The following is a 112,856-nucleotide window of genomic DNA, read 5'->3' as shown; positions in this document are numbered from 1 at the left end:
TGCCGAATATGGCGGCGCGTTGCTGACACGGAACGACCAGCGGCAGGAGTGCGCGGTGTCGGTGCGGCATGCGGCGCTGAACGGGCAGAGCAAGCAGATCTGGCGTGCGGTCGCGGCCGACAAGTCGACGGCGAGCCTTGCGGCGCGGGTCGAGGTGGCGCGCGATGCGCAGAAGACCGACGGCGTGCAGTCGTTGCGCGGGTTGCTGTTGCAGCGCACCGCAACGGTGAATCTGAAGCCCGAGCTGGAGATTTTCGCGGACGACGTGAAGTGCGCACACGGCGCGACGGTCGGCGAACTCGACCAGCGCGCGCTGTTCTACATGCAGAGCCGCGGCATCCCGCATGCGAAGGCGCAGGCGCTGCTCACGCGCGCGTTTGTAGGCGATGCGTTCGTGCAGATCACGGACGAGACGGTGCGCGAGGCGTTCGTGGCGGACGCCGATGCGTGGCTGGAGCGGGCGCTTTCTGCTCCGCTTCCGCCTGCGGGAGGGGTTGGGGGAGGGGCTTCATCATGAGTATCGTTCTCGACCAGGCCCTCCCCCGACCCCTCCCGCAAGCGGGAGGGGAGGCGTTGGATCGCCTGTCGGATTTCCCGGCGATCCCCAAGGGTTGGGCGTATCTCGACACCGCCGCGACTGCGCAGAAGCCGCAGGTCGTGGTCGATGCGATTACGCGCGCTTATGGCGAGACCTACGCCACCGTGCACCGCGGAGTTTACCAGCGGTCCGCTGACATGACGGTCGCTTACGAAGCGGCGCGTAAGGCCGTCGCGCGGTTCGTCGGTGCGGGATCGCCCGACGAGATCGTATTCGTGCGCGGTGCTACCGAGGCGATCAATCTGGTTGCGCAGTGCTGGGCCGGGACGCAGTTGAAGGCGGGCGACCGCATCCTGCTCTCCATGCTCGAGCATCATTCGAACATCGTGCCGTGGCAGATGATCGCGGAGCGCCTCGGCGTCGCGATCGACGTTCTGCCGCTGACGCCCGACCACCGCATCGATCTCGACGCGATGGAGCGGATGATCGCGCCCGCGCACAAGCTGGTCGCGCTCGGGCATGTCTCGAACGTGCTCGGCTCGGTGCTCGACGCCAAGCGCGCGACCGAGATCGCGCATTCGGTCGGCGCGAAGATCCTGCTCGACGGCTGCCAGTCGGTGCCGCGGATTTCGGTCGACGTGAAGGCGATCGGCTGCGATTTCTACGTGTTCTCCGGGCACAAGCTGTACGGCCCGACCGGGATCGGCGTGCTGTGGGCCAAACTGGAATTGCTCGACGCGATGCCGCCGTACCAGGGCGGCGGGTCGATGATCGACAAGGTGTCGTTCGCCAAGACCACCTACGCGCCGCCGCCGGGACGGTTCGAGGCGGGGACGCCGCATATCGTCGGCGCGCTCGGGCTGCATGCGGCGATCGACTATGTCGAGAGCATCGGGCTCGAGGCGATCCACGCGCATGAGACGGCGCTGGTGACGGCGACGCGTGAGGCGCTGTCGGGGATCAATTCGGTGCGCCTCTATGGCCCGGCGGACTCGGCGGGGATCGTGAGCTTCACGATCGAGGGGGTTCATCCGCACGACATCGGCACCATATTGGATGAAGAGCGCGTCGCGATCCGTGCCGGCCATCACTGCGCGCAGCCGCTGATGGAGGCGCTGGGCGTCGAGGCGACGGCACGCGCGAGCTTCGGCGTGTATAACGGGCCGGCGGACGTCGCGGCGCTGGTGCGTGGTATCGAGCGAGTAACGAGGATCTTCAAATGAGCGATCGGTTCGAGATCGAGGAAGTCGACGCGGTGGCGTCCCCCCCCAAGGCGCGCGTCGTCATGGAGACGGATTCCGATGCCGAGCGGAAGCGCGATTATCTCGCCGGGTTCCTGGCGCAGAAGCCGCAGGTGGATTCGCCCGGCGAGCCCGGCGGCGCGGTGTACGATGCGATCATCGACGCGCTAAAGGAGATCTACGATCCCGAGATCCCGGTGAACATCTATGACCTGGGGCTGATCTACGGCGTCGAGGTGACCGAGGACGGGCACGCGGTGGTGGCGATGACGCTGACGACTCCGAACTGTCCGGTCGCGGAGTCGATGCCGGCGGAGGTCGAGATGCGCGTCGGGTCGGTGCCGGGGGTCGGGTTTGCGGAAGTGAACCTGGTCTGGGATCCGCCCTGGGATCCGCAGAAGATGTCGGACGAGGCTAAGTTAGAGCTGGGCATGCTTTGACTTTTCCCCTCCCGCAAGCGGGAGGGGGCGGGGGGTGGGCACGCGCTCACCTCGCGACCGACGGTTATGAGTGGCTGGCCGGGAGCCCACCCCCGGCCCCTCCCGCTTGCGGGAGGGGGGAAGGAAGGACGATCATGGCGACGACATTGCGAGCACGGCCGGCGGCGCTGAACCTCACGGAGACGGCGCATGCGCGGATCGCCGACCTGATGGCGCGGGCTCCGGCGGATGCGATCGGGGTGAAGCTGTCGACGCCCAAGCGTGGGTGTTCGGGGCTGGCCTATTCGGTGGATTACGTCACCGAGGCTAAGCCGTTTGATGAACGCATCGACACGCCGGGGGGGACCTTGTTCGTCGATGGCGGGTCGATCCTGTACCTGATCGGGTCGACTATGGATTGGGTCGAGGACGACTTCACCGCCGGCTTCGTGTTCCAGAACCCGAACGCCAAGGGTGCCTGCGGGTGTGGGGAAAGCTTCACGGTCTGAGAGTTGCCTTAAGGTAGCGTGTTTCCCCGCGAAGGCGGGGACCCAGACTGGGCTCCCGCCTTCGCGGGAGAACAAGGAGGTGCAGTCCCGTTTGTTTGAGACGGATCATTGCAGCTCCCCGGCGAAGGCCGGGGCCCAGTTGGGAAACGGTGCTGACATAGCGTAGCGCGTCGTTACAAGAACCTTGCCAACTGGACCCCGGCCTCCGCCGGGGAGGATATTTTGCTCGGTAAGAGGCGCGGTTGATGGCCTTGCCCGCCGCGCCCCACCTGTGCCACTCCCCGCGCAACAAGAGGGGATATCCGTGGCCAGTCTGTTTCGCCGAAAAATCGTCACCGAGCAGCCGCCCGAGCATCAACTCGCGCGCACCTTGTCGTGGCCGCACCTCGTGGCGATGGGCGTCGGCGGCATCGTCGGGACCGGCATTCTCACGCTGATCGGCGTGGGGGCAGGGCTCGCCGGGCCTGCGGTGATCCTGTCCTTCATCATCGCCGGCGGCATATGTGCATGCGCGGCGCTCGCCTATGCCGAGATGGCGACGATGATCCCGGCGTCGGGCAGCGCCTACACCTACAGCTATGTCGTGCTCGGCGAGCTGATCGCGTGGGTGATCGGCTGGTCGCTGATCCTCGAATACTCCCTCGTCGTGTCGACCGTGGCAGTCGGCTGGTCAGGCTATGCCGCGCCATTGTTACGCGGGGCGTTCGGCTTCCCCGAGGCGCTGACGCTCAGCCCTGAGCTCGGCGGCATCCTCAACGTCCCCGCCATCTTCATCATCGCGGTCGTCGCTGGCGTGTTGTCGTTCGGCACGCGCGAAAGTGCGACGCTCAACGCAGTGCTGGTCGGCGTGAAGATGATCGCACTGACCGTGTTCGTGTTCATCGCGCTGCACTATTTCAACAGCGCCAACCTCCACCCGTTCATGCCCTATGGCTTCCCCAAGGCGGTCCAGCCCGACGGCGCCGAGCGCGGCGTCATGGCGGCGGCAGCGATCATCTTCTTTGCCTTCTACGGCTTCGATGCGATCTCCACCGCCGCGGAAGAGACGAAGAACCCCGGCCGCGATCTTGCGATCGGGATCGTCGGGTCGATGGTCGCGTGCATCGCGATCTACATCCTCGTCGCGGTCGCCGCGGTCGGCGCGCTGTCGTACACCAAGTTCGCCGGCAGCGCCGAACCACTCGCGCTGATCCTCCGCGAGATCGGTCGGCCCGGGTTCGCGACCTTCCTCGGCGCCTCCGCCGTGATCGCGTTGCCGACCGTGCTGCTCGCCTTCCTGTTCGGGCAAAGCCGGATCTTCTTCACGATGGCACGCGACGGCCTGCTCCCGCTGAGCCTCGCCAAGGTCTCCAGGCGAGGTGCCCCCGTCCGCATCACCTGGATCACCGCGGCGATCGTCGCGGTGATCGCTGGCCTGTTGCCGCTCGCCGAGATCGCCGCGCTCGCCAATGCCGGCACGCTCGCCGCGTTCGTCGCAGTCTGCGCGTGCATGCTGGTGATGCGCCGCCGCGCGCCCGACGCGATCCGTACCTTCCGCGCGCCGGCGGCAACGCTGGTGGGAGCGATCGGCATTCTCGGTTGCCTGTATCTCTTCTTCAGCCTGCCTTCGAAGACGCAGCTCTATTTCGGGCTGTGGAACCTGCTCGGGCTGGTGATCTACTTCGTCTACGCCCGGCCGCGAGCGCTGGCCGAATGACCGGCTGGACGATCGGGATCCTTGGCGGCTCGGGGCTGTATGCGGTCGACGGGATCGAGGACGGTCGCTGGCAAACCGTCGAGACGCCATGGGGGGCACCGTCCGACGCGATCTACACTGGTCGTGTCGGCCATGTCGGCGTCGCGTTCCTGCCAAGGCATGGAAGGGGCCACCGGATTTCCCCTTCCGAACTGAACGCGCGCGCAAATATCGACGCGTTGAAGCGGCTCGGCGTGACTGATGTTCTCGCCGTGTCGTCGGTCGGCTCACTCGTCGAGGCACGCCCGCCCGGCAGCTTCACGATCGTCGACCAGTTCATCGATCGGACCAAGGGCCGCCCGTCGAGCTTCTTCGGCACCGGCCTCGTCGCGCACGTCTCGATGGCGGACCCGGTCTGTCCGCGGCTATCTCGTTATGCTGCCGAAGCCGCACGCGAGGCGGGCGCGCAGGTCGACGACTGCGGCACCTATCTCGCGATGGAAGGCCCGCAATTCTCGACCCGCGCGGAAAGCCGGCTCTACCGGCAATGGGGCTGCAACGTGATCGGCATGACCGCGATGCCCGAGGCGAAACTCGCGCGCGAGGCGGAGCTTCCCTACGCGCTGGTCGGCATGGTCACCGATTACGACTGCTGGCGTGAGGACGAGGCGGGTGTCGACGTCGCGGAGGTCGTAGCACAACTCGGCGCCAACGCGGCAAAGGCCCGCGCGATGGTGATGGCGCTGCTGCGTAATTTGCCGATGGAGCGCGAGGCTTCGCCGATCGACACGTGTCTCGACACCGCGATCATCACCGCGCGCGATGTGCGCGATCCGTCGCTGGTGGCGAAACTCAGCGCGGTAGCAGGACGCGCGCTGTAGCGGGCGGATCCGCCGAGACGGATCCGCGCACGCGACTTACTTCTTCTTGTTCTTCCGCGCGGCGTACTTCGCGTCGCGAATCGCCTTCTTCTCGGCGTCGGTCAGCTCGACCTTGGCCTCGGCCTCGCGCTTCTTGGCAGCAGCCGCTTCGGCCTCCGCCTTCTTCGCAGCCTTGGCTTCGTCCTCGGCGGCGCGCTTGGCGGCGCGCTTCTCGCGCTCGGCCAGTTCCTTGGCCTCACGCGCGGCAAGGCGCTCGGCAACGACCGCCTCGTCGATCGGCGGCTTGGCCTTCAGCGCTTCGAGCGCCTTCTGCTTGGCGGCGGCTGCGCTGCTCGTGCGGTCCTGGAAGCTGGGGTCCTTGAAAGAGGCCATTGTCGTAGAATAATCCTGTAATATCGGTCTGACCGCCCCGACGCAGGAATGCGCGGGCAGTGACGCTGACGGCGCCTGTAAATCATCGCGCGCCGGATCGGAAGAGATGTGTTCGAAAGCGCAGGTTTCAACCCATGCTGCGCAAACGGTGTCACCGATCCGTCACATCATCGTCATGCAAGCGTCATCCAAATCGCATCGTAACGTCACGTGCTCCGCATAGTCGCCTAATCGAGGTCGGCAGGGGGGAGCCTGAGTCGATCCATCAGATCAACGATTTCGACCGGGAGTCTCTCGAATGACCATCTTCAAGCGCACGAGTCTTGTTCTGCTCGCCGGCACTGCCTGCATGGCCCTCTCGGCCTGCGATGGCGCGGACAGCGTCGCGTCGCCGGGCGAAGGCGTGATCGTCGTACCGGGTACGCCGACGCCGAGCCCGACGCCCACGCCGACTCCTACCCCGACCGCAGGCACGCCCGCGACGTCGTGCCCGACCGGCACCACCGATGTCGGCATCCTCGGCAATTACCGCTCGTGCCGCCTGCCGTCGCTGATCACGTCCGCCTTGAGCCTGCCGAAGGCCGCGGGCGTTGCCTATGAGATCAACGGCCGCGTCGACGTCGGCGTCGACATCGGCGGCGCAGGCACCGCACCGGGCGGGATCGCCACCACGCTGACGATCGCAGCCGGCTCGCTGGTTTATGCCAACACGACCAATGCGGATAACGACTATATGGTCGTCAACCGCGGCTCGAAGCTGATCGCCGAGGGCACCGAGACGCAGCCGATCATCTTCACTGCGCAGGCGAACATCACCGGCGGCGTCACCGACGAATCGCAGGGCCTGTGGGGCGGCATCATCCTGGCCGGTCGTGCACCGATCTCGAACTGCAACAATACCGTCCCCGGTGGCAACGTGGCCTGCGAGAACGTCGTCGAGGGCACCAGCACCGCGCTGTACGGCGGCGCGACGCCGACCGATAGCAGCGGCAGCATCCGCTACGTCCAGATCCGCTATTCGGGCACCGTCATCAGCCCGAACAACGAGCTTCAGGGCCTGACGCTCGGCGGCACCGGCTCGGGCACCACGCTCGATCACATCCAGGTCCACAACAGCTCGGACGACGGCATCGAGATTTTCGGCGGCCGCAGCAACCTGCGCTATCTGGTGCTGACGGGTTCGGATGATGACGGCCTGGATACCGATGTCGGCTGGCAGGGCTTCGTCCAGTTCGTGCTGGCGATCCAGAAGCCGGTCAACACACAGACCGACAACTACTCGACCGAGATCGATTCGAACGGTTCGGAAGACGCGCTGCCGCGCCAGGCCTACACGCTCGCCAACTTCACCTTCATCGAGACGTCGACCGCGACCAATGCGGCGATCCGTCTGCGCGGTGGTGCCGATGCGACCTTCGTCAACGGCATCGTCAGCAACCCGAACAGCGCATGCCTCAACGTCATCGCCGGCGCCGATGCAGGCGGCAAGACGACCATCCGCCCCGCCGACACGACGTTGCAGGACAAGGGCCCGCCGGTGTTCAACTCGGTCGTGTTCAGCTGCCTGACGCCGTATGCGACGACGACGGTCAACGGCATCACCGTAACGGTCGAGGAGCAGCAGGCGCTGTTCCGCGCGGGCGCCAACAACACCGATAGCGCCGCGGTCGGCTCGGCCGTCACCGGCACCTTCCTACCCGCGGGCGCATCGAGCACGACCACCGCGTTCAACGCCGCCACGCTCAACCCGACCGGGACGTCGTTCCTCGTCAACACCAACTATGTCGGCGCGGTCAACGGCAGCACCGACACCTGGTATCGCGGTTGGACCTGCAACTCGAACCGCGCGAGCTTCGGGACGACGAGCAGCGCCTGCACCGCGCTGCCGACCAGCTGACACCCACGCCAAGCCTGAGGCTGCGCGGGGGGCGGGGGCCCGCCGCGCAGCCTTGTACCTACCGAATTCCTCTTGTTGCCGGGGCAGCCATGAAGTCATCCGTTCTCGTCTCCGTCCTGCTCGCGACGACGACGTTCGTCCCGGCGCAGTCGTTCGCGCAAAGCGCTCCCGCCGGCAGCGTCGTCTCGCCGCAGGCAGGGACGCCGGTCGAACAGCGCACCGACCCCGCTGCTCAGGCCGAACAACAGCAGGAGCAGGTCGAGATTTCGACGCCTGGCGGCAGTGGCACCGGTGAGGACATCGTCGTCGTCGGCCGCAACGTCCCGAACGCGGTTCGCGCCACCGCTGCCGTCGTCAACGTGCTGTCCTCGGCGGATATCGCGCGGACCGGCGAAGGCGATATCGCCGGTGCGCTCCAGCGCGTCACCGGCCTGTCCGTGGTCGGCAACGGCCTCGTCTATGTCCGCGGTCTTGGTGATCGCTATTCGTCGTCGCTGCTCAACGGCTCGCCGCTACCGTCGCCGGAGCCACTGCGCCGCGTCGTCCCGCTCGATATCTTCCCGACCAACGTGATCGCCTCGGCGGTCGTCCAGAAGAGCTATTCGGTCAATTACTCGGGCGAATTCGGCGGCGGCGTCATCAATCTGACGACCAAGGCGGTCCCCGAAAAGACCTTCTTCCAGTTCGGCGGATCGGTCGGCGCGGACACCGTCACGACCAGCGAACTCGGCTATGTCTATGACGGCGGCAAGCACGACTGGACCGGTTTCGACAGTGGCGAGCGCAAGGTGCCCGGCTTCATCAAGTCGGCGGGCGCGAACGGCACGTCGCTGACTGGCGCGCAGATCACCGCATTGTCGAACGCCAAGACGACCTTGCTCCAGCAGAACAACCAGATCCCGGCCAACCTCTCGGGCGAGACGAGCTTCGGCACCTCGGCCGATATCGGCAGCACGCGCGTCGGCGTGATCGCTGCGGCGGGGATCAGCAACACGTGGCGGACGCGCGATACGCTGCAGCAGTCTACCGACGACGTCGGCGGCATCCTGACGCGCGATTTCCGCACCGTGCTGACCGACAACCGCTCGATCATCAACGGCCTGCTCGGCTTTGGCGCGGAGTTCGGCGAGAACAAGATCCGCTGGACCAACCTCTACATCCACGACACGCTGAAGCAGGGCCGCCTCAGCACCGGCTCGACCTCGAACATCGGCGATGTCGACGGCATCCAGCCGTTCATCGTCCAGAACACGAGCTGGTTCGAACGCCAGTTGATCGATACGCAGCTGGTCGGCGAGTTCAAGTTTGGCGATTTCGCGCTCGATACGCGCGGCAGCTACGCGAAAACCGAGCGCAACTCGCCCTACGAACGCCAGTTCACCTATCAGTACAATGCGAATGTCGGTGACTATACCAACAACCTCAGCGGCTTGCAGAGCGCGGCGGTGGCGTTCAGCGAACTCGACGAGACGCTCTGGTCGGGTCAGGCGAACCTCACCTGGAACGTGCCGTTCGACCGCCCGTTCGCGCTGTCGGTTGGCTATGCGTATAGCGACACCGATCGCACATCGAGCCGCTATACCTTCCGTTATCAGACCGCGGGCAACGTCGCGCTGAACGATGCGGTCGCGCAGGAACGCCCCGACTATCTGTTGTCGGACTTCAACCTCCAGATCTATGGCATCGGCCTCGCCAACACGTGCGTCGCGCCAAACTGCGCGCCGACCTACGACGCGTCGCTGCGCGTCCATGGTGCCTATGCGCAGGTCGAGGGCGAGATCCTCGACGGTCTGCGCGCCAATGTCGGCATTCGTTACGAGGACGCGCTGGAGACGGTGCTGCCGGGTGGCGGTGCCGGCGTCTCGTTCGCGCAGACCAATCTGTCGCGCGCATACTGGCTGCCTGCGGTGACGGTGACGTGGAACTTCGCGTCCGACATGCAGCTGCGCGGGCATATGTCGAAGACGCTGGCCCGGCCGCAGTTCCGCGAACTCGCGCCGCAGCTGTATCAGGATTTCGAGAGCGATCGCCTGTTCTTCGGCAACCCGTTCCTGACCGACTCGCAGCTATATAACGGCGAGCTGCGCTACGAATGGTATTTCGCGCGCGACCAGAAGTTCAACCTGGCGGGCTTCTATAAGCGCATCGACAACCCGATCGAGGCGGTCGCGTTCTTCCCGGCGGGCAGCGACACGCTCCAGACCGGCTTCGCCAACGCACCGCGCGCAAACCTGTACGGCGGCGAGGTCGAGCTGCAGAAGTACATCCCGCTCGACGGCCTGGGCGGCGACTTCTTCGCGACCCGACGTCTCGTCGCGATCGCCAACTACACCTACACGCATTCCGAGCTGCAGGTTGGCGACGAGCTGATCGCCAGCCCGATCCAGAGCAACGGCACGACCGCCAGCCTGCGTCCCGCCAACGTGCTGTTCCAGGACGGCGCGGCGCTGACCGGGCAGTCGGATCATCTCGTCAACCTGCAGCTCGGGATCGAGGACAAGGCGAGCCTGTCGCAGCTGACGTTGCTGTTCAATTACGCGAGCGACCGCGTGACCAACCGTGGCCCGGTCGGTGGCGGCGGCGGCGTTCGCCTGCCCGATCTGATCGAGAAGCCCGGCATCCGCTTCGACGTCGTCGCGCGGCAGGGCATCGCCGTCTCGGGCAAGCAGATCGAGATGAAGTTCGAAGCGCGCAACCTGACGGGGACGGGCTACCGCGAGTACCAGACCTTCTCGAACGGTGCCGAAGTCGACATCAACCGCTACAAGCTCGGCCGGGTGTTCACACTGGGGGCGAGCGTGCAGTTTTAAGGGCCAAAATACCCCTGCATGCCACCACCCCGGCGAAGGCCGGGGCCCAATTGGCAAGGTGGACGTAATGGAGCGATGTGCCTCATTATCGCCGTCCCCCAATTGGGCCCCGGCCTTCGCGGGGTGGTATGAGTTCATCAGGCTCGCCGACTTCAGCGTTCACCCCCAAGCCTTCTCCCGAAACCATTTGGTGATCACGTATTTGACCCCCGCGCGCACCTTCATCCCATGATGCAGCGTCGCCGCATTCAAGCTCCCGTCCGCACGTCGGTTGTTCCACGCGAGCAGCTTGCCCGTCTCCGGCTGGATGATCTTGTCGACCACCTTGAACCGCGTCGCGCCACCCGCCTCGGGCTGGTTGAGATAGATCATGACGGTCCACGTCCGGTTGCCGGCCACGCCGCAATAGCGATGATAGTCGACGCCGTTCGGCTCAAAATAGTCGGTGTGCCCTTTGAACTCCTGCCCGACCGCATAGCGCTGTCCCTGCAACGGCTCGCCGTGCACCGGGTCGAGCCCGGTCAGCGCCGCGATCCGAGCCTCGACGTCGATCACGACCGGATCGTCCGCCGACAGATCGCCCGTCTCGCTCGTCCGATAACTCGCGTCACCGTTCGAATCGGAGATCGTCGACGGACGCCGCACCGCATCGATCCGCTCGATCAACGCCGTGCACAATTCGGGCGGCAGGAAGTCGCGCCGTACGAACAAATCGAGCTTTGCGCTCGGCACGCGTTGCACGCCGGGCGCGGACAGTCGGGCGAGGACCGGTTCGGGGGGCAGGCCGCAGCCACTGGACGGAAGAGGATCGGACATCTGCGTCTTCTGCCCATCGGGGGCGTAATGCGCTACCCCAGCTGTAACGCGCATGGCCGGCATCAGATTTCGTATGTTTAACGCACAAGCCATTGACGCGGAATTGTAACATGGCATGCCTACGCGGCGAGATGCGGGAAATTGGGGTGGGTCGCGCATGCGATTGAAGCTGGACGCGAGGGCGCGCCGTATCTTGCGGCGTATGCCGGTCGTGAATGTCTATAGTGTCGTCGAGCTTGCGCTGCTGGCGGGGCTTGCGGTCCAATGCGCTCGGCTGGCCTGGACCATCGTGACGCCGATCACGCCGCTCGGCGACTGGCGCCCGGCCGCGCCGATGGTAGTCGGCTCGCCCGCCGACATCTTGCGCGGCTTCGATCCGTTCTTCCGTCTCGGCGGTGCGCCCGGAGCCCCGGCGACGGTAACGTCGCTCCAGCTCACCCTGTTCGGCACGCGCATGGACGAGGCGATGGGTCGCAGTTCGGCGATCATCGCCGGTCCTGACGGCGTTCAGCAGAGCGTTGCGATCGGCGATGAAATCCAGCCGGGCGTTCGCCTGAAGGCGGTCGCGTTCGATCACGTCACAATCGATCGGGGTGGTGTCGACGAGGATCTCTTTCTCGATCAGTCGGGTGCGGTAGCGCCGGTCGTGCCGGGCGCCACTTCGGCCGGCGCGTCGTCCGATGCTGCCGGGATCCCGATCGCACAATTGCGGACCGAGATTGGCTTCATCCCGAGGATCGATGGTGGTCGGATCAGCGGGCTGACGCTCCGGTCGCAAGGGTCCGGTGCAGCGTTTCGCGCGGCCGGGCTGAAAGACGGCGACGTGCTCACGTCGATCGGCGGACGACCTGTCACTGGGCCTGGCGATCTTGACCGGATCACCAAGGATTTCGCGGGCGGCGGCAACGTCCCCATCACTGTAGAGCGCGGACAGGATACTCTGTCGCTCGCCATCACGATTGCGCCTCCTCAATGAAAAAGCTTCTTCTCGGACCTGTCGTGGCCTTGGTCCTCGTGGCTAGCGCGCATGCGCAGACTACGCTGAACGTTCGCGATGCCGATATCCGCGCGTTCATCGCCGATGCCGCCAAGGTTACCGGGCGAACGTTCATCATCGACAACCGCGTCGCCGGCAAGGTGACGGTAGTGACCGATCGCCCGCTGTCGCGCTCCGAGTATTTCGAGGTCTTCCTCTCGACGCTTCGCGCCAACGGACTCGTCGCAGTGCCGACCTCGAATGGCGCCTTCCGCGTCCAACCGCTCGACAACGCCGCGTCGCAACCCAGCCGGATCGGGGTCGCCGGGGCCGCGCGCAACAGCTACGTGACCGAAATCGTTCGCCTCCGCGCGATCGACGCGCAGTCTGCGGTCGAAACCGTCCGCCCCCTAGTCAGCGCGCAAGGCTCGGTCAGCGCGAACCGCGGGGGCAACAGCCTCGTCGTCGTCGATTTCGCCGACAACATCCGCCGCATCCGCGAAGTCCTTCGCCGGATCGACACCGACACCTCGTCCACCCGCGTCGTCGCGCTCAAGAACGCCAGCGCCAAGGAGATCGCGACCGCACTCCAGGGCCTGATCGGGACCGGCACCGGCGGCGGGCAGGGCGGTGCTGCCGCCACTGGGCCGAGCGCCTCGGTCGTCGCCGTCGAGGGCTCGAATGCGGTCGCGCTCCGCGGCGATCCGACCACCGTCGCCCGTCTTGCGCAGGTCGCGGTCGACCTCGATCAGAAGGCGCGTAACGGCACCGAGATCAAAGTCGTGTTCCTCGAAAACGCGGATGCCGAGCAGCTGTTGCCGGTGTTGCAGGAACTCGTTGGCCAGACCCCGACCCAGCCCGTCCAAACCGCGCTTTCCCGCTCCAACTTCGGATCGAGCAGCACCAACGGCGCGTCCGGCGGCCAGTCGAACATCGTGCAGCCACAGGTCAACCAGTCGGTACCGACGTCCGGCGGCTCAGCAGGCTCCGGCCAGCCCGCGATCACCGCCGCCGGCGGCAAGACCGCTGCGGTGGTGACGCGTTTCGCCGGTGCCAACGCGATCGTCATCGCCGCGCCCGCAGAGATCCAGCGCCAGCTCAACGACGTCGTCCGCCAGCTCGACACGCGCCGCGAACAGGTCCTTGTCGAGGCGATCGTCGCCGAAGTCTCTGACACGACCGCGCGCACGCTCGGTGCGCAGTTCATCGTCGGTGATCCCAGCGGCGGCGCGTTCGGCGCCTCGACCTTCTCGAACTCTGCGCCAAACATCCTGCAGATCGCCGGCGCGATCGGCGCGACGCAGCTTAACACGTCGAGCACCACGACGGTCAATACCGACGGCAGCACGACGACCACCAACACCACCAGCGACGCGGCGAACACGCTGCAACAGTCGGCGATCTCGTCGATCCTGGCCGCGACCGGCGGGTTCGGCGGGTTCGGCGGCAAGATCGGCAGCACCTTCTTCGGCGCGATCATCAACGCGGTGAAGAGCGACACCACCTCCAATCTGCTCCAGGTCCCGCACCTCGTCACGCTCGACAACCAGGAGGCGCACAGCCTCGTCGGCCAGGAGATCCCGATCACCACGGGGCAGGCGCTCTCTACGAATTTCGACAACGCGTTCCGGACTACGCAGCGCCAGAATGTCGGCATCGAGCTGACCGTTCGGCCACAGGTAAACTCGTCGGGGACGGTGAAATTGAACCTGCGCCTGGAGGTCAGCTCGATCGCCGGCCCGGTATCGAGCGACAACAGCGACCTGATCCTCAACAAGCGCGAGGTCGAGACCGTCCGCACCGTCGACGACGGCCAGATCGCGGTGATCAGCGGCCTGCTCGACGACAACGAGCGCCGCACGATCGAGAAGATCCCGCTGCTCGGCGACATCCCCGTGCTCGGCCATCTGTTCACGTCGAAGGCGAAACAGCGATCGAAGACCAATCTGATGATATTCATCCGCCCGACCATCCTGCGCACCGCGGAGGACAGCCGCAAGCTGACCGAGCAGCGCTACGGCTATGTCCGGTTGCAACAGGGCTTGCAGGAGCCCGGCGCGGAGCCATCGATCGACCAGCTTGTCCGCGACTATATGGGCGCCGCGCCGCCGATTCCGTCTGGCCCGATCCCCGGTAGCATCGAGGATCCGCGCATCGCGGTGCCGGTCCGCACCTCGACGATGGTCGTCCGGCCGAAGAAATGATTATCCGCGAAGGCCATGAGATCGACGCTCTTCCTTCCCCCCTCCCGCTTGCGGGAGGTGGCGGGGGAGGGGCCGCCTTACTCACGGACGAAGCGATCGAGGGCTATGTCATTCCCTCCCCCGACCCCTCCCGCGAACGGGAGGGGAGCAGTGAAGCGTTATCATCGACCGACCTGCCCCAGATCACCATCCCCTACGCCTTCGCCCGAAAGTTCGGCGTCGTCGTCGACCACACCGACACCGACTCGCACCTCACGATCGCGATGCGCGCTGGCGCTGACCCGAAAGTCCTGCTCGAACTGCGCCGCTACCTTGCGCGGCCGTTCGACGTGACCTTCGTCGAACAGGTCGCTTTCGACCGTCTGCTGTCGAACGTCTACGCAATGGACGGCCAGGCCAACGCACTCGCCGCGGTCGGGATGGGCGACGAACTCGACCTGCTCGCGGGTGACATGCCGACCGCGGAGGATCTGCTCGACACCGCCGACGACGCGCCGGCGATCCGCCTCATTAACGGCATCATCGCCGACGCCGCACGCAACGGTGTGTCGGACATCCATATCGAGCCGTACGAGACCGGCCTCGTCGTCCGGATGCGGATCGACGGCGTGCTGCGCGAGACGCTGCGGATGCCGCCCAACGTCGCGCCGGTGGTGGTCAGCCGCATCAAGGTGATGGCCCGCCTCGACATTGCCGAGCGCCGCGTGCCGCAGGACGGCCGCATGGGGCTGACGCTTGGCGGCAAGCTGCTAGACGTCCGCGTCTCGACGCTGCCGTCTCGGGCAGGTGAACGCGTGGTGCTGCGTATCCTCGATAAGGAAAACGCCGGGATCGACCTCGAAGCGCTCGGCCTGCCGCCCGCCTTGTTCGCGCTGCTCAACGAAGCGCTGAGCGAACCCAACGGCATCATCCTCGTCACCGGCCCGACCGGTTCGGGCAAGACCACCTCGCTCTACGCCGCGCTGCGCTTGCTCAACGACGGCAGTCGCAACATCCTGACCGTCGAGGATCCGGTCGAGTATGCGGTCGATGGCGTCGGCCAGACCCAGGTGAACCCGAAGGTCGGCCTGACCTTCGCCGCGGGCCTGCGTGCGATCCTCCGCCAGGATCCCGATGTCGTCATGGTCGGCGAAATCCGCGACCGCGAGACCGCCGAGATTGCGGTGCAGGCGTCGCTCACCGGCCATCTCGTGCTGTCGACGGTCCACACCAACGACGCGATCGGCGCGATCACCCGCATGCGCGACATGAAGGTCGAGAGCTTCCTGCTCGCCTCGACGTTGCGGGCGGTGATCGCCCAGCGCCTGGTCCGCCGCCTCTGCCCGACCTGCCGCAAGGCCGTGCCAGCCTCGGACACGGTTGCCCCGTTGCTCGGCATCGCCCCCGAGGCGATCGTCTACGTCGCGCAAGGCTGCGAAGACTGCAACCAGACCGGCTACAAGGGGCGCATCGGCGTGTTCGAAGCCGTTCGCATCGACGACACCATCCGCCGCCTGATCAACACCGACGGCCACGAATCCGAGATAACCGCACACGCGTTTGCGAAGTCTCCGAACCTCGCCCAGTCCGCTCGCGACCTCGTCCTGTCCGGCCAGACAACGGCCGAAGAAGCCGTCCGAGTATCCCGCCGCGACACAACCGAAGTCGTGGAAAATGCGTAACGCCCAGAAAATCCTCCCCGGAACGGGGAGGGGGACCAGCGAAGCTGGTGGAGGGGGGGCACCGCGCGCGCGCCACCTGACATCATTCGCCACGGCTTCGTGCGCACGATCCCCACAGCTGGAACGTTCGCGGCACGCCCCCTCCACCACCGCTACGCGGCGGTCCCCCTCCCCTTGCAGGGGAGGATGATGGCGGATTTCGACTATATCGCGATCGACACCAAGGGTGCGGAACGTCGCGGCCACGTCGCCGCGGCCGACATCGACGTCGCGCGCGCCGCGCTCGACGCGCGTAAATTCTATGTCGTGAAGATCACCCCCGGCGCCCCCCCGCAGGCAACCAAAGGCCGCCCGTTGTTTGGCCTCCAGCTCGGCACGCCGAAGATGTCGGGCAAGAACCTCACCCTCTTCACTCGCCAGCTTGCCACGCTCAACCGCGTCTCCCCGCTGGAGGAATCGCTCCGCACGATTACGCGGCAAACCGAACAGGACAGCGTCCGAACAATAGTCCAGCACGTCCATGCCGGTGTCGTCGAAGGCCGCCGCCTCGCGGACGCGATGGCGCGAGAGCCGAAAAGCTTCCCGCCGCTCTACCGCGCAATGGTCTCGGCAGGCGAAAGTTCGGGCTCGCTCCCGACCATTCTCGACCGCCTCGCCGCTCTGCTCGAACGCCAGGCCGAAATCCGCGGCAAGCTCATCACCGCGCTCGCCTACCCGTCGATCCTCGCACTTGTAGCGTTCGGCGTCGTCACGGCACTGATGATGTTCGTCGTCCCGCAGGTCGTCGAGCAATTCGACACAGTCGGCCAGCAATTGCCGCTGCTGACGCGGATGGTGATGGCGTTCTCCGCGTTCCTCGTCGGATACTGGTGGGTTATGCTGTTGATCGTCGTGGGCGGCGGTCTGGCGGGATGGCAGGCGCTCAAGGACCCGACGATCCGGCTCGCGTTCGACGGCTGGCTGCTCCGCATTCCGCTACTCGGCCGCCTGATTCGAGACCTCCACGCGGCAAGGATGGCGCGCACGCTCGGCACGATGGTCGCGAGCCGCCTGCCGTTGCTCGACGGCCTCAACCTTACCGCCAGCACGATCCACAACCGCCGCCTCCGCCAGGCCTCGGACCAGATCGTCGACGCGATCCGCGGCGGTGGCTCGCTCTCCGCCGCGATGCGCCGCGCAGGCGTCTTTCCCCCGCTGCTGACCTATCTCGCGGCATCTGGTGAGGCAGCAGGTCGGCTCGACGAGATGCTCGAGCGCGCGGCGGACTATCTCGAACGCGAGTTCGACCGCTTCACCGCCACCGCGCTGTCGTTGCTCGAACCGCTGATCATCGTCGTGATGGGCGGCATCGTCGCGACGATCGTGCTATCCATCCTGCTCCCGATCCTCCAGCTCAACACGCTGGCCGGACAATGAGGTTGTACATGCGTCCCCAAGATAAGAAGAAGCGTCGTGAGGCCGGCTTCACCCTCGTCGAGTTGATGGTGGTGATCGTCATCATCGGCCTGCTTGCAACGATCGTCGCACTCAACGTGCTGCCCTCGGGCGACACCGCGCGGATCCAGAAGGCGAAGGCCGACATCGCCCAGATCGAGGGCGGACTGGAACTCTACAAGCTCCAGAACATGACCTTCCCCAACACCACGCAGGGGCTGAACGCACTCGTCACCGCACCCGCGGGGCTGACCGATCCCTCGCGGTATCAGCGTGGCGGGTATCTGAAGAAGCTGCCGAACGATCCCTGGGGTCGCCCGTATCTCTATGCTTCGCCCGGCGCACACGGTGAGGCCGACGTCTGGACCTTCGGCGCGGACGGCAAGGAAGGCGGCGAGGGGATCGATGCCGATATCGGCAGCTGGCAGTAACGCGCAGCCGGGGGAACGCGGCTTTACGCTGGTCGAGCTGATGGTCGTTGTCACGATTATCGGCCTCGCATCCGCTGTCGCCGTGCTTGTCATGCCGGACCCGCGCGGCCGCGTGCTCGACGAAGCGACGCGCTTTGCCCTGCGCACCCGCGCCGCGCATGATTCTGCGATCGTCGAGGCACGCCCGGTCAGCGTCTGGGTCACCGGCGGTGGCTATGGCTTCGACCGTCGCATGGCGGGTGGCTGGACGCCGATCGCCGAGAAGCCAATGCGCGTCGAACGCTGGAACGACGGGACCAAGGCCAGCATCGGCGATACCAGCGGTCGCATGCGGGTGACGTTCGATCCTACCGGCCTCGTCGATCGCCCCGCTGAAATTCGCCTCGACCGCGGCGGGGTGGCGGCGACGGTCCACATCGACGCCGACGGCAGCGTGCGAGCCGATGCGGGCTGAGCGCGGCTTTACCCTCATTGAAATCATGGTGGCGCTGGCAGTGTTCAGCCTCGCGGCGATGGCGCTCGTGCGCCTGGAAAGCGCGACGATCCGCGGCGCGTCGATCCTCGACGAAACGCTCGTCGCGCAGATGGTCGCGCGCAACGTCGCGATCGACGCGGTCACCAGCGCGCAACCGCCGACCGCGGGCCGCGTCACCGGCGCCGAGACGAACGGCGGGCAGGTGTGGACCTGGACCCGGCAGGTCAGCGCGCTCGGCGGCTCCAGCGTCCTGCGCATCGACGTAGCGGTCGCCGATCGCACCGGCACGCAACTCGGTCGGTTGACGATGGTCCGCCCTGCGCCACGGTCGGCGACATGACGCGATCAAGCGGAGAAGCCGGCTTCACACTGATCGAGGTCATGGTATCGCTCATGATCTTCGGCATGATCGCCGCCGCCGGCGTGGCCATCCTGTCGTTCAGCGTGAAGGCGCAAAGCAGCACCGGCGCCAAGCTCGACGATATCAGCGCGCTCACCCGAACGATGTCGATCCTGTCCGCCGACCTCGCCCAGGCCTCGAACCGGTCGACGCGCGACAAAGCCGGCACCACCGTTCCCGCGTTCGTCGGCGAGAGCGGGTCGGGTGTCACGCCGATGCTGCGGCTCGTCCGCGCCGGCTGGAGCAACATCGACGGTGCAGCACGGCCGAGCACGCAGAAGGTCGCCTACCGCGTCGATGCCGGCACGCTCCAGCGGATCGCCTACCCGATGATCGATGGCGCGCAGGGTCTGCCCCCCGCCGCACTGCTCACCCACGTCCGCCAGGCCGCGTTGCGCTACCGGATCGCCGGCGCGTGGAGCGATCGCTGGGATGGCGCCAGTGGCAGGCCGTTACCCGATGCGATGGAACTCACCGTCCAGCGTGACGACGGCACGCAGTTCCGCCAGATGTTCCTCGTAGGGACGGGATATGTCCCCACACCGGCTGAAGGAACGGGCCCGTCGACCACGCCGCCGCCCGGCACGCCGTCGAAGGAGACGCCCGGTGCGCGGACCTGACCGCGGGTCGGAACGGGGGCCAGAACGGGGGGCAGCGCTGCTTACCGTGCTGATGCTCGTCGCGATCATCGCCGTCATGGCAGGCGCGGCGCTGGAGAAACTGCGCCTGTCGACCCGGCTCGCGGGCAACGCCGCGACCGGCGAACAGGCGCGCGCCTACGCGTTCGCCGCCGAGACGATGGCGCTGACCCGCGTCTCCAACCTGCTCGGCCAGAGCCCCAAGCGGGTCACGCTCGCCGGCAACTGGAGCAACACGCCGTTCGGCCTGCCGGTCCCCGGTGGCTTCGCGACCGCCCGCGTGCGCGACGGCGGCAATTGCTTCAATCTCAACGCGCTCGTCACGCAAGCGACCACGCCCGGCGTGTATGTCACCAACCCCGAGATCCGCCCGCAATTCGTCCGGCTGATGCGGTTGTTGAGCGTCCCGACGCAGGTCGCCGAACAGGTCGCATCGGGCACCGCGGACTGGATCGACAGCGATCAGGACCAGCAGGCGATGGGCGCGGAGGACGGCGCGTATCTCGGCCGCGAGACGCCGTACCGCACCGCCGGCACGCTGATGACGGACCCGAGCGAGCTCCGCGCGGTCGCCGGCATGACGCCTGCAATCTATACGACCCTCCGACCCTGGATCTGCACGCTGCCAATCGCCAAGCCCTCGCCGATCAACGTCAACACGTTGTCGCCCGAACAAGCACCGCTGTTCGCGATGCTGTTTCCCGATACGCTTTCGGTCGGCAGCGCGCAGCAGTTGCTGCTCCGCCGTCCGCCGCAAGGCTATGGCGACGTCGGCGAAATCACCAAGGCCGCGGCATTGCAGGGCGCTGCCACGCTGGCACCAGGAGCGGTCGCGACGGTGCTGTCGAAATGGTTCACGCTGGATATCGACGTGACGCTCGGCACGACACAAATGCAGGAACGTGCGCTGATCGACGCGAACCGGCTTCCCGCGCAGCTCGTATCGCGGCAATGGGGCGAGCCATCATGACGACTTTGCTGTTCCTTCCCGCCGGCGAGACCGGATATCGCTGGATGCGCGTCGCGGATGCGCGCGTGGTCGACGAGGGGGAGGGTATCCCCGATACGATCGACGACGAGACGATCGCGGTAGCACCGGCGGATGCGGTGACGCTGCACTGGGCGGAACTGCCGTCGCGTTCGGCAGCGCAGGCGACGGCGGCCGCGCGTATTCTCGCCAGCGAGGCGAGCGCGTCGCCGCTTGTCGAACTGCATGTCGCGGTAGGTGACGAAGGCGCGAGTGACCGTCCGATCGGCGTGGTCGGCGTCGCGACGATGCGCGACTGGCTGCTGATGCTCGCCGAGGCGGGTGTCGATCCGGTCGCGCTGATCCCCGCACCGATGCTCCTTCCGCGCCCCGACGAGGGTTATGCGAGGGCGGAGCTGGCCGGCAGCGGCGTCGTTCGTGGTACGTCGAGCGGCTTCGCCGACGAGGCGCGGCTGACGGAGCTCGTAACCGGCGGCGCCGCGCCCACCACGATCGACCGCGTCACGCTGGAGGCGGCTATCGTTGCCGCCGCCGCGTCGCCGCCGCTCGACCTGCGCCAAGGGCCGTTCGCACGGCGGCGCAGGTTCGCGATAGACTGGGGGCTGATCCGACGGCTTGCGCTGTTGTCGCTGACGATCCTCGCGGTGACGCTCGCGATCTCGCTCGTCCGCATCGCCAAGTACAGCTTTGGCGCGGATGCGTTGGAGGCTGAGGCCGACACGGTCGCGGTGACCGGCCTGCCGCGCGGCGAGACCGTGGTCGATGCCAGCCGACAGCTCGACGAACGGCTGTCGCGCGTACGCGGGCCGGGGCTCGGCTTCACCAACACGACCGCTGCCGCGTTCGCTGCGATCCGTGCCACGCCGGGGACCGAAGTCACCGGGCTCGATTTCCAGGCGAACGGCGACCTGCGACTGTCGGTCGCGGTCGAACGTGAGGCGCTCGCGACCGACCTCAAGCGTGCGCTCGAAGCAGCGGGCTTCACCGTCCGCGCGGGCGTATTCCAGGCCGCCGCCGGTCGTGTGACGGGTGAACTCACGATCAGCCCGGGGAGCGGACGATGACCGGCTTGAAGACGTGGTTCGAAGGCCGCTCGCTCCGAGAACGTCGCCTATTGCTCGTAATGGCCGCGCTCGCGGTGCTGACCTTGCTGTGGGCGCTGATCATCCGACCGATCGGTGACGGGTTGTCGAGCGCGCGCGAACGCCACGCCAGCGCCGTAACGCGGCTGGGCGAAACGCGCGCGCAGGTCGCGACGTTGCGCGATATCCAGCGTGACCGGGCAAGGCCGCTGACGGGCACGCTGGCGGACACGGTCCGCGCCGAGGCTGACCAAGCCGGCTTCGCGCTCGCGTCACTCGATCAGGACGGCGCGAACCGGGTGCGTGTGGGTATCCAGTCGGCGCGACCGGCGGCGCTGACCGCTTGGCTCGCGCGGCTCGAACGGCTCGGTATCCTCGTCGATTCGGTGGCGATGACCGACAAGGGCGACAAGACCGTCGGCGTCGCGCTCACGTTGAAGGCGCGCGCGGCATGAGGCGGATCCGTTTGCGCACCGGACCCGCCGCGCTGTTCGGTGGGATGCTGCTGATCGCGCTGATCGTCTTCCTGCCGATGCGCGCGGTGCTCGGCTGGGTCGGGGTCGGCGACGAGGGGCTGGTCGCGCGGCGCGTGTCGGGGACGATCTGGGGCGCGACGCTGACCGAGGCGCGGTTCGGCGATCTCGCGCTCGGCGACCTGCGCGCCCGGTTGTCGCCGCTGCCGCTGCTGGTCGGCCGCGCGACGATCGCCTTCGCCGGGCCCGATTCGGTGTCCGCCAGACCATTGCGCGGATCGGCGAGCGTCAGCCGCCATAGCTTCGGGGTCGACCACATGACCGCGACCGTCGCGACGGGGCGGCTGTTTGCGCCAGTGCCCGTTGCCTCGCTCGATCTCGACGACGTCTCGGTTCGGTTCCGCGACGGCCAGTGCGAGGCTGCCGAGGGTCGGGTCCGCGCGACGCTGGCGGGCGATGTCGGCGGGATCACGTTGCCGCAGTCTGTGAGCGGCACCGCGCGCTGCGACGGCACGGCACTGCTGTTGCCGCTGGCTAGCCAGGCCGGGACCGAGAGCATCGCGCTCAGGATCGAAGGGGCAGGGACCTACCGCGCCGAATTGTCGCTGCGACCGTCCGACCCGCTGGCGGTGCAAAAGCTGGAACAAGCTGGCTTCGTGCGCGGGCCGAACGGCTACCGGCTCGCCATCGAAGGACGTTTTTGACGTCTTTTTGGCAAGTCGACGGTTGACGCCGCCCGGCGACCCCCGCTAGGGGGCGATGCCTACGCGGCGGTCGTAGTTCAATTGGTTAGAGCGTCGGCTTGTGATGCCGGATGTTGCGGGTTCAAGTCCCGTCGGTCGCCCCATTTTCCCTTATTTTCGTAAGCCCCCGCAATGCGGGCGCTTTGGGCTGGTAAAACCGGTCGGAAAATAATATTTCGCGTCCCGGTAATTTTATTCCTCTTCAGGAGCCGGCGATGACAGCGGTTTGGGACCTTCCCGATTTCGACGACCACGAGGGCGTACACGCCTTCACCGATCCCGAATCGGGCCTGCGCGCGGTAATTGCGCTGCACTCGACCAAGCTCGGGCCGGCGGCTGGCGGCACGCGGTTCTGGCATTATGCCGATAACGGGCGTGCGGTGACCGACGCGCTGCGCCTGTCGCGCGGCATGAGCTTCAAGAATGCGATGGCCGGCCTAGAGCTTGGCGGCGGCAAGGGCGTGGTCCTCGCAGCCAAGCCCGGCGACGTCATCACGACGGCACAACTTGAGGCGTTCGGCCGCGCGGTCGACTCGCTCGGCGGGCGCTATGTGACGGCGGAAGACGTCGGCATGTCCGAAGAGCGGATGAAGGTGATCGCTACGCAGACGCGCTACGTCTCCGGCCTGCCGGTCGCGAGCGGCGCTGCCGGTGGCGATCCGGGGCCGTACACCGCGCTCGGCATCTATCTCGGCGTGAAGGCGGCGGCACAGCGTGGCCTCGGCGCGACCGACATGAAGGGCGTGCGCGTCGCGATCCAGGGTGTCGGTTCGGTCGGCGGCGGTCTTGCGCGGTTGCTCGCGAAGGACGGCGCGGTGCTGACGCTGGCGGATGTCGACGAGGGCCGGGCGCAGAAGCTGGCTGGCGAACTCGGCGCGACCGCAGTGGCGGCCGAGGCGATCCTGACGACCGAGGCGGATATCTTCAGCCCGAACGCGCTGGGTGCGATCCTGACCGAGATGTCGATCGCTTCCTTGAAGGCGAAGGTCGTCGCGGGTGGCGCGAACAACCAGCTGAGCGTTCGCGAGGATGGCGCGCGGCTTCATGCACGCGGTATCCTGTATGCGCCGGACTACGTCATCAACGCGGGCGGGATCATCAACGTTGGGCTCGAGTATCTCGGGCAGGGCGATGAGGCCGAGGTGAAGGCGCGGATCGCGCGGATCCCCGAGCGGCTTATTCAGGTCTGGGACGAAAGCGACCGCTCGGGCGAGCCATCGTCGGATGTCGCGGACAGCATCGCAAAGCGCCTGATCGGCCGCTGAATCCAAGCGGTCTTCGCTCGTGTTGAGGGCGGGCGCTCCGATTACTCCCGTCATCCTGACGAAAGTCAGGATCCAGAGTAACTAAGCGTCGCCCTCTGTGGCCCTGGATCCTGACTTTCGTCAGGATGACGGCGTACGGGGGAGGCGCCTCCCTCTCCCCGGCGGGGAGAAGGGCCGAAGTCCGAGGTGACAGCCTCGCGATGTTGCCATAATGGCTGTCCGCAGTGGCCACCCTACACGCCTTCGCAAATCCCGCGCGCTTCCTGAAGATCGCCAAGCCGTTGACGCCGGCGCTCTTCTGGCTTGGCGTTGCATTCATCGTGCTGGGCTGCTGGGCGGGCCTAACCCAGACCCCGCCCGATTACCTCCAGGGCGAGACCGTCCGCATCCTCTACATCCACGTCCCCGCCGCCTGGCTCGGCATGGGCGGGTGGAGCGGGATCGCGATCTCCAGCATCATGTTCCTCGTCTGGCGCCACCCGCTGGCCAGCGTCGCGGCGCGTGCGATCGCGCTGCCGGGTGCGGTGTTCGCGGCGCTATGTCTCATGACCGGCTCGATCTGGGGACGGCCGACCTGGGGAACGTGGTGGCAATGGGATGGCCGGCTGACCTCGATGCTGCTGCTGTTCTTCGTCTATCTCGGCTATATGGCGCTCGCGAAGGCCGATGCGGATCGTGGCGGCGATGGGCGCGTGCCGGCGCTGTACGGGATTGCCGGGTCGGTGCTGCTGCCGATCATCCGCTATTCGGTGGTGTGGTGGAATACGCTGCACCAGGGGCCGAGCATCGGTCTGACGCAGTCGACGATCGCGAGTTCGATCCTGTGGCCGCTGCCGATCATGCTGGCCGGGTTCACGTTCGCGTTCGCCGGAATCGTGCTGATGCGGATGCGGACGATGCTGGCGATCACGAAGACCGAAGCGCGTATGCGCAGAATGGCGAGATCATGAATCCCTGGCCGTTCGTGACTGCTGCTTATGCCGTGACGCTGGGCGGCGGCGCCATCATCGCGCTGCTGAGCTATCTCGCGATGCGGAAGGCCGAAAAGTGAAGGCCAAACATCAACGCCTGACACTGGCGCTGCTGGCACTCGGTGCGGTCGTCGTCGCCGGGCTCCTCGCGCTGTCGGCGCTGAAGGACCAGGCCGCGTTCTTCTACGCGCCCTCCGACGTTCGCCGCGACGGCCTCCCGCTCGGACGCGCGGTGCGGCTCGGTGGGATGGTTGAGGGCGGCTCGGTCAAACGCGCATCCGACGGCATCACCGTACATTTCACCGTCACCGACGGGCAGGCAACCACCCCCGTCGTCTTCGCCGGCATCGTCCCGGACCTGTTCCGCGAGAAATCGGGCGTCGTCGCCGAGGGCCAGTTCCAGCCCAATGGCAGCTTCGTCGCGTCGAACCTGCTCGCCAAGCACGACGAAAAGTACATGCCGCCGGAGATGGCCGGCAAGATGCACGAGACCAAGACGCTCGAACCGGACGCCAAGCAATGATCGCCGAGGCAGGCCTCGCCGCGCTCTGGTTCGCGGGTGCGCTCGCGGCGTTGCAGCTCGTGATGGCAGCGATCGGCATCGCACGCCGGCGTGACGACGTCGCGGCGGCGGTCCGGCCGGTGGCGATCGTCCAGGGACTGCTCGCAGTGCTCGCGATGGCGCTGCTGATCGAACTCTTCCTCGACTCCGACATGTCCGTGAAGCTCGTCGTCGAGAACAGCCATTCCGCCAAGCCCTGGCTCTATAAGTTCGCCGGCGCCTGGGGGAATCACGAAGGCTCGATGCTGCTCTGGGTGACGATCCTCGGGCTGGCCGGCGGCGCGGTGGCGATCTTCGAACGCTCGCTGCCCGAACGCACGCTCACCGCGACGCTCGGCGCACAGGCGACGATCGCACTCGGCTTCTACGCGTTCCTGCTGTTCTCCTCGAACCCGTTCGCGCGGTTGAACCCCGCCGCCGCCGACGGCCTCGGGCTCAACCCGCTGTTGCAGGACCCCGGCTTGGCGTTCCACCCGCCGACGCTCTACACCGGCTATGTCGGCCTCTCGGTCGCGTTCTCGTTCGCGGTCGGCGCGCTGGTCACCCGCGACGTCGGGCCGGCGTTTGCGAAAGCGATGCGCCCCTGGGTTCTGGTCGCGTGGATATTCCTGACGCTCGGCATCACCGCGGGCTCGTACTGGGCGTATTACGAGCTCGGCTGGGGCGGCTGGTGGTTCTGGGACCCGGTCGAGAACGCCTCGCTGATGCCGTGGCTCGCCGCCACCGCACTGCTCCATTCGGTGACCGTGCTCGCGACGCGCGACGGCCTGCGAGCCTGGACGATCATGCTGGCGGTCGTCGCATTCTCGATGTCGATGATCGGCACCTTTCTGGTGCGCTCGGGCATCCTGACGAGCGTCCATGCCTTCGCGGTCGACCCGGAGCGGGGCGCGTTCATCCTGGCGTTGCTCGCGATCTATATCGGCGGTGCGCTCGCGCTGTTCGCCGCGCGGATCGGTACCGTCCGCGCTGGCACGACCTTCGATCCGGTCAGTCGCGAGGGCGGGCTGGTCGCGAACAATCTGCTGCTGTCGGTGATCCTCGGCATCGTCCTGATCGGCACACTGTACCCGATCGTCGCCGCGAGCTTCGGCGTGCAGCTGTCGGTCGGTCCGCCGTTCTTCAACAAGGCGGCGGGGCCGATCGCGTTGCTGCTGGTGGCGGTGATGGCGGTCGGACCACTGCTCCGCTGGCGCCGCGACGATGCGAAGGCGGTGCTTCGCCGCGTGATGTTGCCGATCGGCGCGACGCTGGTGGCGGCGATCGCACTCCTGTTCGTCTGGCCGGGCGTGCTCCCCTGGGCCGGGTTGTCGCTTGCGGCCGGGCTCGCTGTCGCCAGCGTGGCGCCCTTGTGGAAGCGCAATCTCAGGCGAACGCCGCTGTTCACCTACGGTATGGTCATCGCGCACCTCGGCATCGCGGTCAGCCTCGCCGGGATGGCGTCTGACAGCGCCTTCACCAAGGAAACGCTGGTCGCGGTGCGCGCGGGCGAGCCGGCGCGGGTCGGGCCGTACACCGTGACGCTCGATGGAATATCGCCGGTGATCGGCGAGAACTGGTCGGCCCTCGAAGCACGCCTGACCGCGACGCGGGGCGGCAGCGAGAGCATCCTGCGCCCGCAACTCCGCTTCTTCGCCAACCCGCCGACAAGCACGAACGAGTCCGCCATCCTCACGGTGCTCGACGGCCAGCTCTATACCGTGCTCGGCCAGCCGGATGGGCAGGGGCGGTGGCAGCTCCGCCTCTGGTGGAAGCCGTTCGTGACGCTGATCTGGTTCGGTGGCGTGCTGATCGCGCTCGGCGGTATGCTGTCGCTGCTCGGCCGGGTGCGGCGCGAGCGACGGGCCGCGATACGGGCGGAATGGGCATGAAGCGGTTCGCACTCTGGGCGCCGCTGGCGATCTTCGCGCTGCTGTTTGCGGTGGTGGCGAGCGGGCTGTTCCGGCCGGCGGAGAAGGTGGTGCGATCGGCGATGGTCGGCAAACCGCTCCCCGACTTCGCGTTGCCCACGATGGTCCCCGGCAAGCCGGGCTTGAGCAGCACATCGTTCCGGCAGGGCAAGCCGCGGTTGCTCAACGTGTTCGCGAGCTGGTGCATCCCGTGCATCGCCGAAGCGCCCCAGCTTATGCGGTTGAAGGCGATGGGCGTGCCGATCGACGCGATTGCGATCCGCGACACCGCACCGGCGATTGCAGGATTCCTGCGCCGCAACGGCGATCCGTACGAGCGGATCGGCAGCGATCGGGCCAGCCAGGTGCAACTTGCGCTGGGCTCGTCGGGGGTGCCGGAGACGTTCGTGATCGATGGCCGCGGGATCGTCGTGAAGCAGATCATCGGCGATATCCGGCCGGAGAATGTCGCCGAGATCGTGCAAGCCGTGAAGGACGCGCGGTGAGGAGGCGGCTGTCTGTTCCCCTCCCGCTCGCGGGAGGGGTTAGGGGAGGGGCTTCTCTTCCAGCATCAAGCGCACGTTCGCGTCATGCCCTCCCCCGGCCCCTCCCGCGAGCGGGAGGGGAGGTTTTTGCCGCGCTGTTGCTATGCATCTCGCCGGTCTTCGCCCAGCCGGTCACTCCGCCAGCTCGCTACGCGAACGTGCAACTTGCCGACCCCGCGCAGGAAGCTTCCGCACGCGCGCTGATGGAGACGCTGCGCTGCCTCGTTTGCCAAGGGCAGTCGATCGCCGATAGCGATGCCGACATGGCCGCGGACATGCGTGCGCTGGTGCGTGAGCGGATCGAGCGGGGAGAGAAGCCTGCGTCGATCCGCGACTGGCTGGTTTCGCGTTACGGCGATTATGTGACGTACGACCCGCCGCTGTCGGGGCTGACGTGGCCGTTGTGGCTGACGCCGATCCTGCTGCTTGGCGTCGGCGGCTGGATCGCACGGTCGAGCTTCCGGCGGAGGACACGCTGATGGGGTACGTCTGGGTGGCCGCGATCGGAGCCGGTGCGTTTGCGCTGCTCGCAGTATTGAAGGTGAACCGCGTCCTGTGGACGATGGTCGCCGCGGCGCTTATGCTCGGGGCGGCGGGGTATGCGTGGCAGGGGCAGCCAGGGCTTGCCGGCCATGAAGTGTCGCCCGGGCTTGCAGCGACGCCGGACGACAGCGCGATGCTCGAACTGCGCGACCAGATGCTCGAGCGGTATACGGGCGCGGCGGCGTATCTGGTTGCGGCGGACGCGATGACGCGGATCGGCGACCGTCGCGCGGCTGTGCAGGTGCTGCTCGGCGGGCTCAGGATCGCTCCGAAGAGCGTGGTCATGTGGACGGGGCTCGCCAACGCGCTCGCGGCGCACGATGCCAATCAGGTTTCGCCGCCCGCGTTGTTCGCATTCCAGCAAGCGATGCGGCTAGCACCGAAGCATCCCGCTCCGCCGTTCTTCCTGGGGCTGGCGTATGTGCGGGCGGGCGAGTTCGCGACGGCTCGGCCATATTGGGCAAAGGCGCTCGCGTTGACGCCAGCCAACATTTCATACCGGGGCGAGATCGCTACTCGGTTGGCATTGCTGGATCGGTTTCTGGCTATGCAGGATACGCCGAACGCAAGCCAAAAATAATCCCGCCACCCTGGGGCAACCCAAGATGACGGGATAAAGGGCTTACTGCCCGCGACCGGTCTTCGACTGCAGTTCGTCGATCTTCTTCGATGCATCCGCCTTGGTCAGCGTCTCGTCGAATTCCTCATGCGCTTCCTCGGACAGCGTCTTGAGATAGCTCGCCTGTGCACCGGTCATCTTCTCGTCGCCGGTGGTCCAGTCGTCCGGGTCCTTCTCGGCGTTCGAGAACGGTTCGGACTTGGGGTTCGGGGTGTCGGACATTGGAAATTCCTTTCCCCTGTCCAACACCCGTGTTCCGTATCCGTTCCCCGATCAGCCGGCCCATGCTTCGTAAGGTAAACCTAGATCATCCGCGACCGCCTTGTACGCGATCTTGCCCTTGTAGACGTTCAGCCCGTTGGCGAGATGCGGGTCGGCCTTCATCGCTGCTTCGGCACCCAGGTTGGCGAGCTTCAGCGCGAACGGCAGTGTCGCGTTGTTGAGCGCGAACGCCGAGGTGCGCGCCACCGCGCCCGGCATGTTGGCGACGCAGTAGTGGATCACGCCGTCGACCTCGAACACCGGGTTCTCGTGCGTCGTGGCGTGCGAGGTCTCGAAGCACCCGCCCTGGTCGATCGCGATGTCGACCAGCACCGAGCCGCGCTTCATCGTCTTCAGCATCTCGCGCGTGACGAGCTTCGGCGCAGCGGCGCCCGGCACCAGCACCGCACCGATCACCAGATGCGCGTTCTTCACCGCCGCCGCGATCGCCGCCTTAGAGGCGTAGGCGGTCTTGATCTGGCTGGAAAAGAACATGTCGAGTTCGGCAAGGCGATCGTTCGAGATGTCGTAGATCGTCACGTCGGCGCGCATGCCGACCGCCATCTGCGCGGCGTTGACGCCCGAGACGCCGCCGCCGAGGATCGCGACCTTCGCGGGGGCAACGCCGGGGACGCCGCCGAGCAGCACGCCGCGTCCGCCCTGCTCCTTCTCGAGATAATGCGCGCCGACCTGCACCGACATGCGGCCTGCGACCTCGGACATCGGCTTCAGCAACGGCAGCCCGCGGCGATTGTCGGTGACGGTCTCATACGCGATGCAGGTCGCGCCGGACTTCATCAGCCCCTCGGCTTGCGGCTTGTCCGCGGCAAGGTGGAGGTAGGTGAACAGCAGGTGGCGCGGCTCGAGCATCGCGATCTCGCTCGGCTGCGGCTCCTTGACCTTCACGATCATGTCGGCGCCGGCGAACACCGCGGCGGCGGTCGGCAGGATCGTCGCGCCTGCGTCGACATAGTCCTGGTCCTCGAAATCGATGCCCGATCCGGCCTGCGTCTCGACGACGACCTCGTGACCGGCGGCGACCAGTTCGGCGACCGACGGCGGGGTCAGGCCGACGCGATATTCGTGGTTCTTGATTTCCTTGGGGACACCGACGCGCATTGATTCCACTCCATTATCGTTTGCGCCATACTAGCGCGCCTTGGACGGGAAGGGTTCGCAAACTGGTCTCGGTGTGATATCGCATCTGCAAGATGATTGCATCCGTCGTCGCCGAAACGGGATAATCTTGAGCATCACGATCGAACGCAGGATTCTGGACCTGCTCGCCGCCAATTCCGACCTCACCAGCGCGGAGCTCGGCGACGCCGTCGGCCTGTCGGCGAGCGCTGCGCATCGCCGGGTAGCCCAATTGCGCGAAAGCGGTGCAATTACGGGGTATCGTGCGGTGCTGTCGCAAGCCGCGCGCGGCGATCCGAGCATCGTGCTCGTCAACGTCACGCTCCGCGATCAGCGCAAGGAGACGATGGCCGCGTTCGAGGCCGAGATCGTCGAGTGTCCGCAAGTCGTGCAATGCTTTCTGATGAGCGGGGAGGCGGACTACATGCTCCATGTCGAGATCCGCCACGGCGAAACGTTCGAACGCATCCACCGCGAGACGCTGTCGCAACTGCCGGGGGTGACTCGGCTGGCCTCGCACTTCGTCATCCGCGAAGTGATCCGGCGCTAGCGTTTTCCTGCGCACGCAGGAATCCAGGACCAAGAACACCAGCGCCTGTTACCCTGGGCTCCTGCGTTCGCAGGAGAACCGGAGCGTTCTCACCTTACGCGCCGGTCCGATCAGCCTCGGTTAATCCACGCTAACCGCCTCGCCGTTGCCGCCTCCAGGCCCGCATGCTAAACGCGCGCGCTTGGGGCACAGGGTGAAATCGGAAATTCGATGAAGATTGCTGCACTTCCGGGTCGATTCACCGTCCAGTGAGCGTCGACCAGACCGCCGCGGCCTCGACCGTGCCACCCGCCAATCTCGATCTCGAGACGGGGTATCACAACTCCGACGGCATGCTGAAGCTCGCCTTCGGTGCGATCGGCATCGTCTTCGGCGATATCGGTACCAGCCCGCTCTACGCCTTCCGCGAGACCTTCGCCGGCCACCACAAGCTCGCGCTCGACGCGGCACACATCATGGGCGTCATCAGCCTGATGTTCTGGTCGATGATGATCGTCGTGACGGTCAAGTACGTCATCATCATCATGCGTGCCGACAACAAGGGCGAGGGCGGCAGTCTCGCGCTGCTCGCACTCGTCTCGGGCAAGACGAAGACCAAGCGCTGGAGCAAGGGCATCATCCTGCTCGGCGTGTTCGCGACTGCGCTGTTCTATGGCGACAGCATGATCACGCCCGCCGTCTCGGTGTTGTCCGCCGTCGAAGGCCTCGCCGTCGCCGCGCCCGCGTTCGCCGGCCTGGTACTGCCGATCGTCATCGTCATCCTGATCGGGCTGTTCTGGGTGCAGAAAAGCGGCACCGCGCGGATCGGCCTCGTCTTCGGGCCGATCATGCTGGTGTATTTCAGCGTGATCGCGGTGCTCGGTATCCTCAGCATCGTCCAGACCCCCGAGGTGCTCTGGGCGCTGTCGCCGCACTATGCGGTCGAGTTCTTCATCATCGATCCCGAGCGGGCGTTCTTGGCACTCGGATCGGTCGTCCTTGCAGTCACCGGCGCGGAAGCGCTGTATGCTGACATGGGCCACTTCGGGCGCAAGCCGATCGGCTTGTCGTGGCTGTTCTTCGTGCTCCCGGCGCTGATCCTCAACTATATGGGGCAGGGCGCGCTACTGTTTCGCGATGGTCGCGAAGCCTTGGTCAGCCCGTTCTACAATCTCGCGCCCGAAAGCCTCCAGCTCCCGCTCGTCATCCTCGCGACGATGGCTGCCGTCATTGCCTCGCAGGCTGTCATATCCGGCGCGTTCTCCGTGACGCAGCAAGCGATCCAGCTGGGCTTCATCCCGCGGCTGCGCATCGAGCACACCAGCGCCTCGACCGCCGGCCAGATCTACATCCCGCTCGTGAACGGCGCGCTGATGGTGATGGTGATCCTGCTCGTGCTGTTCTTCCGCACCTCGTCGAACCTGACGAGCGCGTACGGAATTGCGGTGACCGGTGCGATGTTCATCGACACGTGTCTGCTCGGCGTCGTGCTGTTCCGCCTGTGGAACTGGCCGAAGATCGCGGCGATCCCGTTGCTGGCGATCTTCTTTACAGTCGATGGCGCCTATTTCGCGGCCAACCTTACCAAGGTGCCCGCCGGCGGGTGGTTCCCGCTGCTGGTCGGGTTCATCATCTTCACCTTCCTGACGACCTGGTCGAAGGGGCGGCAGTTGATGATCGACCGGATGCATGAGGCCGCGATGCCGATCAAGGTGTTCATCGGCTCGGCGGCCAGCTCGGCGTCACGCGTGCCGGGTACGGCGGTGTTCATGACCTCCACCGCGGACGGCGTGCCGCACGCGCTGCTCCACAATCTCAAGCACAATAAGGTGCTGCACGAGCGCGTGATACTGCTGACCGTCAAGATCGTCAGCCAGCCCTATTGGCCTGCCAACGACCGTGCGGTGCGCGAGGAGCTTGGCAGCGGCTTCCACCGCCTCGTGCTGCGCTATGGCTTCATGGAGGATGCCGACGTGCCTGCGGCGCTGCGGCAGGTCCATAATTGCGGTGCGGACTTCAAGATGATGGACACCAGCTTCTTCCTGTCGCGCCAGACTTTGCTCGCGTCGGACAAGCCCGGCATGATGATCTGGCGCGAAAAACTGTTCGCGTGGATGCTTCGCAATGCGGAAAGCGCGATGGAGTTCTTCCGCCTGCCAACCAACCGTGTGGTCGAGCTCGGTAGCCAGATCGAGATCTGATCATGACGGATACGCTGCCAGCCCCGATCATCGTCACCGCCTTGTTCGGTCGCCAGGACACCGCGTTCTTCGACTCGATGCGCCGCGAACATTTTCCGCCCGAGCGCAACCAGCTCGATGCGCATCTGACGCTGTTCCACCATCTGCCGCCCTCGGGGCTCGACGAGCTCAAGCACCGCCTGAACCAAGAAACGCGCGGCATTCGCTCCCCGCAGGCGCGCGTCGGCGGCCTGATGTCGCTTGGTCGCGGTGTCGCCTACCGGATTGAGTCCCCCGAGCTCGTCGGCATCCGGGAGCGCCTCGCTGACGCGTTCACCGGCATGCTGACGCCGCAGGACGCTGGCGGCTGGCGTCCGCACGTCACGATCCAGAATAAGGTCAGCCCGCAAGTCGCCAAGCTTTTGCTCGGCAATCTGCAGCGCGATTTCACCCCGAAGGACGTCGAAATAGCCGGTCTGGGCGCGTGGTGGTATCGTGGCGGACCCTGGGAAGCGATTTCCCGGCACATGTTCGCTTGACCGTCCGGAAACCGCTTCCTATAGGCCGCGCCTCGCAGGGAAGAATGCTTCCCTGACGGACGGTACGGCGAAGTAGCTCAGTTGGTTAGAGCACGGGAATCATAATCCTGGGGTCGGGGGTTCAAGTCCCTCCTTCGCTACCATTTTCAAATACATTCCACGGGTCGTTGACCACCAGGATCGCGTCGCTGCGAGCGAGCGCTAGCAATGTCAGCCCATGTTCGCGGGCGTGGTCGATCGCCAGGCTGGTCGGGGCGGAGATACCCACCAGCATCGGCGCGCCGGCGATCAGCGCCTTGTCGACCATCTCGAAGCTGATCCGCGACGTGACCAGGATGAAGCCGTCGACGGGCTGCGCAGCGATCGCCAGTCCGCCGACCAGCTTGTCGAGCGCGTTGTGGCGACCGACGTCTTCATAGGCCGCGATGACCTTTCCTGAGCGATCACAGGCTGCGGCCGCATGAATTGCCCCTGTAGCGGCGTTGAGCGGCTGATGGGCGCGTAACCCGGCCAAGGCGGCAAACAGCGCGGAGACGGGCGTGGCGGGCCTTGGCGGCGTTCTGGGCACCGGTTTGCGCAGTTGCTCGAGCCCGGAGATTCCGCAGAGCCCACAGCTCGTATCGCTGGTCCGATGGCGGACGCGGTCGTGAATGCGGCCCTTGCGGCGCTCGGACAGCCCGACGCGGACGATCCAGCCGGCCTCCGCCTCGAAGACATCGATGTCGCGGACGTCGTCGGCGCTGTCGGCAAGTCGCTCGGTCAGCAGGAAACCGGTGGTGAACTCGGCCAGATCGGCCGGGGTCATCATCATCACCGCATAGCCGAGCCCGTCGATCTCGATCGCGACCGGTACCTCGATCGCGATCGCACGCTCTCCCGCAGTGATCGAATCGGGGCGCAGGATCTTGATCGACAATGTCCGTGAAATCATAGGAGGGCGAGGTCTTCCGGGGTGTTGATGTTGACGATCGGTCCGCCAGCCGGGATCGGCAGCGCGCCGATCGCCTCGGCCCAGCCACACACCGACCGTCTCTGCGATGCCGCAATATGCGCGATCAGCGCGGTGGTCGACGCGGTTTCCCAATGGCCTAGCACGGGCGCTTCGGGGCAATAGGCGGGCGCGCGTCGCAACAGTGCGTCGAGCAGCCCGCGCGGCAGCCGCGGCATGTCGCAGGCGATCGTCAGGATCGACGTGAACCCAAGCCCCTTAGCGTATTGGAGCGCGCCGGCGATACCGCCGAGCGGACCAAGCCCGGGGCAGGGCAGGTCGGGTATCGCGCCGTCCGGCCCGACGATCACCGCCTGCTCGACATGATGCAACAGCAGTTCCCGCGCATGTTCGGCGAGCGCGCGACCGTCGAACATCGCGCGTGCCTTGTCCGACCCGAACCGCGACGATCGCCCGCCCGCCAGGACGACACCAAGAACATGCGCTTCGGTCAGCGCGTCTTCTCGATCCGCACCGGCACCGATTTCGCGGCGGGCACATGGCTTTCGCGGGCGTGGTGAGCAACCGGCATGAGCAGATTGCACTCCGGGTAATACGCACCCAGGCAACCCTCGGGGATCGAATATTCGACCACGCGGAGCTTGTTCAGGCGACGATCCGAATTGCCGCCGGCATCGCCGACCAGATCGACGTCGTCGCCATCGGTGATCCCCATCCGGATCATGTCGCTGCGGTTCATGAACACGATGTCGCGCGTGCCCTTCACGCCGCGGAAGCGGTCGTGATAACCATAAACGGTCGTGTTGAACTGGTCGTTCGAGCGGAGCGTCATCAGGCGGAAGCGACCCTCCGCCTCCTCGAATCCGGTGACGTTCAGCGCCTGTGGAATGTTGATTTCCGCCTTGCCGCTCTCGGTCTTCCATTCGCGATGTGCGGCCGGGACGCCCTTCCAGAAGCCGCCAGGCGTGAACATCTGGTCGTTGAAGTTCTTGAACAGCTCCGGATACGTCACCTCGATCGCATCGCGGACGCGCGCATAATCGCGCACCCACGCATCCCAATCGAGCTTCGGATTGGGTGCGAGCGTCGCCTTGGCGATCCCCGCGACGATCGCAGGCTCGGACAGCAACGTCTCGGCGGCGGGCGTCGCCTTGCCCTTCGAGCCATAGATCTGGCTGAACGAATCCTCGATCGACACGCTCTGCGGCCCGGTGCCCTGCATATCGGTCTCGATCCGGCCGAGGCAGGGGAGCAGATACGACGTCTCACCCGGCAGCAGGTGCGAGCGATTGAGTTTGGTCGCGATATGCACGGTCAGGTCCAGCGCGCGCCACTTGGGCTCCATCCGCGCATGATCGGGGATCGCGCGGACGAAATTGCCGCCAAGACCGACGAACGCTTGCGCACTGCCGTCGAGCACCGCCTCGCACGCCTCAACCGTATCCCAGCCCTTCTCGCGCGGCGGCTCGAACCCATATTGCTCGGCCAGCTTGTCGAGCGGGGCGAGCTCGGGCTTTTCCGTAATCCCGACGGTGCGCTGGCCCTGCACGTTCGAGTGACCGCGGACCGGACCCATCCCCGCACCGGGCTTGCCGATGTTGCCACGCAGCAGCATCAGATTGACGACCATGTGGACGTTGTCGATCCCGCCGACATGCTGCGTCAGCCCCATGCCGTAGACCGCGATGACCGCTTTCGACTTGGCATAGACCTTCGCCGCCGCCTCGATTTCGGTACGGGGCAGGCCGCTCTCATGCTCGATCGTCGCCCATTCGGTCGCACGTGCGACATCGGCAAACGCCTCGAATCCGGTCGTGTGCTCGGCTAGGAACGCGTGGTCGAGCACCGGCAGGCCGTTGATCCGCTTGGCGTTGTCGTCGGCCTCGATCAAATATTTGCACATCCCCATGATCGCGCCGACGTCGCCGCCGGTCTTCAGCTGGTGGTATTGCGAGGCGATCGGCGTCGACTTGCCCGTCACCATCTCGATCGGGTTCTGCGGATCCTGGAATTTCTCCAGCCCGCGCTCCTTAAGCGGGTTGAACACGACGATCTCGACGCCGCGCTTCGCACAATCGCGCAAGGGATGGAGGAACCGGGGGCTGTTAACCCCGGGGTTCTGCCCGAAATAGAAGATCGCGTCGCACTTCTCATAGTCCGACAGGTGGATCGTGCCGACCGCCGATCCGATCGCCGACTTCAGCCCGACCGAGGTCGTCTCGTGGCACATGTTCGAGCTGTCGGGCAGGTTCTGGCTGCCATACATCCGCGCGAGCAGGCTATACATGTACGACGTCTCGAGGCTGGCGCGGCCCGAGGCGTAGAAGATGACCTTGGTCGGATCATAGGTCTTCAGCTTGGCGCCGATGCCTGCAAACGCCTCGTCCCAGCTGCACGCCGCGTATTTGTCGGTCGTCGCATCGTACTTGAGTGGGTGCGTTAGGCGTCCGGCCTGTTCGAGATCATAATCCTTCCAGCCGATCAGTTCGCTGACCGTATGCTGCTCGAAAAACGCCGGCGTGACACGGAACGAGGTCAGCTCCCAAGCGGTCGCCTTCGCGCCGTTCTCGCAGAATTCGGCGACATGCGGATGCGCGGGTTTGCCCCAAGCACAGCTCACGCACGCAAAGCCATCCGGCTTGTTCTGGCGCGCGAGTTCGCGAATCACCTCCGGCCCGACCTTCTCGCGCGCGGAAATCTCGACCAGCGACTTCATCGAGCCCCAGCCGCCTGCTGGTGCCGTGTAGTCTTCGATCTCTACGGTCCGGTCGTCGCTCATGCTCATCTCCGCTTTTGACCTCCAACGAAGCGGCAAAGCTTTCGATGCAGGCGCGACAGATTTACCGGCGGTTCAAATCCGGCCGCGCATCCCCTAGATGCAGTCTCGAATCTCCAAGGAACTCCGATGACGACGCACACGACCCGCATGCTTATCCTCGGCTCGGGCCCGGCCGGGCTCTCCGCCGCGATCTATGGCGCGCGTGCCGGGATGGCGCCGATCGTCGTGCAGGGCATCCAGCCCGGCGGCCAGCTGACCACGACGACCGATGTTGAGAACTATCCCGGCTTCAAGGACGTGATCCAGGGCCCGTGGCTGATGGAGCAGATGCAGGCGCAAGCCGAGCATGTCGGCACGCGGATGATGTGGGATACGATCGTGCAGGTCGATCTCACCAGCCGCCCGTTCCGCCTGATCGGCGACAGCGGCGACGTTTATGAGGGCGACACGCTGGTGATCGCGACCGGCGCGCAGGCTAAGTGGCTCGGCATCGACAGCGAGGAGCCAATGAAGGGCAAGGGCGTCAGCGCGTGTGCGACCTGCGACGGCTTCTTCTACCGGGGCAAGAAGGTGGCCGTGATCGGCGGCGGCAACACCGCGGTCGAGGAGGCGCTGTACCTCACCAACCACTCGCCCGACGTGACGCTGATCCACCGTCGCGATTCGCTGCGGTCGGAGAAGATCCTCCAGGAGCGCCTGTTCGCACACAAGGGTGTGACGGTGCTGTGGAACAAGGAAGTTCGTGAGTTCGTCGACGGCGGCGGCAATGCAGGCTTGGTCGCGCTGGAGCTCGAGGATACGGTGACCGGCGAGCGCTCGCGGCTTGCGGTCGATGGCGGGTTCGTAGCAATCGGTCATCACCCTGCGACTGAACTCTTCCGCGGGCATCTCGATCTCGATTCGGACGGGTATATTTCGGTCGAGACCGGATCGACGCGGACCAGCGTCGAGGGTGTGTTCGCGTGCGGCGACGTGGCGGACAAGGTGTATCGGCAGGCGGTGACCGCGGCGGGCACGGGCTGCATGGCGGCGCTGGATGCCGAGCGGTTCCTCGCGGCAGCCGAGTTTGCGGAGCTTGCCGAAGCCGCTGAATAAAGTTCGCGCGCCCCTGTTGTCCTCCCCCGTCATCCTGACGAAAGTCAGGATCCAGAGCCAAGAGCGCAATCGCCTGTAACCCTGGATCCTGAAGTTCCTCAGGATGACGAGATTGCTATTGTCCGGCGATCTCCGTGACGATCTTGCCGTACAGCGCGGCGGCATTTTCGACCCCGGCAAAGCTGTGCGACGCCGTGTCGAACCGCGTCACCCGCGCCCCGCCACGATACCGCGCAGCAAACGCCAGCGCCGTGGCATCGCGCGCCGCGAGCAAAACGACGGCCCGGTCGCCCCAATCGTCGATCGCACCGCAAACCCGTCCCGCCAGCGCGTCCCCGTCTGCCAGCTTCGGGCGCGAGAGTTTCCTGACGCCGTTCACCAGTTTGCGCAGATCGATCTCCCCCCGGATCATCCGATACCAGGATCGGGGATCGCGCAATCGCTCGGCATAGCGGGCGCGGATCGCGGCGGCGGGGGGCAGGTCGTCGAACGGTTCGATCACCCACGGGTTGGCGAGCACGACCCGGTCGATTCCCGCAGATCGTCCGAACAGCGCGAGCGTACTGGCGGCGTCGCAATTGCCGAAGCCTATCAGGCGGGCGATGCGCGGGGCTTGCGCTCGGAACGCGGTAACGGCTTCAATCAGGTCGGGCTCGGCGCTCAGGAAGCCGCCGTTGTCCCCGGTCGAATCACCGACACCGCGGCGGTCGTAGCGGAACACGGGCGTGCCGGTTGCGGCCAGGCTTTGGGCTAGCATCGCCATCCCGCGGTGTGCGCCGCTGCGGATTTCGTTGCCACCGGATACTATGAGAAGTCCGGTGGTGCCGGGGGCTTCGTCCAGCGTAGCAGCGAGCGATTCGCCCTCGCAAGCGAACCCGATCAGCCTTCGCATGATGCGATCCAGTGCGAGATATCGGCTGCAAGTTGCTGTGCGAAAGCGATATCGTTGCTTGGTTCGGACCGGCGCCAGAGCGGTGCACCGGCGTAGGTCGCATCGGCCGTGCGGGGATCGGTGTTCAGGCGTACGACCCGGTATCGTCCGCCTTCAAACGGCACGGCATCTTGCAATTCGGCAAGCATCTCGGGGGATAGGCGGTTGCCGGCGTACTCGCCTTCCCGAGCGGATTTGCTCGCTGCGGCGCGCGTGCGTTCGAGGTCGCGGACGAGATCCGAGCCAGTGTGGGGGGCGAGGTGCCAGCGGCCGGCGAGGTCGGCGTCGGTATCGAGCAGCGCGCCGCTTCTTATCGAAAGAGCGTAGCTATGGACGCCAAGCTGTTGTGTCAGCGCGCGATAGGCTCGGCGCTGCTCGGACAGTTTCGTATCAAGGGTTGTTACGACACTTTCGCCGGTGCCGGGGAAGTCGGACAGCAGGCTGCCTATGCCGTGATCAGCGAGCGCGCGCAGGATGGTGCAGGTGAACTGCCGCGTCCGGTTCGCCTCCTCGAACAGGGGGAGCGCGGCGATGACGATCGGGCCGGTATAGGGCCCGAACCGCAGCATCGCTTCGCGGCCGCCGGGCCAGTCGTAGGTGTCGAAGCGGAGGCTGGTCATCCTGCTGGAGGCTAGACCCCCTATCAAGTTCAGACCAGCGCCTTGCCCGCGGCGAACTGAACGAGCGCGCCGAACGTCTCGAGCATCTCGCCGTCGATCTCGTCGTCTTCGATCAGGATACCGAGCCGGTCCTCGAGCTCGGTCAGCACGCTGGCCACCGCCATCGAGTCGAGTTCGGGCAACGCACCGAACAGCGGCGTGTCGGCGGTGAATGTGGCGACACGGTCGGCGCTGAGGCCGAGGATGTCGGCGAGGACGGCGCGTACCGTCGTTTCGACTTGGGAAGTACCTTCGAAGATCACGAGCATCGCCTGAACCGTTACGAACCGGGTTGCGCTAGCGTGTGGGGGTGAATTCGGCAACGGGTTCGCGCTTCGGGGGCTTGGCGCTATTAGGGGTGGATGATCGCGCTCGACCCCATTCCGTACCCTATCGACCATGTCGCCTTGCGCGGTGCCGCGGAGGACGTGGCGCTGATCGACAAGGCCGGGACGATGACCTTTGCCGAGCTCGAGACACGCGTGGCCGAGTTGGCGGGGTGGCTTGCGGGCAGGGGGCTTGCGGCGGGCGATCGGGTGGCGACGTGGTTGCCGAAGACGCGCACTGCCTGCCTGATGCCGCTGGCGGCGGCGCGCGCGGGGCTGGTGCATGTGCCGGTCAATCCGTTGCTCCGGCGGGCGCAGGTCGCGCATATTCTGGGCGATAGTGGCGCTCGGTTGCTGGTGACTCAGGGGTCGCGCGCCGGGACGCTGGAGAGTGACGATGTTCCGGACGGGTGTGTTGTTGTAGAAGAGAGCGACCTTCTTCCGTTCCCCCGCGAAGGCGGGGGACCAGGGTTACAAAGCGCAACGCCCGTGATTCCTGGGCCCCCGCTTTCGCGGGGGAACGGTGAAAGGATGGGGCCGTCCGATGCCGATCCCGACAGCCTCGCCGCGATTCTCTACACGTCGGGGTCCACCGGCCGGCCGAAGGGCGTGATGCTCAGCCATGCCAACCTGTGGCTCGGCGCGGTCTCGGTCGCGCATTTTCTGAAGTTGGAGCCGTACGACCGCGTGCTCGGCGTACTCCCTCTGTCGTTCGACTATGGCCAGAACCAGCTCTTCTCGACCTGGATCGCAGGCGCATCGGTAGCGCCGCTCGATTATCTGGTCGCACGCGACGTCGTGAAGGCGGTCGAGCGGGTCGAGGCGACGACGCTCGCCGGGGTGCCCCCCTTGTGGGTGCAACTTCTGGAGGCGGAGTGGCCGGCGGAGACCGCAGCGCGGTTGAAGCGGCTGACCAACTCGGGCGGTCCGCTGACGCCGCGGCTGGTGCGCGGGCTTCGCGAGCGGTTTCCGGCTGCCGACGTGTACGCGATGTACGGGCTGACCGAGGCGTTCCGGTCGACCTATCTCGATCCTGCGCTGATCGATTCGACGCCGGATGCGATGGGGCGGGCGATTCCGTTTGCCGAGGTCTCTGTGGTGAAACCCGACGGAACGCGTGCGGCGCCGGGGGAGGCGGGGGAACTGGTGCATTCGGGGCCGTTGGTCGCGCACGGCTATTGGCAGGACCCTGAGCGGACGGCGCAGCGGTTTCGCCCTGCGCCGGACGGCGAGGGCATGGCGGTGTGGTCGGGGGATACTGTGGTCGAGGGCGAGGACGGGCTGTTGCGGTTCGTCGGGCGTGATGACGAGATGATCAAGAGTGCGGGGAACCGGATCAGTCCGCTCGAGGTCGAGGAGGCGGTTCTGGTGGGCGGCGAGGCGCGCGAGGCGGTTGCGGTCGGCGTGGCGGACGAGCGGTTGGGGCAGGCGATCGCGGTGATGCTGGCGGGCGATGCGGCTGGGGAAGCGGGTTTGCGCACGCGACTGCGGACCACGCTGCCGAGTTTCATGCAGCCCGGTCTGTATCTCTGGCGGGATGAACTACCGCGCAATGCCAATGGGAAGCTGGACAGGTCTGCCATCGCGTCGGAGGTCCGGAATTGTTCACCCGCGAAGGCGGGTGCCCAGACTGGGTCCCCGCCTTCGCGGGGAAACACGGAGGAGCGTACGTCGTGAAACCTATGGGTGCCCTTCCTCGGGAGTTCGCGCAGCAAGATGGTCTTCTGAAGATCGGCGGCCGGTCGGCTGACGATTGGGTCGCGCAGGCCGGCGACACACCGCTGTTCGTCTACGACATGGCGATCATCGCCGCCCGAATCGCCCGGTTCCGCGCGGCGATGCCGGCGATCGATCTGCATTATGCGATCAAGGCGAACCCGCATGCCGATTTGCTAACCGCGATTGCGCCGCTGGTCGATGGGCTCGACGTCGCCTCGTCGGGCGAACTCGCCAAGGCGCTGGTCGTCAAACCTGCCGCGTCGATCAGCTTTGCCGGCCCCGGCAAGCGCGATGACGAGCTCTCGGCTGCGATCACCACCGGCGCCACGCTCAACGTCGAATCGGAGGGCGAGGCAGCACGGGCATTCGCGATCGGCGATCGGCTCGGGCGGACGCCGCGGATGGCGGTGCGCGTGAACCCCGATATCGAACTGCGCGGGTCCGGGATGCGGATGGGAGGACGAGCGTCGCCTTTCGGGGTCGATGCGGTGCGGGCCGCGACTTTGGTGAAGGCGATCGTCGATGCCGGCGCGGACTGGCGTGGCTTCCACATCTACGCCGGCAGCCAGGCGCTCGATCCGGCTGCGATCGTCGAGACGCAGGCCGCGACGATCGCGCTCGCCGCGCGCTTGTCTGACGAGGTCGGCGTCGCCCCACCGCTCATCAACCTTGGCGGTGGCTTCGGCGTGCCGTATTTCGCGGGCGACGTGGCACTCGATGTCGAGCGCGTCGGCGAGGCGCTGGCCGAAGCGCTCGCATTGCGCCCGGCGATCCTCGCTGAAACCCGGTTCGCGATCGAACTCGGCCGCTGGCTCGTCGCCGAGGCGGGCGTCTACCTCACCCGGGTCGTTGACGTGAAGCAGAGCCAGGGCGAGACCTTTGTCATCGTCGATGGCGGGCTCAACCACCAGCTCGCCGCCAGCGGCAATTTCGGCACCGTCGTCCGCCGCAATTACCCGATCGCGGCGGCCGCGCGGATGGGCGAGACCCCGACCGGAACCGTCTCCGTCGTCGGCCCGCTCTGCACCCCGCTCGACCGCCTCGGCGACAAGATCGCTCTTCCCCGCGCCGAGGTCGGCGATCTGATCGCGATCTTCATGGCCGGTGCCTATGGCGCCAGCGCCAGTCCTGTCGCGTTCCTCGGGCATCCACCGGCCATCGAGATCGTTACTGGTCCATAACCCCGACTGCCGACGGCGCGGGCGTGCATGGTTACGGGGCGCTCCTAACGCTATCTTCACCTGTTCCTTGCATAGCCGAGGCTGAGTTTAGCCGTTCGCCGGATGTCCGGTGGCCGGTGTGGCGCCAGGAGAAAAGTGCCCATGCGTTCCGGATCCGTTTCTAAGACAGTGATGACCATCGGCCTCGCCGCAACCACGCTGAGTGCGTGCGCGACGACGTCGACGCGTCCCGCATTGCCGCCCGCGCCGTTCGTTGCGAACCAGGAGTTGCCGGGCGAGGAATATGTCATCGGGCCGCTCGATCAGCTCAACATCTTCGTCTGGCGCAATCCCGAACTGTCGTCGAAGGTCCAGGTCCGTCCCGACGGTCGGATCACGACCCCGTTGATCAACGATATGCCCGCCGTCGGCAAGACGCCTGCGATGCTCAGCGACGACATCAAGAAGGCACTCGGGTCCTATATCAAGGACCCGATCGTATCGGTGATCGTCGAGAATTTCAGCGGGACCTATAGCCAACAGGTCCGCATCGTCGGCGCGACCGAAAAGCCTGCCTCGATCCCCTATCGCGCCAACATGACGTTGCTCGACGCGATGATCGCGGTGGGTGGCCTTAGCCAATATGCCGCAGGGAACAAGGCGCGGCTGGTGCGGTACGATCGCACCACAGGCAAGCAGACCGAGTTCGCGTTGCAGATCGGCAATCTGCTCAAGAAGGGCGATTCGTCGGCGAACGTTCAGCTCGAGCCAGGCGACGTGATCATCATTCCCGAATCGATGTTCTGAGGCACGCCCAGATGAACGGGATCTATGACGAGGTGCGCATCGCACTCCACACGATCTGGACGCGGCGTTGGCTGGCGCTCGCGGTAGCCTGGGGCGTGTGCGTGCTCGGCTGGCTGATCGTGTCGCAGATCCCGAGCCGTTACGAATCGACCGCGCGCGTGTTCGTCCAGATGCAGACGATCCTGCCCGCGGGGATGGATGGCGTGCCACAAACCGTGCCGATGACCGTCGACACGATCCGCACCACGCTGATCTCCGCGGTCAATCTCGAAAAGGTCGTCCGAGGCACCGATCTGGCGAACACCGTGTCGAGCGACCGCGACGTCGCGGACCGGGTTGCGAGCCTGGCGCCGAACATCAAGATCCTGTCGCAGCAGGATAACGTCTTTCAGATTACGACCAGCGCCTCCAGTCCCAAGCTCGCACGTCAGATCACGCAGAAGCTGATCGACCTGTTCGTCGAACAGAATCTCGCCGGCGATCGCTCCAAGACGTCGCAGAGCCTGACGTTTCTGGACCAGCAACTCGCGGCGCGTCAGAAGCAGCTCGCGGATGCCGAGGCCAAGCGCGCGGATTTTCAGAATCGCTATCTTGGCAGCCTGCCGGGGACCGGGTCGGTCAGCGACCGGATCAGTGCCGCGCGCTCGCAGATGTCGCAGGTCGACGGCGATCTGGCCGCGGCGCAATCGAGCCTGTCGGCCGTACAGGGGCAGATGGCGGGAACGCCGGCGACCGTACCGGGTGCAGGCGGTATCGCAGGTGCCGCGGGTCCTGCGCGTGCCCGTCTTCAGGCGATCCAGGGCCAGCTCGCCGACGCCCGTGCGCGCGGCTATACCGAAAATCATCCCGACGTCATTGCGCTCAAGAGCCAGCTTGCGGCGGCAACGGCGGCTGCGCGCAGCGAACCTCTTTCGGGCGGCAGCGGCGCGGGTAGTGCGCAGAACCCGCTTTACGCCTCGCTCCAGTCGATGGTCGCGGATCGTACGGCGACGGTGGCGTCGTTGCGGATGCGCCGCAGCCAGTTGCAGGGCGATCTCGACCTGTTGAACTCGAAGCTGACCGGTGATCCCGAAGTTGCCGCCGAGCAAGGCGCGATCGATCGCGATTACCAGGTGCTCAAGGATCAGTATGACGCGCTGCTGAAACAGCGCGAGCAGACCGCGATCATCGGCCAGGCACAGTCGCAGAGCGATCATGTGAAGTTCAGCGTGATCGACCCGCCGACGATGCCGAGCACGCCGAGCGCACCCAACCGTATGCTGCTGCTGACGGGCGTTCTGGTGGCGGGGCTGGCCGCCGGGATCGGTGCGGCGTTTGCGATGGGCCAGTTGCGCGCGACGTTCGCGACCAGCAACCGACTTGAGAATGTGGCGGGGATGCCGGTCATCGGCTCGATCAGCGAAGTCGTTACGCGCGTGCAATCGAATCATCGCCGCCGTAGGTACAAGATGTTCCTGGGCGGCACCGCTGCATTGGGTGCCGCCTATGTGCTGCTGCTGGGGGTCGAGATCCTCCAGCGCGGTTTGGCGGCCTGAAGGGTATGACCGTGACGAAACCTGATCGCGAACCCTCGCTGCTCGAGCGCGCAGCCAAAGTGTATGACTTCAACGCACACGCGCGTGCTCGCAACATTGGGGCGGACGCGCCGATTACGCCCGAGCCAGCTGAAGTGCCGGCGGCTGTAGCGCCCGTCGTTGAACCTGCAGCGCCTGTTGTTAAACCAGATGTTGCGGCGCGTCCGCTCGATGTCACCGAGTCCACATTCCTGGCGATCCCCGAGGCGCTCCGCGCGCCGGTCGGCGATGAATTTGCCGACGACGTCTATTACCCGGAGGAGCCGGACGACACTGCGCGGATCGACCGCGGGATGTTGGCAGCGAATGGCATGATCGTGCCCGGCGCCCCGGTTGGTCCGCTGGCCGAGGAGTTCCGCCTGATCAAGCGCCAGTTGCTGATCGCCAGCGCGCGCATCGCCGAGAGCGACAGCCCCGACAAGGCGCGGATGATTCTTGTCTGTTCGGCCCGGCCCGAGGACGGCAAGACGTTCTGCGCGATCAACCTTGCGCTCTCGATTGCGGCCGAGCGCGATACCGAAGTGCTGCTGGTCGATGCCGATGTCGCCAAGCCGGACATCGTCAATCAACTCGGGTTGGCGGATAGTCCCGGTTTGCTCGATGCGCTCGGCGATGCGCGGATCGATGTCGAGGATCTCGTGATCCATACCGACGTGCCGCATCTGGCGATCCTGCCGGCCGGCACGAAAACGGCGATGGATACCGAGTTGCTTGCCAGCGCGCGTACCCGGGCGGTGATCACGCGGCTGCTCGCCGCCAATCCACGCCGGATCATCATCATCGATTCGCCGCCCGCACTCGCCGCCTCGGCAGCCTCGGTGCTGGCGATGCGCGTCGGGCAGGTAATGCTGGTCGTCCGCGCCGATCGCACGCCCGAGAGCGAGCTCCGTGCTGCGGTCAATATCCTCGACGGATGCGAGCATATTCAGCTCGTTCTCAATGCTGTATCGTTCGTTCAAGGCGGCGCGCGGTTCGGCAGTTATTACGGTCAGGACAATGTCCAATGATGCGTCACGCAACTCGTAGCCTCGCATGGGCTGGCGGTGCGGTGACGCTCGCTGTAGCTGCCATGCCAGCCGCCGCACAGGACACGCGCCGGGTCACCATCACGCCGTATATCGAGGCAAGCCAGATCCTCGACGCCGATCTGAGCGGTGGCGACACGCTGACCTATACCAGTCTCGCCGCGGGCATCGACGCGGCGATCGCCACGCCGCGTGTGGCTGGGCAGGTCAGCTATCGCTATGAGCGCCGGTTCGCATGGAACGGCGATGTCGGCGATAACGACATCCATTCGGGTCTCGCGCGCGTCGACGCGAAGCTGAACCGCAACCTGACGATCGAAGCGGGTGGCATCGCCACGCGCACGCGGTCGGATATTCGCGGCGCGGCGCCTGGCTTGCTCGTCGGCAATGTCGACAACGTCGCGCAGCTGTACGCGGTCTATGCGGGCCCCAGTTTTACGGGCACCGCCGGCCCCGTCACGTTCAACGCCAATTACCGGCTTGGCTATACCAAAGTCGAGACGCCGACCTTCGCCGATACGAGCATCGGCGGCCAGCGGCTCGACTATTACGACGATTCGATCGGTCATACGGCGACCGCCAATGCCTCCGTGGCGCCCGGTATGATCGCGCCGTTCGGCGTGACGCTGAGCGGCGCCTATGACCGTGAAACCGCCAGCCAGCTGAAGCAGCGCTATGAAGGCTATTACGGTCGTGGCGACGTGCTCCAGCCGATCTCTCCCTACGTCGCGCTGACCGCGGGGGTCGGTTACGAGAAGATCGAGACGAGCCAGAAGGATGCGTTGGTCGACGCGACCGGCGCGCCTGTGCTCGACAAGGATGGTCGGTTCGTGACCAATGCCGCGTCCCCGCGTCGGATCGCCTACCGGACCGACGGGATCTATTATGATGCGGGCGTGGTCTGGCGGCCGAACCGCCGTACGTCGGTCGAGGGGCATGTCGGCAAGCGCTATGGCTCGCTCAGCTATACCGGTACCGCCACCTATCAGGCATCGCAGTCGGTCGGTCTTGCGGTCAACGTCTATGACGGCGTCCAGACCTTTGGTCGCCAGCTCCGCACGGGCTTGAGCAATCTCCCGACCAGCTTCGTCTCGGGCCAGCAACAGGGCTTTGGCCAGCAGTTCAACGGGTGTGTCTTCGGCTCCAGCGGCGCGCAGCCGGGGGCGTGCCTCGACGACGTGTTCCAGTCGATCTCGACGTCGAGCTACCGCGCCCGCGGGATCGACGGTGTGCTGATCGCGACGCGTGGCCGGTCGACCTGGGGCGCAGGCTTGGGCTATGCCAGCCGCAAGCTCTATGCGCCAAGGCTCTCGCCGGGCATCGTCGTCAGCGGCCTCGACGACCAGAGCTATTACGGGCAGCTCTTCTACGCGCGGTCGTTGACCCCGGTATCGGGCATCAACGCCGATCTGTTCGCGAATTACTATGACAGTGGCGTCGAGGATAGCACCGGCGACAGCAACGTTTGGTCCTATGGCGGCACCGGCACCTATTATCACAATTTCGGACGACTCGGCACCACCGCGTCGCTCGGACTTTACAGCTTCAAGGTCGGTGACCTCGACAGCGACTGGTCGGCGCAGGCGCTGATCGGTGCGCGATATCAGTTCTGAAGGCGAGAGCAGATGTACGACGAACATTACGGACTGACGGGTCGGCCCTTCCAGCTTACCCCTGATCCCAAATTCTGGTTCGAGACCGCCACGCACCGGAAAGCGATGGCGTATCTCGGCTATGGCTTGGCGCAGGGCGAGGGCTTCATCGTCATCACCGGCGATATCGGCGCGGGCAAGACGACGCTGGTCGGTCACCTGATGGACACGATCGACCACCAGCGGCTGAACGCGATCAAGCTGGTATCGACCGCGATTGAGGCGGACGACTTGCTGCGGATCGTCGCGACCGAATTGCACGTCGATCCGGCGGGGCTGACCAAGGCCGAACTGCTGACCACGATCGAGCGTGGGCTCCATGCGGTCGCACGCACCGGCAAGCGTACGCTGCTGATCGTCGACGAGGCGCAGGCGTTGCCCGTGTCAGCGCTCGAAGAACTGCGGATGCTGTCGAACTTCCAGGCGGGCGGGCATGCGCTGTTGCAGATCGTCCTGCTCGGCCAGCCCGAGTTCCGCGATCGGCTGCATGGGTCGGAGCGGCTCGAACAGCTCCGCCAGCGCGTGATCGCGATCCACCATCTCGATCCGATGGAGGAGAGCGAAGTCTCGGACTATCTCGCGCACCGCCTGTCCGTCGTCGGCTGGACCGGCAATCCAGACTTTACCGACGATGCGTTCGCGGCGTTTTTTGCAGGGTCGGCGGGTGTGCCCCGCCGCCTCAACCTGCTGGCGGGCCGCGTGATGCTGTATGCCGCACTAGAGAATTTTACGGTCATCGATGCCGCGGTGGTGCGGTCGGTGCAACGCGATCTCGAGGGCGATCTCCCGACACTGGCCACCGATACGGGAAAGGGCGCTGTTGCCGCGGTCGCCCCCGCCGAGTCCACCGCACAGCCTGCGCCGGCCGTCGAAGCACCGCGTAGTGATCCGGCAACCGAAGACCGCATCGCTGCGCTGGAGGCACGGGTGGAGTTGCAGGATAAGGCGCTGCGGCGCGTCCTCACCTTGCTGGTCGATTGGGTCGAGAGCGATACCGACAAGCCCGAGTACGCGCCGATCCGTGGTGTCGCCGCCTGGCATGACGCTGCATAAGATGCCTGTTCTCAATGGCATGTCGGTCGATGTTGAGGACTGGTTCCAGGTCGGCGCCTTCGAGAAGGTGATCGACAAGGCCGACTGGGACTCGCTCCAGCCGCGTGTCGAGGCGAACACCGACGCCGTCCTTGCGCTGTTCGCCGAGCGCGACACGAAGGCGACGTTCTTCACGCTCGGCTGGGTCGCGCATCGCTACCCCGCGCTGATCCGCCGGATCGTCGATGCGGGGCACGAGATCGCAAGCCATGGCTGGGATCACCAGCGTGTTTTTACGATGACGCCGGAGGTATTTCGTGCTGACCTCGTTCGCGCGCGTAAGGCGATCGAGGACGCGGCAGGGACGAAGGTGACCGGTTACCGCGCGCCGAGCTTCTCGATCGATCAGCGTACGCCTTGGGCGCATATCGAACTGGCGGAGGCGGGCTACACCTATTCTTCTAGCGTCGCGCCGGTGAAGCACGACCATTATGGCTGGCTCGACGCCCCGCGCTATGGGTTCAAGCCGCTCGCGGACAATGCGCTGATCGAGGTGCCGGTGACGGTCGCCAGGTTCGGAGAGCGCAAGCTCGCCACCGGCGGCGGGTTCTTCCGCCTGCTCCCCGCGGCGATCACCGACTTCGCCGTGCGTCAGGTCAACCGCGAAGATCGCCCGGCGATGTTCTATTTCCACCCCTGGGAGATCGATCCGGCGCAACCGCGAGTCGATGCGGCACCGATGCGCTCGAAGATCCGTCATTATTCGCGGCTGGGCGCAATGGCGGGTAAGTTGCGCGGGTTGCTCGGCCGTCACGACTGGGGCCGCGTCGACGCGGTCGTCGCGCGCGAAGCGGCCCGACTGGCGTGACCGCGCCGATGCCCGTGGGCGTGCGCGAAGCGGACCTTCGCGATCCGGTCGAGTGTGCCAGGATCGCCGCTTTCGTAGCGGTGACTAAGGGCGCCACGCCATTCCACCTGCCGGCGTGGAGCCAGGCGGTCCAGGACGGATGTGGGCAACGCGCGCGTTACCTGCTCGCCGAGCATCCCGGCGGGGCGATTGCCGGGGTCCTCCCGCTGTCCGAAATGCGCTCACCGCTGTTCGGCCGCGCACTGGTGTCGACCGGGTTCGGCGTCGATGGCGGCATTTTGGGGACGTCGATCGAACCACTCGCAGCGGGGGCTTGGAACCTTGCGCTGAGGACTGGCTGCCCCTCGGTCGAACTGCGCGGTGGTCCCGCACCGGAGGGTTGGACGAGCGACGACACCAGCTATCTCGGTTTCGCGCGGGATCTGGCGGCGGACGACGACGCCGAACTGCTTGCGATCCCGCGTAAGCAGCGTGCAGAAGTGCGTCGTTCGCTTGGGTTCGACCTCGAGATCATCACCGGCAGAGACCGGAAATTGCTCGCCGAGCACTACCGGGTTTATGCTGAATCGGTCCGAAATCTTGGCACCCCGGTGTTTCCCGCCAAGCTTTTCCGCAGCGTTGTCAGCATGATGGATGCGGATGTTCTGACCGTCCGGCATGAGGGCAGGGCGGTCGCCAGCGTTCTCAGTCTGTATTTCGACGGCACCGTCTATCCGTACTGGGGTGGCGGGACCGACGCCGCGCGCGGGCTTCGTGCCAACGACCGGATGTATTTCGCGCTGATGGCGCACGCCCGCGCGCGGGGATGTACGCGGTTCGATTTCGGGCGCTCGAAGACCGGCGCGGGCGCCGCGGCGTTCAAAAAGAACTGGGGCTTCACTCCGGAGCCACGGCTCTATGCCAAGCGCAGCAGCGGTCCGGCCCGCGAGGTGAACCCGCTCAACCCCAAATATGCGCTGATGGTAAAGACGTGGAAGCGCCTCCCGCTATGGGCCGCGACCGCCGCAGGACCGTGGATTTCCCGAGGCCTGGGGTGAGACTGCTCTTCCTCGCGCACCGCGTGCCGTTTCCGCCCAATCGCGGCGACAAGATCCGCAGTTTCCACATTCTCCAGTATCTGGCGCGACGCACGCCGGTGCATCTGGTTGCGTTCGCCGATGATGAAGCCGACTTCGATCCGCCGGTCGCGTTCACCGACATACTGGCGAGTTGCACGATCCTTCCGCGAACGAAGTCGCAAAAGCGCGCCGCGATCGAAGCGCTGGCCACGGGCACGCCGGTATCGCTGAGCGCGTTCGCCAACCCGGCGATGCAAGCTGCCGTCGATCGCGTCCTGCCTGAGGTCACGAGCACCTACTGCTTCTCGGGCCAGATGGCGCAGTATCTGCCGGTCGGCGGGCCGCCGGTCGTCATGGATTTCGTCGACGTCGATTCCGCGAAGTTCGCCGGATTCGCCGAAGACACGCGCGGCCCGATGCGCTGGATGATGCGCCGGGAAGCCCGTCTGCTCGGTGCATTCGAGCACGATGTTGCGGCCCGCGCTTCCGCCTGCCTGTTCGTCAGCGAGGCCGAGGCTGCGCTGTTCCGCGCAGGCGGTGCGGCAGGGCGGATATTGGCTGTCGAGAACGGCATCGACTCGGTGAAGTTCGATCCGGCTGCGGAGTTTGCAAACGTCGAGAGTAAGTACCCCCCCGGCGAAGGCCGGGGCCCAATTGGAGAGGTCGCAGTAATGGGGGATGGTCCTTTGCCAGCGATGTCCCCCAATTGGGCCCCGCCCTTCGCCGGGGTGGATGGTGCGGGTGATTCGAATGGTTCCCCCCTCATCGTCTTCACCGGCCAGATGGACTACCGCCCCAACATCGACGCGGTGACGTGGTTCGCGCGCGACATCCTCCCGCTGATCAGCAAACGCCACCCCGCGCATTTCGCAATTGTCGGCCGCGCACCGACCGCCGCAGTCAAGGCGCTGGCGGGTGACCATGTCACCGTCACCGGTGCGGTCGACGACGTCCGCGGTTGGCTCGCGGCCGCCGCTGTCTGCGTCGCCCCGTTGAAACTCGCGCGCGGCATCCAGAACAAAGTGCTCGAGGCGATGGCGATGGCGCGCCCGGTCGTCGCCTCCACGGCAGCGGCGGAAGGTATCGACCACGCCGACACGATCGGCGTCGCGGACACCGCGCAGGACTTCGCCGACCGCATAGCCACGCTGATCGAAACGCCTGACACCGCCGCTGCGCTAGGCCGAGCCGCCCGCGCGCAGGTCGTCCGTCGGTACGGCTGGGACGCCCGGCTTGCTCCGCTCGACACGCTACTGGGCCTCGCCCCTTGACCGCATGGCGCCGCCACGGCCTCGCGCTCGCGCTGGTGGCGGCGCTGATCCTGCTGACGTTCCGCAGCGATGTCGTCGGTCTCGCGCATATCTGGTGGACGAGCACCACCTTTGGGCACTGCCTCTTCATCGGCCCGGTGATTGCCTGGCTAGTCTGGCAACGCCGCATCGAACTCGGCCAACTCACGCCGACAGGGTGGTGGCCCGGCCTGGCCTTGGTCGCGGTTGGAGGACTTGGCTGGCTGATGGGCGATGCCGCCTCGGTCGGCTTCGCACGCCAATTAGGCCTCGTGATGCTGCTGCAAGGCGCGGTCGTGACGATCCTCGGCCCCTATGTCGCGCGGGGGCTGCTGTTCCCGCTCGCCTACGCCGTATTCCTGGTGCCGTTCGGCGAGGGACTCGAGCCACCGTTGCAGGCTGTGACGGTCGCGATCGTCATGCCGCTGCTCCACCTCGTCGGCGTGCCCGCAGTCGTCGACGGCGTGCTGATCCACGCCGGACGCTATTATTTTGAGGTCGCCGAAGCGTGTTCGGGGGCCAAGTTCGTCATCGCGATGGTCGCGTTCGGGGTGCTCGTCGCCAATGTGTGCTTCGTGTCGTGGCGCCGCCGCGTGGTTTTCCTCGTCGTGTCGGTGGTCGTGCCGGTCATCGCCAACGGCTTTCGCGCGTTCGGCACGATCTGGGCGGCAGACCTAACCTCGGTCGAGGCGGCGACCGGGCTGGACCACATCATCTACGGCTGGGTCTTTTTCGGCTTGGTGATGGCGGGGGTGCTCGCAATCGGCTGGCGCTGGTTCGACCGCGCGCCCGACGATCCCGCGTTCGATCCGGCAACCCTCCAGACGCCACCCCGCCACCGCATCGATCTCGCCATCGCCACCGCGTTGACCCTGGCGACGGTCGCGCTGTTCCCCGCCTGGAGTGCGGTCGTCGCCAGCCGGGCGCAACAGCTGCCCGCGCATATCGACCTGCCCGAAATCCCCGGCTGGCACCGCGTGCCCGTTACCACGCGCGTGCCTTGGACGCCCTATTATCCCGGCGCGGACCACTATCTGTTCGGCCGCTATGCCGATGCCTCGGGCGCGACCGTCGACACGAGCATCGCAGTCTTCGGCAGCCAACATGAAGGCAAGGAGCTGATTGCGTTCGGCACCGGTGTGTTGCGGCAGGAGGACCGCTGGGTACGCGTCGCCGACCTTCCCGCGATCGCCGGCGGCAGCCTAATGCGGATCACCGCGCCCGGCCCCGTGGAGCGGATCGTCGCGACGTGGTACCGGGTCGGCGACGTAACGACGAACGACGAGACGCTGGTGAAGATCGAGACGATGAAGGCGCGGCTGCTCGGCGGTCCGCAACGCGCGGTGGCGATCCACCTCTCAGCCGAGGGTGCGGATCCGCGTCCGATCGTCCGGTTTCTCGGGGCGCTCGGACCGCTCGGTCGGGTTGCCGATCACGCCGCAGGGATGCGCTGAATGTGCGGCATCGCCGGGATCTTCCATCCGGGCACGCCCAAGCCGGTCGAGCCCAACCGCATCCTCGCGATGATCGCTGCACAGGCGCATCGCGGCCCCGATGGCGACGGCATCTGGACTGCGCCCGGCGTCGGTCTCGGCCATCGCCGCCTGTCGATCATCGACCTCGAAGGCTCGCCGCAGCCGATGTCCGACGGCACGCTGACGATTACCTATAATGGCGAAGTCTATAATTTCGCGGAGCTGCGGGCCGAGCTGACCGCGAAGGGCGCGCGCTTCCGGACCGAGGGCGATACCGAAGTTCTGCTTCACGCCTGGCGCGCGTGGGGACCGTCGATGCTCGACCGGCTGAACGGCATGTTTGCGTTCGCGATCCACGATTCGGCCGCGCACACGCTGTTCCTCGCGCGCGACCGGATGGGCGTGAAGCCGCTCCACTACGTCGAACTCGCGGACGGTTCGCTCGCCTTCGCGTCGGAGCTGAAGGGCCTGCTCGCCCACCCGCAGCTCCGCCGCGTACCCGATCTAAGCGCGGTCGAGGACTACCTCGCTTTCGGGTATGTCCCCGATGAAGCCTGTCTGGTCGCAGGCGTGAAGAAACTCGCCGCGGGCCATTTCCTGCTCGTCGAGCGCGGCCGGCCTGTCCCAAGCCCGCGCAAATGGTGGGACCTGGATTTCTCCAACCGCGCGACCGGCTCGGCCAAGGCGTTGGGCGAGGAACTGGTCGACCGGATGCGTGCGGCCGTGCGCTCGCGGATGGTCGCGGACGTGCCGCTCGGCGCGTTCCTGTCGGGTGGCGTCGACAGCTCGGCAGTGGTCGCACTGATGGCGGAGGCGAGCCCCAAGGCGGTTCGCACCTGCACGATCGGCTTCGATGAAGCGGGCCATGACGAGCGGGAATACGCCGACACCGTCGCGCGCCGCTTCGCCACCGATCACCGCGAACGCGTGGTGCAGTCGGGCGATTTCGGGCTGATCGATACGCTAGTCGCAAGTTTCGACGAACCCTTCGCCGATGCCTCTGCGCTCGCAACCTATCAAGTCTGCGCGCTAGCCCGGGAGAACGTGACCGTCGCGCTATCCGGAGACGGCGCCGATGAAGCGCTCGCCGGCTATCGTCGCTACAAGTTCCAGGCAGCGGAAGAGCGCATTCGCGGAATGCTCCCCGAGCATCTCCGGCAGGACGTGTTCGGCACGCTCGGCCGCTGGTATCCGAAGGCCGATTGGGCACCGCGACCGCTCCGCGCGAAATCGACGTTGGTCGCACTCGCGATGGGCGGCGGCGAGGCGTATGCGCGGTCGGTCGGCGTGACCACGCCCGAACTGCGCGCGGACCTCTTCAACGCCAGCGCGCGTGCCGCCCTCCAGGGTCATCGTGCCGAAGACCGCTACGCCGCGACGATGGCGAACGCGCCCGCCCGCGACGCAATCGACCGCGCGCAATATGCCGACATCAAACACTGGCTGCCCGGCGATATCCTGACCAAGGTCGACCGCACGAGCATGGCGGTAGGTCTCGAAGCGCGCGAGCCGTTGCTCGACCACCGCCTGATCGAGTTCTGCGCGACGCTGCCCGCCAACATGCGGCTGCGGCACGGCGAGGGCAAATGGCTGATGAAGAAGGCGATGGAGCCTTATCTCCCGCGCGACATCCTGTATCGGCAAAAGATGGGCTTCGTGACGCCGATCAGTGCGTGGTTCCGCGAAGGGCTGGCGGGCGAGGCGTCGGCGCTGACGAAATCGCGGACGCTGGGCGAGACGGGATGGTTCGACATGGCGACGATCGCGCGGATCGCCGACGAGCACCGGATGGGGCGCGCCGAGCATGGCCGAACGCTCTGGCAGTTCGTGATGCTCGAACGCTCGATGAAACGGATGTTCGGCTAGGCGTTCAGTGGAGCTTGCCGCCGTCGCCGACTTGAGCCCGAGCGATCAGTTCGTCGAGCGCGGCTTCGTCGAGGCGGCCGGCGGTGCGCAGGGCAGCTTCGGGGGTCATCGAGATTACCGTTCCGTCCGGCCCATCGATGATAACCTCGCCATGCTCATGGAAAACGTCACGGGGTTGGGCGTGCGGACGGGTCATCGCGCTTCTCCTGTTATTCGGGATCAACGCCGCACCAACGGGATGGGTCCGAACTGCTGACTCAACGCTCAGGACGCGACCAGTTCGCCCATCCAGCGGTCGAACAACTGCGGCCACAGCGATCCGGGCGAGCGTGGTGACAGGCGCGTACCGAAGCCGTGGCCGCCATGCTGGAGGAAATGCGCCTCTGCCGGGATGCCGGCGCGACGTGCTGCGGCGAGCGTGTCGACGCTGTTGGCGACGGGGACGGTGGTGTCGTCCTCGGCATGGACGAGGAACAGCGGCGGGTCGCCCGCCTTCAACTGCCGGTCGACCGCATAGCGCGCCTGGACCGCTGGTAATGGATCGGGCCCGAGCAGGTTGGCGCGCGACCCGCCATGGCTTCGGCCGGGATCCATGTTGGAAACCGCGTACATGAGCCCCGCCCAGGCGGGGCGCGCCGAGTGACGATCGGCGGCGTCGACCGGGCGATAGGCCTTGAACTCGTGCAGGACCGTCAGCGAGCCGGCGAGATGTCCGCCTGCCGAGAAGCCGAGCACGCCGAGCTTCTCTGCCCTGATCCCGTAGGTGCGCGCATTGGCACGGATCAGCCGCATCGCCCGCTGTGCGTCGGCGAGCGGCACGTCGGCGCGGTCGGCCCAGCCTTCGCCGGGCAGGCGGTAGCTCAGCACGAACGCGGTGATCCCGAACGCATTCAGCACGCGCGCGACGTCGATGCCTTCGTTGCGCAGCGATGTGATCGAATAGCCGCCACCGGGCACGATCAGCACCGCGCGGCCATCGGGACGCACAGGACGGAACACGCCGATCTCGGGACGCACCACGCCGCGCATCTGAAAATCACGATAACCATCGGGATAGCGCGGCATGTGCGGTTGCGGGACCGGCAACGGGTTTGGCGCGCCTGGCGGGATGCCCGGCCACAGTGCGAACCGCTCGGCGGGGGGCCAGATCGGTAGGTCCGTCGCACGCGGCTGGCCAGCGGTGAACTGCGCACCGCTCCGCGCGAATGCGGGGAGCGCCAGGCCGGCGGCGATAGGAAGGCTAAGGAGCGAACGGCGATCAAAAGTCATCTGGCAATTCTAGACGATCCCTGCACGCTCGGGGAGGGGAGCATGACGCGATCGGTAATTATTCCGGGCGAAAGCCATCAGAAGACCGCGAGCGCCGCGTGCAACGTGAGTGCCACCAGCATGACGCTCGACAGCATGAAGAAGACGAACCGATCGCGGACTCGGTTGCTGGTCGCCTGGACCACGCTGTGCACGATCCGCAGACCGACATACGCCCAGGCGATCCAGGAATTGATGCCGTTGCCCGTACCGCTCACCGCTAGCACGGTGCAGACCGCGTAGAACAGCGTCGGCTGCTCCATCAGATGGTTGTGGTTATGCGCCTTCCACTGCGCTCGTGGCGGCAACGACCGGTCGGCATCGGCGGCTTTGGTCCCGACGAGCGTGCTCATGTCGATGCCCGCCGCCTTCATTGCCGGCAATCGCGTCGCGAGCGTCCACGCCAGCATCACGAGCGTCCATGCGATCAGGACGACCATCGGTCGCAGGATGTCGCTGTGCATGAAAAAGCCTCCCCCGGTTATCCGGAGGAGGCTGCCTCAATTGCCCCGCAGGAGCAACGGTATCACTGATCCTCCCCCGCCAGGGGGAAGATCGCAGAGTTCACGCCTTGTCGAAGCTCGCGCCCCACTTGCGGACCGGACGGTCCTTCCAAAGCCCACGATGATACGCATCCGACGCCAGCAACGGCATGACCGAACCGGCCTCAGCGAACACCATCTGCTCGATCCCCGTGTTCACCTTGCCCCACGAAGCCGCTTCCTGCAGCGTCGAGGACGAGCACGCACCGTCGCGCACGTCGGCAACCGTGATCTGCACCGCGTACTTGTGAACCTGGACGTCGTCGTGACCGAGGATCTCGGCGCAAACCACGGTGTCCTGGATGAAGTTCTTCGGCACGCCGCCGCCGATCATCAGCAGCCCGGTGGTGCCCGCCTTGATCTTGATCTCGGTGAGCTCACGGAAGTCGGCGATCGCGTCGAGGACCATGTACGGCTTGCCCGCCTTCGCTGCGTCAACCTGATGCTTGACCAGGCCGAAGCCCGCCGACGAATCGACGAACGCCGGGCAGAAGATCGGCACGTCATGCTCGTAGGCGAGCTTGACGAGGCTGTTTTCCTTCTTGCCGTGCTCGACGAGGTACTTGCCCATCTCGCGGATGAACTCGCGGCTCGAATAGGCGCGCGGCTCGAGCGTCTCGGCGATCTCGAAGATCGTGTGGTCGACGTGCTGGAGCTCTTCCTCGTCGATATAGGTGTCGTAGATCCGGTCGATCATCAGCGAGCGCAGCACGTCGTCGTGCGGTACTTCGAGCGCCTGGTAATGCTTGTGGCCGAGGCCCTCGAAGAAATCCATGTCGACGATCGTCGCGCCGGTCGCGACGATGCCGTCGATCATGTTGTTGCGCAGCAGCTCGGCATACAGGTCCATGCAACCGCCCGCGCTCGTCGAGCCTGCGATCACGAGGAAGATCGTGCAGTCCTTGTCGGCCAGCATCTGGTTGTAGATGTCGGTCGCACGGCCGAGGTCGCGGCTGGTGAACGACATCTTCTTCATCGCGTCGACGATCGGCCGCGCGTCGAAGCTGGTGATGTCGATATGCTCGACGGTGGTGGAAAGGAGTTCCGCTTTGCGCTGCGCGTCGATGCGGGTGTCTTCGGTCATAACATGCTCCATAAATCCCCCTTCCGCTTGCGGGAGGGGTTAGGGGAGGGACTGAAATATCCGCGAACGCCACGCTCGCGGACAAGCCCTCCCCCGACCCCTCCCGTAAACGGGAGGGGAGGAAGAAGGGCGCGGTACTAAAGCTTGGTTACAGCTTGACGACGTTCGACGCGAGGTCCTGGAACCGCTCATCATACAGCGAGACCATCGGCTCGTCGGTGACGATCACCGTCTCGTCCGATCCGAACCCGTTGAACGCGGTCCGCATCGCCGAGCCGTAGGCGCCGAGCATGCCGATCTCGATGTAATCGCCGGCCTTCGTATCCGCGGGCAGCATGAACGGGCCGACCATGTAATCCATGTCGTCGCACGTCGGACCATAGAAGCTGAACTCCATGTCCTTCGCACGGCTGTCCGGCTCGCGGAGCAGCTCGGTCGGGAAGCGCCAGCCGATATGCGCCGCATCGAACAGCGCGCCATACGCACCGTCGTTGATGTACAGCTCGGTCCCGCGACGCTTCTCGACACGGACGATGATCGACGAATATTCCGCGCACAATGCCCGGCCCGGCTCGCACCACAGTTCGGACGAATAGCTGACGGGCAGCGATTCGAACGCACGGTGGATCGTCTCGAAGAAGTGCTCGAGCGGTGGGGGCTCCATGCCGGGATACGAAGACGGGAAGCCGCCGCCGACGTCGATGACGTCGACCGTGACCGCCGCCTCGACGATCGCCGCACGGACGCGCTCCATCGCGTTCGAATAGGCCTCCGGAGTCATCGCCTGCGAACCGACATGGAAGCAGATGCCGAGCGCGTCCGCTGCTTGGCGAGCCGCGAACAGCAGTTCCTTGGCTTCGTGCGGGGCGGCACCGAACTTCGACGCAAGGCTCAGCTTCGAATGCTCCGAAGACACGCGCAACCGAACGCAGAGCGTCAGGTCGGAAGCTTCGCGGGTGGCGCGGACGACCTTGTCGAGCTCTTCGAGGCTATCGAGGCTGAAGGTGCGGACGCCGTGCGTGAAATACGCCTCGGCAATCGCTTCCTCGGCCTTGACCGGGTGCATGAAGCACAGCGTAGCCTCGGGCAGCGTCCGCGCGACCAGGCGCACTTCGGCGATCGACGCCACGTCGTAATGCGTGATGCCGTTATCCCACAGGATCTGCAGGAGTTCGGGAGACGGGTTCGCCTTCACCGCATACATCGAGCGACCCGGAAACTTCTCGACGAAGAACCGAGCGGCGCGCGCAGCAGCGTGCGGACGAACGAGCGTTACCGGGTTTACCGGACGCCCTTTAGCGATGTCGATGCCGCTCCCGATGTGGGAGGTGTCGGCGGTCGAATGGGCTTTCGCTAACCCCAGCGCGATATGATGCTTGACCAATTCAAGGGACCTCCAATGTCCTGAGACAAATTACGAAAACACTGCCTTGCGGTTGGAAGTCCCATGGGGCAGCGGAAGGGCGATCTACGGTCGCTTGCCCCCCATGTAAATAGGGTTGGCCGCATAGGAGCCAGTGTGTGACGATTTTGCGACAGCCAACGCGGGCGGGGGTGCGGGACGCCGCGGAAAAGATCGCGCGGATCCTCCCGCCGACGCCACTCTTCGTCAGTGAAATCAAGGGCGTGCCGGTGGCTTTCAAGGCCGAGTCGTTGCAACCAATCGGCGCGTTCAAGATTCGCGGCGCGTGGCATCGGCTCACCGCATTGGACGAGGCAACGCGACAAAAAGGCGTCGTCGCGTTCTCGTCGGGCAATCATGCGCAGGGTGTGGCCTGGGCGGCGAAACGGCTCGGCATCGCCGCGACGATCGTGATGCCGTCGGACGCGCCACGCCTGAAGCGCGAGTCGACCTTGGCGCTGGGCGCAGAGGTGGTGACCTACGACCGCGCCACCGAAAGCCGCGAGACGATCGCCGCAGGGCTGGCGGAGGCGAGGGGCGCAACGCTGGTGCCGAGCTTCGACGACCCGTGGATCATCGAGGGGCAGGGGAGCGCCGGGATAGAAGCAGCCGCACAGATGGTAGCGCTAGGCATGGGCGCACCCAGCCGCGTCGTCATACCCTGCGGCGGCGGCGGCCTGTCGGCAGGGATCGCGCTGGCCTTGAAAGACAGCGCGATCACCGTCGTCGAACCCGAAGGCTGGGACGACATGCGCCGCTCGCTGGAGGCATCCTGGATCGAACCGGTCGGCCCAAACCCGCCGCCAACCGCATGCGATTCGCTCCAGACCTTGCGCGTATCGCCGCTGACCTTCGACGTCCTCTCCCGCCGCGATGCTACGGGCGTAGCGGTCAGCGAGCCGGAGATCGCTGCGGCGCAGCGCTGGGCGGCGGAGAAACTGCGACTGGTGGTCGAGCCAGGCGGCGCCGTCGGGCTGGCGGCGGTGCTGGCCGGTAAGGTAAAACCCGAACCCTGCCTGCTTGTGATCCTGTCGGGCGGCAACGTCGATCTGGCCGCTTATGCGAAGGCGATTGCCGGCTGATTAAGCGGGGGGCAAAGTCTTCACTGCTGGCTTCGCGCAGGCATAGGCCTGCTTGTAGCTCCGGTTCCAGCATGCGACGAAGCCGTCGAGGATGTTGAGGTTCATCGGCCAGGCATAGGCGCGTGGCTTGCCGTCGGCGCCGACCGGGGCATAGCCGGCCGGGCGGGGCAGCGCGGCGAGCTTGGCGCGCGCGGTATCCAGCCCGGCGAGGTCGCGGCGCAGGAACGCGACGCTGCCGTCCACATACAGGTTCCAGCCAAACCCCGCATCCTCTTCAGCCGGTTTCCGCGCGGCCTCGAACAGAGCGATCGCCCGCGTCGTCTGCCCCGCGTTCGCGCGCAACTGACCTTCATGCCATTGCAGCAACCCAGCGGTGCGCGGATTGGCCGGATGAGCCGCCGCCCGCCATTCGGCGATCAGATCGGCAGCCTGCGCGTCGCAACCGGCATTGGCGAGCGTGCGCCAGCCGCCCGTCATCGTCTGATCGAAAGCGCGTTCGTCGAGCGCCATCATCGATGGCTTGTCGTACCGGCAATCGGCTGGGGTCGGTGTCTGCGCGGCGATCATCGCGAAAAAGACGAGCATGAAACCTCCGACTATCCGATCGAAGTCGTCAGGCTATTGCTGCGGGTGACGTGAAGTCAACGCGCTTCAATCCGGCAGCGGGGTGGCGTAACGAGCGGCATGAACGCCGCCCTTACCAGCATCGCCGCCGCCGCACCCGCCATCGCCATGCTGGGCATGTTCGCCTGCCTGATCGGCGGGATCGCGCTGATCGTGAAGAAGCGCGATACGAAAAAGGGCGTGTTGATGCTGGTAATGGCCGCGGTTTTGCTAGCCAACGTGGCGATCTGGACGCTCTAGCTCCCTCGCCCCTGCGGGGAGAGGGAAGGGGCCCGCCGCGCTTGCGGTGGGAAGGGAGAGGGGAGTTGGGGAGTGCTAGCCCATCCCAACTCCCCCTCATCCGACGCTGCCGCGCCACCTTCTCCCCGCGGGGAGAAGGACAGAATCACCGGATAGGCGAGTTCGGGTCCAACCGCATATCGAGGTACTTGTCCACCGACCCCATCAGCTCCGGCATCTCATGCTCGAAGAAGTGGTTCGCCTTCGGGATCGTGTCGTGATGGATCGTGATGTGCTTCTGCGTCCGCAGCTTGTCGACCAGCTTCTGCGTAGCCCCCGGCGTCGCCACCTCGTCGGCCTCGCCCTGGATGATGATCCCGCTCGACGGACACGGCGCCAGGAATGTGAAGTCGTACAAATTCGCCGGCGGTGCCACCGAGATGAACCCGCGGATTTCCGGACGGCGCATCAGCAGCTGCATGCCGATCCACGCGCCGAAGCTGACGCCCGCGATCCAGGTCGTCTGCGCCTCGGGATGGAAGCTCTGCACCCAGTCGAGCGCGCTCGCCGCATCGCTCAGCTCGCCGACGCCGTTATCGAACACGCCCTGGCTCTTGCCGACGCCGCGAAAATTGAACCGCAGCGTCGCGAAGCCACGCCGCTGGAAGGTTTTGTAGAGCTGCTGCACGATCGCGTTGTTCATCGTGCCACCGGCCGACGGATGCGGGTGCAGGATCATCGCGACAGGTGCGCGCGGACGCGGCCCCGGCGCAAAACGGCCTTCGAGACGGCCTTCGGGACCGGGGAAAATGACTTCTGGCATGGGGCACTCGCGAACTGTAGGCGCACTCGGGTGGAGTGACGGAATATGCGCGCTATATAAGGTTCGAGCCCCTTTTCGCAATTGGAACCGACCCTGGCCCGTACCGACGCCCGCATCTACCTCGATCACGCCGCCACCACGCCGATGCGCCCCGAGGCTATCGCGGCGGTGATGGAGGGCATGGCGCGCTGGGCGAACCCGTCCTCGCCACATGCCGAGGGACGCGCGGCGCGGGCGGCGCTGGAGGACGCGCGGAAGCGGATCGCCAAGGCGCTGGACTGGCCGTATCACGTAATCCTGACGAGCGGCGCGAGCGAGTCCGCGGCGCTCGCGATGCGGGGTCGACCGGGTATCGGCGTGGCAGCGGTCGAACACGATGCGGTTCTCCGAGCGGCGGAACAGCCGGTGATGCTGGAAGTCGATGCCGGCGGTATCGTCCTGAACGGAGAGGGCGCCGAGACGATCGCGCTGCAGTCCGCGAACAGTGAAACGGGCGTGCTGCAGGAGCGACCTACCGGCTTCTGGATCGCTGATTGCTCGCAGACCGCCGGCAAGCTCCCACTCCCCGAAGCCGAACTCATCATCGTCTCGGCTCACAAGCTCGGCGGCCCCCCAGGCATCGGTGCTCTGCTGGTTCGCGATCTCGGCATGCTCGACCCGACTGGCGGGCAGGAGCGAGGCTATCGCGGAGGCACCGAGAACCTCCCCGGCGCGCTCGGTTTCGCCGCCGCGCTCGAAGCCCCCCGCGACTGGTTCGCCGGCATGGCCGACCTCCGCGCTAAGCTGGACGAAGCGATCCTCGCGGGCGGCGGCGAGATCGTTGCGCAGCACGCCCCGCGCCTCCCCACGATCGCCTCCTACCGCATGCCGGGCGTCAGCTCCGCCGCGCAGTTGATCCGCCTCGACATGGCAGGCTTCGCGGTCTCGGCCGGCAGCGCCTGCTCGTCGGGCAGCATGCGCCCGAGCCACGTCCTCGCTGCAATGGGGTATTCCCCGCAAGCTGCCGCCGAAGTCGTCCGCGTCAGCTTCGGCTGGACCACGACCGCGGACGACGTTGCGAAGTTCGCCGAAGCCTGGACACGCATCGCCACCGACGTCAGACGCGCCGCATGACGTATCTCGACTATCAGGCGACCACCCCGCTGGCGCCCGAAGCGCTCGCCGCGATGCTCCCCTGGCTCGAATCGCAGCACGCCAATCCGCACTCCCCCCACCGCGAAGGCCGCCGCGCCAAAGCCGCCGTCGAAGTCGCCCGCGATCAGGTCGCCGCGCTGCTCCCCGCCGGTGGCCGCGTTGCCTTCACCAGCGGCGCGACCGAGGCGCTCAACTGGGCGATCAAGGGCACGATCGGCCCGATCCTCACGCTCGCCACCGAACACGCCGCCGTCCTCGACACGGTCGCAGCGGAAGCGGCGAGCGGGCGCCAGGTCACGATCCTCCCGGTCAACCCAGACGGCGTGGTCGACCTCGACCAAGCCCGCGCCGTAGTTCAACCCGGCACCGGTCTCGTCGCCGCGATGCTCGTCAACAACGAGATCGGCGTTATCCAGCCGGTCGCCGCGCTTGCAGAGATCGCCCACGCAGCCGGCGCGCTGATGCTCTGCGACGCGGTGCAAGGCTATGGCCGCGTGCCCGTTCCCGACACCGTCGACCTCGTTGCCATCTCCGCGCACAAGATCCACGGCCCCAAAGGGATCGGCGCACTCTGGATCCGCGATGGCATCGACCTCGCGCCGCTGATGCACGGCGGCGGCCAGGAAGCGCCTGGCCGCTCCGGCACGCTGTCGCCGGCCCTCTGCGCAGGCTTCGGAGTCGCCGCGCACCTCATGGCCGATCGCAAGGACCAGGACGCCGCGCACATCGACCGCCTCTGGTCGCTCGCGCTCGACCGCCTCGGCCCCGGCTGGACGATCAACGGCTCGACCGACCACCGCTACCGCGGCAACTTCAACATTCGCCGTGAGGGCCTGGACGTAAACCGCCTGATGTCCGATCTACGCGACATCGCCTTCTCCGCCGGCTCCGCCTGCGCCAGCGGTTCGGGCCGCTCCAGCCACGTCCTTCGCGCGATCGGCCTCACCGAAGCCCAAGCACGCGCCAGCATCCGGCTCGGCTTCGGCCGCTACACCACCGAAACCGAACTCCGCGACGCGATCGATGCGATCGTCGCCGCAGCCGAGGCGCAATGGCCATGATCGTCCGCTTCATCGCCCGCGACGGCACCGTTACGCTGGCCGCGGCAAGCCCCGGCGACCGCCTGCTCGACGCAGCGCAGGCGCATGACCAGCCGCTCGAAGGCACCTGCGAAGGCCAGCTATCCTGCGCGACCTGCCACGTCATCGTCGATCCCGCCGATTTTGCCCGCCTGCCACCGGCAAGCGAGGACGAGGAGGACATGCTCGATCTCGCGCACAACGCGACGCGCACCAGCCGTCTCGCCTGCCAGATTCGGCTGACGGACGCGCTCGATGGCTTGACCGTGCGCATACCCGGTTAGGTCAGCAAAGCTTACAGGAAGACAACGGCCGGTTCAGGGAACGTCCACCGCCCGAAGCGGATTATTCCCTCATCGCCTCAATGTACGAGGTCTTGAAAGGAGTACCGGACATGAAGATCATCGCAATGTTCGCCGCTGGCGCGTTGGCCGCGGGAACGCTGTTCGCTTCGGCCCCCGCCGATGCCCAGCGCCACGGCTGGGACGGCCCGCGTGGCGGCCACGGCTGGCATGGCCCCCGCGGCGATCGCGGCTGGCATGGACGGCGCGGCTGGGACGGCCCCCGCCACGGGTATCGCGGATACCGGGGCGGCTATCGTGGTGGCGGCTACGGCTATCGAGGCCCGCGCGGCTACGGTCGATCGCGCGTCGTCTGCCGGATCGAGCGCGGCTATTATGGCCCGGTTCGTCGCTGTTTCCACCGCTGATACGGAACCGTAACGACCGCGCTTAGTTTGTTAACATAGGTTGTAGGGTTTCGCAGAGCCCGCACTAGCAGGAGAATATCATGAAGTTGTTCACGCTCGCCGCCGCCGGTCTCGTCGCGCTCACCGGCCTTGCTCCCGTCGGCATCGCTGCCGAAGCCTCGGCACAGCGCACTGTCGTCCATGAGCGCACCGTCGTGCGTCACAACGACCGTCGCCCCGGTTATCGTCGCCACGTCGTCCGCACGCGCCAGGTCTGCCGCAATGTCTATCGCAACCATCACCGCCAGCGCGTCTGCCGCACGGTTCGCTATAACCGCTAAGCTCGGTTCGCGCTAAAGCGGCTTGATCATCCCGCCCGACCCCGCCATATGCGCCGCGGGAGTCGGGCGGACGTGGTCGTCGCCAACTTGGTCAGATCCGGAAGGAAGCAGCCACAACGACTAAGCCACGGGTCGTCCCGGCTCCCACCGCGAACTTTTGCAAGCAAACGTGAGCGCGGCCAGCGGTGCAAGGCACCGTCTGACGATGCGGCTTAGCCGCAGCGCACTTCTGATCTTCTGATATAAAAAAAGCAGATAGCATCCCAAACCGCGGACCCTCGCGTCCGCGAGGGAACAGAAAGGGTTCGCTAGCCCTTCGACACCGCCTGTCAAACCGCCTATATCGACCGCAATGTCAGATTCATTCGACCTGGGCGAACCCCCGCAGCCAGCCAAAGCGGCGGACGTCGCCTACCGCGTGCTCGCGCGCAAATACCGGCCGCAGACCTTTTCCGAGCTGATCGGGCAGGACGCGATGGTCCAGACGCTCGGCAACGCGATAAAGCGCGACCGGCTTGCGCACGCCTTCCTGATGACCGGGGTCCGCGGCGTGGGGAAAACCTCGACCGCGCGCCTGATCGCCAAGGCCCTCAACTGCATCGGCCCCGACGGCGAGGGCGGCCCGACGATCGATCCCTGCGGCGTCTGCGAACCCTGCCGCGCGATCGCCGAGGGCCGCCATATCGACGTGATCGAGATGGACGCCGCCAGCCATACCGGTGTCGACGACGTCCGCGAGATTATCGACGCGTCGCGCTATTCGGCGGTCACCGCGCGCTTCAAGATCTACATCATCGACGAAGTCCACATGCTGTCGAAGAACGCGTTCAACGCGCTGCTGAAGACGCTGGAGGAGCCGCCGCCCCATGTGAAATTCCTGTTCGCGACCACGGAAGTGAACAAGGTTCCGGTGACGGTCCTGTCGCGCTGCCAACGGTTCGACCTGCGCCGGATTTCCGCGGAACAGCTCGCCAAGCACTTTGCCTGGGTTTCCGAACAAGAGGGTGTCGTTGCCGATCCCGAGGCACTGATGCTGATCGCGCGCGCTGCGGAAGGCTCCGCGCGCGACGGTCTGTCGATCCTTGACCAGGCGATCGCGCATGCCGGGCTCGAAGGCGGCGGCGTGACCGCGGATGCGGTACGCCAGATGCTCGGCCTGTCCGATCGCGGCGCGGTCCGCGACTTGTTGACGCTGATCCTCGCCGGTGACGGGGCAGGGGCGCTCGCCTCGATGCGCCGGCAATATGACTATGGCGTCGACCCGCTGTCGGTGCTCCGCTCGCTGCTCGAAACCGTCCACGGCATCACGCTGACCAAGGTCGGCACGCCGCCTGACGCCGCGCAACCGATGGAGGAGCGCGCGGCGCGCGAGGAATGGGCGGCCTCGCTCGGCTATCCCGCACTGCATCGCCTGTGGCAGCTTTTCCTAAAGGGACATGACGAGGTCGCCAAGGCCGCGCTGCCAATCGAGGCGGCGGAAATGGCGTTGTTGCGCGCGATCTACGCCTCGACGCTGCCCGACCCCGGCGAACTTGCGCGTCAGATTGCCAGCGGCGGGGCGCCCGCGGCGGCACCGACCTCACCGTCGCCGCCACCTGCGCCCCCATCCGGCGAAGCGCCGCCCTGGAACGCGGGATCCGCTGCGAAGGCGCCCGAACCCGTGGCCACTGGTCCGATCCTGCCGCCGACGTTCGAGGCGCTGGTTGATCTGCTCGACGAATCGGGCGGCCTCGCGATCGCCGCGCGGCTGCGCCACGGCGCGCGCGTGGTCAGTTACGCGCCGCCCGAATTCGCGCTCAGCGGCAGTCGCCCGGTCTCGGCCGATACGCTCGCCGAACTCAACACGCTGTTGAAGAGGGTGACGCGGACCGCCTGGAAAGTGTCGATCGTCGACGCCCCCGGCGAGCCGACGCTGCGCGAGGCGCAGGACGCCGCCGACGCCGCGGTGCGCCAAGCTATTCTCGAATCCCCCATCATGAAGGCCGCGGTGGCAGCGTTTCCCGACGCCCAGCTAGAATCGTGGCCCGGCCAAAGGAGCAACGCATGAAGAATATCGATGAAATCCTCGCCATGGCGCAGAACGTCCAGAACGAGATGGAAAAGGCGCAGGCCAATCTCGACACGATCGAGGTCGAGGGCGCATCCGGCGGCGGCCTGGTCAAGGTGAAGGCCTCCGCCAAGGGCCGCATCATCAACATCGCGATCGACGACTCGCTGATGCAGGTGAGCGAGAAGCAGATGCTTGAGGACCTACTGACCGCCGCATTCAACGACGCACGCGCCAAGGCGGATGCGGTCTCCGGCAGCGAAATGTCGAAAATGACGAGTGGCCTGCAACTGCCGCCAGGCTTTAAGCTGCCGTTCTGAACCAAATCGGGTTCGTTTCGGGGCGGGAACAATCGCTCTTCGGCCGGCGTTGCGCTCTCCAGTAATCAGGGAGAGTCAAAATGGCCGAAGAGCGTATCGTCGAAACCCCGACCACCCACACCACGATCATCGAACGCCGTGGCGGCGGCAGCGGCATGCTGATCGGCATCGTCCTGCTGATCGCGGTCCTGATCGGTGGCTATTACCTGTTCAGCCGCCAAGGCGCGCAGAACAGCAAGGACGCCGCGATCACCTCGGCGGCAAAGAGCGTCGGCAGTGCAGCCGACAAGGCCGGTAACGCGGTCGAGAAGTCGACGCAGTAAAGGCTCCTAGCTGGTTTCCCTGCGAAGGCGGGGACCCGAACTGTTCTCCCGCCTGCGCGGGAGAACAGGGGGTCATCTAGGTCCGTCCGCCCTTCGTCATCCCAGCGAAAGCTGGGATATCCCTCCACGGCGCGCACGATGCGCCATGTGGATACCCCCAGCTTCCGCTGGGGTGCGGGTCTCGGTTTGGGTATTCCTAATTCAGGATTGCAGACAGCTATCCAACCCGTCGTTCCGAACCACCGAAACCCGCCGCGACAGCGTGTTCCCATGCTTGCGCACGAAACCATGAGGATCGATCGCCGCCCGCTTCTTGGGCAACGGCAAGACGGCGGCAATCCGCCCCGCCTCCGTCGGCGACAGTCGCGACGCATCGTGATTGAAATACCGGATCGACCCGGCGTTCGCGCCGTACGTTCCGATCCCGGTCTCGGCGATGTTGAGATACACCTCCATGATCCGCCGCTTCGGCCACAGCGCCTCGATCAGCACGGTGAAATACGCCTCGAACGCCTTCCGCACATAACCGCCGCCCTGGAACAGAAACGCGTTCTTCGCGGTCTGCTGGCTGATCGTCGAGCCGCCGCGGATCCGGCCGCCCTGCGCATTACGCGCCGCCGCCCCCGCCATCGCCTTGAAATCGAAGCCGTGATGCGAACAGAATCGCGAATCCTCGCCCGCGATCGCCGCGCGCGCCATGTCGGGGTCCATCTCGGATAGCGGCATCCAGTCCTTCGTCACGCCGTGGCCATTGAGCACGTCGCCCATCATCGTCCAGGTGAACGGCACCGGCACGAACCGATAGATGCCGACCCAGGCGACGGTAATCAGGACGAACCCGAAGACGATCTTGGCGAAAATGCGGAAGAAGCCCATCGGCGCTCCTTATGCGATCGTAGCAGGCTCGCCAATCACCGCGCGCGCGGCCGCAACGCCGGTTTCATACGCCCCATGTGCGGTGGAGAAGTCGAACGGGTGGCATGCTTCGCCGGCGAAGTGGATCCGGCCGTCGACGGAGGCAGCGAGGACGGCGCGCTGCCCGGCCCTGCCAATTCGCGCATGACTGTAGCTGCCGCCGATATAGGGTTCGTGCCGCCAGCGGGTTGCAGCGAGCGGGGTGAAGCGCTTGCGCCAATCGCTGCCGAGCAGGCCGACAAGTTCGTCGATCGCGAACTGCGCGGCGTCGCGGTCCTCCAGCATTTCCGCGCAGTCGCCGCCGAAGAAGCTCTCGACGATCGGCCAGCCGAACGGCGACAGGCGGTGGCTGGCGGTGCAGGCGCTGTACGGGTTGCCGATCAGGTGCGCGTTGGTCGGCCATTCGGGTCGGTCGACAAGGAGAAATACCTTGTCCGCGAGCCCAAGCGGGAGGTCGGCGGCGGCGGCATGCTTGTCGGGGAGGGGTGGATCGAAGACGATCTGCGACTTGGCGAGGACGGTGGTGGGGACGCAGACGATGACGTGGTCCGCCTCGATCGTGCCGGCGGGGGTGTCGAGTTTGATGCGGTGGCCGCTGTGATCAATGCGCGTTACCGGCGTCGAGAGGCGAACGTTCAGGCCCGTGGCGTGACTGGCGACCAGCGTGCCGTAGCCTTCCTTCACCGTCCAATTATCGTCGGTTGAGGCTTCCTCGTACGCTGCCCAGTCGTCGAGCGAGACCTCGCTGAGGTTCGCACCATTTGCGTAGCCGGAGATCGCGTCGATCTTCGGGCGCCATTTGTCGTTAGGGCCAATGAAGTCGGAGAGAGGGCGGTCGGCGCCTTCTAGGGCAGCAAGAGCGCGCTCGTTCCAAGTTGCGTACGCATCGGCGGATGAGGCTTGGTCTGCGGGCGAGAAGCCGAGATCGCGCCACTGGGTGCGCCAGTTTGCGTCGGAACGATCTACAGTGAAGCCAGAAGTCTCAGCGATATTGGTCCATGGGTTGCGCTGGGCGGAGTGTAGCCAGCCGCAACCGGCGTCGACATGGTCCCCCGCAAAGGCGGGGGCCCAGTCTGGGCCCCCGCCTTCGCGGGGGAACAAGCTTTTCAGGGAGAGGCTATGGGCTCGGCCGCCGAGACGGTCGCTCGCCTCGACCAACAGAACGTCATGCCCGTCATCATGCAGCGTCCTAGCCGCTGCAATACCGGCAGCACCGCCGCCGATGACGACGGTGCGCACCACGTTAAGCCGCCAGCAGGCGCTTTTCGCCGGCAATGCGCATCATCGCCTTCTGCAGCTTCTCGAACGCGCGCACCTCGATCTGCCGCACGCGCTCGCGCGACACGCCGTAGACCTGCGACAATTCCTCGAGCGTCTTGGGATCATCCGTCAGGCGGCGCTCGGTCAGGATATGCTGCTCACGCTCGTTGAGATCGTCCATCGCCGACACCAGCATCGAGTGGCGAACGTCCGCCTCCTGCGCATCGGCGACGATCTTGTCCTGCAACGGCGCGTCGTCCTGCAGCCAATCCTGCCACTGGCCTTCGCCGTCCTCGCGCATCGGCACGTTGAGAGACGTATCCCCGCCCATAGCCATGCGACGGTTCATGCTGACGACATCGGTCTCGGCGACCCCCAGATCGGTGGCGATCTTTGTGACGTGCTCGGGACGCAAATCGCCATCCTCGAATGCGTCAAGACGGCTCTTCATCCGACGCAGGTTGAAGAACAGCTTCTTCTGCGCCGCGGTGGTGCCCATCTTCACGAGGCTCCACGACCGCAGGATATATTCCTGGATCGACGCGCGAATCCACCACATCGCATAGGTCGCAAGACGGAAGCCACGCTCGGGCTCGAACTTCTTCACGCCCTGCATCAGGCCGATATTGCCCTCGGAGATAAGCTCCGACGTCGGCAAACCATAGCCGCGATAGCCCATCGCGATTTTCGCCACGAGGCGCAGATGCGAGGTTACCAACTGCGCCGCAGCCTCGGTGTCGCCATGCTCCTGGAAACGCTTGGCGAGCATATATTCCTGCTCGGGTTTCAGGAGGGGGAATTTCTTGATCTCGGCGAGATAACGATTGAGACCCGCCTCGCTGCCGAGCGCAGGAATCGTCGCTGGAACGTTGGAGCGGGCTGCCATTGTCGTAATCCCTTTCTGCTGACCCCGATTGCCGCACTGCGGCATGGTGTCGATTATCTATACGTCAAGCTGGGTGAACAGTTCCTGCATGTCTGCGGGCATTTCGCTTTCGAACGCCAAAGCGATGCTATTCACCGGATGGATGAACCCCAGATACGCCGCGTGCAAGGCTTGCCGGCGGAAACCGAGCGTTTCGAGCAGCGACTTCTGAGCTTGATTTGTTCTACCATAGACTGGGTCGCCGAGCAACGCGTGACCGATCGACGCCATGTGCACACGGACCTGATGCGTCCGCCCGGTTTCGAGCCGACACTCGATCAGTGCCGCCTTGTGCAACGTCGTGATCGTCGAGAAATGCGTCACCGCGCGCTTGCCGCCTTCGACGATCGCGATCTTCTTTCGGTTCTGCGGACTACGCGCGAGCGGCGCATTGACGGTGCCGCTCGGCGGGCGCGGGATACCACCGACGATCGCCTTGTAGCGGCGGTCGATGCTGTGGTCGTGGAATTGCTTCGCCAGGCCTTCGTGCGCGCGGTCGGTCTTGGCGGCGATCATCAGCCCCGACGTGTCCTTGTCGATCCGGTGGACGATGCCGGGCCGCGCGACGCCGCCGATGCCCGACAGGTTGCCAGCGCAGTGATGGAGCAGCGCGTTGACGAGCGTCCCGTCGAAATTGCCCGCGGCGGGGTGGACGACCAAGCCGGCGGGCTTGTCGATCACAATCAGGTCGTCGTCTTCGTAGGCGACGACGAGCGGGATATCCTGCGCTTCGTTGTGCAGCGGCGTTGGTGGCGGGATCGCGACCGCGAACACTTGACCCGCCGCAGCCTTCTTCGCCGAGTCACGCCATTCGCGGCCGTTGAGCGTGACCTGGCCCGCGGCGATCAACGCCTTCAACCGTTCGCGCGACATGTCGGGAAGCACTTCGGCGAGCGCACGGTCGAGCCTCCAACCATCCGTGGCCGGCGTGATCGATGCTTCGACGATGGAAACCCCCCGGTCCATGTCGTAGCGATGTGGCGATGAGCGTGACGATTTCAAGCGAAGTGCTGACACAAGTTGTTGCCGCGGCGACCGCGTCGCCCGACGCGGAAATTTGTGGGCTGCTGTTCGGGACGGCGAGGCGGATCGAGGGGGCGGAGGCGTGCGCGAATGTCGCGACCGATCCGGCGCGGACGTTCGAGATCGAACCGAAGGCGTTGTTCGCGGCGCATCGACGAGCGCGGGGGGGAGGGCCCAGCGTGGTCGGGCATTATCATTCGCATCCGTCGGGTTTGCCGGTTCCGTCTCCGAGTGATGCGGCGCAGGCTATGGGGGATGGGGCGATCTGGGTGATCCTTGGCGGGGGTGAGGCGCGTGCGTGGCGATCGGTCGAGATGGGCGCGTTTGTCGAAGAGATGATTGAGCGCATCAAAGACACCTCCACCCCGGCGAAGGCCGGGGCCCAATTGGGAAGGTCGGAGTAACGGAGCGCAGCGTTTAGTTAGCGATGTTCCCCAATTGGGCCCCGGCCTGCGCCGGGGTGGGGCATGCTGGGGTGGGAGCATGTTGCAACGCTCTGCAATGCGCTGCCTCTCGCCGATCCAACCACCCTTGCGCGCCGTCCGCACCCCCGCCACAAGACGCTCCAGAATTAGGGGATTTTCATGACGGTCAGCCCGGTCGATTTCGCGAGTCTGCTGTGTTCGCGCCTGTGCCACGACCTGCTGTCGCCGGTGGGGGCGCTCAACAACGGGCTGGAACTGCTCGCCGACGAGACCGATCCGGCGATGCGCGAGCGCGTCATGCAATTGCTGGCCGACAGCGCGCGCGCGTCCGCCAGCAAGCTGAAGTTCTTCCGACTGGCTTTCGGGGCGGCCGGCGGGTTCGGTGAACTGGTCGACACGCACGAGGCGCGCAATGCGATCGAGGGGCTGGTTGCCGAGAACAAGCGGATCACGTTCGTCTGGGCGGTCGAGGCATCGGCGATGCCCAAGTCGGCGGTCAAGGTGCTCCTCAACCTCGTCCTGATCGCGACCGAGTCGCTCGTTCGGGGCGGCACGATGGAGGTCGGTGGCGAGGATAACGAGGGCCAGCTCGAGATCGTGGTGAAGGTCGAGGGGGGACGGATTGTACTCGATCCCGAGATCCGGCGGACACTGGTCGAAGGCGCGGGCGCGCATGCGGTCACGCCGCGCGCGGCAGCGGCGTACATGATCAACACGCTGGTGACCGATGCAGGCGGCACGGTGATCGTGTCCGAACCGGCCGAGGGGATCATGATCTTCGGCGCCGTCTTCAACGCGCGGTAAAGCGCGCGGTCTTCCGCGATCCCTTTGGCGGGGGAGGATTGAGAAGTCGAGCTAACGGCCTCTTAACCTCCGCCATGCATGACAGGCCTCGAACGCGGGGCTCGCATGGACGATTTGCTACAGGAATTCATTGCCGAGACGCGCGAAACGCTGGAGGCGATCTCCGGCGAGATCGTCGCATGGGAAGCCGCGCCCGCCGACCAGGGGCGTCTCGACGCGATCTTCCGCTTCGTCCACACCGTCAAGGGCAGCTGCGGGTTCCTCGATCTGCCACGCCTCGCGCGCCTCAGCCACGCTGCGGAGGATGTTCTCGCCGCGGTCCGCGATGGCAAGCGCACGCCTGATACTGCGCTCGTCAACGCGGTCCTGGGGATCGTCGACCGGATCGGGGCTATCGTCGAGGCGATCGCCGCAGGCGCATCGCTCGACAATTCCGACGAGGACCTGTTGATCGCGGCCCTCGCGCCCGATGCACAGCCCTGCGCGCAGGCCCCTGCCGCCCCGCAAAATCGTGCCGTCAGCCGCAGCGTCCGCCTGAATGTCGACCTGCTCGATCACATGATGAGCGGCATGTCCGAGATGGTGCTGGCGCGCAATGAGCTCGCCCGCCGACTGCGTGACAGCGATGTCGATCCGCAGGTCGAAGCGGCGCTCGAACGGTTGTCGCTGACGGTTGCCGACATGCGCGACACCGTCACGCGGACGCGGATGCAAAAGGTCGATGCGCTGTTCTCGGCACTGCCTCGGCTGGTTCGAGACACCAGTGCGGAGCTCGCCAAAAGCGTCGACCTCGTGATCGAGGGCGCCGATGTCGAGCTCGACCGCGAGATGATCGAGCTGATGCGCGACCCTCTCGGCCACATCATCCGCAACGCGATCGATCATGGGATCGAGACGCCGGCCGAGCGGCGTGCCGCGGGCAAGCCGATGACCGGACGACTAATCGTGTCGGCGCGGCAGTCGGGCAACCAGATCCTCATTGAGATTGCCGATGACGGCAAGGGCATCGACGTCGCGCGGATCGTCGCCAAGGCGGCGGAAAAGCGCTTGTACGGCGTTGCCGAGCTTGCGCTGATGAGCGAGGCGGCAAAGCTCGATCTGATCTTCGCGCCCGGTCTGTCGAGCCGCGACACGGTGACCGCGATCTCGGGTCGTGGCGTCGGCATGGACGTCGTGCGCGCCAATATCGAACAGATCGGTGGACGCGTCGTGCTGACCAACGATCCGGGTCGAGGCTTGCGGATCGTCATCCATGTGCCGCTGACTCTGTCGATCCTGTCGACGATCATCGTCGGCGTCGGCTCGCAGCGGTTCGCGCTGCCGCGCCAGGCGATCGAGGAAATCGTCATGGTTCGCGGCGATCAGGTGCGGATCGACACGATCGGTGATGCTGCCACCGTCACGGTACGCGGCAAGCGGATGCCGCTGGTTTCGCTCGGCCACCTTCTCGATCTGAATAGCGACGCGCCGCCGACGTTGGTGATCGTCTCGACGCGTGAAGGCGATTACGCACTCGGTGTCGATACCGTGCTCGACACCGAAGAGCTCGTCGTCAAGCCTGCCTCTCCCGCCGTGATGGCGACCGGCGTCTATGCGGGCAAGACCTTGCCCGACAACGGCCTGCCGATGCTGTTGCTCGATGCCTCCGGGATCGCGGCGGTCGCGGGCCTGCGTTTCACGCCGGTCGCGTCGGTTTCTGCACAGGTCGAGGAGGTCGTGCCGGGTGTGCCCGCCTTGCTGTTCGACGATCTCGATGGCCAGCGTCGGGCGATCGCGCTGGCGGTTATCGATCGCGTCGAGCCGGTCCCGACCGACGCGATCCGCTGGTCGGGCGGGGCGATGCGCCTGTCGGTCGGCGATACGATCATTCCCCTCCATGCGGTCGCCGAACTTGGCGCGCGCACCGAGGTGGCCGTGTTGCGGCTGACCGACGGCGAGAGCGAAATGGCGTATGCGATTGCCGAGGCGATCGAGATCGTCGCGCTGCCTGCCGAGATGGCACCCGCACGGGGCACCGGGCCGATTGCTGGGGTCGTCTCGATCGCCGGTGAGCAGATCGAGCTGGTCGATCCGCATGCGCTGTTCGCGGGCCAGCCGGTGACGCTGGCGTCGCTGCCTGTATGTCTGTTGCAGGTCGATGGATCGGGCTGGATGGAGACGTTCCTGAAGCCTGCGCTCGAGGCGTCGGGCTATCGCTGCGTCACGGCGCTGGCGGCGGGCGAGACCGCCGCGGTGGCGCTGGCGATGGAGGACGCGCCGGTCCGCGATACGATGGCGCCGGTGGTGACGCTGCGGCGGACGCGGACCGCCGATCACGACGACGATGCGAGCATCTATCGGTACGATCGGCCGGCATTGATCGCCGCACTCGCGGCACGGAGGGCGATGTGAGCGAACTGTTCCTGGTGGCGCATATCGCGGGTCGCGGCGTCGCGATCGCCGCCGCGCAGGTCGACTCGGTGGTGGATATCGGCGAGATCGTCGCGGTACCGCGGGCGGAGGCCTTTGTCCGCGGACTGGCGGCACTGCGCAGCCGGGTGGTGACGGTGATCGATACCGGTACCGCGCTGGGGCTGGAGCCGACCCCGGATGGCGCGAGGCGCGCGGTCATCACCGCCGTCGAGGGCCACCATTACGCGATCCTGGTCGACTCGGTCGAGGACGTCGCGCCGTTCGCTCGATTGCCGCTATCGTCTGGATTGGCGCTGCATCGTGGTTGGGCCTCGGCGGGCATCGGCATCGTCGAGCGCGATGGCGAACCGCTGCTGATCCTCGATCTGGCGGCGGTCATCTCCGACACTGCACTAGCCGCCTGAATTTTCTCTCACTTAACCGGGTGCTTACGCTTTTCTGCGTAGACCGTCCCAACGATTTTCCCCGGAAGGCTTTCCATGAAGACCTGTCTCGTCGTCGATGACTCCAAGGTGATCCGCAAGGTCGCGCGTCACATCCTGGAGACGCTCGACTTCACCGTGACCGAAGCCTGTGACGGCCGCGAGGCCCTGGCATCGTGCTTGGCGTCGATCCCCGACGTGATCCTGCTCGACTGGAACATGCCGGTGATGAGCGGCATGGACTTTCTGCGCGCGCTGCGGGAGGCCGACATCCCGAGCCGTCCGAAAGTCGTGTTCTGCACGACCGAGAACGGCATGGCGTATATTCGCGCGGCGATCGAAGCGGGGGCGGACGAATATGTCATGAAGCCGTTCGATCGCGACACGCTCGAATCTAAGCTCCAGATCGTCGGCATGGCCTGATCCGGCCCGGACGATGGCCAGTCGCTCCCCTCCAGTTCCGCGGCTCGATCGAGACCATGACGGCCAGTCTATCGACGGGTTCGCACGAGTCCTGATCGTCGATGACTCGGTGGTCGCCCGGGCGGTGATCGCGCGACTGATCGACGCCAGCGATCGCTTTTCGGTCGTCGGCGCGGTCGGTACGGCCAAGGCGGCGCTCGAGTTTCTGGCACGCGCGACGGTGGAATTCATCTTGCTGGATATCGAGATGCCGGGCGTCGACGGCCTGACCGCGCTGCCGGATCTTATTGCCGCGGGGCAGGGGGCCAAGGTGCTGATCGTGTCGTCCTCCGCCGACGATGGCGCCGCGGCGTCGGTCCAGGCGCTGGCGCTCGGGGCTGCCGAAACGTTGATCAAGCCATCGGCGGGTGCCCTGTCCGGCCGGTTCGGCCTGGCGCTCGTCGGCAAGCTCGAACGCCTGTGCGAACGTCCGGCGCTGATGCCGCCCGCGATACTGGTCCGCCCGCCGGCTTCGGGCCCGAGGCCAGCGCATCCCGAGCGACGGCCGGCGCAGTCGGTATCGGCCTCGCCCCGGGTCCGGGCAGTGACGAGCGACGAGTACGACATCGTCGCGATCGGCGCCTCGACCGGCGGCATTCATGCGCTCAGCCAGCTTTTTCGCGAACTTCCGACCGGATTTCGTCTGCCGATCGTCATCACGCAGCATTTGCCGGCATCGTTCATGCCCTATTTCGCCGCGCAGATCGCCCTGATCGCCGGCCGCCCGTGCGAGGTAGCGACCGATCGATTGCGGGTGCGTCCGGGCCGCATCATCGTCGCGCCGGGCGATGCGCATCTAAAATGCGTCGCGCTCGGCGCGGATGGTGCGGCGTTTCGCCTCACCCAGGATTTCGCCGCCAGCGGTTGCATGCCGTCGGTCGATCCGATGCTGGCGTCGATCGCCGAGGTCTATGGCTCGCGCATGATCGCGATCGTTCTCAGCGGAATGGGGCGCGACGGGGCAGAGGGCGCGCGTCGCGTTCACGATCTCGGCGGGTGCGTCGTTGCTCAGGATCAGCAAAGCTCGGTTGTCTGGGGTATGCCGGGCGCGGTCGCGGCAACGGGTGTCGCCGATGCAGTCTTGCCACCCGATGCGATCGGTCGCCTCATCGCGACGCGGCGCCGGCCATGACGCTCGCCAAGTCCATGCCGATCGTTGCGTCGCAGACCGCGATCAACGTGCTGACCGCGCTGCTTGAGGCGCGTACCGGCCAGCAGATCGCGGCCTATCGTTCGTGGCGTCTCGATACCGCGCTGAAACCGCTGCTGCGCGATCGGAAGCTCGACACGCTCGACCAGTTGGTGACGCAGTTGCTCGAGGGCAGCGACCGGCTGATCGGCGACCGGATCGTCGACGCGCTGGTCAATCAGGAAACCTCGTTTTTCCGCGATGCGCTGGTTTTCGATCAGTTGGTCGAGGCGGTTGCAGCCGCGCAATCGGACCGTCGCCGCGTCCGGATCTGGTGCGCGGGGTGCTCGACCGGGCAGGAGCCGTTGTCGCTGGCGATGGTGTTTGCCGAACGACATGCCGCGAGCGGCGCGCCGATGCCTGAAATCATTGCCACCGACGTGTCCGAAGCGGCGCTAGCGCGGGCGCGGGCGGGGCGCTTCTCGCAATTCGAGATCCAGCGCGGGCTGCCCGTACGGCGGATGATTCGCTGGTTCGATACGACCGGCAGCGACTGGGTGGCGAAACCCGAACTGGTCAAGCTGATCACCTTCCGACGCATGAACCTGGTGTCCGATCAGCCCCCGCCGGGACGGTTCGACATCATCCTGTGCCGCAACGTGCTGCTGTACCTGTCTACGGAAACCAAGACCGGCGTGTTTCCCAAGTTCGCGGACGCGCTCAACCCGGGCGGCAAGCTCGTGCTCGGCGCCGGTGAGACAGTTATCGGCCAGACCAGCGCGTTCGAACCCAGCCGGGAATTCCGCGGTTTTTATCAGGTGAACACCAAAGACCCCCGCACCCGATCCACGGGCTGAACGTGAGTCACGGCACGGTGTAACTGCAAGAGACCGGACTCCAGCGCGCGGTGCCGCTGATGATACACGCCGCGCCGATCATCCGACCGTTCGCCGGAGCCTATTACTTTGGCAGTCCGTTAACGCTATTGATGTCGGCCGGCGGTGGCCTGACACTGCGCGGTGTGGCACGCGTGGTGATCCGTAGGGCGCGGAGTGGCGTCGGCTTGGCCGAACGGCGTGAAGGGAAGCTGGCTTGAAGTTTATCGAGACACCGTCACCAAATTTCGACGATCGTTCGCTGCCCATCACGATGATCGTGCTCCACTATACCGGCATGCAGGACGGCGCGTCGGCGATCGCCCGGTTGCGCGATCCGGCGGCGAAGGTGTCGTCGCATTACCTGATCGAGGAGGACGGCACGGTCCTGCGGATGGTCGCGGAAGATAAGCGCGCCTGGCATGCCGGCCGCTCGCATTGGCGTGGGATCGAGGACATCAACTCGGCAAGCATCGGCATCGAGATCGTCAATCCTGGTCACGAGTTCGGCTATCGTCCGTTCCCGCCCGAACAGATCGCATCGGTCGTGGCGCTGGTCGCGGAAATCAAGGACCGCCGCGAAATTACCCGCGGCAACATCGTCGGCCATTCGGACATCGCGCCGACCCGCAAACGCGATCCGGGCGAACTGTTTCCGTGGCATGAACTCGCGCGACGGCGGCTGGCGCTGCCCAGGCCTACCAAGAACCTTATGGATCCTGGCTGGACCGAGGGCGGCTTTTGCTTGGCGCTTGAACGCTTCGGCTACGACGTCGAGAACCGGATGGCGGCGACGATGGCGTTCCAGCGCCGCTTCCGTCCGGAATTGGTCGATGGTGAAGTCGACGCGGAATGTCGCTGCATCCTGCTCGCATTGCTGCTTCCCAAACCGATGGGCGACGACTAGGGGTCTGCGCGCCAGAGGGTCGGGCGGCCGCGGGTGTTTTTGGACACGCGAGGAAAGTCCGGGCTCCGCGAAACGACGGTGCCGGGTAACGCCCGGCGAGGGTGACCTCAGGGAAAGTGCCACAGAGAGCAGACGGCCAACCCTCGGCGCAAGCCGGGGCGGTCAGAGTGAAAGGGTGCGGTAAGAGCGCACCGCGCGCCTGGTAACAGGGGCGGCACGGCAAACCCCACCGGGAGCAAGATCGAATAGGGGTGGCACATGGGCTTCGTTTCAGCTCGTCACCCGGGTTGATTGCTTGAGGCGGCGGGCAACCGTCGTCCTAGAGGAATGGTCGCCTAACTTCCGTATCGAAGGATCGGAAATGGACAGAACCCGGCTTACAGATCCTCTGGCATCCTTCCCCGAACCATTGCAGACTGCGGCGAAATTTCGTCGGGGGAAGTGATGCGTATCGACAGGGTTGGCGTATTCGGCGCGGGCATGATGGCGGTCGCCGCCGCAACAGTTCAGGTGGCGGCGCAAACGCCCACCACCACGCTGCAACAGGATTTCGATGCCGCCGCGGCACTCGATACGAAGGGCGACAAGACCGCTGCGCTCGCCGCCTGGCAAAAGCTCGAGGCACGCACCAAGCCAGGCTCGCGCAGCCGCGGCGTCGCGCTGATCCGCAAGAGCGCGGCGCTGTTCAAGCTTGATCGCTCCGACGACGCCGTGGTCGCGGCGCGCGCCGGCCTCGCGCTGTTGCCTGCGACCGACCCGACGCTCGCCGAGGATCGCTGGCGGGCCTATCATAATCTCGGGAGCATCGCGCAGAACGCGCTCGACTATGCCGGCGCTGGTGAAGCCTATGCTAGTGCGGAAACCGCCGCGGATACTCCGGCGATGAAAGCGGGCGCGATGCTGGCGCTGGCGGAAACTAGGACGTTTACCGATCCTGCTTCGGCAGATGCGACGCTCGCGCGAGTCGATGCGTTGGTCAAGTCGGTCCAGACGGATGCCAGGTTGAAGGCGATGGTTGCCCGTCGCCACGCGATCCTCCTGCTCAACCGCGGGGCCTACGAGCCGGCGCGGCTCTACGCGGTCGAGGCGGTCAAGCAGCTTGGCGGACTGACGTCGCAGACGGATTCGAACGACGTCTCTGCGCGCTCGGACGCGGCGATCGCCTCGCTGCTGGCGGGCAAGCCGGACAAGGCGCGCGAGTATATGGCAATGACCGGCGCGGGGCGGTTGACCAAGGGCGAGTTCGATCCTGCAGTGCAGATGGACGTGCCGCCGTGTGGGGGCGAAGCAGACTTGCGACCGGCGGACATGGCAGTCGTCGAGTTCACGATCGGTGACGACGGTGTCGTCCGCAACGTGTCGCCGATCTACGCGGCAGGTGGCGGCGCGGTCGCGCTGGAGTTCGCGCGCGCGGTTCGCGACTGGTCTTGGACGCCCGAACAGGCGAAGGCTCTGCCGGCGTTCTTCCGGTACAATGTGCGCGTCGAGATGCGCTGCTCCACCGAATTCGAACGTCCGTCGATCACTAAGTTCCTCGACGCGGACATGGCAACGTGGCTCCAGACCAAAGGCCTCGCGCTGCCGACCAAGGAGCGGGGGGCGGATGCGATCGCGGTCGTCCGCCAGCGCGCTGCGCTTGCCGAGGCCGAGGCGAAGTCCGGGCCGAATGGGCTGGCCACGCTGCCGCCGCTCTATCAGCTGGTTAACAATGCGGTGGTAGGGCGTGAGGAGACGAACGTGTTTGCGCGGCGTGCGCTCGCGATCGCGGAAGCACAGGGCGCACCGCCGTCTGCGAGGCTGCCGCTTGAAATCAGCGTTCGTGAGACGGCAAGTGCCGATACGTGGAGAGCGGGTTCCTATACGCGCGCGATGACGCCGCTTTTGACGATGCCGGCCTATGCAAACGACCCCAAGGCACATGCCGCGATCCTGCTGCTGATCGCGGAGGCGACACGTTCGCGTACGCGCAGGCTGCCGCTGTTGCAGGAGGTCGCGGACGACAAACGTCTCGTCGCGAACGATCCATTGCGGGTCGGTGCGCTGATCCGGCTCGCGTCGCTCCAGCAGCAGGCGGGGGATACCGCCGCAGCGCGCACGACGTTCGACCGATCAGGCCTCGCGGCCAACCAATGCGCGATCCTGGATGCGCCGCCGCGGTTCCTCTCGGCGGGCGGTGTCTTCCCGAACGAGGCGATGGCCTGGGGGTTCGAAGGCTGGACCAAGACGCAGTTCGACGTCGACGCCGACGGTCGGGTGCTGAACCAGCGTGCGGTGCTGAGCTATCCGCCATTCGTGTTCACCAAGGCGGGCGTGCAAACGGTGGCGGGCGCACGATGGAGTAAGACCTTCCGCCCGGATGGCGGCGTCGGCTGCGGTGGCCTGTCGCAGAACGTGCGTTTCAAGCTGCCGGGATGAGGCATCACGATCCTCCCCGCAAGGGGGAGGTGGCGTCGAAGGCGACGGAGGGGGTGGACAAGGAACAGAGGTTTTCCTTTCCTCCCCCCTCCGTCTAGCAAGCGCAACTCCCCCTTGCGGGCGGGGGGATCAGCGAGCAGCAAACCCGCACCAGCTTACATCAGCACTCGGTCCGGCCGCCCGACCTCCTCCAGCACGGTCGTCGAATCGATCTCCATCATCGGTTTGATCAGCCCGTCGCGGATGTCGTAGACCCAGCCGTGGAGCAGCACTTCCTGCCCGCGCGCGAACGCGCCCTGGATCGTCGCGGTGCGTGCAAGCCGCACGAGCTGGTCGCGGACGTTGACCTCGACCAGCCGGTTGACCTTCTGCTCGCGGTCGGGCTGCGCGTCGATCTCGTCGGCATGGTCGTGCAGCACGCAGCGCGCGGTACTGAGCCAGTCGTCAACCGGACCGGTCGTACCGCCGTCGAGCGTCGCGCGGATTCCGCCGCACGCATAATGGCCGCAGATGATGATGTGCCGCACACCCAGCACGTCGACCGCATATTGCAGCACGGACATCAGGTTCGTGTCGTCATCCTTGACGAGGTTGGCGATATTGCGGTGGATGAACATGTTGCCCGGCGGCGTCATCGTCATTTGCTCGGGTCCGACGCGGCTGTCCGAACAACCGATCCACAGGAACTCCGGGTTCTGGCCGACCAGCTGGCGCTGGAAGAAGTCGGCGCTCTCCTCGATGATCTCGGCCGCCCACGCCTTGTTGGCGAGCAGGAGCTGCTTGTACTGCCTCATGCGAAACGGACCTCGGTCTGGGGGGCGTTGATCAGCTTCACCGTGCGCATCGCGAGGTCGCCGCGGATAAGCACCGTGATGCCGCGATACTGCGCGCCCTTGATGAACGCGTTGATGATGTCGACGTTATCGAGATCGACATAGCTGGTCGACGACAAGTCGATCAGCAGATTGGCGTTGTCAGGCACCTTGGCGAGTGCCTTCTGCAGTTCGTATTTGTGGATGAAATACAGGTTGCGGCGTGCGCGGACGAGGCAATCCTCGTCGTCGCAGGCAAAGGTGATCGCGGTACGGAAGTTGCGCGCGACGACGAACACGAAGCCGACCGCAAGGCCGATGACGATGCCTTCGAGCAAGTCGGTGAACAGGATCGCGCCGACCGTGACGACGAACGGGATGAACTGCGTCCAGCCCTGCTGAAAGCGTTCCTTGAACAGCTTGGGCTTGGTCAGCTTGTAGCCGGTCGCGATCAGCACCGCGGCGAGCGCCGACAGCGGGATCAGGTTCAACACCGCGGGGATCAGCGCGACGCTGACCAGCAACCAGAAGCCGTGGAGGATCGTCGACAGCTTGCTCTCCGCCTTCGAATCGACGTTCGCCGACGACCGCACGATCACCGAGGTGACGGGTAGGCCGCCGATCAAACCCGACAGGATATTGCCGCCGCCCTGCGCCATCAGCTCCCAGTTCTTATCGGTCGAGCGGCGGCGCGGATCGATCTCGTCGACTGCCTTGACGCTCAGCAATGACTCAAGGCTGGCGACGATCGCGAGCGTGACTGCGCTGCTCCAGACGATGCCCATCGTGATCCCGGAGAAGTCGGGAAAGGTGAACAGCGACGGGAATTGCGACAGCGTCTGCGTGATAGGGACCTGAACGAGGTGCGTCGCCTGGAGCTGCCAGTCGGGCTTCACGACGCCCAACAGCATGTTGCCGAAGATGCCGATCAGCACGACGACCAGCGGGCCGGGGACGAAGCGCAACGGGCCGTCCTTCGGCTTGGCGCCGTCCCACCAGAACAGGAACGCGAGGCTGATTGATGCGATCAGGATCGCCCCCGGCGTCACGGCCGCGCTCAGGCTGTCGAAGATCCGTGTGAAGGTATTGATGCCGTTCGCGGTCGTGAATTCGAAGATACCCTCGGCTTCGCGATCGAACCCGACGGCGTGCGGGATCTGCTTGAGGATCAGGATCAGGCCGATCGCCGCGAGCATGCCGGTGATGACGGAGGACGGCACGAATTCGCTGAGGATGCCGGCGCGGGTCAGCGAGAAGCAAATCTGGAGCACGCCGGCGAGCACGACCGCCATTAGGAACATCTGGTAGCTTGGCATGCTCTCGATCGCGGTGAGCACGATCACCGTGAGGCCGGCGGCGGGGCCGCTGACCGACAGTGGCGACTTCGAGAACAGGCCGACGGCGATGCCGCCGACGATGCCGGAAATGATGCCGGCGAATAGCGGCGCACCCGATGCCAGCGCGACGCCGAGACAGAGTGGCAGCGCGACGAGCGCGACGACGATGGAGGCGGGAAGATCCGCGCGCCACGTGGTAAGCTTTGGAATGAGAGTCGGCACCAGGGCTCCTGTCGCTAAGGTGTCGGCTGGGAATACGTCCGCACCGGACGCGTCTATCCATGCCACATGACAAATAGTTCATGTTCAGTAAGCGATGAACGGTGGCTGACTCAAGTTGGAATGTTGCGACGCGGAAGATTGTTCGGTCGCACGCGTTTGGGTTGGCTTTGCCGCGCACGGTTGCGTTGTCCGCGCGGACGCCTATCTCGGGCCGCTATGGCGAGAAGCACGACACGATCTTCCGACTGGGGTTTTCCACGCTGGCGCGAGTATGGCGCGAGCAGCGAGGCGGTGACCGTGCGGCTGTGCGACCGGCACGGCTGCAACGAGCCGGGCAATTGTCCTGCGCCGAAATCGCCGAACAGCCCCGACCGCTGGTATTTCTGCATGAACCACGCAGGCGAATATAATCGCGGGTGGAATTACTTCGAAGGGTTGAGTGCGGAGGAGGCCGCGGAACGGGAGGCTGCGGAGACGCGGACGGCCGACGGCTATACTGACCCGAAGCATTACGCCTGGGCAGGGTCGGGTGATGGCAGCCGCTCACGCGACGAGATGCACGCGCTGGAGGTGCTGGACCTGGAGCCGGACGCGACGTTCGAGGACGTGCGCGCGGCATGGCGGCGCATGGCGAAGGCGAACCATCCCGACGTGCGACCGAATGACAAAGATGCTGCGAAGCGGTTCCAGGGCGTGCAGGCGGCGTATGAGGTGCTGAAGGCGGCCGAAGATCAGCGGACGTGGAAACCGGCGTGATCCGCGTTCTTGCCAGCCGCTGGCAGGGCAGCGTGCTGGTCTGTGGAAAGTGTTCGAAGAAGTTGGACGGCGGTTTTGGTGAGAAGGGGCGTACGCCTCTGGTCAAACTGCTGCGTCAGGCGCTTGGGGTGAAGAAGGGCCGCAAGGCGGACCGCGGCGTGGTCGAGGTCAAGTGCCTCGGGGTTTGCCCGAAGAACGCGGTCGTGATGGTTAATGGAGTTCGGCCGGATCGGTGGATGCTGGTGCCGGCTGGGGCTGACGTGAGCGAGGTCGTCGCGTCACTGACCGCCAGCGTGCCCTCACCCTCGCCGCCTTCGGCGTCTCTCCCCCTCCCCTGAGGGGAGAGGGAAGGGGCCCGCGCGGCGCTTGCCGGGTGGGAAGGGTGAGGGCACGTTATTCGGCGTACCGCTCCGCCGTCTCGCGGATCAGCGCGATCATGTTCGGGATTCCCTGCGTACGGTTCGAACTCAGCTGTTTGCTCAGATCGAAAGGCGCCAGTTCCGCCTTGATATCGGTCGCGACGATCTCGGTCGGCGCCTGATCCTGCACGGTCAGCAACACCAGCGCGATAATCCCCTTGGTGATCGCCGCATTCGAATCTGCCAGGAAATGCAGCCGGCCATCGTCGATCGTGGTCGGATACACCCATACCGACGCCGAACACCCGCGTACTAGCGTCGCATCGGTCTTGAGCGCATCCGGCATCGGTTCGAGTTCTTTGCCGAGATCGATCAGCAGGCGGTAGCGATCGTCGGGTTCGAGGAAGTCATATTCCTCGCGGATGTCGGTGAGAGTGGCCATGGAAGCGGCGGTTACTCCCGAGACGGCTTGCTCGCAACAGTCCGGCTAGCCATATGCTCGAACCTGAGCCAATTGCATTGTGCCGAACTGAAATATCTACCCCAAGCCTCTTTCCGTCACCCCAGCGAAAGCTGGGGTCTCCCCGTTATGATGAGACCCCAGCTTTCGCTGGGGTGACGGTAGGGGAGGAGATGCCTGACAGAGGACGTTAGGGCGGGGCGTCCTAAAGATCCACCCCGGCGGCGATCGCTTCGAGCTTCTTGATACGCTCCTTCAGATCAGCAATTTCGATCCGCGATCCGGTCGACACCGCGACCGGCATCCGGCCGTCCTGCGCGTGATCCAGTTCCAGTCGCCGCAGCGAGAGCCATCCGCGCCATCCGGCCAATCCGCCGGCGACCACCATCGCCAGCCCCGCAAGGCTCGCCAGCGCCAAGGTGATGTAAAGGTTCGGGTCGATCATGTCCGCCTCCTAGCGGTCGCGGAGCCGCTCGATCTCTCGGTCGAGATCGACGCTCTTGTGGTTGTCGGTGATCACGCGCTCCAGCACCTGGATGCGTTCCTTCATCTGCTGCACTTCGTCGCGCAGCCGCGCCGCCTCGGGGTCGTTCATCAGCGAGACGCCTTCGCCGCGGCGCGCGCTCTTGTGGCGCGATTTGAAGATGCCGGTAATCATCACGATCAGGACGATCATCACGACCATCACCTGTCCACCATTCATGATCTTATCTCCTGTGTATTGGCTTCATTGAGCGGGGTTCGGCCAAGCGGGTGGTCGTCGCGCAATTGCTCGATGGCGTCCGACAACTCGATTTTGCGATCGGTGACGATCCGTTCGAGCACCCGGACCCGCTGTTCCAGGCGTTCGGTATGGGCGGCATATTGCGCGGACTTCTCGGCGGTCTGCGCATTGAGCGCGGTTGCCATGCGCTCCTTGTGCTTGATCCAGTCCTTGAAGACGCTGCTGCCGATCCCGAGGATGACCGGAAGGCCGATCACGATGAAGACGAGCAGGAAGATCGTGAAGTTGTTCATGATCCCTGTCCTCAGCGATCGCGGAGAGCGTCGATCTCGCGAGCGGTGCGCTCGGCGGGATCGGTGGCGATGCGTTCAAGAACCGCGATCCGCTCTTCGAGGCGCGAGACCTGGCCGGTCAGGCGTTCATTCTCGCTGCTAAGCAGTTCGACCTTGCGATCACCCGCCGGGTCCTGCTTGTGCCCGCCGCCCCAGCTCATCGTGTTGCCCCAGTCGTCGCTCGGCGGATAGCCGTGCTTGGTACGGATCCAGTTGTTCGCGATCCAGCCGATGGTCGTGATCGCGATGATCGCAAGCACAAATCCAGGTCCACCCCAATGCATTGTCTGTCTCCCTGTTGACGCCGCGTCTCAGCGCAGGCTGTCGATCTCTGCCGCGAGGCTATTGCTGTTGCGGCTGGTATAGTGTGTCTCGATGTCGGCAAGGCGGCGGTCGATGTCGCGGAACTTGCTGCGGACCTCAGCGGTCGAGCGCTTCGGGTTCGAGCGGACGCCTTGCCAGAACTTCGCGTCGTCGGGTGTCTCGTACAGGCCGATCGGCTTCTTGGGCGCCAACCATGCGGTGGCGAAGTAGCCGAGGATGACCCAGCCGCTGGTGGCGACGGCCAGCACAACCATGGCGACCCGGATGAGTGTGATGTCGACGCCCGTGTAATCGGCGATCCCCGAGCAGACGCCCTTGAACTTGGCATTCTGCTTGTCGAGGTAAAACTGTGTGCGGCTACCGGACATGTCAGTTTCTCCGTTCGAAGGGGCGGTCGGTCTGGCGGTCGCTGTCGCGATCGAGGCGGTAAGGTGAGTCAGACTGGGCGGTGCCGAGGCCCGGCTTCCAGTCGGGATTGTCGGCAGCGATGATCCGTTCGACGGTCATCACCCTGTCTTCGAGGCGACGCGCGAGCATCTGCATCTCATCGAGCAGCCGCTCGTCCTCGTCGGTGATCTTTGGCGCGGTCTTCCACTTAGTGACATAGTGGAGGATCACCCAGGGCAGCCCGACGAAGAGGGTGGCGCATACGAGTACGGTGTCCATCTCAATCGTCCTTCTTCAAGCGCGCTTTGAGCGCGGCAAGCTGGGCGTTGACCTTGTCGTCGCTGCGTAGCTCGGCGATTTCCTCTTCGAGCGTCTTGACGACCCCGAGACCCATCGCATCCGCGCGGCCCTCGGCCTCGTCGACGCGGCGATCGAGGATGTCGAAGCGGCTGAACGCCTCGTGCGTCTTCGGGCCGTTGTACATCTCGCGCAGACGGGTGCGGTTGTTCGCGCTTTCCAGCCGGGTCTGCACTGCGTTCTGCTTGGTGCGCGCCTCGCGGAGCTTGGTCTGGAGCTTGGCAATGTCTTCTTCCGATGCACGAAGTGCGTCGTCGAGCACGCCGACCTCGGCCTTCAGCTGCTCGGCCATGTCGAACGCCTTCTGGCGTTCCACGAGAGCGGCCTTGGCGAGGTCCTCGCGGTCCTTGCTCAGCGCCAGCTCGGCCTTCTCGGTCCAATTGTCCTGGAGCTGCTCCAGCTTCGAGATATGGCGGCGCATCTCCTTCTGGTCGGCGATGGTGCGCGCGGCGGAGGCGCGAACCTCGACCAGCGTTTCCTCCATCTCGAGGATGATCATGCGGATCATCTTCGACGGATCTTCGGCCTTCTCGATGAGATCGGCGAAGTTGGCGGCGACGATGTCGCGGGTGCGGGAAAAGATGCCCATGTAAATCCTACTCCAGGGGTCGGCCCGAGGCTCTAAGCCGTCGGGGTCTTATGCCACGATCGAGGTGTGAACCGCGATAGGCGTTGTGTTGGTTGCGATCGCTGGGCCAACTGCGCCGAGGACGCAGGTTGCGCTGACGACGATGGTGCAGAGGGTGGCGGCGACGGTGCGGGCGATGGTGGTGTTGAACATGGTGGGTCCCCTTTAAGACTGGTTGGTTCCGCTATTCGGCGGGTTGCCTGAAGCATTGCATCTGTCGTGCCAGTTTCGAAAATGGCGGAATTGCAGTGGTTTGCGCGATTTCGACCGTCGACCGGGTCCCGCAAGCTTGCCAAGAGTTGGGAATTCGCGCCACATCTTCGCCATGGAACGAACAACCCAGGTCATCGGCGAGTCCGGTACGTTCATGGCAGCGCTGGAACGCGCGTCGCGTGCGGCGGCTTTGGACCGCCCGGTGCTGGTGATCGGTGAGCGCGGTACGGGGAAGGAACTGGTCGCCGAGCGGCTCCACCGCCTGTCGCCGCGGTGGGATCAGCCGCTGGTGATCATGAACTGCGCGGCGTTGCCCGAGACGCTGATCGAGGCGGAATTGTTCGGGCATGAGGCCGGCGCGTTCACCGGCGCGACCAAGGCGCGGGTAGGGCGGTTCGAGGAGGCCGATGGGGGGACTTTGTTCCTCGACGAACTCGGCACGCTGTCGATGGCGGCGCAGGACCGGCTGCTGCGCGCGGTCGAATATGGCGAGATTACCCGGATCGGCTCGTCGCGGCCGATGCGCGTCGACGTCCGGATCGTGGCCGCGACCAACGAGCATCTGCCCGACAAGGTCGACCGGCACGAGTTCCGCGCGGATCTGCTCGATCGGCTGTCGTTCGAGGTGGTGACGTTACCGCCGTTGCGCGCGCGCACCGGCGACGTGGTCGTCCTCGCGGAGCATTTCGGGCGGCGGATGGCGTCCGAGTTGGGCCGCGAGCGGTGGGAGGGGTTCGGCCCGGCGGCGATGGACGCGCTGATCGCGTATCGCTGGCCGGGGAACGTTCGTGAGTTGCGGAATGTCGTCGAGCGCGCGGTGTATCGCTGGGAACAGGCCGGGCCGATCGACGCGATCGAGATCGACCCGTTCCAGTCACCGCACCGTCCGGGGGCCTCGACCGCGCCCAAACCTATGGTTATGGCTCCGCGCCCGGCCGAAGCGGATGAAGGCGAAGACCCGGTCGTCGCGTGCGAAGAAGGCCCCTCGGACTTCAAGTCCCGCGTATCCCGCTTCGAACGCGACCTGCTCTCGCGCGCGCTGTCCGAACACCGCTTCAACCAGCGCGCCACCGCGGAGGCGCTGGGCCTGAGCTACGACCAACTCCGCCACGCCCTGAAACGCCACGACCTGCTCAACGCAGGCGCTTGAGCCACAACCACCCGTCATCCTGACGAAAGTCAGGATCCAGAGCCAAGCAGGACGGCGTTCGTAACTCTGGGTCCTGACTTTCGTCAGGATGACGATCTGGCGTCGTTACGCGCTCTTCCCGACCAGCCCCACCAGCTTCTTCAACTTCGGCGCGACCATCGGCACGGTCAGCATCGTGCTCGCCAGCGCCATCAGCAGCAGTGCGGTGAACGTCTCGTTCGTGATGATCTTCTTATCGAGCAGGATGTTGACGAAGATGATCATGATCAACGCCTTGGTCTGGAGCAGCCAGCCGATCGCCGAAGCCTCGCCCGGCCGCCATTTCAGGATCCGCCCAGCAGCGTGAACACCGATCAGCTTGCCGCCGACCGAGGCCACCAGCAGCAGCGCCGCCGCGGCGAACACCGCGTAACCACCGACCGCCCACTGCGTCTTCAAGCCGGTCGACAGGAAGAACACCGGCATCACCGCGAGGAGCACGAAGTGGCGGAACTGGTCCATCTTCGCGGTCGTGAACCATTTCGAATCGAGCACCGCGCCCGACAGGAACGCGCCGACCATGAAGTGCAGCCCCGCCCAGTCCGCCGCGAACCCGCAGCCGGCCAGCCAGATCAGGCTGACATACCAGCGATCGCGCTCCTCGATCCGCGCCATCAGCTTGCGCACCAGCAGCGTCGCCACGGCGAACCCGAGCAGGAAACCACCCTGTCGCCCGACGCGCTCCCAATCGAGCAGGATCAGCGCGAGCACGCCCCAGATCGCTATGTCGTCCAGACTGGCATAGCGCAGGATCCGCTGGCCGATCGGCTCGCGCAGGATCTCGAGCTTTTCGAGGAAGAGGACGAGGATCGGCAGCGCAGTGACCGCACAGGCCATGCCGATGCCGAGCACCACTTGCCACGTCGCGCCGTCCGGCCCGCGCCAGCCAGGATACCGCAGCATCAGCACCGCGGCGATGCTGCCGGTGATCAGCGGTACCGCGAGCGCGAGCCCTGCGGTGACGCCGGTTTCGCCGCGCCGCTTCCATGCCTCGCCGAGGTCGAGTTCGATGCCGGCGACCCACACGAACATCATCACCGCCCACCACGCGATGCCGTTCAGAGAGCCCAAGGTCGCGGGCGTAAAGACCGTCGCGTAATAGTCGGGATACGCCGCCCCCAGCACCCCCGGCCCGAGCAGGATGCCGCCGAAGATCTGCACCACCACCAGCGGCGCCCAGTAATCGGTCCGCCCGAGCCGCCACACCAGATACGGCACGGTGAAGATGATAAGTATCGCGAGGAGGAAGACCTCCGTCGGCGTCATGGCGTGCATGTGGATCCCCGGGCGCCGATCGGTTCCCCCCGCCGGCTTCGTTTCGGTCGCGATAGTATTCGGTGAAACCGGGCGCGGCAATATGCGGACATGACGATACGCTCAGCGCGAACCGATCTCTCAGCTGCGTCATTTCGGGACAGGGGGCGGTAGGGCGCATGGATAGGTTCGCCGAACGTCTGCGTTCCGTGCGATTGCATGCCGTGCGCCGCAGATGCCGGTGGAGGAGGATTTTCGGATGAAACGATCGTTGCTGGCGCTTGCGCTGCTCGCCGCTCCCGCGTTTGCGCAAGGCGCCGCGCCGTTCACGGTCAACGGGCAGGGGTTCGCAACGTTGCAGGAAGCAGTGTCGTCGGTCCGCATGGGAACCGCGACGATCCTGATCGCGCCCGGCACGTATCGGCAATGCGCGGTCCAGGCGGGCGGCCACATCACCTTCAAGGCGGTTCAGCCCGGCACCGCGATCTTCGAGAGAGTGGCCTGCGAGGACAAGGCGGCCTTGGTGCTGCGCGGGCAGGGCTCGGTGGTCGATGGCCTCGTTTTCCGCGGCTACCGCGTGTCGGACGGCAATGGTGCCGGCATCCGGACCGAAATGGGCGACCTGACCGTCACCAACGCCATGTTCCTCGACAGCCAGGAAGGTATTCTCGGAGGGCAGCCGACCGGACAGAAGATCACGATCGATCACTCGACGTTTGCCGGGCTCGGCCAGTGCGATGAGGCGCCGAACTGCGCGCACGGGATCTATCTCGCCAACCAGGGCCGCGTGACCGTCACCAACTCGCGGTTCGAGCGCGGCACCGGCGGGCATTACGTCAAGGTGCGCGCGCCCAATGTGACGATCACCGACAACAGCTTCGACGACACCGGCGGGCGCAAGACCAACTACATGATCGACCTGCCCGACGGCGCCACCGGCCTGATCGCGCGCAATACCTTCGTGCAGGGCAAGCAGAAGGAGAACGGCTCGGCGCTGATCGTCGTCGCTGCGGAGGCGAAGACTTACCCGTCGACCGGGTTGCGGGTGGAGGACAACGACGCGCGACTGACGGCGGGGGATACGCATACGCCAGCGTTTGTCGTGGATTTTAGCCATGACCGGCTGGCGCTTGGCGCGAACCGGCTCGGGACTGGGTTGAAGCCGTTCGAGACGCGGTGACATCGGGCGGGGGATTGGCAAATTCCCGCCGTTGCCCCCCAACTGCCGTCACCCCAGCGAAAGCTGGGGTATCCCCGTTGGGATAGGACGCGCGCGCCACGGGGAGATCCGAGCTTTCGCTGGGATGACGGGTTCAGGGGCGGGGGGCAGTGCACGCCGCTGATGCCGCAACTTGCGAAGCGAAGCACTTAGTCAACCCAGAAGCGTGTTCTCCCGCGAAGGCGGGAGCCCAGACTGGACTCCCGCCTTCGCGGGAGAACAATTCTTTGTGCTAGTGTTAGCCGACGTTAGTTAGCGCAGGTGCTCGCAGCCCCCGGATCGAGATCGAGGCACCGCCCGTCCAGCCCGCTCACCGGCAGCCCGATCGTCGCCGCCAGCGTAGGTACGATATCCACCGTCTCGACCGACAGCGGCTGCTCGAACCCGGTCATCCCCTTGCGCCAGAACAGGATCGGCACGCGGCGGTCGTAATCCCAGGGCGACCCGTGCGTCTCGACATAGCCGCCCGCCGGCGACACGATCGTGGTCACACGCGGTTTGAGCAGGACCACCATCTGGCCCGAGCGCTCCGGATAGAAGGACGCGCGCGCACGCTCGATCAGCGTCCAGGTCTCGGGCGGGCTCTTCGCCATCGGCGTTGCCATGATCTCGGCGGCGGAATACGCCCCCGCGACCTGCGGCAGTGCGCGATACCGGCGCAGCGCCTCCGCCAGCACTTTCGCGCGTGTCTTTTCCGGGAGCGAGTCGTCGATATAGACGTCGCCCTCGGTCCCGAGCAGCACGCTTCCCAGCAGCCCCATGTCCTTGGCGATCGCGGTGCCGACCTGTTTGGCCAGCACGTTCTCGTCCATGTGCGCCTCCATCGGCATCGCGCGCTGTTGCTGGCGTTCGGTCGCGTCGTGCGCGCCGTGATCCGCGGTCAGCACGACTTCGTAATCGACCCCGGTTTCGTCCATCACGTTGAAGAAATCGCCCAGCGTCTTATCGAGCTGCGCCATCTGGATGCACATCTCCGAGCCCTGCGTACCGTAGGTATGCCCGATATAATCGGTCGCCGACGCGCCGATATCGATGATGTCGGTCTGCGGCCCCTTGCCGAGCTTCATGTCCTGCACCAGCGCTGCCGCCATCGCGAACACCGCGGCGTCGGAAGCTGGCGAAACCCGGAAGCCCTTCGCATCGCCTGCCTCGCGCTCGAAGCGTCCCTGGCCGTAGGTCTTGCCCGCGATCACGATCGGATGGTTCACGCCCGCGCAATAGCCCGGCAACGGCAGCGCCGCCTGCGGCTTGGCGATCAGCGCGGCGACCGCATCGCGCGTGCGCTGCACCGCCGGGGGTACGGCACGGCCGGCATAGGAGACATACGTCTTACCGTCCCACCACCAGAGTTCGTCGACCTTGTGGCCGCCCATCATCACCGCCGCGCGATCCTTCCCCGCGACCGACACCGACCGCGTCCGCGGATCGCGCGCCTTCATCATCTCGCCCAGCGTCGGCACCTTCAGGTGCATGTCGGACACCGTGTAGCCCTCGTGCGTGCTGCCGGTGACGCGCTCGTCCTCGGAGCAGTAGACGACCTTGTCGGGCCGCCCGGCGCGCTGGTCGACCCAGTTGTTGGCGATGATGCCGGTATGCGCGGGCCGCATGCCCGTCAGGATCGTCGAATGGCCGGGGCAGGTCTCGGTCGCCGCGTGGCTCTGATACCCGCTCGGGAACACCGCGCCGTTCAGCAGCCGGGTGAACCCGCCGGTATAATGGTTGCGATATTGCTGGAACAGGTCGGCGGCGAACTGATCGACCGAGATCGCGACGATCAGTTTCGGCGGGGTCGTCGGAGTCGCCGCCGGGGGCGGTGCCGTCTGGGCAGAGACCGATGTGGCCGAGGTCAGCAGGAGCGCGGCGATAAGTGCTTTCACGAACAGTCCTTTAGCCAGCGACGACCATCGAGCGAGGTCGTCGCTTTGAAGTGCAATACGACAAGGTCACCGCTATGGCTTTGCGCGATGAACGAAACAAGGATGGCCATGCGCGGATTACGTTGCGTCCTGATGACGGTCTTGCTGGCCGTCTGCGGGCTGGCGAGTGCGCCCGCGTTTGCGGAATCGCTGAACGGCTCCAGCCAGCATCTGATGATGAAGCTGGTCTCCGAAAGCGATCACCCCAAGGCCGGCGCGCCGCTGACGATTGCGCTGGCAACAACGCCCGAAACCGGCTGGCACGGCTATTGGCGCAACCCCGGCGATGCGGGCTTCCCGGCGACGTTCGACTGGACGCTGCCGGCGGGTGCGAAGGCCGGCGAGCCCGAATGGCCGGTGCCGACCACGCTGCTGATCGCGGGCCTGATGAACTATGTCTACGAGGCGCCCTATGCGCCGCTCGTGACGATCCAGGTTCCGGCGGGGCTGGCGGCGGGGACGAAATTCCCGATCCGGTTGAAGACGAGCTATCTGGTGTGCTCGGCGACGATCTGCGTGCCCGAGGAAAAGGCGCTGTCGCTCGACCTCACGATCGGTGACGGCGCGCCATCGCAGGCGGCGGCGTTCGCCGCCTGGCGACAGGCGATCCCGAAGCCACTCGATGCCGGCGCGACCTATGCCGCAAACAACGGCACCATGCGGATCGCCATCCCGTTCCCCGCAGGCGCGAAGGCCGACAAGGCGTATTTCTTCCCCGTCACCACCGGCGCGATCGAGAATGGCGCGGCGCAGACCGTGACGCGTGACGGAGACCGGCTGACGATCAGCACCAAGATCGCGGCCAATGCCAAGACCGGCGGGCCGATCGAGGGCGTGCTGCGGATCGGCGAAGGGCAGGGGCTCGGCGTTAAGGCTACGCCCGGTGCGGTCGGCGACGCGGCCGGCAGTGGCTCAACCAGCGCGAGCGGCGAGAGCCTCTGGCTGACCGCGCTGATCGCGTTCGCGGGCGCAGTGTTGGGCGGCCTGATCCTCAACATCATGCCGTGCGTATTCCCGATCCTCAGCCTCAAGGCGCTCAGCCTCGCGCGCGGCGGCGCCAGCGAGAAGGACGCGCGGGGCGAGGCGCTGGCCTATACCGCAGGCGTCGTTTTGGTCTGCCTCGGGCTAGGTGCCGCGATCCTGGCACTCCGTGCAGGCGGCTCGGCGGTCGGCTGGGCGTTCCAGTTGCAGCATCCCGGCGCGATCGTCGCGTTGCTGCTGTTGAGTGCGGCGATCGCATTCAATCTCGCCGGACTGTTCGAGGTGCCGACGCCGCGCTTTGCCGGCGAGAGCGGCGCGAGCGGGGCGTTCGCGACGGGCGCGCTGGCGGCGTTCATCGCGACGCCGTGCACCGGGCCGTTCATGGGCGCGGCGCTTGGCGCAGCGCTGGTGTTACCGTGGCCGGCGGCGCTCGCCGTGTTCGGCGGCCTCGGGATCGGCTTGTCGCTCCCGTTCCTCGCGATCGGGTTCATCCCGTCCTGGCGGCGGTGGTTGCCGAAGCCCGGCGTCTGGATGGAGACGTTCCGCCATATCCTGTCGGTGCCGATGTTCCTGACCGCAATCGCGCTCGGCTGGGTGCTCGGGCGCCAGACCGGCGTCGATACGCTGACGCTGGCCTTGGTCGCGGTGCTGGCGGTCGGCGCGGTGCTCTGGGTCGGTGGCACCCGCCAGCGCAAGGGCAAGGCGTTCGGCGTGGCGGCACAGGTTGCGCTGGCGGTGGTGTTCGTCGGCAGCGCGGTTCTGATCGCGCGCGCGCCACCGGCGGCGAAGGTCGCCACAGCAGGGGACGAGCCGTTCACCGAGGCCCGGCTTGCATCGCTGCGGGCCGAAAAGCGCCCGGTGTTCGTGTATTTCACCGCCGACTGGTGCCTGACGTGCAAGGTCAACGAGAAGGCTGCGATCGACACGACCGGCGTCCGCGATGCATTCGCACAGCACAAGGTGGCGGCGTTGATCGGCGACTGGACCGATGGCGACCCGGTGATGGGCCGCTTCATTCAGGCGCACAACCGCGCCGGGGTGCCACTGTATCTGTACTATGCGCCGGGTGCGGCCGAGCCGACTGTCCTGCCGCAAGTCCTGACGCCGGGCCTGCTCGAAGGGCTGGGTGCCTAAGCGTATTGCAATCTTCCCCGCCAGGGGGAGGTGGCGACGGAGGGGGAGGGGGCGACAAACACCGTTGCGTGTCCTCCCCCTCCGACTGGCAAGCGCCAGCCACCTTCCCCTGGCGAGGGAGGATCAACGACCACACCTCGTCAGTCATATTCTTGACTTGTGCAGCGCAGCGAAGCGTTGCAGCATGGAACCGTAACGCTTGATGGGGAATTGACCGTTCCGATGGGGAAACAGGCGTTCGACGAAATCATGGGGACGCCGGGCGATACGACCGCTCGTCCCGAACTTGCGGCTCTCGGGCATTGGATCGAGGAGACGCCTGACGCCGAGCTCCGTCGTCGGCAGGAAGCCGCCGAGACCACCTTCCGGCAGCTCGGCATCACCTTCGCGGTCTACGGCGAGAACGAAGCGGCCGAGCGGATCATTCCGTTCGATATCGTCCCCCGCGTTTTCCTGCACGACGAGTGGACCCGCTTGTCGGAAGGCCTCGTCCAGCGCGTCGATGCGATCAACGCATTCCTCAACGACATCTATGGCGAACGTCGCATCCTGAAAGAGGGCATCCTCCCCGAAGATCTGGTGCTCGGCAACGCACAATTCCGGCCCGAGATCGCCGGCATCCGGCCGCCGCACGGCGTATGGGCACATATTTGCGGCATCGACCTCGTCCGCACCGGCCCCGACGACTTCTTCGTGCTGGAGGACAATGCGCGCACGCCGTCCGGTGTCAGCTACATGCTCGAAAACCGCGAGGCGATGCTCCGGCTGTGCCCCGAACTCTTCCGCGAGTTCCGCGTCGCGGCGGTCGACAGCTATCCCGATCTGCTGCTCGAGACGATGAAGTCGGTCGCGCCGCACGGCACGGGCTCGAACCCGACCTGCGTGCTGCTGACGCCGGGCCATTACAATTCCGCCTATTACGAGCACAGCTTCCTCGCGGATTCGATGGGGATCGAGCTTGTCGAAGCGGCCGATCTGGTGGTCGACGACGACGTCGTCTGGATGCGCACGATCGCCGGGCGGGTGAAGGTCGACGTGATCTATCGCCGGATCGACGACGATTATCTCGACCCTCTCGTGTTTCGCCCGGACTCCGCGCTCGGCGTCCCCGGGCTGATCGCAGCCTATGCCGCCGGCAACGTCGCGATCATGAATGCGCCGGGCAACGGCATCGCCGACGACAAGGCGATCTACAGCTACATGCCCGATATCGTGAAGTTTTATTCGGGCGGCGAGTGCAAGCTGCGCAACGTCGAGACGTGGCGCTGCCGCGAACCGCAGGCGCTGCAATACGTCTTGGACAACCTCGAAGACGTCGTCGTCAAGCTGGTCGACGGCTCGGGCGGCTACGGCATGCTGGTCGGCCCGACCGCGTCGAAACAGGAGATCGAGGATTTCCGCGCTGCGCTGATCGCCGAGCCGCACCGCTATATCGCGCAGCCGACGCTGGCGCTGTCGACCGTCCCAACGATGGCCGATGGCGGCCTCTCCCCACGCCACGTCGATTTCCGTCCGTTCGTGCTGAGCGGATCGAAGGGCGTGCAGGTCGTGCCTGGCGGCCTTACCCGGGTCGCGCTCAAGGAGGGCTCGCTGGTGGTCAATTCCAGTCAGGGCGGCGGGACCAAGGATAGCTTCGTCCTGATGAAGGATCAGTCGCAGCGGATAGGAGCGGGTGGGATGACGCAGACGATGGGCGGCATGTCGCAGACGCTCGGCACGATGCTGCCGTCGGCGGGAGCGGACACCTGATGCTCTCGCGTACCGCATCGTCGCTCTACTGGCTCGGCCGCTATTTCGAGCGCGCCGATTTCATCGCCCGGCTGGTCGAGGCTACCGTGCGTCTCGACGTCCTTTCGTCACAGCCTGCGGGCGAGGCGGCCTGGGCCTCCGCGCTCGCCGTGACCGAGACCGAGGAACCGTTCGCGACGCTCGGCGGCAATCTTAGCCAGACCGAAGTCGTCCGCTTCCTGACGCTCGATTCGAGCCATCCCGGCTCGATCGTGCGCTGCGTCGACATGGCGCGCAACAACGCCAAGGCGGTGCGCACCGCGCTGACCCGTGAGGCGTGGACCGCAATCAATCGTGCGTGGCTGTTGTTCGAGAACCGGACGATCCCACGCAGCACGACCGACCAGATGAACCTGGTCGAGGCGGTAAAGACCGAGACACGCGGGTTCGAAGGCGCGATCCACCGGATGCTGCGCAACCAGACGACGTGGTTTATCCGGCTCGGGCAAGCGGTCGAGCGCGCCGACAACACGGCGCGGTTGCTGGACGTCAAATACCATATTTTGCTGCCCGAGGGGCAGAAGATCGGTGGCGCGATCGATCGCGACCAGTGGACCACGATCCTTCAGACCGTCTCCGCGGTAACCGCGTATCGCTGGTTGTATAGCGACGGTCTGAGGCCGGCCGACGTCATCGACTTGCTGATTGCCCGCGCAGAACTGCCGCGGAGCCTGGCGGCATCGGTCGAGGAGACGGTCGACGTGCTCAACCTGCTGGCAAAACGCACGGGCAATCACGGGGAGGCGGACAGGATGGCACGAATGCGGGCATCGCGAATGGCCAAGACGCGGTCGGGGGAAGTGATCGCCTCCGGGCTGCACCAGTATCTGCAGGCCTTCATCGCCGAGAACGCGCTGCTCCACGGCGCGATCGGCCGCCAGTTCAAGTTCCATTGATGCGGCTGTCGATCGATCATCATACGATCTACCGCTTCACCCAGCCACAGGGCCGGCTGGTCCAGATGCTCCGGCTTACGCCTGAGAATACGCACGACCAGACCGTGGCATCGTGGCGGATCGACGTCGATTGTGACGCGCGGTTGCGGCCGGGGCGTGACGGCTTCGGCAACGCGGTGACGATGCTGTACGCCGAGGGGCCGGTCGACGGGATCGAGATCACCGTTAAGGGTGAGGTGCTGACGAGTCACTCCGACGGCGTGCTGCACGGTGTCCACGAGACGTTGCCGCCCGCGCTGTTCCTGCGCGCGACCGAGGCGACGGCTTTCGACCCTGCGATCGCCGAGTTCGCGGCGGATGCGGTGGTCGGTGCACGCGATCGCGTCGGGGCGCTGCACCGGCTTAACCGGGCGCTGCATGGGCAGTTCGTCTTCGATGCCGGACGCCCCGAGCCCGGGCTCACCGCGGGTGCTGCATTCCGAAAGGATAGCGCTACGCCGCGCGACATGGCGCAGATCTTCGCGGTCGCGGCGCGGTCCTTGGGTGCACCTGCGCGGTACGTGTCGGGCTATCATCACAACGACCATGAGGTGGTGCATTTCCCGACCCCGCATGGCTGGGCTGAGGCGTATGTCGACGGGCTCGGCTGGGTCGGGTTCGATCCGTGCACGGGGATGTCGCCCGAGGAGCATTACGTGCGGGTCGCGATGGCGCTCGATGCCGCTGGGGCGGCGCCGGTCGCTGGATCGCGGTTGGGCGAGGGGGGTGAGGAACTCGACGTCGACGTTGTGGTGCAGCGGGAAGACTAAGACTGTTTCCCCGCGAAGGCGGGGACCCAGACTGGGCTCCCGCCTTCGCGGGAGAACAAGGCTTAGCCGGTTTTGCGGTATGACCACCCCGGCGAAGGCCGGGGCCCAATTGGCAAGGTGGTCGTAACTAAGGGCTATCTTGTGTTAGCAGCGTTTCCCAATTGGGCCCCGGCCTTCGCCGGGGTGATGGCTCATGAAGTGCCGCCGGGCCACCCAACTACCCTAGCTGCAACTCAGGCCGTCGCCGCGACCCGCGCAGGCGACGTCACCAGATCCGCATCCTCGAGCCGTCGCCATCCCGCCGGGCCCAGCACCTCGAGCGGCCGATACCGCGTCTTGTATCCCATCCGCGGCGAGCCCTTCACCCAATAGCCCAGGTACACGTACGGCAACCCGGCCTCGCGCGCGCGGATCAGATGGTCCATGATGATGAAATTGCCGAACCCCGGCCGGCTGTCCTCGTCCGCCGCAAAGAAGCTGTAGACCATCGACAGCCCGTCCGCCTGGCGATCGGTCAGGCAGGCGCCGATCAGCCGCCCGCGCGCGCCGTCGACCGAGGGCTCGCGGTACTCGACGATCACCGAATTGACCGGCGAATGCTCGATCATGTCGGCGTAATCGTCCTCGTCCATTCCGGCCATGCCGCCGCCCGGATGGCGCGTCCCGAGATAGCGGCGAAGCAACTGGAACTGCTCGTCGGTCGCCCACGCCTTGCACGCGGTCACTTCGACATCGCCGTTGCGCCTGAGCAACTTACGCTGCGTCGCGTTGGGCATGAATTCGTTCGTTACCACGCGGACCGACACGCACGCGGTACACCCGGCGCATGACGGTCGATACGCGACGCCCTGGCTGCGACGAAACCCGATCCGGCCGAGCGCATCGTTTAGCTCACTCGCATGCGGCCCGGTTAGCTCGGTGAACACTTTCCGCTCCTGCCGACCCGGCAGATACGGGCACGGCGACGGGCTGGTGACGAAGAAGCGCGGGAAACGAAAAGGCGCAGTCACCGAACCGGATGTCCTTCAGGGAAGCGCGAAAGGTCGCGTTCCACAGCATATGGTCGCGTCATGCAATACTGAAAAGCGCGTTTACCACGATAATGGGTTAATGCGCTAAATCCCCGCAGCACCGTGCTATTTATGCGAGCTCCACGGTCGAGGTCTCGTACCCGCCAGCGCGCAATGCGCCGACCAGCCGATCGAGATGCGCGCGGTCGCGGAGCTCGCATTCGATGTCGGTGATGAGACCCTTTGCCGGCAGCGTCGTGAAGACGCGCTGGTGATAGATCTCGATGATGTTGACGCGTTCCTGATCGAAGATCCGCGCGACGTGGAACAGCGCACCCGGCTTGTCCTGCAACCGGATACGCAGCCGTGCGAGCCGCCCCGACCGCGCCAGATCGCGCAGCAGCACGTTGGCGAGCAGCCGCGTATCGATATTGCCGCCGCATAAGACGATGCCGACGGTCCTTCCCGCGAACCGCTCGGGGTGCGACAGCAGCGCGGCGAGCCCGGCGGCCCCCGCGCCCTCGACCACCGTCTTCTCGATCTGGAGCAGCAGGCTGACCGATTCCTCGAGGCTCCGCTCACTGACCAATACGATATCATCGACCAGTTCGGCGACGATCTTCGACGTGATCGCACCGGGCTCCTTGACCGCGATGCCCTCGGCCAGCGTGTCGCCCGCGCACGGCATGTCGGTGCCGTTGATGCGGTTGTACATCGATGGAAACAGCTCGGCCTGCACGCCGACGATCTCGATCGGATGACCGCCGGCCTGCTGGCTCGCAGCACGCGCGACCGTCGACATGCCGGAGATCAGCCCGCCGCCGCCGATCGGGATGACCAGCGTATCGATCTGCGGCACGTCCTCGAGCATCTCGACCGCGACGGTCCCCTGGCCGGCGATGACGCGGGGGTCGTCGAACGGGTGGACGAAGGTGAAGCCGCACTCGCCCTCCAGGATGCGCGCGTGCGCGTAGGCCGCGTCGAACGTCTCGCCGTGCAGCACGACGTTGGCGCCGTGGCCTTCGGTCTGCATGACCTTCACGGTCGGCGTGTTGGTCGGCATCACGATCGTCGTCGGGATGCCGAGCCGGTTGGCGTGATAGGCGAGGCCCTGTGCGTGATTGCCGGCGGACGCCGCGATGACGCCCTTCGCGCGCGCCTCGGCCGACAGCTGCAACAGCGTGTTGAGCGCGCCACGCTCCTTGTACGCCGCGGTGAACTGGAGGTTCTCGAACTTCAGATACACCGTCGCCCCGGTCATCTGGCTCAGCGTCTTGCTGATCAGCGTCGGCGTGCGGACGATCGAGGCGCGGATCCGGTCGTGTGCGAGCCGGACGTCGTCGATCGAGACGGGGAGGGTGGGTGCCGCTACGGCAGCGTGGGTAGCCATGTCCGACCCGCTAGACCATCTGGCGCGCGCGGGAAACACCGCTTATGCGCGAAGGCTATGGCAATACCGGCATTTATCGGCACCGGAACGAGGGGCACAGCGATCGCGCCGTATCTCGTGGTGAGCAACCTGTTCATAACGGCTGATAAATCATGTGGCGTGGGTCAACATCCCGGCGTGCAAATGTGGAGAGTATCGAAGTGATGCGTTTTCTAATCTCCGCGGCTGCGATCGCGCTGCTGTCCACGCCCGCGCTTGCCGACGGGATCGTCGACAACGTCAACGGCATCACCGTAGCCGACGGCGGTCGCGTGATCCACTTCAAGGCGATCCTGATCGACAAGGATGGCAAGGTCACGCGGCTCGTGCCACCCGGCGAGGAAGCGCCCAAGCTCAGTCGTAAGGAATTGAAGAAGAACGCCGGCAAGCCGCTTTACGACTGGCGGATCGACATGGGTGGCAAGACCGTGCTGCCGGGCTTCATCGATGCGCACGGCCATGTGATCGAGATGGGCTTCGGCGCGCTGTCGCTCGACCTGTCGATGACCAAGTCGCTCGACGAGGCGAAGTCGCGGATCGCGGCGTACATCGCGGGCAATCCGGACCGGAAGTGGGTAATCGGGCGCGGGTGGAACCAGGAGGCCTGGGGGCTGGGGCGCTTCCCGACCGCGGCCGATCTCGAGTCCGTTTCCGGTGGCCACCCGATCTGGCTGTCGCGTGCCGATGGCCATGCGAGCTGGGCGAACCGCGAGGCGATGCGCGAGGCCGGCGTCACCGGCTCGACCGTCTCGCCTGCGAGCGGGCGGATCGAGAAGGTGGGCGGCGCGCCCGCGGGCGTGTTCGTCGATGGCGCGCAGGCGTTGATCGAGAAGGTCGTCCCGCAGCCGTTGCCCAAGGAGCGTGATGCCGCGTTCCTCACTGCGCAGAGCATCCTGCTGCGCTACGGCGTCACCGCGGTCGCCGACATGGGGACGACGCTCGACGACTGGCTGACCTATCGGCGGATGGCGGACATCGGCGGGCTTCGCGTCCGGATCATGAGCTATGCGATGGGCGTCGAGACCGCGAGCCGGATCGGCGGCAAGGGGCCGACGCCGTGGCTGTACAATGATCGCCTGCGGATGGGCGGCGTGAAGCTCTATGCCGATGGTGCGCTCGGCTCGCGCGGGGCGTGGCTGCTGAAGCCGTATTCGGACGCGCCGGGCCAGTCTGGGCTTGGTTTCCTCACCGACGACCAGCTCCAGAACCAGATGAGCCGGGCGGCGATGGACGGCTATCAGGTCGCGGTGCATGCGATCGGCGACAGGGCCAACGAGATGGTGCTCGATGCGATCCAGGTCGAGAGCGAGACCTATACCGGTGATCGCCGCTGGCGGATCGAGCATGCGCAGGTTGTCGATCCGATCGACCTGCCGCGGTTCGGCAAATTCGGCACGATCGCCTCGATGCAGCCGACGCACGCAACCAGCGACCGGACGATGGCGGAGGCACGGCTGGGGCCGAACCGGCTGGCCGGCGCCTATGCGTGGAAGTCGATGCTGACCAACGGCGCCAAGCTTGCCTTCGGCACCGACTTCCCGGTCGAGAAGCCCGATCCGTTCGCGACCTGGGCGGCGGCGTTTACGCGTCAGGATGCCGATGGTCAGCCGCAGGGCGGTTGGCAGCCGCAAGAATTGGTGACGCGCGAACAGGCGTGGTGGGCGATGACCGGCGCGGCGGCCTATGCCGGCTTTGCCGAGACGAAGTTCGGGGCGCTCGCGCCGGGCCAGCGCGCGGACTTCATCATCGTCGACCGCGATCCGACGATGGCCTCGCCGACCGACTTGCGCGCTACTATCGTGCAGGAGACTTGGATCGGCGGCGAGAAGGTATGGGTGCGCAAGTAACGTCCGTTACTGGCGCATCCGGATCAGCCCTTCCTGCGCGACGCTCGCCACGAGGCGGCCGTCCCGTGCGAAGATCTTGCCGCGATTGAAGCCGCGCGCGTGCCCCGACCATGGGCTGTCGCAGGCGAAGAGCAGCCAGTCATCCGCGCGGAAATCCTCATGCAGCCAGAGCGAATGGTCGAGGCTGGCGGTCTGCAGCCCCGGCGTGATCCAGTTCTTGCCATGCGGCAGAAGGGCCGTGCCGAGCAACGCCATGTCGGACGCATAGGCGAGGATCGCACGGTGCATCGCGGGATCGTCGCCGATCGGCGCGACCAGGCGGAACCAGTTGGCGTAGTTGGGCTCCTGCGGGACAGGGTCGATCCAACTGCGCGGGTTGACCGGACGCACCTCGATCGGCCGCCAGCGCAGCATGTGCGCGCGAAATTTCTCGGGGATGCCGTCGATGTTCTCGAGCCGCAGATCGCGGTCCGAGCGTAGCGTTTCCGGCGCAGGCACGTCGGGCATCGCGTCCTGATGGTGCAGGCCTTCCTCCGGCATCTGGAACGACGCCGCCATGTTGAGGATCGGCTGGCCCTTCTGCATCGCGATCACGCGACGGGTGGCGAAGCTACGACCCTCGAAATCGCGGACCACACGGTAGACGATCGGATAGTCCTCGTTGCCCGGGCGCATGAAATACGCGTGCAGCGAGTGCGCCGCCTTGGGGCTGTCGGTCGAGCGTTGTGCGGCCTGGAGCGCCTGCGCGATCACCTGTCCGCCAAACACGCGCCCGACCCCGCCGGGCTGGCGCTTGCCGACATAAAGATCGGTGTCGACCTCCTCGATCTCAAGCAGGTCGACGAGACCCTGGGCGAGTGCTTCGGGTGTTACTTCGGCAGTATCGGCAGGCATCTGACCTCCTTGTTCATCCGCGAAGGCGGGTGCCCAGTCTGGGCCCCCGCCTTCGCGGGGGTACAACCTACGGTCAATACCCGGCGGCTACCGCCAGCCGGTCCGCGTGGAAGTTCGCGTCGCCGAACATCTCGGCGAGCACTCGCGCACGCTTCATGTAGAAGCCGATGTCGTATTCGTCGGTCATGCCGATCCCGCCATGCATCTGGATGCCTTCCTGCACGCTAAGCGTGGTCGCCAGCGCGGTCATTGCCTTGGCCACCGACACCGCTTCGTCCGCCCGCTCGCTGCCCTGGTCGAGCAGCTGCTGTGCCTTGAGCACGGCGGCCCGCGCCACCTCCATCTCCGAATACAGATGCGCGGCACGATGCTGGAGCGCCTGGAAGCTGCCGATCAGCGTCCCGAACTGCTTGCGCTCCTTCATGTAGCCGATCGTCATGTCCATCGCCCCGCCGCCGACGCCGAGCAATTCCGCGGACGCACCGGTCCGCCCCGCGCGCAAAAGGCGATCGAGCGGGGTTCGGCCTGCGTCGACCTCGCCGATCACCGCATCCGCATCGACCTCGACGCCCTCGAACTCCAACCGCGCGGCCAAGCTCGAATCCGCGAGGCGTTCGGCGTTTGCCGTCAGCCCTGCGGCATCCTTCGGCACCGCGAACAGCGTGATACCGTCCGTGTCGTTATCCGACCCTCCGGTCCGCGCGGCGACGATGATCAGATCGGCGGTGTGGCCATGCGTGACGAACCGCTTGGCGCCGGTCAGCTTGAACCCGTTACCCGAGCGTTCGGCTTTCATCGCGACGGTGTCGCGGTGCTTAGCGCCCTCGTCGATCGCCAGCGCCGCGACGGTCTCGCCCGCGATGATACCGGGAAACCAGCGTTCGGCCTGCGCCGTGCCCTTGAGCGCCTCGACCGCCGCGACCGCGGTGGAGAGGAACGGGGAGGGCGACAGGTTGCGCCCGATCTCCTCCAGCACCACGCCCGCCTCAACATGGCCGAGCCCGAGCCCGCCCTGGTCCTCGCCGATCAGGATACCGGTAAAGCCCATCTCCGCGAACTGCTTCCACAGGTCACGCGAAAAACCGGTCTTGTCGTCGGCATCGCGCAACGCCCGCATGTGGCTCACGGGCGCGTGCTCCGCGACGAAATCGCGAATGGTGTCCTGAAGGACGGTCTGGTCGTCGTCTAGATACAGTGGCATTCTGGTTCCCCCGCGGAGGCGGGGGCCCAGGAGCCCCACGCGCAGCATTCGTGATTCTGGGCTCCCGCTTTCACGGGAGAACGGTCAAAGCTCAGGCAGGCAATTCCAAGATGCGCTTGGCGATGATGTTGAGCTGGATCTCGCTCGTCCCGCCCTCGATCGAGTTCGCCTTGGTCCGCAGCCACGACCGCGGGATCGCCCCGCCGCGCGACCGCTCGCTGTCCCATTCGAGCGCATCCGACCCGCCCGCCGCCATCATCAATTCATACCGACCCTTGTTCAGCTCGGTCCCGTAATATTTCATCATGCTCGGCTGAGCGGGATGCGCCTTGCCCGCCTTCAGCTCGTCGATGAACCGCTCCGACATCGCCCCGAACGCCTTCGCCCGAACCTCGAACAACGCGATCGACGCGCGCAGCAGCGGATCGGCCAGCCGCCCGTCATGCCCAAGCCCGACAGTCGCGATCGCCCCATCGATCAACGGATTGCCGCCGCTTGACGCCAGTCCCATCCCCGAGATCATCTCGCGCTCATGCCCGAGCAGGTATTTCGCGACGTCCCAGCCCTTGTTCTCCTCGTAGACGCGGTTGACCTTGGGCACCTCGACATTGTCGAAGAACGTCTCGCAGAACGGCGAATTACCGCTGATCAGCAGGATCGGCTTGGTCGACACGCCCGGCGAGGCCATGTCGAACAGCACGAAGCTGATCCCGCCCTGCTTCGACGTCTTGTCCGTGCGGACGAGGCAGAAGATCCAGTCCGCCTTGTCGGCATAGGACGTCCACACCTTTTGCCCGTTGACGAGATAATGGTCGCCCTTGTCCTCCGCCGAGGTGGCAAGTCCGGCAAGGTCGGAGCCTGCATTCGGCTCCGAATACCCCTGGCACCAGCGGATTTCGCCGCGTGCGATCTTGGTCAGGTGATCGAGCTTCTGCTCCTCGGTCCCGTATTTGAGCAATGCCGGCCCGAGCATAGAGATCCCGAACGAATTGAGCGGGTTACGCGCCTTTATTGCTGCCATCTCTTCGCGCAGAATCTTCGTCTCCGCAGGCGACAACCCACCGCCGCCATAGGCCTTGGGCCAGTCCGGCACGGTCCAGCCCTTGGCGGCCATCTTGTCGAGCCACTCCTTCTGCGCAGGGCTCGACGGCTTGAACTGGCGCCCGCCCCAGCAGACGTCGTCCTCCGAGCGCACCGGCTTGCGCATCTCGGGCGGGCAATTCTCCGCGAGCCACGCACGCGTTTCGGACCGGAAAGTATCGAGGTCGGACATCGGATCAGCTCCTGCTTAGTCGATTGCACAACGCGGCGACGGCGATCGCGTCGTGGTCGCGGTAACGGTTGGTGATGACCTGCACGCCGATCGGCAGGCCGCGCGGGTCGATCCCGACGGGCACGCTGGTCGCGGGCAGATTGGGGAAGGTGGCGAGACCGGCCCAGGCGAACTGGACGCCGAACGGGGTATCCTCGCCGTCTATCGACAGCGTGCGCCGCGCGACATTGCGATCGGCGATGTGCGGGAAGGCGTTCACGCCGCTGGCGGGCGCGATCACCGCGTCGAACTCTTCGAACAGTGCACCCCAGGCGCGTTGCAACCGCGCCTGGGAATCGAGCAGGTCGAACCAGTGCGACAGCGTCGCGACCTTGCCGTCGCGCGCCGGGCCGCCGCGGGTCATCGCGATACCGAGCATCCGCATATAGTCGGCATGCTGCGCGGCGAGGTCGATCGGTGGCTCGGCATGCGAAACGGTTGCGCCAGAGAAGCCCAGCGCCTCACCGACATGCTCGATCGCCGACACGATCGACGCATCGACGCGCGCCGCGGGATGTGCGGTCAGCAGCAGGATGCGCGGTCGGCCAAGATCGACGCGCGGGCGAGGCAGTGGAAGATCGGCTAGGACGTCGAGCGCAACGGCCAGATCCTCCGGATTGCGCGCGAGCGGTCCGATCACGCCGAGAGCCGCGCTCGCCCCATCGGTGCCGGGCACGCGGTGGCCGATATCGGACAAGGCGCCATAGGTCGGCTTGTGCCCCCAGACGCCACAGAACGCGGCCGGCACGCGGATCGAGCCGCCGATGTCGGAACCCAGTTCCAGCGGTACCATGCCCGACGCGAGCGCCGCCGCGGCACCGCCCGACGATCCGCCGGGGGTGAGGGTCGGATCGAGCGGATGATTGGTGCGACCGTAGATCGGGTTGTCCGCCTGCCAGTCGCTCAGCCGCACGGGCACGTTGGTCTTGCCGAGGATGACCGCGCCCGCCGCCTTGAGCCGGGTCACGGCCACCGCATCGCGGTCGACAATATTGTCGCGGTGAACGCCGACGCCCCAGCTGGTCGGCAGGCCGGCGACGTCGAACGATTCCTTCACCGTCATCGGCACGCCGAACAGCGGCCGATCGTCCGGACCTTCCGCATCAAGAGCGCGCGCCGCTTCCCGCGCACGCGCGAAATCGCGGACGACGACGGCATTGATCGCACCGTCGCGCGCCTCGATCCGCGCGATCGCCGCGTCGCATTCGGCGAGCGCGGTGGTCTCGCCCGCACGGATCGCCGCCGCGGTCTGGAGCGCGGACCGCTCCATCAGCGTGCGGTCGCCCGGGAGGTGCCGCGGCGTGCGGTCACTTCAACCGGCCGCCCGATGCGGCTGCGTCCTTCAGCGACTTGGCGACCGGGAAGCCGTATTTCTCGAGCCCCGTGACGACCTTCGCCAGGCCTTCCGACTGCGCCCAGAACATCGGGCCGCCGCGATAGACCGGCCAGCCATAGCCGTAGATCCAGACCACATCGACGTCGGATGCACGCTGTGCCTTGCCCTCTTCGAGGATCAGCGCGCCTTCGTTGACCATCGTGTAGAGCGTCCGCACGACGATCTCCTCGTCGCTGATCTCGCGCGGCGTTACGCCCGACTTCTTGCGGAAATCGTCGATGATCTCGGCGACGCGCGGGCTGTTCGAGGGCGTGCGCTTTTCGTCGTAATCATAGAAGCCCGCCTTGGTTTTCTGGCCCCAGCGGTTTTCGGCGGCCAGCGCATCGCGGATGTTCTCGATCCGGCTCGGGTCGCGGTGCCAGCCGATGTCGACGCCGGCAAGGTCGCTCATCTGGAACGGCCCCATCGGCATGCCGAACGCGACATGGACCTTGTCGATCTGCTCGGGGCTTGCGCCTTCGAGCAACAGTTTGGTCGCCTCGACCTGGCGCGGCATCAGCATGCGGTTGCCGATGAAGCCGTAGGTGACGCCCGCCACCACAGCCACTTTTTTGATCTTCTTGGCGAGCGCCATGACGGTCGCCAGCACGTCGTCCGCGGTCTTGTCACCGCGCACGACCTCGAGCAATTTCATGACGTTGGCCGGCGAGAAGAAGTGCATCCCGACCACGTCCTCGGGCCGCTTGGTGCACGCCGCGATTGCGTCGATATCCAGATACGACGTGTTCGACGCCAGGATCGCGCCCGGCTTGGCGATCGCGTCGAGCTTGGTGAAGATCTCCTTCTTCACCTCCATCGTCTCGTACACCGCTTCAATGATCAGGTCGCACTCCGCGAGGTCGGCAAAGTCGAGCGTCGGCTTCAGCGCGCCCATCGCCTGCTCGACCTGCTCGGGCTTCATCCGGCCCTTGGCGGCGGTCGCCTCGTAGTTCTTGCGCACGACGCCGGTGCCGCGGTCGAGCGCGTCCTGCTGCATCTCGACGATCGTCACGGGGATGCCCGCGGACAGGAAGTTCATCGAGATGCCGCCCCCCATCGTGCCCGCGCCGATCACGCCGACGCGCTTGATCTCGCGCAGCTTGGTGTCGGCCGGAACGTCGTCGATCTTGGCGGCCTGGCGCTCTGCGAAGAAGATGTGGCGTTGTGCGGCGGACTGTACGCCCATCATGAGCTTCATGAACTCCTGGCGTTCGAAGGCGATACCTTCCTCGAAGCTGGAGCCGTCCGCAGCCTTCTCGACGCAGGCGATGTTCGCGGCCGGTGCGTCGAAGTTACGGAAACGACGGGCGTTCTCCTTCTTGAACGCAGCCACGGCATCCGGATCGGCCTGCGCGGTCTTCTCGGACGCACGGGGCAGGGGACGCTTCGTCGCGATCTCTCGCGCAAAGGCGACGGCATCGGCCTCAAGGCTGTCTTCACCGACGATCTTGTCGATCAGGCCGGCGTCGAGCGCCTTCTTCGCCGAGATCGGATCGCCCTTCGCAGTCATTTCCAGCGCGAGCTTCACGCCGGCGATCCGCGGAATACGCTGCGTGCCGCCTGCGCCGGGGAGCAGGCCGAGCTTCACTTCGGGCGTGCCGATCTTCGCCGAGGGGACGGCGACGCGGTAATGGCAGCCGAGCGTGACTTCGCAGCCGCCGCCGAGCGCAGTACCGTGGATCGCCGCGACGACGGGCTTCGACGACGCCTCGATCATGTCGACGACGGTCGGCAGGCCGGGCTCGACCATTTCCTTGCCGAACTCGGTGATGTCGGCGCCCGCGAAGAACGTGCGCCCATCGCAGCGTATCACCATCGCGGTGATGCTGTCGTCCTTGACGCCTTCCTTGATCGCCGCTTCGAGGCCTTGGCGGACCGCGGCGCCGAGCGCGTTGACGGGCGGATTGTTCGAGATGATGACGAGCACGTCGTCATGGCGTTCTGTGCGGATCGGGCTGGTCATTGCAAACTTCTCCTGGTGCCGGCCCCGTCATCCCGGCGAACGCCGGGACCCAGAGCCAAAATGATTGTACGTGCGGCCCTGGGTCCCGGCGTCCGCCGGGATGACGGCCGTTAAAGGGATCAGGTCATCGCGGCGTAGATCATCGTCTTCAGTTCGCGACGGATGGGATAAACACTGCTCGGCGAAAGCTGCGTCATGAAGACCATCGAGACGCGCTCGACCGGGTCGACGAAGAACGCGGTCGAGAACATCCCGCCCCAGTAGAATTCGCCCTTCGACCCCGGCACCATCGTCTTGGCGATGTCGTCGGTGATCGCGAACCCCAGCCCGAAGCCGGTGCCGGCGTTCGACGCCTCGCTGAACAGCGACTTCGACATCGTCGCGAGATCGGATTTTCCGGGCAGGTGGTTCTGCGTCATCAGGTCGAGCGTCTTCCGCCCGAGGATGCGCGCGCCGTCGAGTTCGCCGCCGTTCAGCAGCATGGTGTTGAACCGGTGGTAATCGAGCGCGGTCGAGACGAGCCCGCCGCCGCCGGACACGAGCTTGGGCTGCCGGCTCCACGCGCTCTCGGCGCCGCGATCGTACATCACGCGGCCTTTACCCGCGACGAGCGTGTAGCAGTCGGTCAGGCGGTCGAGCTTGTCGGCGGGGACCTGGAAGAAGGTGTTGTCCATCTTCAGCGGCGCGAAGATGCGCTCGTTGAAGAACTGGTCGAGCGGCAGGCCCGACACGCGCTGCACGACCGCGCCGAGCACGTCGGTCGCGACCGAA

At 66.0% G+C, this 112,856-nt stretch carries 113 protein-coding genes, 2 tRNA genes and 2 other RNA genes (2 of these 117 running past the window's edge); 75 read left to right on the top strand and 42 right to left on the bottom strand.

Translation table 11 applies throughout. The annotated features are described in order from the left end of the window. The 6 genes from C8J40_RS09775 to mtnP form a co-directional block, all read left to right on the top strand. Window positions 1-517, top strand: partial view of a SufD family Fe-S cluster assembly protein gene (locus C8J40_RS09775; RefSeq protein ID WP_132896853.1) — the end only. 755 nt of this gene lie to the left of the window's left edge; 517 of the gene's 1,272 nt are visible here — the last part of the coding sequence; its start codon lies off the left edge, out of view; the stop codon is at window positions 515-517. Further along, window positions 514-1,761, top strand: a complete 1,248-nt coding sequence (locus C8J40_RS09770) for a cysteine desulfurase (protein WP_132896852.1) — start codon at window positions 514-516, stop codon at window positions 1,759-1,761. Before C8J40_RS09775 ends, C8J40_RS09770 begins: the two co-directional genes overlap by 4 nt. Continuing rightward, complete coding sequence (locus C8J40_RS09765) at window positions 1,758-2,219, top strand: SUF system Fe-S cluster assembly protein (protein ID WP_056057670.1); 462 nt, start codon at window positions 1,758-1,760, stop codon at window positions 2,217-2,219. Before C8J40_RS09770 ends, C8J40_RS09765 begins: the two co-directional genes overlap by 4 nt. Before the next feature lie 134 nt (window positions 2,220-2,353). Further along, window positions 2,354-2,707: an iron-sulfur cluster assembly accessory protein gene (locus C8J40_RS09760; RefSeq protein ID WP_107962784.1), complete on the top strand. Its 354-nt coding sequence runs from the start codon at window positions 2,354-2,356 to the stop codon at window positions 2,705-2,707. A 304-nt stretch (window positions 2,708-3,011) separates the two neighbouring features. Beyond that, window positions 3,012-4,403 carry an amino acid permease gene (locus tag C8J40_RS09755; protein ID WP_132896851.1) on the top strand — a complete coding sequence of 464 codons (1,392 nt, stop codon included), beginning with the start codon at window positions 3,012-3,014 and terminating at the stop codon, window positions 4,401-4,403. After that, window positions 4,400-5,263: an S-methyl-5'-thioadenosine phosphorylase gene (mtnP, locus tag C8J40_RS09750; protein WP_132896850.1), complete on the top strand. Its 864-nt coding sequence runs from the start codon at window positions 4,400-4,402 to the stop codon at window positions 5,261-5,263. Before C8J40_RS09755 ends, mtnP begins: the two co-directional genes overlap by 4 nt. 36 nt (window positions 5,264-5,299) lie before the next feature. Here mtnP and C8J40_RS09745 read toward each other — a convergent pair whose 3' ends face one another. Further along, window positions 5,300-5,635, bottom strand: a complete 336-nt coding sequence (locus C8J40_RS09745; RefSeq protein ID WP_132740214.1) for a DUF6481 family protein — start codon at window positions 5,633-5,635, stop codon at window positions 5,300-5,302. A 298-nt stretch (window positions 5,636-5,933) separates the two neighbouring features. On the opposite strand from C8J40_RS09745, the gene C8J40_RS09740 reads away from it, so the two are divergent. Then, complete coding sequence (locus tag C8J40_RS09740; RefSeq protein WP_132896849.1) at window positions 5,934-7,532, top strand: hypothetical protein; 1,599 nt, start codon at window positions 5,934-5,936, stop codon at window positions 7,530-7,532. Window positions 7,533-7,621: 89 nt separating this feature from the next. Further along, on the top strand, window positions 7,622-10,342 hold the full coding sequence (locus C8J40_RS09735) for a TonB-dependent receptor (protein WP_132896848.1): 2,721 nt from the start codon (window positions 7,622-7,624) through the stop codon (window positions 10,340-10,342). Window positions 10,343-10,501: 159 nt separating this feature from the next. Here C8J40_RS09735 and C8J40_RS09730 read toward each other — a convergent pair whose 3' ends face one another. Further along, the gene (locus C8J40_RS09730; protein ID WP_132896847.1) at window positions 10,502-11,158 is read right to left on the bottom strand and encodes a 2OG-Fe(II) oxygenase; all 657 of its coding nucleotides are present in this window, start codon (window positions 11,156-11,158) and stop codon (window positions 10,502-10,504) included. A 157-nt stretch (window positions 11,159-11,315) separates the two neighbouring features. On the opposite strand from C8J40_RS09730, the gene C8J40_RS09725 reads away from it, so the two are divergent. The 20 genes from C8J40_RS09725 to C8J40_RS09630 all read left to right on the top strand — a co-directional run bounded on the left by C8J40_RS09725 (window position 11,316) and on the right by C8J40_RS09630 (window position 29,018). Next, window positions 11,316-12,134, top strand: a complete 819-nt coding sequence (locus tag C8J40_RS09725; RefSeq protein ID WP_132896846.1) for a type II secretion system protein N — start codon at window positions 11,316-11,318, stop codon at window positions 12,132-12,134. Continuing rightward, window positions 12,131-14,338 carry a type II secretion system secretin GspD gene (gene gspD, locus C8J40_RS09720; RefSeq protein ID WP_132896845.1) on the top strand — a complete coding sequence of 736 codons (2,208 nt, stop codon included), beginning with the start codon at window positions 12,131-12,133 and terminating at the stop codon, window positions 14,336-14,338. Before C8J40_RS09725 ends, gspD begins: the two co-directional genes overlap by 4 nt. Then, the gene (locus tag C8J40_RS09715) at window positions 14,335-15,999 is read left to right on the top strand and encodes an ATPase, T2SS/T4P/T4SS family (RefSeq protein WP_132896844.1); all 1,665 of its coding nucleotides are present in this window, start codon (window positions 14,335-14,337) and stop codon (window positions 15,997-15,999) included. Before gspD ends, C8J40_RS09715 begins: the two co-directional genes overlap by 4 nt. 189 nt (window positions 16,000-16,188) lie before the next feature. After that, window positions 16,189-17,415 carry a type II secretion system inner membrane protein GspF gene (gene gspF / locus C8J40_RS09710; protein ID WP_132896991.1) on the top strand — a complete coding sequence of 409 codons (1,227 nt, stop codon included), beginning with the start codon at window positions 16,189-16,191 and terminating at the stop codon, window positions 17,413-17,415. Between the two features lie 8 nt (window positions 17,416-17,423). After that, a complete protein-coding gene (gspG, locus tag C8J40_RS09705) occupies window positions 17,424-17,864 on the top strand; it encodes a type II secretion system major pseudopilin GspG (RefSeq protein ID WP_132896843.1) in 441 nt (146 codons plus the stop codon). Further along, the gene (locus tag C8J40_RS09700) at window positions 17,839-18,318 is read left to right on the top strand and encodes a GspH/FimT family pseudopilin (protein WP_132896842.1); all 480 of its coding nucleotides are present in this window, start codon (window positions 17,839-17,841) and stop codon (window positions 18,316-18,318) included. Before gspG ends, C8J40_RS09700 begins: the two co-directional genes overlap by 26 nt. Continuing rightward, window positions 18,308-18,679, top strand: coding sequence for a type II secretion system minor pseudopilin GspI (gspI, locus tag C8J40_RS09695; RefSeq protein WP_132896841.1), 372 nt, complete (start codon window positions 18,308-18,310; stop codon window positions 18,677-18,679). Before C8J40_RS09700 ends, gspI begins: the two co-directional genes overlap by 11 nt. Further along, entirely contained in the window at window positions 18,676-19,359 is a 684-nt protein-coding gene (gene gspJ, locus C8J40_RS09690; protein ID WP_132896840.1) for a type II secretion system minor pseudopilin GspJ, read from the top strand. The genes gspI and gspJ overlap by 4 nt, the downstream gene beginning before the upstream one ends. After that, window positions 19,346-20,347 (top strand): type II secretion system minor pseudopilin GspK, encoded by a 1,002-nt coding sequence (gspK, locus tag C8J40_RS09685; RefSeq protein ID WP_279432588.1) that lies wholly within the window; start codon window positions 19,346-19,348, stop codon window positions 20,345-20,347. The genes gspJ and gspK overlap by 14 nt, the downstream gene beginning before the upstream one ends. Then, a complete protein-coding gene (gene gspL / locus C8J40_RS09680) occupies window positions 20,344-21,429 on the top strand; it encodes a type II secretion system protein GspL (protein WP_132896838.1) in 1,086 nt (361 codons plus the stop codon). Before gspK ends, gspL begins: the two co-directional genes overlap by 4 nt. Next, entirely contained in the window at window positions 21,426-21,902 is a 477-nt protein-coding gene (gene gspM, locus C8J40_RS09675; RefSeq protein ID WP_132740177.1) for a type II secretion system protein GspM, read from the top strand. The genes gspL and gspM overlap by 4 nt, the downstream gene beginning before the upstream one ends. Next, window positions 21,899-22,624, top strand: coding sequence for a type II secretion system protein N (gspN, locus tag C8J40_RS09670; RefSeq protein WP_132896837.1), 726 nt, complete (start codon window positions 21,899-21,901; stop codon window positions 22,622-22,624). The genes gspM and gspN overlap by 4 nt, the downstream gene beginning before the upstream one ends. Window positions 22,625-22,690: 66 nt before the next feature. Then, window positions 22,691-22,767, top strand: a tRNA-His gene (locus C8J40_RS09665). Window positions 22,768-22,878: 111 nt separating this feature from the next. Beyond that, complete coding sequence (locus C8J40_RS09660; RefSeq protein ID WP_132740171.1) at window positions 22,879-23,928, top strand: Glu/Leu/Phe/Val dehydrogenase dimerization domain-containing protein; 1,050 nt, start codon at window positions 22,879-22,881, stop codon at window positions 23,926-23,928. 224 nt (window positions 23,929-24,152) lie between these two features. Then, window positions 24,153-24,878 (top strand): heme ABC transporter permease CcmC, encoded by a 726-nt coding sequence (ccmC, locus tag C8J40_RS09655; RefSeq protein WP_132896836.1) that lies wholly within the window; start codon window positions 24,153-24,155, stop codon window positions 24,876-24,878. A gap of 97 nt (window positions 24,879-24,975) precedes the next feature. Beyond that, the gene (gene ccmE, locus C8J40_RS09650) at window positions 24,976-25,422 is read left to right on the top strand and encodes a cytochrome c maturation protein CcmE (RefSeq protein WP_132896835.1); all 447 of its coding nucleotides are present in this window, start codon (window positions 24,976-24,978) and stop codon (window positions 25,420-25,422) included. Next, window positions 25,419-27,332: a heme lyase CcmF/NrfE family subunit gene (locus C8J40_RS09645; RefSeq protein ID WP_132896834.1), complete on the top strand. Its 1,914-nt coding sequence runs from the start codon at window positions 25,419-25,421 to the stop codon at window positions 27,330-27,332. Before ccmE ends, C8J40_RS09645 begins: the two co-directional genes overlap by 4 nt. Further along, a complete protein-coding gene (locus C8J40_RS09640; RefSeq protein WP_132896833.1) occupies window positions 27,329-27,856 on the top strand; it encodes a DsbE family thiol:disulfide interchange protein in 528 nt (175 codons plus the stop codon). The genes C8J40_RS09645 and C8J40_RS09640 overlap by 4 nt, the downstream gene beginning before the upstream one ends. Window positions 27,857-27,990: 134 nt before the next feature. Beyond that, window positions 27,991-28,374 (top strand): cytochrome c-type biogenesis protein, encoded by a 384-nt coding sequence (locus tag C8J40_RS09635; protein ID WP_132896990.1) that lies wholly within the window; start codon window positions 27,991-27,993, stop codon window positions 28,372-28,374. Further along, on the top strand, window positions 28,374-29,018 hold the full coding sequence (locus C8J40_RS09630) for a hypothetical protein (RefSeq protein WP_132896832.1): 645 nt from the start codon (window positions 28,374-28,376) through the stop codon (window positions 29,016-29,018). The genes C8J40_RS09635 and C8J40_RS09630 overlap by 1 nt, the downstream gene beginning before the upstream one ends. Before the next feature lie 42 nt (window positions 29,019-29,060). On the opposite strand, the gene C8J40_RS09625 is transcribed toward C8J40_RS09630, so the two are convergent. Both C8J40_RS09625 and ald read right to left on the bottom strand, forming a co-directional pair. Continuing rightward, on the bottom strand, window positions 29,061-29,279 hold the full coding sequence (locus C8J40_RS09625; protein ID WP_056058060.1) for a DUF3072 domain-containing protein: 219 nt from the start codon (window positions 29,277-29,279) through the stop codon (window positions 29,061-29,063). 51 nt (window positions 29,280-29,330) lie between these two features. After that, a complete protein-coding gene (gene ald / locus C8J40_RS09620) occupies window positions 29,331-30,437 on the bottom strand; it encodes an alanine dehydrogenase (RefSeq protein WP_132896831.1) in 1,107 nt (368 codons plus the stop codon). Window positions 30,438-30,564: 127 nt separating this feature from the next. Here ald and C8J40_RS09615 point away from each other — a divergent pair, with 127 nt between their 5' ends. The 4 genes from C8J40_RS09615 (at window position 30,565) to C8J40_RS09600 (ending at window position 33,846) form a co-directional block, all read left to right on the top strand. Then, on the top strand, window positions 30,565-31,005 hold the full coding sequence (locus C8J40_RS09615) for an Lrp/AsnC family transcriptional regulator (protein WP_060524452.1): 441 nt from the start codon (window positions 30,565-30,567) through the stop codon (window positions 31,003-31,005). A gap of 332 nt (window positions 31,006-31,337) precedes the next feature. Next, on the top strand, window positions 31,338-33,185 hold the full coding sequence (locus tag C8J40_RS09610) for a potassium transporter Kup (RefSeq protein ID WP_132896989.1): 1,848 nt from the start codon (window positions 31,338-31,340) through the stop codon (window positions 33,183-33,185). Between the two features lie 2 nt (window positions 33,186-33,187). Continuing rightward, entirely contained in the window at window positions 33,188-33,703 is a 516-nt protein-coding gene (locus C8J40_RS09605; RefSeq protein WP_132896830.1) for a 2'-5' RNA ligase family protein, read from the top strand. Between the two features lie 66 nt (window positions 33,704-33,769). Then, window positions 33,770-33,846: transfer RNA gene (locus C8J40_RS09600), tRNA-Met, on the top strand. Here C8J40_RS09600 and fdhD read toward each other — a convergent pair. The 3 genes from fdhD to C8J40_RS09585 are packed head-to-tail and all read right to left on the bottom strand — an operon-like array spanning window position 33,825 to window position 37,431. Then, entirely contained in the window at window positions 33,825-34,634 is an 810-nt protein-coding gene (gene fdhD / locus C8J40_RS09595; protein WP_132896829.1) for a formate dehydrogenase accessory sulfurtransferase FdhD, read from the bottom strand. The genes C8J40_RS09600 and fdhD overlap by 22 nt on opposite strands. Further along, a complete protein-coding gene (locus C8J40_RS09590; RefSeq protein WP_279432587.1) occupies window positions 34,631-35,236 on the bottom strand; it encodes a molybdenum cofactor guanylyltransferase in 606 nt (201 codons plus the stop codon). The genes fdhD and C8J40_RS09590 overlap by 4 nt, the downstream gene beginning before the upstream one ends. Next, on the bottom strand, window positions 35,143-37,431 hold the full coding sequence (locus tag C8J40_RS09585) for an FdhF/YdeP family oxidoreductase (RefSeq protein WP_132896828.1): 2,289 nt from the start codon (window positions 37,429-37,431) through the stop codon (window positions 35,143-35,145). Before C8J40_RS09585 ends, C8J40_RS09590 begins: the two co-directional genes overlap by 94 nt. A gap of 126 nt (window positions 37,432-37,557) precedes the next feature. On the opposite strand from C8J40_RS09585, the gene trxB reads away from it, so the two are divergent. Next, window positions 37,558-38,526 carry a thioredoxin-disulfide reductase gene (gene trxB / locus C8J40_RS09580; protein ID WP_060524565.1) on the top strand — a complete coding sequence of 323 codons (969 nt, stop codon included), beginning with the start codon at window positions 37,558-37,560 and terminating at the stop codon, window positions 38,524-38,526. A gap of 115 nt (window positions 38,527-38,641) precedes the next feature. On the opposite strand, the gene C8J40_RS09575 is transcribed toward trxB, so the two are convergent. The 3 genes from C8J40_RS09575 to C8J40_RS09565 are packed head-to-tail and all read right to left on the bottom strand — an operon-like array spanning window position 38,642 to window position 40,385. Continuing rightward, window positions 38,642-39,418 carry a hydrolase 1, exosortase A system-associated gene (locus C8J40_RS09575; protein WP_132896827.1) on the bottom strand — a complete coding sequence of 259 codons (777 nt, stop codon included), beginning with the start codon at window positions 39,416-39,418 and terminating at the stop codon, window positions 38,642-38,644. Further along, on the bottom strand, window positions 39,406-40,077 hold the full coding sequence (locus C8J40_RS09570) for a hypothetical protein (RefSeq protein WP_132896826.1): 672 nt from the start codon (window positions 40,075-40,077) through the stop codon (window positions 39,406-39,408). Before C8J40_RS09570 ends, C8J40_RS09575 begins: the two co-directional genes overlap by 13 nt. Window positions 40,078-40,106: 29 nt before the next feature. Further along, complete coding sequence (locus C8J40_RS09565) at window positions 40,107-40,385, bottom strand: acyl carrier protein (RefSeq protein WP_132740135.1); 279 nt, start codon at window positions 40,383-40,385, stop codon at window positions 40,107-40,109. Window positions 40,386-40,478: 93 nt separating this feature from the next. Here C8J40_RS09565 and C8J40_RS09560 point away from each other — a divergent pair, with 93 nt between their 5' ends. From C8J40_RS09560 to C8J40_RS09505, 12 genes are all read left to right on the top strand, one after another. Then, complete coding sequence (locus C8J40_RS09560) at window positions 40,479-42,119, top strand: acyl-CoA ligase (AMP-forming), exosortase A system-associated (protein ID WP_207901186.1); 1,641 nt, start codon at window positions 40,479-40,481, stop codon at window positions 42,117-42,119. Further along, the gene (locus C8J40_RS09555; protein ID WP_132896825.1) at window positions 42,116-43,342 is read left to right on the top strand and encodes a pyridoxal-dependent decarboxylase, exosortase A system-associated; all 1,227 of its coding nucleotides are present in this window, start codon (window positions 42,116-42,118) and stop codon (window positions 43,340-43,342) included. Before C8J40_RS09560 ends, C8J40_RS09555 begins: the two co-directional genes overlap by 4 nt. Before the next feature lie 141 nt (window positions 43,343-43,483). After that, window positions 43,484-44,128 carry an XrtA/PEP-CTERM system exopolysaccharide export protein gene (locus C8J40_RS09550; RefSeq protein ID WP_132740128.1) on the top strand — a complete coding sequence of 215 codons (645 nt, stop codon included), beginning with the start codon at window positions 43,484-43,486 and terminating at the stop codon, window positions 44,126-44,128. An 11-nt stretch (window positions 44,129-44,139) separates the two neighbouring features. Then, on the top strand, window positions 44,140-45,663 hold the full coding sequence (locus tag C8J40_RS09545; RefSeq protein WP_132740125.1) for an XrtA system polysaccharide chain length determinant: 1,524 nt from the start codon (window positions 44,140-44,142) through the stop codon (window positions 45,661-45,663). A 5-nt stretch (window positions 45,664-45,668) separates the two neighbouring features. Next, complete coding sequence (locus C8J40_RS09540; RefSeq protein WP_132896824.1) at window positions 45,669-46,709, top strand: AAA family ATPase; 1,041 nt, start codon at window positions 45,669-45,671, stop codon at window positions 46,707-46,709. Further along, the gene (locus tag C8J40_RS09535) at window positions 46,706-48,340 is read left to right on the top strand and encodes a hypothetical protein (protein WP_243693299.1); all 1,635 of its coding nucleotides are present in this window, start codon (window positions 46,706-46,708) and stop codon (window positions 48,338-48,340) included. Before C8J40_RS09540 ends, C8J40_RS09535 begins: the two co-directional genes overlap by 4 nt. Before the next feature lie 12 nt (window positions 48,341-48,352). After that, the gene (locus tag C8J40_RS09530) at window positions 48,353-49,432 is read left to right on the top strand and encodes an AAA family ATPase (RefSeq protein ID WP_132896823.1); all 1,080 of its coding nucleotides are present in this window, start codon (window positions 48,353-48,355) and stop codon (window positions 49,430-49,432) included. Between the two features lies 1 nt (window position 49,433). Further along, window positions 49,434-50,279, top strand: a complete 846-nt coding sequence (locus C8J40_RS09525) for an XrtA system polysaccharide deacetylase (protein WP_243693298.1) — start codon at window positions 49,434-49,436, stop codon at window positions 50,277-50,279. Further along, a complete protein-coding gene (locus tag C8J40_RS09520; RefSeq protein ID WP_132896822.1) occupies window positions 50,276-51,316 on the top strand; it encodes a FemAB family XrtA/PEP-CTERM system-associated protein in 1,041 nt (346 codons plus the stop codon). The genes C8J40_RS09525 and C8J40_RS09520 overlap by 4 nt, the downstream gene beginning before the upstream one ends. Beyond that, window positions 51,313-52,608, top strand: coding sequence for a glycosyltransferase (locus C8J40_RS09515; RefSeq protein ID WP_243693297.1), 1,296 nt, complete (start codon window positions 51,313-51,315; stop codon window positions 52,606-52,608). Before C8J40_RS09520 ends, C8J40_RS09515 begins: the two co-directional genes overlap by 4 nt. Beyond that, window positions 52,605-54,080 carry an exosortase A gene (gene xrtA / locus C8J40_RS09510; protein ID WP_132896821.1) on the top strand — a complete coding sequence of 492 codons (1,476 nt, stop codon included), beginning with the start codon at window positions 52,605-52,607 and terminating at the stop codon, window positions 54,078-54,080. Before C8J40_RS09515 ends, xrtA begins: the two co-directional genes overlap by 4 nt. Then, a complete protein-coding gene (locus C8J40_RS09505; RefSeq protein ID WP_132896820.1) occupies window positions 54,081-55,967 on the top strand; it encodes an XrtA/PEP-CTERM system amidotransferase in 1,887 nt (628 codons plus the stop codon). It abuts the gene before it with no gap. A gap of 4 nt (window positions 55,968-55,971) precedes the next feature. On the opposite strand, the gene C8J40_RS09500 is transcribed toward C8J40_RS09505, so the two are convergent. The 5 genes from C8J40_RS09500 to C8J40_RS09480 all read right to left on the bottom strand — a co-directional run bounded on the left by C8J40_RS09500 (window position 55,972) and on the right by C8J40_RS09480 (window position 60,285). After that, window positions 55,972-56,163 carry a hypothetical protein gene (locus tag C8J40_RS09500; protein ID WP_132896819.1) on the bottom strand — a complete coding sequence of 64 codons (192 nt, stop codon included), beginning with the start codon at window positions 56,161-56,163 and terminating at the stop codon, window positions 55,972-55,974. Window positions 56,164-56,231: 68 nt separating this feature from the next. Continuing rightward, window positions 56,232-57,236, bottom strand: coding sequence for an alpha/beta hydrolase (locus C8J40_RS09495; RefSeq protein WP_132896818.1), 1,005 nt, complete (start codon window positions 57,234-57,236; stop codon window positions 56,232-56,234). Window positions 57,237-57,313: 77 nt separating this feature from the next. Further along, window positions 57,314-57,739: an MAPEG family protein gene (locus tag C8J40_RS09490; RefSeq protein ID WP_132896817.1), complete on the bottom strand. Its 426-nt coding sequence runs from the start codon at window positions 57,737-57,739 to the stop codon at window positions 57,314-57,316. Between the two features lie 100 nt (window positions 57,740-57,839). Beyond that, window positions 57,840-58,901 carry a deoxyhypusine synthase gene (locus C8J40_RS09485; protein WP_132896816.1) on the bottom strand — a complete coding sequence of 354 codons (1,062 nt, stop codon included), beginning with the start codon at window positions 58,899-58,901 and terminating at the stop codon, window positions 57,840-57,842. 148 nt (window positions 58,902-59,049) lie between these two features. After that, complete coding sequence (locus tag C8J40_RS09480; protein WP_132896815.1) at window positions 59,050-60,285, bottom strand: type III PLP-dependent enzyme; 1,236 nt, start codon at window positions 60,283-60,285, stop codon at window positions 59,050-59,052. 137 nt (window positions 60,286-60,422) lie between these two features. Here C8J40_RS09480 and C8J40_RS09475 point away from each other — a divergent pair, with 137 nt between their 5' ends. Further along, window positions 60,423-61,385 (top strand): threonine/serine dehydratase, encoded by a 963-nt coding sequence (locus C8J40_RS09475; protein WP_207901185.1) that lies wholly within the window; start codon window positions 60,423-60,425, stop codon window positions 61,383-61,385. Here C8J40_RS09475 and C8J40_RS09470 read toward each other — a convergent pair whose 3' ends face one another. Next, window positions 61,386-61,970 (bottom strand): hypothetical protein, encoded by a 585-nt coding sequence (locus C8J40_RS09470; RefSeq protein ID WP_132896814.1) that lies wholly within the window; start codon window positions 61,968-61,970, stop codon window positions 61,386-61,388. A 99-nt stretch (window positions 61,971-62,069) separates the two neighbouring features. Between C8J40_RS09470 and C8J40_RS09465 the strand changes: the two genes are divergently transcribed. Next, the gene (locus tag C8J40_RS09465; protein WP_132740086.1) at window positions 62,070-62,249 is read left to right on the top strand and encodes a hypothetical protein; all 180 of its coding nucleotides are present in this window, start codon (window positions 62,070-62,072) and stop codon (window positions 62,247-62,249) included. Window positions 62,250-62,394: 145 nt separating this feature from the next. On the opposite strand, the gene C8J40_RS09460 is transcribed toward C8J40_RS09465, so the two are convergent. Then, window positions 62,395-63,051, bottom strand: a complete 657-nt coding sequence (locus C8J40_RS09460) for an alpha/beta hydrolase (protein ID WP_056048342.1) — start codon at window positions 63,049-63,051, stop codon at window positions 62,395-62,397. Between the two features lie 81 nt (window positions 63,052-63,132). On the opposite strand from C8J40_RS09460, the gene C8J40_RS09455 reads away from it, so the two are divergent. The 9 genes from C8J40_RS09455 to C8J40_RS09415 all read left to right on the top strand — a co-directional run bounded on the left by C8J40_RS09455 (window position 63,133) and on the right by C8J40_RS09415 (window position 68,983). Continuing rightward, the gene (locus tag C8J40_RS09455; RefSeq protein ID WP_279432586.1) at window positions 63,133-64,164 is read left to right on the top strand and encodes an aminotransferase class V-fold PLP-dependent enzyme; all 1,032 of its coding nucleotides are present in this window, start codon (window positions 63,133-63,135) and stop codon (window positions 64,162-64,164) included. Further along, the gene (locus C8J40_RS09450) at window positions 64,161-65,246 is read left to right on the top strand and encodes a cysteine desulfurase family protein (RefSeq protein ID WP_132896812.1); all 1,086 of its coding nucleotides are present in this window, start codon (window positions 64,161-64,163) and stop codon (window positions 65,244-65,246) included. Before C8J40_RS09455 ends, C8J40_RS09450 begins: the two co-directional genes overlap by 4 nt. After that, complete coding sequence (locus C8J40_RS09445; RefSeq protein ID WP_132740791.1) at window positions 65,243-65,548, top strand: 2Fe-2S iron-sulfur cluster-binding protein; 306 nt, start codon at window positions 65,243-65,245, stop codon at window positions 65,546-65,548. Before C8J40_RS09450 ends, C8J40_RS09445 begins: the two co-directional genes overlap by 4 nt. 110 nt (window positions 65,549-65,658) lie before the next feature. Beyond that, window positions 65,659-65,973, top strand: coding sequence for a hypothetical protein (locus C8J40_RS20560; RefSeq protein WP_207894179.1), 315 nt, complete (start codon window positions 65,659-65,661; stop codon window positions 65,971-65,973). An 80-nt stretch (window positions 65,974-66,053) separates the two neighbouring features. Beyond that, the gene (locus tag C8J40_RS09435) at window positions 66,054-66,293 is read left to right on the top strand and encodes a hypothetical protein (protein WP_132740078.1); all 240 of its coding nucleotides are present in this window, start codon (window positions 66,054-66,056) and stop codon (window positions 66,291-66,293) included. Window positions 66,294-66,347: 54 nt separating this feature from the next. Then, window positions 66,348-66,445, top strand: an RNA gene (ffs, locus tag C8J40_RS09430) — signal recognition particle sRNA small type. Between the two features lie 200 nt (window positions 66,446-66,645). After that, window positions 66,646-68,340 carry a DNA polymerase III subunit gamma/tau gene (locus C8J40_RS09425; RefSeq protein WP_132896811.1) on the top strand — a complete coding sequence of 565 codons (1,695 nt, stop codon included), beginning with the start codon at window positions 66,646-66,648 and terminating at the stop codon, window positions 68,338-68,340. Further along, window positions 68,337-68,660 (top strand): YbaB/EbfC family nucleoid-associated protein, encoded by a 324-nt coding sequence (locus C8J40_RS09420; RefSeq protein WP_093399186.1) that lies wholly within the window; start codon window positions 68,337-68,339, stop codon window positions 68,658-68,660. Before C8J40_RS09425 ends, C8J40_RS09420 begins: the two co-directional genes overlap by 4 nt. A gap of 80 nt (window positions 68,661-68,740) precedes the next feature. Next, window positions 68,741-68,983, top strand: coding sequence for a hypothetical protein (locus C8J40_RS09415; RefSeq protein WP_132896810.1), 243 nt, complete (start codon window positions 68,741-68,743; stop codon window positions 68,981-68,983). A gap of 201 nt (window positions 68,984-69,184) precedes the next feature. On the opposite strand, the gene mtgA is transcribed toward C8J40_RS09415, so the two are convergent. From mtgA to C8J40_RS09395, 4 genes are read right to left on the bottom strand one after another with little or no spacing between them, the layout of a single operon-like run. Beyond that, the gene (mtgA, locus tag C8J40_RS09410; protein ID WP_132896809.1) at window positions 69,185-69,859 is read right to left on the bottom strand and encodes a monofunctional biosynthetic peptidoglycan transglycosylase; all 675 of its coding nucleotides are present in this window, start codon (window positions 69,857-69,859) and stop codon (window positions 69,185-69,187) included. Between the two features lie 9 nt (window positions 69,860-69,868). Beyond that, entirely contained in the window at window positions 69,869-71,140 is a 1,272-nt protein-coding gene (locus C8J40_RS09405) for an NAD(P)/FAD-dependent oxidoreductase (protein WP_132896808.1), read from the bottom strand. Between the two features lies 1 nt (window position 71,141). Then, window positions 71,142-72,044, bottom strand: a complete 903-nt coding sequence (gene rpoH, locus C8J40_RS09400) for an RNA polymerase sigma factor RpoH (RefSeq protein ID WP_056048373.1) — start codon at window positions 72,042-72,044, stop codon at window positions 71,142-71,144. A 57-nt stretch (window positions 72,045-72,101) separates the two neighbouring features. Beyond that, entirely contained in the window at window positions 72,102-73,049 is a 948-nt protein-coding gene (locus C8J40_RS09395) for an RluA family pseudouridine synthase (protein WP_132896807.1), read from the bottom strand. A 17-nt stretch (window positions 73,050-73,066) separates the two neighbouring features. Between C8J40_RS09395 and C8J40_RS09390 the strand changes: the two genes are divergently transcribed. The 10 genes from C8J40_RS09390 to C8J40_RS09345 all read left to right on the top strand — a co-directional run bounded on the left by C8J40_RS09390 (window position 73,067) and on the right by C8J40_RS09345 (window position 82,957). Further along, a complete protein-coding gene (locus C8J40_RS09390) occupies window positions 73,067-73,510 on the top strand; it encodes a M67 family metallopeptidase (protein ID WP_132896806.1) in 444 nt (147 codons plus the stop codon). 180 nt (window positions 73,511-73,690) lie between these two features. After that, window positions 73,691-74,335 carry a histidine phosphotransferase family protein gene (locus C8J40_RS09385; RefSeq protein WP_132896805.1) on the top strand — a complete coding sequence of 215 codons (645 nt, stop codon included), beginning with the start codon at window positions 73,691-73,693 and terminating at the stop codon, window positions 74,333-74,335. A gap of 105 nt (window positions 74,336-74,440) precedes the next feature. Then, a complete protein-coding gene (locus C8J40_RS09380; RefSeq protein ID WP_132896804.1) occupies window positions 74,441-76,726 on the top strand; it encodes a chemotaxis protein CheA in 2,286 nt (761 codons plus the stop codon). After that, complete coding sequence (locus tag C8J40_RS09375) at window positions 76,723-77,151, top strand: chemotaxis protein CheW (protein WP_132740054.1); 429 nt, start codon at window positions 76,723-76,725, stop codon at window positions 77,149-77,151. Before C8J40_RS09380 ends, C8J40_RS09375 begins: the two co-directional genes overlap by 4 nt. A 75-nt stretch (window positions 77,152-77,226) precedes the next feature. Next, on the top strand, window positions 77,227-77,592 hold the full coding sequence (locus C8J40_RS09370) for a response regulator (RefSeq protein ID WP_132740051.1): 366 nt from the start codon (window positions 77,227-77,229) through the stop codon (window positions 77,590-77,592). A gap of 13 nt (window positions 77,593-77,605) precedes the next feature. Continuing rightward, the gene (gene cheB / locus C8J40_RS09365) at window positions 77,606-78,763 is read left to right on the top strand and encodes a chemotaxis-specific protein-glutamate methyltransferase CheB (RefSeq protein WP_132896803.1); all 1,158 of its coding nucleotides are present in this window, start codon (window positions 77,606-77,608) and stop codon (window positions 78,761-78,763) included. Continuing rightward, window positions 78,760-79,617, top strand: a complete 858-nt coding sequence (locus C8J40_RS09360) for a protein-glutamate O-methyltransferase CheR (RefSeq protein WP_132896802.1) — start codon at window positions 78,760-78,762, stop codon at window positions 79,615-79,617. The genes cheB and C8J40_RS09360 overlap by 4 nt, the downstream gene beginning before the upstream one ends. 235 nt (window positions 79,618-79,852) lie before the next feature. Beyond that, window positions 79,853-80,542, top strand: a complete 690-nt coding sequence (locus tag C8J40_RS09355) for an N-acetylmuramoyl-L-alanine amidase (protein WP_132896801.1) — start codon at window positions 79,853-79,855, stop codon at window positions 80,540-80,542. Window positions 80,543-80,553: 11 nt separating this feature from the next. Continuing rightward, window positions 80,554-80,938, top strand: an RNA gene (gene rnpB, locus C8J40_RS09350) — RNase P RNA component class A. 48 nt (window positions 80,939-80,986) lie between these two features. Continuing rightward, entirely contained in the window at window positions 80,987-82,957 is a 1,971-nt protein-coding gene (locus tag C8J40_RS09345; RefSeq protein WP_132896800.1) for a hypothetical protein, read from the top strand. A 155-nt stretch (window positions 82,958-83,112) separates the two neighbouring features. Here C8J40_RS09345 and C8J40_RS09340 read toward each other — a convergent pair whose 3' ends face one another. Together C8J40_RS09340 and C8J40_RS09335 are read right to left on the bottom strand one after the other, a co-directional pair. After that, entirely contained in the window at window positions 83,113-83,751 is a 639-nt protein-coding gene (locus C8J40_RS09340; RefSeq protein WP_132896799.1) for a carbonic anhydrase, read from the bottom strand. Continuing rightward, window positions 83,748-85,328, bottom strand: coding sequence for a SulP family inorganic anion transporter (locus C8J40_RS09335; RefSeq protein ID WP_132896798.1), 1,581 nt, complete (start codon window positions 85,326-85,328; stop codon window positions 83,748-83,750). Before C8J40_RS09335 ends, C8J40_RS09340 begins: the two co-directional genes overlap by 4 nt. Window positions 85,329-85,544: 216 nt before the next feature. On the opposite strand from C8J40_RS09335, the gene C8J40_RS09330 reads away from it, so the two are divergent. Both C8J40_RS09330 and C8J40_RS09325 read left to right on the top strand, forming a co-directional pair. After that, entirely contained in the window at window positions 85,545-86,084 is a 540-nt protein-coding gene (locus tag C8J40_RS09330; RefSeq protein WP_132896797.1) for a J domain-containing protein, read from the top strand. Then, window positions 86,084-86,422, top strand: coding sequence for a (2Fe-2S) ferredoxin domain-containing protein (locus C8J40_RS09325; RefSeq protein ID WP_132896981.1), 339 nt, complete (start codon window positions 86,084-86,086; stop codon window positions 86,420-86,422). The genes C8J40_RS09330 and C8J40_RS09325 overlap by 1 nt, the downstream gene beginning before the upstream one ends. Window positions 86,423-86,477: 55 nt before the next feature. On the opposite strand, the gene C8J40_RS09320 is transcribed toward C8J40_RS09325, so the two are convergent. The 9 genes from C8J40_RS09320 to C8J40_RS20245 form a co-directional block, all read right to left on the bottom strand. Beyond that, window positions 86,478-86,885, bottom strand: coding sequence for a SufE family protein (locus C8J40_RS09320; protein ID WP_132896796.1), 408 nt, complete (start codon window positions 86,883-86,885; stop codon window positions 86,478-86,480). A gap of 223 nt (window positions 86,886-87,108) precedes the next feature. Beyond that, entirely contained in the window at window positions 87,109-87,348 is a 240-nt protein-coding gene (locus tag C8J40_RS09315; RefSeq protein WP_132896795.1) for a hypothetical protein, read from the bottom strand. A 9-nt stretch (window positions 87,349-87,357) separates the two neighbouring features. Continuing rightward, window positions 87,358-87,606: a hypothetical protein gene (locus tag C8J40_RS09310; protein ID WP_132896794.1), complete on the bottom strand. Its 249-nt coding sequence runs from the start codon at window positions 87,604-87,606 to the stop codon at window positions 87,358-87,360. After that, window positions 87,603-87,920 carry a hypothetical protein gene (locus C8J40_RS09305; protein WP_132896793.1) on the bottom strand — a complete coding sequence of 106 codons (318 nt, stop codon included), beginning with the start codon at window positions 87,918-87,920 and terminating at the stop codon, window positions 87,603-87,605. Before C8J40_RS09305 ends, C8J40_RS09310 begins: the two co-directional genes overlap by 4 nt. Before the next feature lie 11 nt (window positions 87,921-87,931). Further along, the gene (locus C8J40_RS09300; protein WP_132896792.1) at window positions 87,932-88,243 is read right to left on the bottom strand and encodes a hypothetical protein; all 312 of its coding nucleotides are present in this window, start codon (window positions 88,241-88,243) and stop codon (window positions 87,932-87,934) included. A gap of 27 nt (window positions 88,244-88,270) precedes the next feature. After that, on the bottom strand, window positions 88,271-88,651 hold the full coding sequence (pspC, locus tag C8J40_RS09295) for an envelope stress response membrane protein PspC (protein WP_132896791.1): 381 nt from the start codon (window positions 88,649-88,651) through the stop codon (window positions 88,271-88,273). A gap of 1 nt (window position 88,652) precedes the next feature. Continuing rightward, complete coding sequence (gene pspB, locus C8J40_RS09290; RefSeq protein ID WP_132896790.1) at window positions 88,653-88,949, bottom strand: envelope stress response membrane protein PspB; 297 nt, start codon at window positions 88,947-88,949, stop codon at window positions 88,653-88,655. A gap of 1 nt (window position 88,950) precedes the next feature. After that, complete coding sequence (gene pspA, locus C8J40_RS09285; RefSeq protein WP_132896789.1) at window positions 88,951-89,616, bottom strand: phage shock protein PspA; 666 nt, start codon at window positions 89,614-89,616, stop codon at window positions 88,951-88,953. Between the two features lie 48 nt (window positions 89,617-89,664). Then, complete coding sequence (locus tag C8J40_RS20245; RefSeq protein WP_165911400.1) at window positions 89,665-89,808, bottom strand: hypothetical protein; 144 nt, start codon at window positions 89,806-89,808, stop codon at window positions 89,665-89,667. 172 nt (window positions 89,809-89,980) lie between these two features. On the opposite strand from C8J40_RS20245, the gene pspF reads away from it, so the two are divergent. Further along, window positions 89,981-91,018 carry a phage shock protein operon transcriptional activator gene (gene pspF, locus C8J40_RS09280; protein ID WP_132896788.1) on the top strand — a complete coding sequence of 346 codons (1,038 nt, stop codon included), beginning with the start codon at window positions 89,981-89,983 and terminating at the stop codon, window positions 91,016-91,018. 105 nt (window positions 91,019-91,123) lie between these two features. Here pspF and C8J40_RS09275 read toward each other — a convergent pair whose 3' ends face one another. Next, window positions 91,124-92,332 carry a cation:proton antiporter gene (locus C8J40_RS09275; RefSeq protein WP_132896787.1) on the bottom strand — a complete coding sequence of 403 codons (1,209 nt, stop codon included), beginning with the start codon at window positions 92,330-92,332 and terminating at the stop codon, window positions 91,124-91,126. Between the two features lie 238 nt (window positions 92,333-92,570). On the opposite strand from C8J40_RS09275, the gene C8J40_RS09270 reads away from it, so the two are divergent. Beyond that, window positions 92,571-93,491: a right-handed parallel beta-helix repeat-containing protein gene (locus C8J40_RS09270; RefSeq protein WP_132896786.1), complete on the top strand. Its 921-nt coding sequence runs from the start codon at window positions 92,571-92,573 to the stop codon at window positions 93,489-93,491. Between the two features lie 287 nt (window positions 93,492-93,778). Here C8J40_RS09270 and C8J40_RS09265 read toward each other — a convergent pair whose 3' ends face one another. Next, window positions 93,779-95,407: an alkaline phosphatase family protein gene (locus C8J40_RS09265; RefSeq protein ID WP_132896785.1), complete on the bottom strand. Its 1,629-nt coding sequence runs from the start codon at window positions 95,405-95,407 to the stop codon at window positions 93,779-93,781. A 108-nt stretch (window positions 95,408-95,515) separates the two neighbouring features. Here C8J40_RS09265 and C8J40_RS09260 point away from each other — a divergent pair, with 108 nt between their 5' ends. From C8J40_RS09260 to C8J40_RS09245, 4 genes are all read left to right on the top strand, one after another. Beyond that, on the top strand, window positions 95,516-97,561 hold the full coding sequence (locus tag C8J40_RS09260; RefSeq protein WP_207901183.1) for a protein-disulfide reductase DsbD domain-containing protein: 2,046 nt from the start codon (window positions 95,516-95,518) through the stop codon (window positions 97,559-97,561). Between the two features lie 222 nt (window positions 97,562-97,783). Next, window positions 97,784-99,310 (top strand): circularly permuted type 2 ATP-grasp protein, encoded by a 1,527-nt coding sequence (locus tag C8J40_RS09255; RefSeq protein WP_132896980.1) that lies wholly within the window; start codon window positions 97,784-97,786, stop codon window positions 99,308-99,310. Beyond that, complete coding sequence (locus C8J40_RS09250) at window positions 99,310-100,245, top strand: alpha-E domain-containing protein (RefSeq protein WP_132739993.1); 936 nt, start codon at window positions 99,310-99,312, stop codon at window positions 100,243-100,245. The genes C8J40_RS09255 and C8J40_RS09250 overlap by 1 nt, the downstream gene beginning before the upstream one ends. Then, window positions 100,245-101,054, top strand: a complete 810-nt coding sequence (locus C8J40_RS09245; RefSeq protein ID WP_132739990.1) for a transglutaminase family protein — start codon at window positions 100,245-100,247, stop codon at window positions 101,052-101,054. Before C8J40_RS09250 ends, C8J40_RS09245 begins: the two co-directional genes overlap by 1 nt. Window positions 101,055-101,287: 233 nt before the next feature. Here C8J40_RS09245 and C8J40_RS09240 read toward each other — a convergent pair whose 3' ends face one another. Beyond that, window positions 101,288-102,064: an arginyltransferase gene (locus C8J40_RS09240; RefSeq protein ID WP_132896783.1), complete on the bottom strand. Its 777-nt coding sequence runs from the start codon at window positions 102,062-102,064 to the stop codon at window positions 101,288-101,290. Window positions 102,065-102,194: 130 nt separating this feature from the next. After that, a complete protein-coding gene (locus tag C8J40_RS09235) occupies window positions 102,195-103,454 on the bottom strand; it encodes a threonine ammonia-lyase (protein ID WP_132739984.1) in 1,260 nt (419 codons plus the stop codon). Between the two features lie 203 nt (window positions 103,455-103,657). Here C8J40_RS09235 and C8J40_RS09230 point away from each other — a divergent pair, with 203 nt between their 5' ends. After that, window positions 103,658-105,340, top strand: coding sequence for an amidohydrolase (locus C8J40_RS09230; RefSeq protein ID WP_132896782.1), 1,683 nt, complete (start codon window positions 103,658-103,660; stop codon window positions 105,338-105,340). Window positions 105,341-105,346: 6 nt separating this feature from the next. Here the strand turns inward: C8J40_RS09230 and C8J40_RS09225 are convergent, their stop codons facing one another. The 6 genes from C8J40_RS09225 to C8J40_RS09200 form a co-directional block, all read right to left on the bottom strand. Then, window positions 105,347-106,234 carry an acyl-CoA thioesterase II gene (locus tag C8J40_RS09225; RefSeq protein ID WP_132896781.1) on the bottom strand — a complete coding sequence of 296 codons (888 nt, stop codon included), beginning with the start codon at window positions 106,232-106,234 and terminating at the stop codon, window positions 105,347-105,349. A gap of 73 nt (window positions 106,235-106,307) precedes the next feature. Beyond that, complete coding sequence (locus tag C8J40_RS09220; protein WP_132896780.1) at window positions 106,308-107,435, bottom strand: acyl-CoA dehydrogenase; 1,128 nt, start codon at window positions 107,433-107,435, stop codon at window positions 106,308-106,310. A 91-nt stretch (window positions 107,436-107,526) separates the two neighbouring features. Further along, window positions 107,527-108,708, bottom strand: coding sequence for an acyl-CoA dehydrogenase family protein (locus tag C8J40_RS09215; protein WP_121885210.1), 1,182 nt, complete (start codon window positions 108,706-108,708; stop codon window positions 107,527-107,529). Between the two features lie 4 nt (window positions 108,709-108,712). After that, window positions 108,713-110,017, bottom strand: coding sequence for an amidase family protein (locus tag C8J40_RS09210; protein WP_132896779.1), 1,305 nt, complete (start codon window positions 110,015-110,017; stop codon window positions 108,713-108,715). Between the two features lie 37 nt (window positions 110,018-110,054). After that, complete coding sequence (locus C8J40_RS09205; protein ID WP_132896778.1) at window positions 110,055-112,085, bottom strand: 3-hydroxyacyl-CoA dehydrogenase NAD-binding domain-containing protein; 2,031 nt, start codon at window positions 112,083-112,085, stop codon at window positions 110,055-110,057. A 119-nt stretch (window positions 112,086-112,204) separates the two neighbouring features. Then, window positions 112,205-112,856, bottom strand: partial view of a serine hydrolase domain-containing protein gene (locus C8J40_RS09200; RefSeq protein WP_132896777.1) — the 3' portion only. The gene runs 569 nt beyond the window's last position; the window shows 652 of its 1,221 coding nt (coding positions 570-1,221); the start codon falls outside the window, past its right edge; the stop codon is at window positions 112,205-112,207.

This window comes from Sphingomonas sp. PP-CC-3A-396 (assembly GCF_004343105.1).
Lineage (GTDB): Bacteria > Pseudomonadota > Alphaproteobacteria > Sphingomonadales > Sphingomonadaceae > Sphingomonas.
Note: the sequence above shows the minus strand (reverse complement) of the source record. Positions and strands in the feature narration are given on the sequence as shown.

Coding starts and splice junctions, on each gene's coding strand:
- C8J40_RS09725 (WP_132896846.1), top strand. CDS start 11,316: ATGCGATTGAAGCTGGACGCGAGGGCGCGCCGTATCTTGCGGCGTATG.
- C8J40_RS09540 (WP_132896824.1), top strand. CDS start 45,669: ATGACCGTGACGAAACCTGATCGCGAACCCTCGCTGCTCGAGCGCGCA.
- C8J40_RS09740 (WP_132896849.1), top strand. CDS start 5,934: ATGACCATCTTCAAGCGCACGAGTCTTGTTCTGCTCGCCGGCACTGCC.
- pspF (WP_132896788.1), top strand. CDS start 89,981: ATGGAACGAACAACCCAGGTCATCGGCGAGTCCGGTACGTTCATGGCA.
- gspN (WP_132896837.1), top strand. CDS start 21,899: ATGAGGCGGATCCGTTTGCGCACCGGACCCGCCGCGCTGTTCGGTGGG.
- C8J40_RS09345 (WP_132896800.1), top strand. CDS start 80,987: ATGCGTATCGACAGGGTTGGCGTATTCGGCGCGGGCATGATGGCGGTC.
- C8J40_RS09380 (WP_132896804.1), top strand. CDS start 74,441: ATGGACGATTTGCTACAGGAATTCATTGCCGAGACGCGCGAAACGCTG.
- C8J40_RS09395 (WP_132896807.1), bottom strand. CDS start 73,049: ATGGACCGGGGGGTTTCCATCGTCGAAGCATCGATCACGCCGGCCACG.
- C8J40_RS09565 (WP_132740135.1), bottom strand. CDS start 40,385: ATGCTCGTGATCTTCGAAGGTACTTCCCAAGTCGAAACGACGGTACGC.
- cheB (WP_132896803.1), top strand. CDS start 77,606: ATGGCCAGTCGCTCCCCTCCAGTTCCGCGGCTCGATCGAGACCATGAC.
- C8J40_RS09340 (WP_132896799.1), bottom strand. CDS start 83,751: ATGAGGCAGTACAAGCAGCTCCTGCTCGCCAACAAGGCGTGGGCGGCC.
- C8J40_RS09500 (WP_132896819.1), bottom strand. CDS start 56,163: ATGACCCGTCCGCACGCCCAACCCCGTGACGTTTTCCATGAGCATGGC.
- pspA (WP_132896789.1), bottom strand. CDS start 89,616: ATGGGCATCTTTTCCCGCACCCGCGACATCGTCGCCGCCAACTTCGCC.
- gspG (WP_132896843.1), top strand. CDS start 17,424: ATGCGTCCCCAAGATAAGAAGAAGCGTCGTGAGGCCGGCTTCACCCTC.
- gspM (WP_132740177.1), top strand. CDS start 21,426: ATGACCGGCTTGAAGACGTGGTTCGAAGGCCGCTCGCTCCGAGAACGT.
- C8J40_RS09700 (WP_132896842.1), top strand. CDS start 17,839: ATGCCGATATCGGCAGCTGGCAGTAACGCGCAGCCGGGGGAACGCGGC.
- gspI (WP_132896841.1), top strand. CDS start 18,308: ATGCGGGCTGAGCGCGGCTTTACCCTCATTGAAATCATGGTGGCGCTG.
- C8J40_RS09215 (WP_121885210.1), bottom strand. CDS start 108,708: ATGTCCGACCTCGATACTTTCCGGTCCGAAACGCGTGCGTGGCTCGCG.
- C8J40_RS09770 (WP_132896852.1), top strand. CDS start 514: ATGAGTATCGTTCTCGACCAGGCCCTCCCCCGACCCCTCCCGCAAGCG.
- C8J40_RS09745 (WP_132740214.1), bottom strand. CDS start 5,635: ATGGCCTCTTTCAAGGACCCCAGCTTCCAGGACCGCACGAGCAGCGCA.
- C8J40_RS20245 (WP_165911400.1), bottom strand. CDS start 89,808: ATGTTCAACACCACCATCGCCCGCACCGTCGCCGCCACCCTCTGCACC.
- C8J40_RS09630 (WP_132896832.1), top strand. CDS start 28,374: ATGGGGTACGTCTGGGTGGCCGCGATCGGAGCCGGTGCGTTTGCGCTG.
- C8J40_RS09550 (WP_132740128.1), top strand. CDS start 43,484: ATGCGTTCCGGATCCGTTTCTAAGACAGTGATGACCATCGGCCTCGCC.
- C8J40_RS09230 (WP_132896782.1), top strand. CDS start 103,658: ATGCGTTTTCTAATCTCCGCGGCTGCGATCGCGCTGCTGTCCACGCCC.
- C8J40_RS09270 (WP_132896786.1), top strand. CDS start 92,571: ATGAAACGATCGTTGCTGGCGCTTGCGCTGCTCGCCGCTCCCGCGTTT.
- C8J40_RS09360 (WP_132896802.1), top strand. CDS start 78,760: ATGACGCTCGCCAAGTCCATGCCGATCGTTGCGTCGCAGACCGCGATC.
- C8J40_RS09425 (WP_132896811.1), top strand. CDS start 66,646: ATGTCAGATTCATTCGACCTGGGCGAACCCCCGCAGCCAGCCAAAGCG.
- C8J40_RS09250 (WP_132739993.1), top strand. CDS start 99,310: ATGCTCTCGCGTACCGCATCGTCGCTCTACTGGCTCGGCCGCTATTTC.
- C8J40_RS09760 (WP_107962784.1), top strand. CDS start 2,354: ATGGCGACGACATTGCGAGCACGGCCGGCGGCGCTGAACCTCACGGAG.
- C8J40_RS09715 (WP_132896844.1), top strand. CDS start 14,335: ATGATTATCCGCGAAGGCCATGAGATCGACGCTCTTCCTTCCCCCCTC.
- fdhD (WP_132896829.1), bottom strand. CDS start 34,634: ATGATTTCACGGACATTGTCGATCAAGATCCTGCGCCCCGATTCGATC.
- mtgA (WP_132896809.1), bottom strand. CDS start 69,859: ATGGGCTTCTTCCGCATTTTCGCCAAGATCGTCTTCGGGTTCGTCCTG.
- gspD (WP_132896845.1), top strand. CDS start 12,131: ATGAAAAAGCTTCTTCTCGGACCTGTCGTGGCCTTGGTCCTCGTGGCT.
- C8J40_RS09305 (WP_132896793.1), bottom strand. CDS start 87,920: ATGAACAACTTCACGATCTTCCTGCTCGTCTTCATCGTGATCGGCCTT.
- C8J40_RS09205 (WP_132896778.1), bottom strand. CDS start 112,085: ATGACCAGCCCGATCCGCACAGAACGCCATGACGACGTGCTCGTCATC.
- C8J40_RS09535 (WP_243693299.1), top strand. CDS start 46,706: ATGATGCGTCACGCAACTCGTAGCCTCGCATGGGCTGGCGGTGCGGTG.
- C8J40_RS09225 (WP_132896781.1), bottom strand. CDS start 106,234: ATGCCTGCCGATACTGCCGAAGTAACACCCGAAGCACTCGCCCAGGGT.
- C8J40_RS09570 (WP_132896826.1), bottom strand. CDS start 40,077: ATGACCAGCCTCCGCTTCGACACCTACGACTGGCCCGGCGGCCGCGAA.
- C8J40_RS09575 (WP_132896827.1), bottom strand. CDS start 39,418: ATGCGAAGGCTGATCGGGTTCGCTTGCGAGGGCGAATCGCTCGCTGCT.
- C8J40_RS09310 (WP_132896794.1), bottom strand. CDS start 87,606: ATGAATGGTGGACAGGTGATGGTCGTGATGATCGTCCTGATCGTGATG.
- C8J40_RS09300 (WP_132896792.1), bottom strand. CDS start 88,243: ATGCATTGGGGTGGACCTGGATTTGTGCTTGCGATCATCGCGATCACG.
- C8J40_RS09450 (WP_132896812.1), top strand. CDS start 64,161: ATGACGTATCTCGACTATCAGGCGACCACCCCGCTGGCGCCCGAAGCG.
- C8J40_RS09765 (WP_056057670.1), top strand. CDS start 1,758: ATGAGCGATCGGTTCGAGATCGAGGAAGTCGACGCGGTGGCGTCCCCC.
- C8J40_RS09465 (WP_132740086.1), top strand. CDS start 62,070: ATGAACGCCGCCCTTACCAGCATCGCCGCCGCCGCACCCGCCATCGCC.
- trxB (WP_060524565.1), top strand. CDS start 37,558: ATGACGACGCACACGACCCGCATGCTTATCCTCGGCTCGGGCCCGGCC.
- C8J40_RS20560 (WP_207894179.1), top strand. CDS start 65,659: ATGAAGATCATCGCAATGTTCGCCGCTGGCGCGTTGGCCGCGGGAACG.
- C8J40_RS09235 (WP_132739984.1), bottom strand. CDS start 103,454: ATGGCTACCCACGCTGCCGTAGCGGCACCCACCCTCCCCGTCTCGATC.
- C8J40_RS09730 (WP_132896847.1), bottom strand. CDS start 11,158: ATGTCCGATCCTCTTCCGTCCAGTGGCTGCGGCCTGCCCCCCGAACCG.
- pspB (WP_132896790.1), bottom strand. CDS start 88,949: ATGGACACCGTACTCGTATGCGCCACCCTCTTCGTCGGGCTGCCCTGG.
- C8J40_RS09370 (WP_132740051.1), top strand. CDS start 77,227: ATGAAGACCTGTCTCGTCGTCGATGACTCCAAGGTGATCCGCAAGGTC.
- C8J40_RS09660 (WP_132740171.1), top strand. CDS start 22,879: ATGACAGCGGTTTGGGACCTTCCCGATTTCGACGACCACGAGGGCGTA.
- mtnP (WP_132896850.1), top strand. CDS start 4,400: ATGACCGGCTGGACGATCGGGATCCTTGGCGGCTCGGGGCTGTATGCG.
- pspC (WP_132896791.1), bottom strand. CDS start 88,651: ATGTCCGGTAGCCGCACACAGTTTTACCTCGACAAGCAGAATGCCAAG.
- C8J40_RS09610 (WP_132896989.1), top strand. CDS start 31,338: ATGCTGAAGCTCGCCTTCGGTGCGATCGGCATCGTCTTCGGCGATATC.
- C8J40_RS09275 (WP_132896787.1), bottom strand. CDS start 92,332: ATGCACGCCATGACGCCGACGGAGGTCTTCCTCCTCGCGATACTTATC.
- C8J40_RS09605 (WP_132896830.1), top strand. CDS start 33,188: ATGACGGATACGCTGCCAGCCCCGATCATCGTCACCGCCTTGTTCGGT.
- C8J40_RS09460 (WP_056048342.1), bottom strand. CDS start 63,051: ATGCCAGAAGTCATTTTCCCCGGTCCCGAAGGCCGTCTCGAAGGCCGT.
- C8J40_RS09645 (WP_132896834.1), top strand. CDS start 25,419: ATGATCGCCGAGGCAGGCCTCGCCGCGCTCTGGTTCGCGGGTGCGCTC.
- rpoH (WP_056048373.1), bottom strand. CDS start 72,044: ATGGCAGCCCGCTCCAACGTTCCAGCGACGATTCCTGCGCTCGGCAGC.
- C8J40_RS09255 (WP_132896980.1), top strand. CDS start 97,784: ATGGGGAAACAGGCGTTCGACGAAATCATGGGGACGCCGGGCGATACG.
- C8J40_RS09585 (WP_132896828.1), bottom strand. CDS start 37,431: ATGAGCGACGACCGGACCGTAGAGATCGAAGACTACACGGCACCAGCA.
- C8J40_RS09390 (WP_132896806.1), top strand. CDS start 73,067: ATGAGCGTGACGATTTCAAGCGAAGTGCTGACACAAGTTGTTGCCGCG.
- gspL (WP_132896838.1), top strand. CDS start 20,344: ATGACGACTTTGCTGTTCCTTCCCGCCGGCGAGACCGGATATCGCTGG.
- C8J40_RS09315 (WP_132896795.1), bottom strand. CDS start 87,348: ATGATCGACCCGAACCTTTACATCACCTTGGCGCTGGCGAGCCTTGCG.
- C8J40_RS09260 (WP_207901183.1), top strand. CDS start 95,516: ATGCGCGGATTACGTTGCGTCCTGATGACGGTCTTGCTGGCCGTCTGC.
- gspJ (WP_132896840.1), top strand. CDS start 18,676: ATGACGCGATCAAGCGGAGAAGCCGGCTTCACACTGATCGAGGTCATG.
- C8J40_RS09625 (WP_056058060.1), bottom strand. CDS start 29,279: ATGTCCGACACCCCGAACCCCAAGTCCGAACCGTTCTCGAACGCCGAG.
- C8J40_RS09560 (WP_207901186.1), top strand. CDS start 40,479: ATGATCGCGCTCGACCCCATTCCGTACCCTATCGACCATGTCGCCTTG.
- C8J40_RS09415 (WP_132896810.1), top strand. CDS start 68,741: ATGGCCGAAGAGCGTATCGTCGAAACCCCGACCACCCACACCACGATC.
- C8J40_RS09530 (WP_132896823.1), top strand. CDS start 48,353: ATGTACGACGAACATTACGGACTGACGGGTCGGCCCTTCCAGCTTACC.
- ald (WP_132896831.1), bottom strand. CDS start 30,437: ATGCGCGTCGGTGTCCCCAAGGAAATCAAGAACCACGAATATCGCGTC.
- C8J40_RS09445 (WP_132740791.1), top strand. CDS start 65,243: ATGATCGTCCGCTTCATCGCCCGCGACGGCACCGTTACGCTGGCCGCG.
- C8J40_RS09385 (WP_132896805.1), top strand. CDS start 73,691: ATGACGGTCAGCCCGGTCGATTTCGCGAGTCTGCTGTGTTCGCGCCTG.
- C8J40_RS09470 (WP_132896814.1), bottom strand. CDS start 61,970: ATGCTCGTCTTTTTCGCGATGATCGCCGCGCAGACACCGACCCCAGCC.
- C8J40_RS09210 (WP_132896779.1), bottom strand. CDS start 110,017: ATGGAGCGGTCCGCGCTCCAGACCGCGGCGGCGATCCGTGCGGGCGAG.
- C8J40_RS09490 (WP_132896817.1), bottom strand. CDS start 57,739: ATGCACAGCGACATCCTGCGACCGATGGTCGTCCTGATCGCATGGACG.
- C8J40_RS09220 (WP_132896780.1), bottom strand. CDS start 107,435: ATGCCACTGTATCTAGACGACGACCAGACCGTCCTTCAGGACACCATT.
- C8J40_RS09525 (WP_243693298.1), top strand. CDS start 49,434: ATGCCTGTTCTCAATGGCATGTCGGTCGATGTTGAGGACTGGTTCCAG.
- C8J40_RS09330 (WP_132896797.1), top strand. CDS start 85,545: ATGGCGAGAAGCACGACACGATCTTCCGACTGGGGTTTTCCACGCTGG.
- C8J40_RS09545 (WP_132740125.1), top strand. CDS start 44,140: ATGAACGGGATCTATGACGAGGTGCGCATCGCACTCCACACGATCTGG.
- C8J40_RS09640 (WP_132896833.1), top strand. CDS start 27,329: ATGAAGCGGTTCGCACTCTGGGCGCCGCTGGCGATCTTCGCGCTGCTG.
- C8J40_RS09435 (WP_132740078.1), top strand. CDS start 66,054: ATGAAGTTGTTCACGCTCGCCGCCGCCGGTCTCGTCGCGCTCACCGGC.
- C8J40_RS09735 (WP_132896848.1), top strand. CDS start 7,622: ATGAAGTCATCCGTTCTCGTCTCCGTCCTGCTCGCGACGACGACGTTC.
- gspF (WP_132896991.1), top strand. CDS start 16,189: ATGGCGGATTTCGACTATATCGCGATCGACACCAAGGGTGCGGAACGT.
- C8J40_RS09505 (WP_132896820.1), top strand. CDS start 54,081: ATGTGCGGCATCGCCGGGATCTTCCATCCGGGCACGCCCAAGCCGGTC.
- C8J40_RS09485 (WP_132896816.1), bottom strand. CDS start 58,901: ATGACCGAAGACACCCGCATCGACGCGCAGCGCAAAGCGGAACTCCTT.
- C8J40_RS09420 (WP_093399186.1), top strand. CDS start 68,337: ATGAAGAATATCGATGAAATCCTCGCCATGGCGCAGAACGTCCAGAAC.
- C8J40_RS09495 (WP_132896818.1), bottom strand. CDS start 57,236: ATGACTTTTGATCGCCGTTCGCTCCTTAGCCTTCCTATCGCCGCCGGC.
- C8J40_RS09245 (WP_132739990.1), top strand. CDS start 100,245: ATGCGGCTGTCGATCGATCATCATACGATCTACCGCTTCACCCAGCCA.
- C8J40_RS09320 (WP_132896796.1), bottom strand. CDS start 86,885: ATGGCCACTCTCACCGACATCCGCGAGGAATATGACTTCCTCGAACCC.